This is a genomic window from Mesorhizobium sp. WSM4840, assembly GCF_055811755.1.
The window spans coordinates 1-109,506 of the sequence record NZ_JBVVQD010000013.1; the positions used below are offsets into that span (position 1 = coordinate 1).

Sequence of the window (109,506 nt, forward strand, 5' to 3'; positions counted from 1 at the left end):
AAAGCCGAGGCTTTCGCTCTACGATGCACCCCCACCCCTAACCCCTCCCCACGAGGGGGAGGGAGACTTCCGTTGGCGCCGACCTCGGCAGATTGCCTGCCCTTCAGCGCCAAATGGGAAATTAAAGGCGCGCGGCAGCGTTCCCTCCCCCTTGTGGGGAGGGTTAGGGTGGGGGTCCACCTTCGCAAGAATCCATATGCGATCGCCCTGCCTCAAGGCGGGAGATGTCCGGCAGGACAGAGGGCGGGAACGCTACGTTTGGTGTTTGAGGGTCTACGCCTCACTGTCGAACACCGGCGTGAACGCCCGAATCGTGCATGGCGTCGGGTTGGTGTGCCTTATCCGCACTCTGCCCTGCCCTTCCCAGCTGTCGTCGATCGGCACCTCGACATTGCCAGTGAACAGATTGGCCATGCCGTCGGGCGAGACGATCGAGGGGATACGAACCGGCTCCCACCGACCGCGCATCAACGACGTGATTTCCAGCCCGGTCGTGTCTGTTTCCAGCACGGAGAGGATGACCTTGGCGACCTTCTTTCGACGCCCGACGATCGATCCGTCCTTGCCGCCGACATCGAGCTCCAGCGTGTCGGCGCCGGCCTCATAGGGTAGCCCGACCTGCCATTTGGCCGCCGTTGCCCCGCCGGGCAAGGAAACCGCTCCGGCAGCCACGACAAGGCCCTTGTAGACCTTGCCATCCGCCAGGGCGTCGACGGTTTCGCCTTCGAGGTGACCCAGGCCTGTGACCATCCCCACGGCCGCGCCGCTGTAGGACAGGCCGCAATCGACTTCGAACGCGTCGGCGACCTCGCCATATTCGAATGGCACGGTCTTGATTTCGATAGTGCGCTTCGTCGCGCCACCGATGGTGCGCTTGACGATCAGCCACAGATCATCATTGCCGTCCTGCCCCGGCGTGACCACGGCGCTTTCAATCATGCCCCATGCCGAACCGGAGAACGAGCCGGCGATGCGATGCCGGTGCATGCCGCGGACTTCCTGGGAAGGCTGGTGCGTGTAGCCGCCAAGTTCCCCGTTATCGAGCGGGAACCACAGCAGCGGATCGGGATCGGTCTGGAACGCCAGTTCGACGACGCCCTTTTTCGGAATGTGCTCGGAAATCTGTCCGACATCATCTGACGTGAAGCGGCCGGTGGCGTTCTGGGTCAGTTCGGCGATCGATTTGCGGGAGCGCGTCACATAAAGGAACGACTGCCCGGCATCCACCGGACGGACCTTGGCGCAGCCGAATGTGCGGGACCGACGGTTTTTGAAGGACGACGGCGTCAACGCCTCGTCGATGCCCGAACCCGACAGCGCGCGGACCCCGCCAAGCGTTCCGATCAGCAAAGCCCCATCGGATTCCGCAATCCATGTGATATCGTTGGCCTGGCCGCCGCCGGCCTGGACGAATTCCAGCGCGTCGTCATCTTCCTCGCCGAGCGCGAAATTGTCGAAATCGCCGGTTGCGGATGCGTAGACGGAGAATTTTCGGCTGAAGGCCAGCCGCTCCTCGTACAGCGAACCGCTTTCGACGTACTTTCCGGGAACGAAAGTGCCGAGACGCCAGCGCGCGATCGGGCTGAGATTGGGAAGCGCATGCCCATACAGCCTGACTTTGACCACAGTCGTGCTGGTGCGGCTGGTGATACGCGCCCAGCGCCAGATGGCATCCGAGCCGAGCAGCCGAATGGCGCGGCCGACATCTGATGCCTGGAAACCGGTGCCGTCATTGATGCCGACGATCGAGGACGCGGTGAGATCGAATGGCGTCTGTGTATCGCCATCCTCATGCCATCCCATTTCCGCGATCGTAACATTGCTGTCGTCCTCCGAGCCGGTGATGTTCAGCCGATAGGACTGGTAGGCCGTTTCATTCTGGAATTCATAAAACCGCACCTCGCCGCGCGACCAACCGGTTTCCGCTGTCCGGCTGTCGAGCGAGATCCAGTTGGTGCCGTCAAAACCCTGGAAATCCCAGGCGACCGGTGCCCTTGTGCCGCCGATGGATTGCGCGCGAAGCCAGTAGCCGTCACAAACCTTGGTCCCGGCGAAGCCATAGGACACGAAGCCGGTGGTCGTGCCGAGCGAAAGGTTTGACCCATTGTTCCGGTCGAACACCTTGTAGGCGTCGGCGGCGCCGCTGCTGTCCGCAGCAGTGCCGCCTGGAGTGGTATTGCTGGTCATAAGAGGATGGACGGCGCCGGTCTCGGCGGGGGCCATCGTGGTCGCGGTTGTGTTGATGTTGTCATAGGGGCCGTCGAGAAAGACGAACTCGGCCAGCGTCCATGTGATGTGCGCCGTGCGGGTGAGAACCTGCGGCGGGTAGTCCGCGTGGCTGATCCACATCTGGTCGGCGGATTGGACGAATTGCAGGTCGAACAGATCGGCTTCGAGATAGGGTGTCGCCACTTCCACCGTGCCGACGCGGGCGCCATAGGCATAGACGCGGATGTAGAGGTCGCCGAACTCAAGCATATAGGCCTGGTCTGCCGAGAAGATGAACGGTATGCCGCGCGTCTTCTTCGACGAATCCCTGGCCTCGCCGACGAAATACGACCCGCCGCGCTTGCGGATGCCGCCATGCGGCAAGGTGACGAAGTTCTCGCATTTGGAAAGCGCTGCCCGATAGAGATCGAGCGACGCGCGGGCGTGTAGCCGCGGCGAGATCTCGCCACGAACGAATGTGTCCTGGACCGGATAGAGCGTCGTCATCAGCGCACAAACCCGCCGCGCTGGATCGCCCACGACGTCGTTGAAAACCTGCCGCCACGCTGGATGGCGTTGGACAGGAACGCCGCGTCGAGCGCCCGGTCATAGGCACCGCGGGCAATATCGATCATCCCGGCCTTGTGGGTCAGCGGATGCGCGATCTTGATGGCAAGGGCCGCGACCAGCACTTCCGTGAACAATGCGTCCCAGTCGTTCGGATCGGTCAGGTTGGCGATGTAGCGGATGAGGCGCGGGCTGGACTGGTCGGAATAGATCAATCCGGCTTCCTGGCGCCACGCGATCGGCACCCCATCCGGCTCGCCATTGTGGGTCAGCGGCAAAGGCCGCAGGCAGTCCACGGGCAATTCATAGGCAAAGTTCAGCGTGCCCGTGCCGCTGCCGGTATCGGACCCGGCGACGGCGGCCGCCAGGATTGCGAACACCCAGGCGTGTTTCGTCAGCTCCGCCTCGCGGGTCAGGTCGAAATGCAGATTGAGCAGGCGGGCCGGTTTGACGTCCTGGTCGAGGCTGTCGATCGGCGCCTCGTCGAGGACGCCAAGCGCCATGTTGGCGATGTCGAGCGGGGTGATGGCCATGGTTTTAGGCCTCCATCTGTGTGGATCGGGAAAAGAGGGCCTGGGCCCACAGCAAAAAGCCGCTTCGTAGCGGCTGGGATTTTTGGGGGATGATTGATGATGGGGTCGCGTTCCTTCGCGCCCCCTCTGTCCTGCCCTCTTTGCCAGCACTGGCATCTCCCCCACTTGGGGCAGGGCAATCGCATTTGGATTCTTGCGAAGGTGGACCCCCACCCTAACCCTCCCCACAAGGGGGAGGGAACGCTGCCGCGCGCCTTTACTTCCCCTTTGGCGCCGAAAGGCAGGCAATTTGCCGAGGTCAGCGCCACCGGAAGTCTCCCTCCCCCCTGTGGGGAGGGGTTAGGGGTGGGGGTACATCGTAGAGCGAAAAGCTTCGGCTTTCCACCTGCGGTAGCTCTGCACTTGGGGGAGATCGGCGGTTTTAGCGCTCCGCCAGTCCTGCAATGTTGAAGGTTGGCGAAAGCGGCGGTGACAGCCAATCTCCCCACTCGTGGGGGAGATGTCCGGCAGGACAGAGGGGGGCGCGAAGGAACACGACCGCAGGAAACTAGTGGCGTGCGCCCACGTCATAATCGCCGCGCAACGCGGCGATGAGTTGCGGCCTGAATTCCTGCGGCTTCAGCCGAGGCGTGCGCTTGTCGAGCCCCGCCGCCGCCCTGTTTCGGCCGGCTTGGCAGAGGCGCTTGCTTGCAACGTTCCGGCACCTCTCGTCATCGCCAAGCCCCTATCCCGGGCTTCCTGAAGACTTGTCGTGTAGTATGCGGTGTTTTCCGGACCGCTGAAGAAGTTTATGCGGTGAAGTTCGCCCTTTTTGCTTATGACAACGCCCGCTTTTCGAAGCACGTCCTGAACTGCCTTGTATGTCATTTTCATGGTTACCCCCTTGCCAAGACAAGGCAGCATCGTCCTTGTTTGTAACGGTTTGGTGACGGCGATTCATTAACGTGCAACAACAACAATGTAGCCAGATCCAAATCTCATATCAGTTTAATGCAGCACAGCGCATGAATTTGGGATTCGCCACATTGGCCGACCGAGCGTCCAAAAAGGGCGGGAGTTCTTTACCCGCCCCTTCCGTCCTCTCAGGCTTCGGTCGTCTTCAGCGCGATGAACGTCATGTTCTTGACGCTCGACGCCGTGCGGTCCCAGTTCGCCGCCAGCGCCAGTTCGGCATCGGTGGCGAATTCGCCGGCCGAGGAGGCGTCGAGGAAGCGTGTGCCGGGCACATGCGGGACAAAATGCCGGCGGCCGACCATTTCGGTGACGCCGCCGCCATGGCCCTGGCGCGGCTTGCGGTCGAACTCCAGCGGCCCGCCTTCGGTATTGACCGGCAGCTCGTTCCACAGGATCGCCTTGTCCTTGAACATGAACGCCGTGTAGACGCCAGTTGCGACCGGGATGTCGTCGTCGACGACGGCACGCAGCCCCATGTAATAGGGGATCAGCGGCCCGCCCTGCTCGGACGGCGGCACATAGTCGATGAGGTCGGCGAGCTTCAACGCCTTCATCTGCTTGGAGTGCATCCAGATCGTCTTGAACTTGTCGGCGCGGTCGCCCATCAGATAGGCAGCCTCGATGATGTCGGTGTCGACGATGGAGGCGCCGGTGATGCGGACGAGGTCGCCGGCATCATTGGCGACGTTGTCGGCCACCACGCCCTTCAGGATGCCGAGCAGCGTCAGCTTGTTGGCGCGCTGCCAGTAGTCGGTCTGGCGACGGACAATGATTTTCTGCGGGTCGTCGCCGGCCAGGATCGAGGTCAGGTCCGGAATACCCCACGCCTGGGCGCGGACATTGCGGGCGGCGACCTCGCGGCGCGCGCCGATCTTCTTCAATTCGATCGAGTCGGCCGGATCGTCATTGACCGGCTCGGACGGGTCGTTGCCGAGATCCTTCCAGCCGGGCATGTCGACCGAACGCCCGCCCATGGAGAGCTTCGAGGCGATGGCCGGGTCGGAAAACAGGATCCCGGCCTGGTAGATCTCGAGCGACTGGACGTGCTCCTCGAACGAGTATTGTGCATAGACGGACGGAACGATCGCGTCCGCGATACGGGTGTAGGCGTCTGCCATTTTTGTCTTCCTTCAGGTTTGCGGCCGGATGAGGGGCATTCGGATGTAGCTGCCCTGCCTCACAAGGGGTTGTTCGGTATCCAGAGATCGGGGTTTTCGCCGGCCTCGCGTGCCAGCCGCCGGGCGCGGGCGGGATCGCTTCTGACGAGGGCTGAGATATCGGTCAGGTTGCGTTCGCCGGCGGCGTTGCGCTTGAACGGATTGCCTCCGCTCAAAACCGCACCACCGTCGATCGTGTCTTCCCTGAACATCGCCTCGCCGACGGCGTGAAACGCCTTGGCGATCTGCGGATCGGTCAAGGCCCCGTCAGGCAGGAGGATGCCCTTTGCCTTGTAGGCATCGATCAGGCCGAGCTTTTTCATCGCCCGGTTGGCGACCTCCAATCTCCTACGAAAGCCGTCGCTGTCGGTCGGTCCCCAATCCCTGACCAGGTCGTCGTGAGTGGCCTCGACCGAACGGGCAAGGGCGATCTGCTGCACCTTGGCCTGCTCGGCCATGTAGCCGACGAAGCGGTCGTGATAGGCCTGCGCCACCTTCGGCGTGGCGCCGGCCTCGACCGCCCAGGCCTTGGACGCATTGGCGAGCTCGTCCGAATAGGCGAAGTCTTCGGGAAGCCCGTCGGGGCGCCTGTACTCGACCTTGTCGGGCGATGTCAGCGGACGCATCGCCTCAGGCAACCGGGCATGGAACCTGTCCCAGTCTTCCTCAGGCGCGTCCGCCGCGGGAATGCGCAGGCTTTCGCCCTGCTGCCGTTCCAGCTCCGCATAGGATGTGAAAACCCGATCGAGGCTTTCAGGCTTGGTCCAGCCCTTGGTTTCAGCGAGCTTGCGGTTGCCTTCGGAAAGACCGTCAAACCAACTTTCTGCAGCCGGCGGGACGGACCCATTGTCCCCGGCGGCCGGTGGCCGTGCAAGGTTGCCCGCCGGTGGCGAAGCCACCACGGACCCGGCGTCTGCCAGATCTGTCATGAGAAATATTCCTTTTGTTGTTTGGAAATGGAAAGACACCGGTTCAGCCCGGCTTTTTTGCTTTTGGATCTGAGGGATCGGCTGGGCGGGTCGAATCGTTGCGGCCGCAGCCTGATTCATTTCGACAGAGCCTGACTCCATCGACTTGTTTGACTATGATCTTTCCGAGTCGGAAGCACTCGCCGTCAAGACGAAAGAAACCATGTCGCATTTCGTGACAAGTGGTTGCCGCTGTTCCGCCGCAATGCGACCGCACTTGGCAAACACTTGGCAAAACCAGCCAGTGTATTAGTTCATAGGCTTCAACGGAGTATCAGACGATGACCATGTACAAAGCCATTGCCGCCCTGCTTGTGACTGCCGCGCTGGCAGGATGTGCCCAGACCGAAGGCCAGCAAAGAGCCACCACGGGGGCCCTGGTCGGCGGCGCTGGCGGCGCTCTCGTCGGTCAGGCCCTGGGCCGCGACACCAAGAGCACGGTTATCGGTGCAGCCAGCGGCGCCCTGCTGGGGGCGGTCGTCGGCAGCGCAACCACGCCGCAGCGGCGCGGCGAACAGCTTTGCCGCTATCAGGATCGCTACGGCCGCATCTACACCGCACCTTGCGACGACCGCTACTACCGCGGCAATTATTGAGAGATAGCGGACTGCAAACTACGGCAAGGCCGGCAGGACAGAGGGGGGCGCCGTAGAGCGCCAACCTCAATAAGTGACCGAGCATTGACAATGCCTCACACGCCACTGCCTCCGCGAAATCGCGCAAATGCCAAATCGATGCGGAAGGCGATGACCGGTGCTGAGCTGAAGCTCTGGAACGAGCTTCGCGCGCATCGGCTGATGGGGCTTGGCTTCCGCCGACAATTTCCGATTGCCGGTTACATTGTCGACTTCGCTTGCCCGGACAAGAAGCTCGTCATCGAAGTCGATGGTTCACAGCATGCCGACGCCAATGCAGGCGATGAGGCAAGAACAAAGCGTCTTGAACAAGACGGCTGGACCATCCTGCGCTTCTGGAACGACGACGTCATTCGCGACATCGACAATGTCTGCCAGCACATTGTGATCGAGGCAGGGCTCGCAGGTGCGATTTGATACGCCGGCGGGACAGCGCCCCCCTCTGTCCTGCCGGACATCTACCCCACAAGGGGGGAGATTGGCGGCTTCACCGACACCGCACTCCTTCTTAACCCCTACCTCCCCTCCAATCTTGCCGCCTGCTCCAGCGCCGCCAGCCGCTCAGCGTCCAGCGTCAGGAACCCCATGATGTGCTGCACCACTTCGGCGCGCGCATTGCTCAGTGCGCTGTGCAGTTCGAAGCCGTTCGGCGTCTTCGTCTTGGCCAGCCACTCGCCATAGGACGGGCGGCGGTAATAGCCGGTCGCCGCCGTCAGGTCGGCCAGCACCATCTCGCCGTCCTGGCCTGAAAACACCCTGAGATAGGCCTTGGTCAGCGCGTCCTGCGCCTTGGCCGGGCCGCCGGCCTGGCTCGAATGGGCGAAACGTTTGCCGCTCATGCGCCGCCGCTCTCGCCGCCCTGCGGCATCAGCCCGCTGAGACTGTCGACCAGGCCGCTGTCACGCGCCTGCACGGCGGCGGGCACGGCATCCCTGGCCACCTTGCCGGCGGCGGCGATCGCCGCCATGCCGGCCTGCGCGGCTTGAGCCTTGGCTCGGGCATCGCGGATATCAGCCACCTCGTCCTGGCGGCGAAAGATGCGCTGCGGGCTACGGCCGGCGCTCTGCACGATCTTGAGCGCCTCGTCGCCGTCGATATTGTCCATCACGCCGGGATCGAACTGCGCCATCTGCATGGCCGTGGTGACGACCTGGATGGTGTCGCGCGCCTCGGCCGAGCGGCGCAGCACGTCGAGCGGCCCGGTGAAGGTCGGCCGCACCGCCTTGCCGGCAAGGCTCGCCGGCGGCAGGAACCGGCTGTCTTCCTCATATAATCCTTTGTCCTCGAGGATACCGAGCTCGCGGTCGAGATTCGCGGCAAAGCCGGCCTGGATGATCGAGCCGGAGGGCCCGAGCAGCGCGCCCTTCTCCTCCTGCCGGATCAGCGCTTCCGTGGCCGTCATTTGCGGGTTCTGCACCAGCGTCTGGAACAGGTTTACGAACATCATGTCGCGGATCTCCTCGGCCCGGCTTTCCGCGTAGTCGAATGCATAGGTCGGGTTCTGGCCCACAGCGATCGGCGCAATCAGCGGCCGGCCATTGTCGTCGATCAGGCCCGGATAGTTCTCGCCGGGATTGAGCACCGGCACATAGTCGAGCCGTGCCTTCGACGCGGTCGCCGGATCGGTGATCTGCTGCAGCGCCCTGAGGCCCGAGCGGCGCACGGCGTTTTCCTCGCGCACGGTGGTCAGCGCCTCGATGGTCGGCGAGATGCCATAGGGGTCGCCCTCATAGCGGCGCCAGTTGAAGCACGACACCGGGAAGGAGCGGAAACCGCTCTCCCTGACGATGACCTCCTCGTCCTCGATGACGTGATAGGAAGCGAAGGCCGTGTCGAGATACTGATAGGATCCGCCCAACCGGTACATCTTGCGCTCGTCGCGCGGCTGGATGCACTGGATCAGCGAAATTTTGGTCTCGCATTTGGCCGGGTCGTCGACCAGCATCTTGATCCGCGCCGGCAGTTTCTCATAGCCGAGCAGCTGCGCGGCCTGGCGCGCCGTGCGCTCGTAGCGGCGGTGGAAAATGTCGACCTGACCCCAGCGGTTGCGGCAGAGATAGCCCTCGACCACCGGGATCGAGGCATAGCGGATCAGCGCGCCGCCAAAGCCCTCCTCGGCGTAGAGATAGGCCGGGCCGTAGCGCACGACATTGCGCAGGCAGGCCTGCGTCGCCGGCACGAAATTCGAATTGGCGGAATAGCGCAGCGCAAACAGGAAATCGCGAAGCGCCTCCGCCCACTCCTTCTCCTCGTCGGTCTCCTCGTCATTCATGGCCGCGGTCGACAGCCCGTGCCATTTTTCCGACTGCGGGATGATCAGGCTTTCCAGCCCGGCGGCCAGCCGGTTGGCGGCCGAGTTGATGGTGTTGGCGTAGACGCGGGCGCCGCGCCGCGCCTGCCGCTCGGCCTGCGTCGCCGCGCCGGATTGCCGGCGCCCGCTCCAGACGTCGGGCGCGTCGGGGTCGCAGAATTCCGACACCGCCTCCCAGACAGCCTCATACTGGCTGCGCTCTGTCTCGAGTTCCGCCTGTCGCGACAGGATATCGTGGGCGCGGGAATCGCTCGTCATGGCATTCTTTCTTCGGTGGTATCAGCCTGTTCGAAGCCCAGATATTGCCAAGGCCACGTCGAATTTTGTTCGCTTTTGCCATGTTCAACGGGGCGCGGCGGGGATTTAAGGAGATCGATTTGACAATGACGGAAAGCCTACCCGGCGCCCTGAAGAGGCGAAGCAAGCAGGTTGCAAAGCGGCTGCTCGGCTACGACTCTCGCAACTGGCTGCGCATCAGGCAGATCGAGGCGTTCACCGCGTTTCTTGAGGCGGACAGCCGCAAATCATCAGACGTGATCGAGATCTCGCCCGGCTGGAACCGCCATTGGAAGACGATGTGTTCCAACTATACCTCGGTCGATTTCCCCGACTTTGACATCTGCAAGGACCGCACCGACCGGCAATTTTCCGTCGTCATTGCCGACCAGGTGCTGGAACATGTGCAGCAGCCGCTCGCCGCGGCACAGAATATCTACGCCATGACCCGGCCAGGCGGCTGGGCGATGGTGGCGACGCCGTTCCTGTTCAGGGTGCATGCCAGGCCGCACGATTACAACCGCTGGACCGCCGCCGGCCTGAAGCAGGTGCTGGTCGAAGGCGGCTTCCCCCAAGCGGAAATCCAGGTGTTCAGCTGGGGCAACAAGGCCTGCGCAAAAGCCCATATCGGCGGCCCAGTGCGCGCCTACGGCCTATGGCGCGACCTCAGCAACGACGAGGAATACCCGCTGATGGTGTGGGCGTTCGCACGCAAGCCGGAGCGTAATCTCCCCCCTTGAGGGGGAGATGTCGCCAAAGGCGACAGAGGGGGTCGGCGCGACCGGACGCGGCCTCCTGCGGCAGATCAAAGTTGGCGCTTTACGCGAGACGACCCCCTCTGGCCTGCCGGCCATCTCCCCCTCAAGGGGGGAGATTACGCACCCACATCATACCCCCAGCAGCACGCGGCGGTGGCCGGTGAGTTCGCTCGGCGACAGGTCGGTCTTGACTGTGCTCAGCGTTCCCTGGCGCTGCTCGAGTTCAGCCCTGAGTGCGGCTTCGCGCGCCTGCACGTCCTTGTCGGCAATGGTCGGTGTCGGTGGCAGCGGCTTCAGCGCCGGCGGCTTTTGAAAAAGGCACATGGTTCCAGCTTTCTCTTGTCCAGTCGTAGAGCAAAAAATCTTCGCCGTTGCGGCCGTAACCCGGCAGGCGGCAGCGTTGCGTGGCGCCAAGCCGGGCGAGCCAGCGCAACGCCAATTCATTGGCAGCGAGCGCCCGCGCCTCGACCCGCCAGGCCCGGCGCGCGGCCACCTCCGGACCGAGCACGGCGTGAAAGAACTCGGTAATACCAGGCACGCAGCGCCTCATGCGGCGCGTGCCCCAGCTCCAGGCAATCCACAACCCGCCGCGCTGCTCGGCGGCGCCGAAGCCGGCCTCCGGATTGCCGTCGAGCTCGGCGACATAGGCAAACCCCTGCAGCGCCGTCAGCGCCAGCAGCGCCGGCGACCAGTCGTCGAACTGGCAGTCGATCTCGGCCCGGTCCTCGGGGCGAAGGTTGGCGGCGATGTAGCTGAGGTCGCGCAGGGTTGCGGGGATGATACGGACGGTCATGAGGCGATCATGGTATGTGGTTGCCTTCGAGTCACCGAAACGCCCCCAGCGGATCACTCTGCCCCGCCTTCCGCCTCGCCGTCTTGAACTCCGCCGGGTCGACCACGGCTTCCCTTAGCATCATCACGCCGTAGCGGGTCGCGGCCATCAGATCGTCGCGCAGTTTTACCACCTGGCCGTCCTTGCGGTGATAGAGCCGGAACTCCTCGAACCAGGGCAAAAGTGTCGAAAACACCTTGAAGCGGCCGCTCTGCATGCGGTCGAGCATCTCCATCAGCCCGGCCTCGACCGACACCGAACCGTCGGCGAACTGCGCATGGCTGGTCAGCATGTTGAGCCCATGCGCCGCGTATTGCCGGGCAAGTGCCACGCCCGCGCCTTCCAGCGTCTCGCGGCGGCCGTCGCGCGGCCATGCCCAGGGCAACCATTCGCCCCACGGTTTTAAGGTCAGCGCCTGCATGGCCGGCGTCTGCTGCGACGCGCGGCAGGCTTTGGCGACGTAGACGACATCGGTCTCGGTATCCCAGGCGAGCTCGACCGCTGCAGACGGATGGTCCCAGCCGAAATCCAGCGCGCCGAGCCGCGGCCAGTAGCGCGGCATCCGGAACGGCTCGCACGCGATCAACTCCTCCGCCACCGGGAAGATGCGGCCGGAGCCGAGCACCGGAATGCCCTTGGCCCGCGCCTCGCGCTCATGCTCCGGATAAGCGGCGATGATCGCGGCGCGCTGCTCAGGCGAATAGTGCCCGGCATCGTCGATGGTCATGAAGGTGACGTGTCGAGACATATTAGAGTTCCGTAATTAACTTGCCGCGGCGAGCGACTGCCATTGATAATACTGTCCATCAGTGCAAAGCTGCTGGCAACTTGGGGGAAATACATGATTCGTATAGTAATCGTCGTGGCCATTGCAGCCAGTGCGTCAGCATGCCAGTCGAACGTGCCTTATGACACGAGCAAGCAGACCTGCAGGATGTACATGCTCAGGGGATTCAAACACGAAGTTTGTACCCCGGACACACCAAATAAAGTATGCAATGTCTGGTACAATCAGATTACAGGTGATGAAAGGATATGGTGTCAACCGCTTACCCGGAAAGCAACCGATCCTAATGCCCGCGCCAGACAGCTTGCGGGCAGCAAATACCCTTGATTCGACTTCATCCGCTGGCTTTTGCCTTCCTATCCACCTCCCCCGCCGACAGGAACAACAACACCACCTCCGACATGCCGAGCAGCGGCGTGAAGGTGACGATGGTGATGCCGCCGGTCGCATTGGTGCGGGTCAGGCCTTCGGAATAGATGTCGAGCGGCGGTTCCTCGTCGAACCAGACGCCGTGCAGGGTTTCGCCCTGCCATTTTTCGCGGCCCTTCTCAAAACTCTTGAACGACAGTACCGATTCATCGGCCTGGACATCGCCGCCGCCGCCATGGCGCACCACGACGCTGTCCAGCCCATGCGGCGCGCCGCGCCCCATGATGGTGCTGAGAATGGCGTCGGCCGGGATCATGCCGGTGCCCCACGCCGCCGGCTGCTGCGGTGGGCCGATCAGGACGCGCTGCGGGTTGTCGCGCGTGCCCTCGGCGGTGACGCCGGCCGCCCATAGCCGCACCGCCGTGTCGAAAACCTTGCCTTGCCACCACTCAGGATAGCGGCCGGTGAGGTGCATTGCCCATTCCGCACCGCCGGCCCTTGTCTTGCCGAGCTGATTGCCGGCCATGAACAGCCGCTCGCGGTTGGCAGCACCGGCCGCATGGAACTCCGCCTGCCTGAGGTAGGGCCGATAGGCGGCAAGCTGGTTAGTGCGCCGCCTCCGGTCCAATTCCCTGAGCAGGTTCAGATACTCGGTCTTCGCCGCGGCCTGGCTTTTCGAGGCCGAGCTTTGCGAGGCTCGGCTTTTCGAGGTCAGGCTTTTGGAGGAATGGCCGGAGGACGGCTTCGAGGCCGCGGATGCGCTGCCTGATTTCGTCATCGCTCAATACATCCAGACTGTTGATGTTGACGTGCAAATCCTTGGGCAGCACCGACAGCACGATCTTCAGATACTGGTCGGGCTTTTCGGTACGGACCTCGGCGATGACGCCGGCTCCATGCGCCCGGAAATCGGCGCGGATGGCTTCCAAAAAACCATCGGCCAGCGTTTTCTTCGCCCGCCTCGGCCGGCCGGACGGCCGTTCCGTCACATCAGGCGGTTCGTCGCTGAAAGAATCCTCGGCCATGCCCTACCCCATCATCCCGCCGCCGGCTTCGCTATTTTCTTGGCCGGGCGCTTGGGTTTCCTTCGCGCCCGCTTGCCGGGCTTTGCACGCGTTGGCTTCCGCGGCCGGTTTGCCGCATCGCCCTTTGCCGCAGCCGCGCTGCCGGACTTGCCGGCGCCTGACGCGGCTTTGAGCGCCGCCCTGGCGATGCTCACCGCACCGGCGCTGACGCCCCCTTGCGGAAACCCAAAGCCGCCGGCCACGTCGACGTCCCGAACCATGCCGATCCGCACACCGGCGGCGACCGGCTCGACCCGGCCGTGGCGCGCATCGGGCGCGCCTTCGAATTCGCCAATGGCACTGACGACCTCGCGGCCGTCATCGTCGGTGATGATGGTGGCGTAACGCTTGGACATGGGGGTCTCTGGTGGTGGTGTGCGATGCGGGAGGATACTTTGACGAAAGTCAGTGCGTGAAACCGATGACCACACGCGTCGCGTTCCTTCGCGCCCCCCTCTGGCCTGCCGGCCATCTCCCCCACTTGGGGGGAGATTGGCAGCTTCACTCGCCGCGTTCTTCCTGCAAAGGCAGGCGATTGGCGAAACGATGCAACAGCCAATCTCCCCCCTTGTGGGGAGATGTCCGGCAGGCCAGAGGGGGGCGCTGTCCCGCCGACATTTGATATCGGCAACACAGGCACAAACGTTCGAGAAGGCTAAAAACAAAAAACCCGCCTCGGCGGGCGGGTCGTTGGCGCAAATCAGCACCATGACTATATTCCTAGCATAGCTGCCGTCACAAAGCAAGCGAAATCTCGCGAGCCGGCCTAAAATTCGGCCGCGCGCCGCGATATGGTGCAGCTGTCCGGATCGGAACCGGCGCTCGCGCGTTTGCAATTTTGCCAATGGGAGCAAAGCCATGAATGTCGCCAATCTGCAACTCGAAGGCCTGCTGATGGCCGTCGCATCGATCAACCAGGTGCTTGTCCGCAAGGGCGTGCTGACGGTCGAAGAGATAGACATCGCCTTGCGCAAGGCTGAAGCCAGCGAGACCAGCGAGGAGCGGTCCGAAGGCATGTCGGCGTCGAGCCGCGATGCCGTCAACTTTCCGATCCGGCTGCTGGAACTGGCCAATCAGTGTCAGCCGGAGGCGGACATGCCGTCGTTCTCGAAACTGGCGCGCATGGTCGGCCAGATGAAGGAACCCTACAACGACCAGATGTGACGATGCGATCGCCTCCCGTATCGGAACGCCGCTTGCCAGCCGAGGCGCCATCAGCTGCCCGATACAGGCTTCAAGGTCAGCACGCGGCCCGGCCCATGGACGGCGGCAAACAGCAGCCCGGCCAGGAACGTAAAATGATCGACGAAGAAGCCGAACTCGGCCTGGTTGCCGGCCCAGTGCGACGGGCCGTGGAAGGCAAAACCGAGGAAGATGACGTAAACGGCGGCTACGAGCGCGGCCGGTGTGAAAAAAGCGCCGGTCAGGAAGCACAGCACCAGCACCACTTCGAGCAGGGCCGCGCACCAGGCCAGAAACAACGGGAACGGAAATCCGGCGGCGGCGATGTAGCCCGCGGTGGCGCCCATGTCGATGAACTTGAAGGTCACCGCCATCAGGAAGACGGCCGCGAAGATCAGGCGGGCGATGAGTATGGCAGCGATCTGCCACGGCGATTGAACAGGTGATTGAGCGGTCTCCAACGACATGATGTCCTCCGGGGTTGCAACGGGTTTCGCCCCAAGGACGATACACCAGGCGCAAACCCGACATCAGGATTCAAATAGCTTTGACTCAAAGGGCGCAAGCTTCCAGGACTGGAGTCCTCGAGGTTCGCGCGGCGCCTCCCCTTCTCCCCTTGTGCCCCTTGTGGGAGAAGGGATCGCGGCGTCTATGCCTTACCCTACCTTCGCCTCCGGGTGGCTGATCGGATCCCGTACCGTCCCATACTGGCTGCCCCAGCGGTCGGTCATGTCGCAGCGTATGTCCCACAGCTCAGGAAAGAAGCGATGAAGGGCGCCGGCCTGCAGCAGTTCGACCGGCCGGCCCTTCAGCGATTTCGAGCCGAGCCCGATCGAACGGTGGATGAGGTAGAGATGATTGGCGCGGAATTTCTGGAACAGCTCGTCGAATTCGATCAGCGCCTCGGCGATGACATAGCTGTCGCCGTGATCGTACCTGATATCGTAGACATCCTCGACCGAGAGCCCGCGACCATCGAGATAGGACGCCTGGAAGGCGCGCCACAGGTCCGGCGGCATCCGCAGCAAGAGCTTGAAACCCGGCGATTCCTGGCCGCTGCCATTGCCGAGCTGCAGCCGAATCTCCTGGTATTCCTTGGGCGACATGGTTTCGAGCAGGTCGAGCTGCGCCGTCATCATGCGCATCAGCCGATGCACGCGCCCCATCAGCGTGACGATGCGATGGGTGTTCTGCTGCTCGAGGAAGTCGACGACATCGACCAGCGTGTAGGTGATGAGCTTCATCCACAGCTCTTCGACCTGGTGCACGATCTGGAACTGCAGCTCGTCGGCATTCACCATCTCGGCCAGCGGCTTCTGGCAGGCGAGAAGCTTGTCGCATCGGAGGTAGACGCCGTAGTCGCGCATCTCGGGTGTTTCGATGCGGGCGTAATAATCCGGCTTGTGCATGGCAGCTGCTCCTTTGCCCTGCCCGTCGGCTCAAGGCATCTGTTCGGTCCGAACCCGAAGGATAAGCGCTTTTGGCTTGAACATTGTTCCCTTCTGTTATTCAAATGGCAGGAAATGAAGGACGAAAATCCTTTCATGACGCGATTTTGGAGAACGTTTGATGCTGGATGCCCTTGATCGAAAGATCGTCGCGGCGCTGGAACGCGACGCGCGTATCTCCTTCACGGTGCTCGCCGACGAGGTCGGCTTAAGCAAGACGCCGTGCTGGAAGCGGGTCAAGGCCATGGAGGACGCCGGCATCATCCGTGGCTACTCGACCCGGATCGACCCGGCAAAACTCGGCTTCGGCATCGAAGCCTTCATCCAGGTGTCGATCGATTTCGAACTTTCCGAAGCCTTCGAGGCCGCAGTCCAGGCACATCCGCTGATCCGGCGCTGCCACGCCACGACAGGCGAGGCCGACTATCTCCTGCAGATCGTGACGATCGACATGATGGCGCTGGACAGGATGCTGCGCGTCGAGCTCAGCCGCCTGCCCGGCGTGCGCCGCACGATCACCTCGATGGCCATGCGCGAGATCAAGGGCGACATTTCTTTCGCCAATGCCGTTGGGCATACGCAAAAGCGATAGCGGGCCGACAGCGGAGGCCGCCTGCCTAACGAAATCCGTCCAGCGCTCTTTTTTCAGAGCTCGGTCAGATGGCAGCGCTTCGATCAGGGCCTCGTCATCAGCTCGCGCCCCAGCCGTTTCGGTGGCTCGGCCCGCAATACCACATTTGTCGTCACCGCGCCGTATCGGCCGATTGTGTCGACGATGCTTTCAAGGTCGGGCGGCGACGGGACGACGACCTTCAGGAGAAAGCAATCCTCGCCGGTCACCCGCAGCACTTCGATCACCTCAGGCAATTGCGCGAATTTCTTCAGGCAGGCCTGGATGTGCTCATGCGTGGTGCGCAGGCGGATGACGGCCATGGTGCCGAGCCCGAGCGCCGCCGGATCGATCACCGCTTTGTAGCCGGCGACGATGCCGCGCTCCTCCAGCCGCTTGACCCGCTCCGAGGTGGCAGGCTGGGACAGACCGACGCGCCGGCCGAGCTCCGAAATGCCGATCCGGCCGTCCTCCTGCAGGGCTTCGATGATCGCCACATCGGTGGGATCAAGTTTTGGACGATAAATGCCGTTCTGCATAAAAACCTTCAATCCATCGGAATTCGCCGCTCTTTTCCGATGATCTCTCATTCCACTGGCCAAGGAAAGACCTAGAATCCGGGCGAGTATTCCAGGAGAAACAAGGATTCCCATGACTGATTTCATCATCGTGCCGGGCATTGGCGGATCGGGCGAGGCCCATTGGCAGACCCGCTGGCAGCGGGTGAACCCGACCATGCGGCGGTTCGCACCGGTGAGCTGGGACCTGCCGGATTTCGACGACTGGGTCGCTGCCTTGGAAACTGCGGTGTCCGAGGCCAAAGCGCCGCCCGTACTCGTCGCTCATAGCCTCGGCTGTCTGCTGGTCGCGCACTGGCAGCGCATTTCGGGCCGCGACGTCAGCGGTGCATTCCTGGTCGCGGTTCCTGATCCGGCGGCGTCAGCCTTTCCCTCTGTCGCGCACCGCTTCGCCGGCACCCCGCAACAGCGGCTTCGTTTTCGCTCGCTGGTCGTTGCCAGCACCAACGATCCCTATGGCTCGCTGGACTCTGTCACGGCCAAAGCCGGCCAATGGGGCAGCGAACTGCATGTCGCCGGACCGCTCGGCCACATCAATGGCGACAGCGGCCTCGGCGAATGGACAACAGGAATGGAACTGCTGGGGGCCTTCGTGGAACAGACGGAACGAGACGGCCAAAGCCTGCTTCGCCAAGGTGAGCGATCCAGCGGACGCTCGCTTCCTAAGACCGCAGCCGGCCTAGGCGCGCAAGGTCCGGGCTAGCAGACGGTAGACGATGATTTGCGCAAGCCGGCGAAGCTGAAGCGCTCTGTCCGCTGAGTGCGGCGAGGCGCCTCGCTCTCTGCTGTAGGGCGTCAGCTTTCCACTTCGGGCAGTTCTCGTAGTCATGGTCGCGCCCGCCGCAATAAGCGCAGCATTTTGCAGGGATATCGGGGCGAAACATCGTCATGCACTGAAATGCACGTGGCGCCGGTCTGGTTGCGTGGAACCGTTACTTTTCGCTTACATTAGGGATTTGGGCGCTAAGTCAGAGGCTTTAAGGCGTGTAGCCCAGCGCGGCCAGGGCCGACAGCCCTGCAACCAGGCCAATTGCAATAACAATGCCGAAATGCCGTTCCAGGAATTTGCGCCCCTGCCAGTCGTATCGCATATCTGAAACTCCGCCGCGTAATCTGGGGCAGCGTGTTCAGGCGTCAAGGCCGGGTCCTTGACAGGCGGTAGTCAGGCAGCTGCCATTGTTCATATCGTGGTTCATTTCGGAACGTGGAACGACACCTCATGGCCGAGCACTCTTCATCGGTGGGAGAAAACCAGCCCGCTGCGGCATCTGACCCCCGCCTGGCCTTTGTTTATGCCGAGGCGGTGCGAGGTCTTCTGCATCAGCAGAACGTGGTGGAGAGCCTCAATACGCGAGCGGGCAATCTGATCTTTGCAACCGCGTTCGTAAGTTCTCTCCTCGGCGGCAGAGCCCTCCTGGATGGGCTGGGGCTGTGGGACTGGCTGGCGCTGGCGCTGCTTTTCCTGATCGGGCTGCTGGTCGTGATCATGTTGTGGCCCTACTACGCCTATACGTTCCGCTTCGATCCAGAGCAACTGCTCCAGGACTTTGTCGATAAAAACCCTTCCGGAACCATGGATGTGATGCACCGCGCGCTTGCGCTCCGCATCAAAACCGACATGGCCAGCAACTGGCGGATCATTCAGCGCCTGCGCATGTCGCTACAGCTTGCCCTGTTTCTATTGTTGCTGGAACTTCTGGCGTGGCTGTTGGCGATAACACGAGTCTAGGTCGTGAACCCATAATCAGGAAGTACCGAGGCTTGTGTTCAGCGGTTGCTTCGCCCCCTGCGGAACAGAAGCGCTGCCCAGGCTATAAAGGCCCGGCTACCGCCATCGCCGACGCTAGGTATGCGTGAACGAAATACGTATCGCCCAGCTCGCGTCGTATTGCTGGCCCGACAAAGGGGTCGTGCAGTTCATCGATTTGCCCCCAAGCGCACAACAAAGATACAGGCAGAAGAAGAAGCGCGAACGAAGGCCGCTTCGTCGCCAATATGAAACCAACAGCGGTGATAACTGCCGGAACTAACCATAGCTGAACGGTTGTGGGTTCCTTGTCGGCCACCTCCGCCAAGGCTGGTGATGAAAAGGATATAGAAACGCCGATGAGTAGGAGCCGATTTCTCAATGAGGATGGTGGAGCGATTTCGGCCATGCCACATTTACCGCCAGCACCGCGATGTTCGCAAGTGGGTTACCGATTGGCCGCTTCCATATCGCGCCGGGTTATGAGTCTACGATTTGAAGTAGCCACCTCACGGCCATCGATACAAAAACTCAGACCGTCTTTGTTCCACACGATTACCACTTGTTAGTAACGCCTAATACGACTACGACTAATGCGCAGATGCGGGGGCATACGAAATTCACCATGATCGACCTGCCACCGGGCTTCGAGCCCGCTGACTACGCTCGCCTCCCCATGGACCAGCAGGACCCCAGGATCGACGACAAGTGGGGTCCAGCTGGCTGCCTCGACCTCGGTGGCGGCCAGTACTACTTCTTTGCGTGGGCGTCGACATGAAGACGCTAGTCGTCGCGGCCATTCTCCTCGTCTGCATCCTCGTGCTGGATGACATGCGAGGATCGCGGACCAAGTGCTACACCCAGGGGAACCTCCGGATCGGAGGCGTCGTCCAGCCCTGGGTATGCGTCGGGCCGGATGGAGTGGCGTATGGGCCATGAATAGAGGGAGACAGACATGACCAAGGTCGTGCTCAAGCGCCTTCCGCGACAAGGCACTGACAGTGTGCTTACGTCGCAACGATTGGCCCGATAGAGCCCTACGCTCAGGGGCTATTAAGCCAGCAGGGTGAAGACTGCTTCGAGACAAGACACGCGAAAATCCCTCGCGCTAAAGCTGAGCTTCGATAGCCGACTTGTCTATAACAGACCATACTTGTACAATCTTTTTGTCCCGAAATTCATAGATGACGTTCTCGGCAAAGGAAACTCTCCTCCCTCTCACAGGGAGGCCGAGGAATGTTCCTTTCGGGGTACAATCGAAGTCAAGCCGGCTCGCTATATAAGGCGGATCGGAAATCAACATTCGGACGTTGAAATAAAGGTCCGGGATTTCAGCAAAGTCTGTCTCCAGCATTTCGCGATAACCTGACAAGCCGAGCCGCCGGCCGTTGTGGATCACCTCATTATCGACGAACTGTCCCAGCTTCTCCCAGTCCTGCTTGTTCAGGCAGGCAATGTAGTCTCGATAGACGCCGGAGAGGTCGGTTTTAATCATCGCGACTGACCCTATCTTCTAACGGGTCCTGCTGCAAAGGCGGTATTCTCGCGCTCACGCAGATGACGGCATGAAGCGGCTTCATGCGCAGATGAGAAAGTGTTAGACAGCGTCCACTTCCTCTATTCCCGCTTCGTCTAATGGTAGGACAGCGCCCTTTGAAGGCGTGAATCGTGGTTCGAGCCCATGAGCGGGAACCAGCAAAATCAAGCACTTAGCTGATTTTAACCTGGATACATCGAATATCGGACGAATAAACCCCCGCGTACGGCAGCGTACAACGAAAGAGCCCGCCACCGTGAGGCAGCGGGCTTTCCGATCAAACTTCGCGGAATAATGATGGACCTGAGACGTTGTCGATAGAGAACACCCTACCAAAGGAGGTTATCGATATGCGCCTTTTCATCCTTTTTTCGGTATTACTTTTGACTGCCTGCATGACAGCACCACGCGGCGAGGCTCCACCCGTACCGCCAACCGCGTCTACATCGAGCGGGAGCAGTAGTGGCAGTAGTGGCAGTACCGGCGGTACTGGCGGTGGCGGCTACTAAAGACGCGATCGACACTCAGTTTTGGAAATCGCAGAGAACGTTAATCGCGCCGAACTGACCGCCCCAGCAAAAAAGCCCGCCACCAACGGAGGTAGCGGGCCAATTATCGTTTCGGCTACGGAACGATAATTGGTTTGCTTTCTCACGCATCGCCCGGAAAATGTAGGAACGGAACTCTGCCCCCAACTCGGGCGAGAGGCGCAATGAACGCCCGCCGTTTGCGTCTTCGGTCTTGAACACCAGGATCATATCACCATTCGCCGGATCGAACGTCGGGATGAGTAGTTCCAGCCGCTCGGCGGTCTCCATGTAGTGCGCGATATTGTCTTTCATGACGCTTCGCCCTTCACGTCCGCAAGGCGCCTGATATCAGCGGCGATCGACGAGAAGGCCTCGGGATGCACGGCAGGTGCGGCGTCGATCGGCGCGGCCGAGGCTTTGCGCACGGCAGCAGACGGAGCGGCCAGAGCAAGGCCTGCCCCTGTCAGGTTAAGCAGGCGGCGGCGGTTGACATCGGGGCATACCTTCGGCGGCTGCCCGAACAAGGGTGTTCGGCATCGGATCTTCTCCAATTCGGTTGTGTGTAAGGCTCTAGCGCTTCCGCAAGAACGGGAATTCTGATATCAGAGTTTTATGCCAAAGCAAGAAACCGTGGTATCAAAGAAACGGCGCGGCCCGGCCCCAACTGGAAAGGGTGTGCCGATCATGGTCCGCCTTCAACCGGACATGCTGGCGGGCGTCGATCAATTTGTTGCCGAGCATGATGTTTCGCGACCTGAAGCCGTCCGATTGATCATCCGTGACTGGTTGATCAGACACCAGGTACTGAAAGCCGAGTGAAACCCTGGGCGACTTTCCGCGCAGCGCTCGAATCTGCCGGCGTCGAGTTCATCCCTGAGAACGGCGGCGGCGCTGGAGTGAGGCTCAAGGGCGGCGGCATAGACAGCGGAGGCTAACGGCGGCAAGCCCTTGCGGAAGCGACCCTTTTAGCGTTCAGTTGCGTGCGGGGGAAGAAGCATGCATAAACGATATCTTTTAGTGGCACTGGCTATTGCTGGATGTCAGTCCACACCGGCTTATGTAGTCTTCAAGCCTGGTGTTGATCTCAACTCAACCCAGACCGCGACCGATCAATGCAAAATCAACTCGTTCAGAGAGATCCCGCAGTCGCTGGCGACCGACATTAACCCCGGCTACAACAATCCCGGCACGATCCAATGCAACACATATGGCACTATGACGACCTGCAACCGGGTCGGAGCCATAAACATCCCCGCTTCAAGCACGACCTATGACGTGAATGCCGAACTGCGAGACCGCTACATTGTTCGCTGCCTGGAGGGCCAAGGATTTGGCGTCAAGCTTGCGAGGGCCTGCAGCACCAAATCCGAGGTAACGAAAGCTCTTGCGGATCGGGCGTCAGGTCAGTTCCCAACGTGCGCTGTTAGATAGGACTGCGCTCGTACTCAGTGAAAGACAGCCGAGGGGAGAAAACCGATGCCCGCTACGAAAGACCAGTGGAAGGCTTTCCGAGAAGAACTTAGCCAGCAGCTTAAAGATGAGCGCCGGTTCATCGCCAATGCCGAAGCAGGGAAAACCGGCATTTGGACCGTTCAGCCGGGCAAGGGAAAAGTCGACACCACGGCCGCTCATGTGGAGATATCGAGGCGGGCAGTCCTGGCCCTCGAGGGCGTGATTGCCAAGATCGATCAGGACCATCTGGCAGAATAACCATGACCTTCTGGATTAACCTGATCGGACTTTGCTCGACCGGCCTCGCTGCAGACTTTTGGCTGGTTGCGGCATCGATCCGTCCCCGACAATATCGACACGTTCATCGTAGAATTGCAGCGATCTGGACGGTGGAACGCCGCAGGCGGAATATCGGCCTGTGTGGGGCTTCGCTTGTCAGGCGATACGCGCCTGGTGCGATGACTTGATCTAGCAAGAAACGGGCGGGGCAGATTTCATGACACCAGAAAACTTCGCCGGCTGGCTGCTTCAGGGCGCCTTGCTTCTTTGTGTAATCGGCGGGTTTGCAGTGGTAATAATGGCCATCCGCACGGGTTGGGTTCTCCGGGCGATTGCTTGGGCCATGGTAGGTCTTGTGCTCATCGGCGCCACTATGATCCTAGCGCCGAAATGGACCGAGGTGGTGTTCGAATGGGGAGAGTTCAAAGCGAGAATAGCCGAGTTGGAAGAGGCAAATGCAACGCTCGTGGCTGACGTTTCTGGCTACCGGCAACAAATTGCAGACCTCAAGGACGGCAGCAACGAAAAGCAAATCGACTTCGTTGCACTGACCGGAAACATCCAAGAAGCGTTAGAGGCACAGGGGGTCTTTGTGGATCAGAAGAAGTTCGCCACGGCTGTCGAAAACGCCATTACATCTACGGGAGATTTCCGGCTCGACTATAGGAAAACTCCTGGCGTTGACGGGCGCCAAGAGCCGCGGCCCGACAGCCCTGGCGGATTCCAGCAGCTTGGCCCGAGTGGTCCCAAAGGGGAGAGCGGGAATCGCCTGACGCCCCTGCCCGCCGATTAAAGCCTCACTATATGCGGCCCTCTGAATGACACGTCGATCCATCGCCGAGGAGCTTGAAAGCGCCGCCGACCGCATCGCCGATATGTCGCGCGCGGAGCTCCGGGTCATCCTGCGTCGCGCTGCATTGATGCTTCGAAACGTCTCAGGCGTGCCGCTGGAGCCCTCAACGGAGGACGCTGTAAACTCCATCGCGGCTGAAATGAAAATTGGCCGGGCGGAACTCATCGAGATCGTGCTGCGCGATTGGCTGGAGACGAACGCTTATTTGCCAGTTCGAACGATTGACGAGGAAAGCGAAATAGACGGCAGCGCTTAGGACTTCCCTGAAATGAGCTATGCTGGCGGGTATGCCCAGTTGCCAGAACGCCGGAGTTTAGAATGCCAGTGTTTACCAAAGCAGCCGTTCGAGCGTGGCCGTCGGAGATCAAACTCACGGTTGGCATCTGGCTTGTGTGCTTGATCTACTCTCTCGGGCTGGGTCTCTGGTTGGCCATCATGGGAACTGGAGGATTATCCGAGATTGTGCTTGTCCCATTTGGAATCTGGTGGGTCTTCAACTTCTTTGTCTACTTGCAATTCTGGTGCTACCGAGCCTTGGGTATCGGCTTTTGGGCGATGTGGGCGCGGATGGTTGTCGAACCTGAATTCCGATACGCTGCTAAACGGCGGCTAGAAGAAGCCAGGCACGGCCGGCGCCCACGATCTTAACAACAACATGACGCAAAAGGAAAACGCCAATGTCGAGGCGCAGCTCGCAATTGCACGCGCCATGATGCGCGCCGGCCGGCATAATTAGGATCAAAACCCAATCGCTCTGAACGACCGAGCTCGACCCGAGCCCGGGTCGCATATATTGAGGTTAGGAATGCGAAACGCGACGTCTCGAACACCCGCCGCCGAGGAGCCTCGATGCGATTCCGCCTGACCTACGAAGGGGAGCTGAAGGCCGGCCAAAAAGACCCAGATGACAATCAGTGGGATCGCATGGCCGAGCATAAGCAGGCCATCCGCAAAGTCTTCCATCGTCAACTAAAACACCTCTGGGAACGAACAGGTTTCTTAGGGAGCATGAGGTTTTCCCGACCGACTACCACACCGGTCGCTCTGCGCCGAATGATGCGGAGCGACGATTGGGGTCAGACATCGAGCGCCTTTCGCTCTTGGAGGCTGTTGCAGGTCAATACCGTGAGAATGGATATCGCTTCGTACCGTTGGTCCGCGAGACCATGAGCCTTCTTTGTTCGCTCGACATTTTGTTTTTGCGCCGAGACATTCCGGGAAGCATCCTGACTGCCGGGGATTTAGACAACCGCATTAAGACTTTGATTGACGCGCTTAGAAAGCCGAAAGGTGCCAATGAATTGAGGGGCAATGAAATCCCTGCTGCAGGGGAAGACCCTTTCTTTTGCCTCTTGGAGGATGATAAGTCGGTATCGCAGTTCGCGGTCGAGTCTGATGCGCTTCTAGACCCACCGACCGGGGACAAGGAAGCAGATCGTCGTCAGGTCCGCATAGTCATCACTGTTGAGATTCGACCCTACCACGTGACGATGTTCAATCTGAGTTTTGCCTGATGGGCGGCGCCGCCTCTCTACTCTTCCCAGAAATCCTGCAGCGAGGCATGCCGTAAGTCATCCTCGCCGCGTAGGTGCTTGACGCGGGCCTTGATCCCCGGCTTAACCCATTGCGTTGCGGGCCGCTTTGGCATGTCGTTGGGCGGTGGCCCGGCGTGTTCCTGCACACGTTTCCAAAGCCGCTCCCGCATCTCTCGATTGACGCTCACGAACGCACTGCCGACATACTTCCGGGTCCCAGGCTCGGCCATCAGAGCGAAGGCCGGCTTACCCCGCTCGCGCTCGACACCAAGAAGCTCGAATTCGCTTTCGGTGAAGGATTTGGTCTTTAGCCAATTGGTAGTCGGGCCGCTGCGATATTTGCTGTCCCGACGCTTCGATACCATCCCTTCCAGGCCGGCCGCGTCAATTAGATGATAGATCGCGTTGGCTTCGCCTGGCATGGTCTCACTGAACTGGATGCGGCTATCAGACCCTATAAGGCCGGCCAGGATTTCCCGCCGATCGTCAAGTACCATGTCGCGCAAGTCGTGGCCATTGAGATGCAGCAGATCGAACGCGACGAAATAGAGGTCGTGCTGGCGCCCGGTGATTGCCTTGCGCAGCGCGGCAAAATCCGAAAGGCCAGCCTCATTCAAGACGACGACTTCGCCGTCGATGATGGCGTTCTGTACGTTGAGACCTTTGGCTGCCTCGACCAGATCGCGGTACTTCGATGTCCAGTCGAGTCCGCGGCGGGTGAAGATCCGCACACTGCCGGCGTCGATGATGATTTGGGAGCGGTAGCCGTCGAATTTTGCTTCATGCATCCAGTCATCGCCTTGGGGCGGCTTGGCGACCAAGGTAGGCATCATTGGCGGGAGAAACTTCAAATGCATGCATTGACTCGCAAAACCGCGATTTCAATTAGCATGCGCTTAATTAGTTCCAATTTTAACGAATCGTTGACCGCGCTGTCCCAGAATAGGACAGCGCGGTCAAACCCCAACCCGGGATTGCGCAGGCGGCTCCGGCAATCCAGCTCCCCCGCCTCACTGTCGGAGCCGCTTCCACACTCCTCTAGAATTACTAGCAACGGTTGAATCAACTGTTACCGCACTTGCTTTCCAGTGCGCTTTCCCTGTCGTTAAACTTTGATGGAACGGGGCTCTCGCCTTCACGGTTTGACGCTGAGACAGTCCATCTCAGCAGGAAGCATGGAAGCCCAAGAGAACATCCGCAACGCTGGGCCGCCCTCAAGCTGGTTCGCATGGCTATTGAACAGACCTGCCCCGCCGGTGTGCTGCCGAGCGAAGAAGCTGTCTTGCTGCTCTATGGTCCTGAGCCGATCCATGAGGGCGAAGCGCTTGCGAAGGCCATTATTGAGACGGTCAACCGGCTAACCCGATGAACGCCAACGGCACGCCTAGAGCCGAAGCCACCGATTTTAAGTTTTTGGAGCGCCGCATCGCCCTTTGAGAATTGCGATCTCGGTTTCGTGGTCGCCACCCGACATCGAGGAAACCGGCACGCCTATGAGAAAAACGCCCAATGCGTCCCCACTCACAGCCTTGTTTTGCTGATTTGATACGATAGCCAAACGCTCTCTGTCAGCCTTTGTGCAGGGGCCGGCATTCGGAACTCCTGCAATCTTATCAGGGGGCGTCGCGCACGCCACCAATCCAGTTAGCATTGAAATCGTCAAAGCGAATCGCTTCACAGTCCCCACCCCTTTTTGTAGCCCGGCGGCAACATCGCGTAGTGGAAGACCGCACGCAAGCTCGTTCGTCGACAGATTCGACAACAAGGTGCGAAAGGCGCATGATCCCAGCTGGTGTCGGGGGATACCTTCATGCATTGGCGTTTGCATTTCGCCGCCCTATCAGCGGTTCTTGTTTCGGTGACGCTGCGTTCGGCCGAAAGCCGCTCAGGCGACGCGATGTGATGATGGGCTTGGACAGGTCTCGTTACGATAATCGGTCCGACCAGTGGCGGAAGCGCAGCGGGCCAAAGCGGCATCGTCGGCGCTGGTTGTCGGGCGTGCCTATGCGGCTGGTTTTCGTGACCGTGGCCGCGGCTTCGGCTTTGGCAACGCAATTCGTCATGCAACACACAGGCTCGCTGTCTGAGATCAATCTACAGAATTTGACCAAGCCGGCTCCGGCCCCGATCTCTGGGGTGGCTTCGGTCATCGATGGCGACACAATTGAAATCCATGGGCAGCGCATCCGCTTCAATGGTATCGACGCGCCCGAGAGCCACCAATACTGCAACGACGCCAAGGGTTTCGAATATCCGTGCGGGCGCCGCTCTGCCGAAGCACTGGATGGCTTCCTGTCGGCGTCAAAGCCGGTCCAATGCACTTTCGTCACGTGGGATCGGTATGACCGCTATGTCGGCGACTGCGGACGCGCGGACGGCTCCCGTGTCGCCGCCTGGATGGTCGAGCATGGCCAAGCGCTCGATTGGCCGACATACAGCAATGGTGCGTATGCAGGGCAGCAAGCTAAGGCGAAGGCGTCGAAGGCCGGTCTTTGGGTAGGGACGTTTCAATTTCCGTGGGACTGGCGAGCACAGCATAGCGACGACCCGCTAGCGGCGCCGGTACCGCTTTTTGCGATCGGCAACGGCAACTCAGGCTGCAACATCAAAGGCAACATTTCAGCGGACGGCGAACACATCTATCACTTGCCTGGCCAGAAATTCTACGACGTCACGCGAATTTCTGAATCGAAAGGTGAGAGGTGGTTTTGCTCGGAAGCAGATGCTCGGTCTGCTGGTTGGAGACGATCGAAGCGATAATGAGATTTGAGGGTTGGGGCTGCGGTCAATGCGGCAGTCCGCGAAGGGGGAAATATGAAGCAAACAGCAATTGGGTTTATCGCGGCTCTATCCTTTTTGTCCGGCAGCAGCCCATCCCTGGTTTGGGAGAGCGTTCATTTGCTGGGAGCGACTTCAAGCAAAGGAAGTTCGTTCTCACGAATTGCGCAAAGCTGGTCCTGCCAACCGCGGCGGACCTGCCCTCAGATCAGCTCATGCGATGAAGCAAATTGGTATTTGAACAGCTGCTCCTGGGGCGGGAAGCTGGATCGGGACAGCGATGGCATTCCGTGTGAAAGCCTATGCTGAGCATCTTGTCGCGCCGGGTTGGCCTTGCCTAACGCTCTCCATTACTTCCCGCCCATGCGCTCGCTGGCCGAGCCTATGATCTCGTATCGCAGCTATCGGAGGCGGATCGGCTTACCGCAGTTCAATCAATTATCGTGAACGCCGATCCCTGCACGGGCGCCAGCAAGATGATCTACATGGGGGATTCTGTCGATTATGATGCTGGCATCTGGACGGTCCGCTGCAACGAGGGAGACTACCTGTTGGAGATCAAAAACTCTGGGGACCTCGAGACGAAGGTGCTCAAATGCTCGCTCGCTCAAGCGCTGGGCGTCCGTTGCTGGCAACCCTTCTAGCTCGGTGACTGCTATGCCGCAGAAATGGATAGTGCTACTTCTATACAGCGGGAGTTGCGCCGTGGCTCCCGCCAGTATGGCCAGCGAACCCACCGCGATTTCATGCAAATTTGAGCATTTGCCGCCGATGCTAATGATAATCCGCGGCGGCATGGGTGCGAAAGACAACTCCTTGCAAGTCGGCCAGACGTCCCCGGTTCCACTGAGTGTCGGTTCGAGCTTGATGCTCGCCGAAGTCGGGATTCAGGAGTTCACATTTTCGCTACGATTGCCCGCTTCGGTGTCAATATCAGCGCCCGGGAACGACACACTAACGTACTACGGCGAGTGCATTAGTTCGCTTCAGCCTTGACTTCGCCTGGCATCGCGCATGGGTCAAAAAGTTCGCGTCCCCGATAGTCCACCTTGCGCCAGAGTCTGTACACCGGAATGACTGGATTGGGGCCGGAAGCGACCTGACCGCTCTGAAGTCGACGGAGCGGGAAACCCGCCGTTCGTTCCGCTTCAACCGTTCGGCCGGATTCGACCCAAGTACTTGGTGCCAGCTGTAGGTCGGGCTAGCAGGCAATCTAGGAAACGAACATTCAGCCCGACGCCGCGCTCGGTAGCGGACTGACAGCCTGATGAAATTGTATCGATCACGTGCGTCGGGTCAAATGGCAGCCCGCGATATCGAACGGTCCTTCAACAGCCAGACACGCGGAGAGTGCATCAAATCATCCGTTTCCTCCCAAGCGGTCACTTAGCTTCTGGGCTGTTGTGTCGCTGACCCGAGCAACTCGTTCTCGGCGAAGTGATAGGATCGAGGATGGCAAAAAGCCCTTCGGATAGAGCTCAATGCGCGAGGGGCGTCGCCGGCGGTGCCTGCTCGCTGCAAAGGCATCCATATCGTGTTCTCGCGACAGCAAGAATTTTAGAAAGCTTAGGTCTCTCACACGGCAGGTTTGATAAATGCTCAGCAATACCAACTGCTCTGTAAGCCCTGCTTCTTTGACGCTTCGTCCGACATCCTCCCGATAATCGCTGATGCGTTTGATTGCGTTCTCGGCCAGATTGTTGTTCCACGACACACCGTCATGTTGCAGGAACGTGAACAGGCGGTCGCGATTATGGAGCAGACGTTCCTGCAGAGTTTTTGAGATATCGGATTCGTAGGTGTGCTCCGCAAGCGCATCGAAGAACGCCGCCACAGCCCTCCCGTGACGTCTTAGGTACGTGCGCTTGAGGCCATGCTCATCGACTGTGACGACGATTGATCGCAACAAGGCACCAAACGGCACCGTAATCGACTGAAGCTCCTGATCGAACGGATTGTCGAGGATTGCGCGATTCATGTCGCGCATCAAGTGGATAAGACAGCGCTGGTGCAGACAAGGGAGCCCGTCGTAGGCTGCATAAAAATCGGTAACTATCACGCCCTTGAAGTCTTTGAGCATCTTCCGCAGGAAATTTCCCTCGCGCGAGCGTCGGAAAATGTAGATGGTAGCGGATTCACTTGCGAACACCCAGACGTAACCACTACCGTCCTTTAATTTCACCTCGGTCTCGTCAATATGTAACACAGGCCCTGTGATCAATTGCGTGAGAAGCATATTGAAGGTCTTGCGATAACGACGGACGAGCAAATGCCGGAAGGTTAGGAACTCCCACCAATTCACCCGGATGCCGAAGATCTCATAGAATAGCGCACCGAGAGACTTGACCCCGAGTCGATGCGTGATGTGCTGATAAGCGAACCAGCTCATGAAGTTGTGAAAGTGTCGCGCAAGACGCTCGTAGCGCTCGGGGGTAAAGCATCGTTCACAATTTGTGCAATGATAAGCGACCGCTCTGAACTCAATCACCTTCCGGCGGATCGCTCCCGGTGTGATGACGAGATCGAAGGCGCGCTTGCGCCTCGTCTGCAATCCCTTCGGCCGTTGCTTCGGGTCAATGGATGTAATGTGCTTGCTTTTGCAGAAGGGACAGCGTGTTGCCGTGATTTCCATTCGGTGTGTCGCCCGCAAGTCGCGGTTTTGCCACTTTCGGCGCTGTGTCTTGCCGCCTCGTGTTCTCCGCACTGGTTTCGTTCGAATGAATACGTGGCGTTTCTGGTAGTCGAAATAGGCCCGCTTGTTGATGAACGCGAAATCGGCATGCGTAAACTGTGACCAAGTCACGGTACGCGCCAGATTATCGAGTTGCGCCACGGTCGCCACGCGCGGCAATATACCAGATTTACTCTCAGTGCCGCCGGTCAGCGGCTCACTCAGAAAAGCACTGACTTTGCGTAGCGCTTCGCAATCATCGAGATTGTACTCGATCAACTTGGTTTTCCACCACGCGTCGCCGGTCTTCTCCCATTTCTTGCGCCAGACGACGCTCTCAATGCCGGATGCGTCCGGCTCGGTCCAGCGACAGCCCAAGCAGCCCGCAACCTCCTTGAGACCGTTCGAATAAGTGGGAAAATAGAAATGCGGATAGATGACCGTGAGCACGTTCGTTAGTATAGCTAAAACAGCGTCAATGCTCCTTTTGCGTCGGGCTTGGCGCCGCATGCGCGCGATAAAGCTACTTTCGTAGTTGCCGTAACAGTAGATGCGCGGAGCGTCATAACGCCCAACGATAGTGAGAAACCGGGCGAATATTTCGGCTTCGCCTTTCCGGTCATCGGACCATAACGAGTGGCGTTCAACGCGTTCGCCATCGCAAATAACGAGCCCAATCAGATAAGTGAAGCCCTCTTCGGGAACACCCTCGATATCCAGGTAGATCCGCACGGACGCGGCCGGAAGTTTCGGTGCACCGAGCACATAGATCGTTTGGTCGCGAATGGCCAGTGCATGCAACGCGTGGTCGCGCAATCTGAGCGGGGCATCGGCCCGCTTGCCTCGGCGACGGGGCCGAAAGGTATGTGCTAGCTGGGTGAGCGTGAGTACGCCCTTACGAGCGTATCGCTTGATTGTCTTTTCGCCGACACCACGCAGGAGGCTCAGATTGTCTTCCCTGATGGCCTGATCACGGCAGCGGTCCCGGAACTCACAGATGTGGCAATGGTCATTCAACAGCAGCTTCGGCGGGCCTTCCGCCCGTTGCAAGCGTTCGGCGTCTCGGAGGAGGTTTTCTGCAGTCGTCAGCGTCGATCCGAAACGAATGCCCGTCTTCTTGCCGTCGCGCCCAATATAGACAGCCCCGCCACTAGGAAACGCCCCCTGAACCCGCGCCAGAAGAACGGCGCGCGCGGCAAGCTGTTGGCGATCGGAAGCGCGAACCCGTCCCGCCGCGCAAAACATCACCGGTTGATATTGGAAGTCTCCGAGCGTTGAGTGCCCATTGGTCTTGCGAAGTCCATCGAAGACGACTTCATGGCGATCATCGTCCAAACGAGCGCAAAGAATAAACGCAGCTCCTTTTCGAAGATTGGTGAAGCACAAATTGAGTTCAGTCGCGACCTCGGTTTCTTTATATTCGCGCCGGATCTTTTCAATTGCATTGCGCTGTGCGTCGGCGCGTTGCTCAATCAGCAACTTCTCATAGCCGCATTTGACGCCTTCCTCACCGCGCAATCGAAAATATGCCTTCAACCTGCAGTGCTGCAGCGCATTAATAACATCGTCGGTGATCTTGCAGGCCATCGCGTGACTCCTTGACCAGAGGTGCGTTAAGCGCGGACGTCATGCTGATCACATCATGAACAACCGACGACCTGTCGGTGCAGCGCCGACAAAGACTTGCTAGACCATCAACCGCGACGACATGGATGTGGTTGCGTCTTTCCGCAAGCACCTGATGGAAACTGCGAAGCTATGGCGCGGGTTACCTCAGGGGCATCGGCAGTGGGGCGGGACGCGTCGGCGCCACGATCGTTCTGACCGCCCTGTGGCCAGCTCACGGCGCCAAAATCCGGCCTGAGAATGCTCGTGGTTCTTGCACCGCCTGCAGCAATCGCCGCCAGAGCAACGTCGCCGGCGCCTATGTCCGCTTTTGAGAAAAGAATTGTTCGTCTGAGTGACAAAATTGCGGCGCATTGCCGACCGGCAGCCCTTAGGGCCTTTTGCGGACCGGCAGCTTCCGGCGGCCAATTTGTAAGAGCCGTGCCGGACGGTGTCGTTATCGACCTCACCGATGAGGGCCCTTAACCCTCCCCTTCCTGCGAGCCTGCCGCGTGTTCAACCACCCTCTTCCTGACCCTGATTTCAATGCGCCTGCGGGCGGCGTCGTCCCCGACATGCGTTCCGTCGGTGAGCGCGTCACCCAGAAGTATCAGTTGGCCGCCTGACATCGGCAGGACGTCGAGGCCCTCGAGTTCCGGGGACCCTAAAAGGACATCGGCGACCGACAGCGCACGGGCGAGGCCCAGCCCTGCATTGTCCGAAGGCTGCAGCTCGCTGATAGGTGCCCGTCGGTCGAGCACGGATTTCATGTCACGGTCCATGTTGGAGTAGTTCCGTGGCATGTTTTGCTCGTCGGTGTGGCCGATCACCTCGATGATGTCGACACCGTATTCCTCGGCGATGCGCCTGATGTTCGGTATCTCGTTCAGGAGCCTTTCCCTGAACTCGGAAGTGAGTTCCGCGCTTCCTATGGCGAACGAGTAACCGTCGACATCGCTCAAGGAGATGATCGGCGGCCATTCGTGCGGCTGCGAATTCCCTTCCTGGGCGAGGTGGGCATGCAGTGCTGACAATTCCCTGTCGAGAAGGGCGGCTTTCTCTTCGGCTGCTGCCGTCCGGGCGGCGGCCTCGATCAGCTTGTGCAATTCTTCCGCCTTGGTGATCGAATTCTCTTGTGCGGCGGCAGTCACCTCGGCCAGCTCGGCCGCCTTCTCGACAGGGATGTGTTCCTCGATCTTTGAGGCCGCCGTCTGCGCCGCGACAAGCTTCTTCCATTCCTCGTCGACAACCTGCCTGTCGGACGAGGTTATCTGCATAAGGATCGCGTTCTGGGCAACCAGATCGGTGTTGGCTTCCGCTAGTCTGGAAAACTCTTCCTTATGTGAGGCGATCTCCCTTTTCGCGATTTCAATCTTCGCCTGCTTGTCGGCGATGATCGATCCGGCGACGAGAAGCAGGCAGAAGACAAGCAGCAGCATCGTCTCCGCCATGGTCAGGCCGAGGATAAGTCCCCGCCCGTACCCCGTTTTCTCGTAATTGACGGCGGTGTCGCGGGTGTCGATCAAGACCGCCACCCCTTGAGCCTGTCGAGGATGCCTACAGGCCTTTCACCCGTCCCGGCCGGTCCAGGTGCGGCTTCGACCATGAGTTCGGGGGTTGTCGTTCCGGCCCCGCTCGCCGCCGTGTTTCCAACTTCGACGGACACATCGGATACGGTAAGTTCGAAGCCGTTCAGTCTGCCGACAGACATCGCGTGATCCGCGGTGCCATCTCTTTGGACTGCCGGAAGGCTTTCGAACCGGCTCTCTAGCTTCCGTTCAAGCCTACCCGCCAGGCTGGTGATCGCTTTTTCCCGCTCTTCAGTCTTGTCAAGAATCTTCACCATGGTCGCGCGTTGGGAATCCGACGCTTCGATAAACTTCCCGACCGCTTCCGCAAGTTCGCTGATCTTCGTTTCCTGCACCTTTACCAGGGCTTCTGTCTTCTCGGCATGCTTGCCGACGGAGGCAGCGAGCAGGTTCACGACGGGGACGATCTCTTCCCTCAGCACCGTGTCCGGGATGACGAGTTTCTCCAGTTTCCCGGCAACGCTGTCCGCCTGCGTCCCGAAGCGCACGACCGCGTCGCCAAACGAGGTGTTCGCCTTGTCGAGGAGCGTGGCAACAGATGACACCTTGTCGAGCACGCCCGTGAACCGATCCTCAATGTGGCCAAAGGAAATGTCGAGCGCGTCAGCAAGCCGCTCCGAAGTTTCCTTAACGGGCTTGATGGCCTCGGAAGACATCTTCTCGAACGACTGCCTCACCTGTTCGCCGTTCAGCTGGGCCTGCTTGACGATCTCGCCGTAACCCTCCGTCAGCATCTGATTGCAGATGCGGCGGAATTCGGAGAACTCGAGGGTGACGTTTTCCATTTCCGCCCTGACGCGCCTCGACATGCCCGCCAACTCGTGTCTGGCGGCACGCTCGACATCGGCGGGATCACGCCGCGCCTGGTTGTAGCAGATGCGCAGGGTAATGCCTGTGATCGTGGATGTGATTGCGACGCCGAAGTTCCGCACGACCTCGTTCATCTCGCCGTCGGCTGAGAACAAGTAGAGCGATACGCCGAGGCTCGTCAGCGTGAACAGGAAGCCCATGTAGTAGAGATTGTCGCCGACCTGTTCGTCATGGATCCTGAGGCGGCCGACGATGATCGACAGCCCGAGATATGCGAACATGACCATGATCGGCACGGTAATCGCCAGCCATATGCCCACGCCGGACATCTTGGTGAGCCAGATGTAAAGGCATCCCGCGAACGTCATCCCTGCGAATATGGCGACAGGCAGATAAGGAGAGTCGATAATCCTCTTTGCAATTGCGTATGTTGCCATCAAAGCCCCTCCAGCCTTTCCATTCCACCGAACCTGCCGTTGTTCGACTGGACCCATTCCGCCCAAAAGTTCCCGTGGTTCGGCCCGTCAAAAGACTTGTCCGGCCTGTTGACGTAAAGGATCGACATCTCAATGCCCTCAAGGTTCGTCCAATATTTCTCGTTTGCATCGCTTTCCCTGTAGGTCTCGTAAGAAACGCCCGAGGAATACTGGGAGTAGTCCTTCGTGTTCTCGATCATGTCGGAGGCGATGAAGAGGTGCTTGGGCGCGTCCGTTTCGGGATCCGTCGGCACCGTGTCGAACACAGCCAGCTTCACCTTCTGGATTCCAGCCATGATAGGCGACATCTCAGCCCCGGTGCCGTTCTCGATCTTGCCAAAAACCTTGTCCAGGGGCTCGCGGTAAGTCTCCTCCCAGAGCTTCTGGCGTTTCTTCGGGTTTTCGGTTTTCCAGTCGACGCTGCTGGCGTCACCCGGGTTGCATCCTGCATAAAGCTGCTCGACGTCCGAGGGAGTACCCGAAATGGTCCCGATCCATAGGTAGCCGCTCGGCTGGATCCCCTGGACGAGCTTCGTGAGTCGGCAAGCGTCACAGGTGGAAGCGGATCCGTCGTGTCGAACAGGACGGCGGTCATGCTTTTTGCTCCGGTCACGGGGCAGTGCGTTTTCTCATCGAGTGCGACGGCTGTGGCCGACTTGAAATAGAGCCAACCGAACGCCGCCAGCAATGCTGCGGTAGCTGCGCCCACCAATGTGATAGCAGCTATGCGTCCTGCGCCAATGCCGTTGCGCCTTCTCCTCGAACTACGCCGCCTGTTCATTGGCACCACTCTCCGGGAACAGGTTGTCGAGCTTCCTGAACTTGTTGATGTGTTCGTCGCACTCCTTGCCGATCTGCCGGATGTGGCCGTTCAGCTTCTCCCTCGCCTCCTCGAGCAGCTTGTCGAGGGATTCGGAACTGCGCTCGCCGTCTCGCTCGATGACGGGCTTTATCTTTTCCAGTTTGTAGGCCGTCTGGAAATGGCGCGGCGGTTTCGTGGTCCGGGCCCTGGTGTTCGCGTCATGGTACTTGGCCAGAAGCAGGTTGCAGGCGCGGTCGAGATGGTCCTGCTGGGTTCTGAACAGTTCGAGCAGGGAAGTGCGATGGGCGAGGATCGCTCCATATTCCCTCTTGCGTATTCCGAGCCCGTCGAGGATGCCCTTCACAGCGTCATTGAATCCGTCGCGGATCTTGATGAGTTCCCCGATGAGTTCGTCCTTGGTATCGATGTAGTCGTTACGGCGTTCGTCCGCCTCCCGTGCGGCCCTTCCGTATCCCGGATAAACGTCGTCCATAGTCAGCGCATCGCCGAACGCGATGACCGAGAAAAGGAAACCGAGGCAAAACAGGAGCCAGGATTTGATGTCTCCGAGAGCCAGCGGAGCCTCCGATAGCCGCTGCATCACGATCTGGCTGCCGCCTTCGAACAGCCCCTCGCTGATTTCCCGATAGTGGGCAAGTGCGAGGTTCACCACGACGGCGACTGCAAGATAGGCAATGAGCGAGAGAAGCCCCATCAATTTCCCGAAAAGGTTCCGGTGAACGATCCACTGCACCCCTTTCCGCGCCGCTAGGACGGCAAAGCCGATATTGACGGCCGAGAAGGCGACCGCCTCGGCAATGCCGCCGACAAATCCCGCGTCGCTGCCGCCCATGAGGAACATACCGTTCGCTATCGCCTCGATCGCAAACAAGAATGCAATCAGCATCCATTTGAAGAAATTGACACCAGGTCCCGGCAGCCAGGCGGGCCTCTTCAGGCGGTGTTTTGCTCTGAAGTCGATCAGGTAGTCTTCCGCCTCCTTGAGATAGCGCCTTTTCGCATGGAGTTCGTTGGCGGCCGTAACGGCTCGGCTGGTGAAGTTCGTGAGCCCTGTCGTGGCAGCTATATCGATTTCCTGGATGTACTCGTCGAAGTTCAGGCCGGCGATCCTGCTCTTGTACAGGCTCAACTGGTCGATAAGGATCTGGTGCGCGGCCTTGGCCTGGCTTTCGACCTTCTCGATGATCTCGAGCTCCACCTCATCCCTGCCCTTAGCTGCCGTCATGGGCTGGTTGTTGCCGCCGCGCTCCGCGCCCCTCTCGGCGAGATCCAGATCCCCCGCGACGCTGTCGACGTCTATGCTGGGAAAGATGTCGGCCGAGAGCTTGAGCCCGCTGCCGTCCGACATGATGCGGTTGCGTAGCTTATAGAGTTGGTCAAACTTTCTGATCGCTGCCATTTCGCCTGTTGCTCGTCTTGCCTTATCGATTCATGTCAGCCCTTTGTCAGGAGGCTCCTTACCTGCGCGCGGGCCGCCATCCCGCCGCCTTTGCTTCCTCGGGCGAGCAGAACCAGCGTTCCCCCTTCGATGCCGAAATCTTCGTCCGCCCGTAGTGCTCCTGCCCGGGCACGTGATAGATGCGCTCGCCCCTGGAACTGATGTTCCCCTCGATCGCGCAGCGGGACCCTTCGCCTCTTTCGGCAGCCGAAGCAATTCCTTGGGAGGCTGTGGCCGTGCTCTGACGCTGCCCGGCTCTCCAGTCCCACGGGAAGTCGAAACGTCCCTGCCAGATGCCGCGGCCCTCCTTGCGGGCGACATCCTGAAGGCTGGCGTAAACGCCTCCGCTGTAGCGTGGCCAGTCAAGTGCCCAGCCGCTTGCCACCATCCATTCCTGGACGGAAGCACCGTCGGCGCGGAAACAATTGCCGACGAAGCGTCCGTAACGGTCGCGTTCGACAAACTGGCAGGCCGTCGGTCGCGACGCAGAAAGGAAATCTGCGAGTGCTTTCGCGGAAATAGCGCCGCATCTGTAAGCACTGCCGTTCCTGTCTTCACATACCTGAGCGGATTCAGGAGCGTCGATACCGTTGAAGCGGATCCGCTCGTCGCGGATTTCTATGGTATCGCCATCAATTGCGGTCGCTCGGCCGACAATTTCATTGCTCCCTGCAGCGTCGCTCATCAAAGCTGCGAGCAAAGTAAATCCGATTGTACTAGCGACTAACCCGACCGCGAAACGCGCAATACGGAATTTAGAATATCCGTTTTCCATTTGCCCCCAAACCCCGCTAGTCTCTTTAGACCCGTCAAGAAAGGCATGCAAGAAAGTTGTCGCGGAAGTACTGAAGATCACAACACCTGATGAAACTCGCGAGCGAGGCCGGTAAGCATGAGGCGGTTCTGAGTTTTCTGCCAAGCCTAGCCGGCCGCATCTTAATGTCGGCTTCGCGTTCGCAACCGATCCCTCTCTAGGGCGTGCGAAGTCGGAAATAGGCGCAACCACGGCCAGCCTGATCGCCGGCAAGGTCTGCTTTTCAGGAAGCTGCGAAGCCGATCTCTGCGGCCGCTATAAGGCGCATTGCGAACTCCAGAGTGGTCGCCGGCATCTGCCCCGACGGCAAAGATGAAGCGCACGTCGTCGTCACCTTGGGACGGCAAACGCTGGCAGACCTAGCGACGATGGAGGGGCCAACCTCGGGGCATCACTGGCGTGTAGACCACCTCATCCGGGGTCATGCCCTTCTTCAAGCGAGCGTAGAACAATGCCTCGCTAATGCCTCTGGATTCAGCGACCGGCCACGCAAGCTGGCCATCCGCGAGGAAGGTCGACAGCTTGAGGGAAGGCCGCTGAGGGGGAGATTTTCGGGTCCGAGGCGGGGCTGGATGGGTCGCGGCCTTTTGGCCAGACCACCCCAGCTTGAGCCGGTGGCAGAACACGCCGAGGCTCACCCCGTTCGCCTCGGCCACCGCCCATGCCAGTTCACCATTGTCCATCCTCGCCGAAAAATGGGGAAAGGCAAAGGCAAAGGCATCGTCGTCGTTGTTCATGGTCCCACCCATTGCTAAGCCCGGCCCATCGAAGTCGATCCCGGTTCTTTGCCTCATATCATAATGCCGCCTGATGTAGGATCACCCAGCGATGCTCGATCTCTTGCCCATGACCTCTTCCGCGCACAGCCGATGATACGAGTGCCGTCGATGCGACCACAACACTGTTATGTAGTCGGCCGCAACGAGTCGCCAGGGTCCGAGCGGAGCAGCAGTTTATCCGCGTGCCGTATCGCACCGGTGATCGACTCGGCGGTGCGGATGTACGGGTCGAATTTGCGCTTATCCTGCCAGACGTGATGTTCCGTAGCTGATTGGGCCAACACTGGACTGCAAATGAGGAACACCGCGATCGCAAGGGCTACCGGATATCTGCGTTGCAAGGTCACCATTTCAAATCCGTCTCTATTCCCATTGCGCCGTGAAAAGATTGCAGTTGTCACACCCGCGAGAAGATATGTGAGTTTCATGATGCATCCGGTTCCGAGTCTGCCCCAATCGGAAAGAGGCTTATCATGCCCATGATGCGGGCGTTGTGCGCCGCAATCCGCGCTCCAGTCATAGCCGGATGCACATCACCCTCGAAACGAACACACCGCATACAGAGATGTGCCTCGGCCGCGCTCGGCACCGTGGTCACCCAGCCGCAATAGCGGCATGTATAAGGCTCGATTGGCATCCCCGGGCCATGCCTTGCCGTCTCGGGCTCAGCGCGCCGGCGGTCGGCCTCGTACCATTGTCTATCATGTCGGCCTCTCAAACCCCTTCTGCAATTTGGACAGGAAGCTTCAGATCGATCAGCCGAGCCTGCAGGAGCGAGAGCGTGAGTTGGTCTCTTGCATCGACCCATCGGCTATCGTCGTTGGCGACGTCACCCTCGCAGAATACCAGATGGGGCTCATCGCTCCCGCGCCCGAGCTTTGGGCCAAGGTCCAGCCTCTTCAGCAAGCGGTAGGCCCTGGCGCACGGGCCGGCCTCTCGATCGAAGCGGGTTTCCCAGAACCACCCTCCAACCGGATCGTCGTAGTCCTCCGGGCCGATCCCATGCTCCTCCCAGATGGCGTAGATTTCGGTCTCGGTCCGGTGCCCAAGGCCCTCGCTGGTGAAGAACTCGCGCCAGGTCGGCGGCGGCGGGCAGAAGGCCCAAGGGCCGATTGTGAGAAGGTAGCCCTGCTCCCCACCGTCATACCAGTACATGGTCTCGGCCACTTCCGCAGGTGGTGCGAGCAGAGGCAGCCCAGTCCTGCGAATGAAGGATTGCGCATCCTTTTCGAATGCAGCCGTGAGCAGGCCACCCGCCCCGATCAGAAAACCTCGCCTCGTCAGCATGAAAACACCCTCCATCGTTTCGCACGCATTCTGGAGGGACTGGCGACCTACTGTTGCCCGTTCAGGGCCACATCGTCGTGCCACCGTTGCCGGTCAAGGCTGGTTGGCGGGGCCGAAGCCCTCTCTGGATGCAGGGATCGGTGTAACAAAACGATTGCACTTCGGCAAGCTTTCTCCTCATGGTGGTATCTCTGGTGTTGAAAGTGAGCAGATCGCTGGGCCCCCACAATCGACCCCTCCACCCGGCCTTCGGCCTCGACCGGGCGGGACGGCCCTAGTGGAGGGACTTTTTCTGCATCATCACATTTCCGATTGCCGATGCGCCCTACGGCCATGCGCCGTCTGACTCCCGGCGGGTACCGCGATCCATCAACTCCCCATCATCGAGTGCAGGATGGCCTGCATGTGCTCTTCCAGGTCGAGTTCGCCCCGTGCCTCAACAGTCAACAAGTACTCGGCCTTGGCTCGGCGGTCGCCTCGGCCGGTCGCAGGATTGGAGCAGCTGGCCAGCAATGTTTCCTCTTCAATCCGGTCTGCCATCTCGCGATCGTGCCAGCTGCTGCCCGCTCGATGAACAACCCTATGAAGCGCCGCATAGGCGGTCTCATGGGTTGCGATCAGCGCCTGCAATTCGCGTGAGGTACCCTCACCTTCAGCAAGCGTCGGTTCAAGCACGGACGCAACGGCGGCGAACGCAAGAAGTGTACGGCGGGTGACTCCGGGCAATGCCTCATATCCTTGCCGATTGATGAGCGCAGGCACACCATAGCACCGGCGCAGCGGTTCGCAGAGATGCACTACAACGCGTCACATGTCTGCTGACAAAAACGGATCCGCTCTGCAGCTGCTCCTCGCGCCTGTGGCTGGCCGGTTGAGCCTCGTGAAAGCAATCGCCGGCTATTACAAGCTTATGCGTGTTTGACTGCGTAATATGGGATAGTCAAACTCTGGATAAGTGGAGTGTGGAGAGACATGAACGAGAGCGGCTTTCGAGAATGGCTTAGAACGAATTACAAGCCGAGCACGGTCAGTACGAAGCTATCCGAATGCCGGAATCTCGCGGCTGCCTACGGCGATTTGGATGAACACTACGATGCCGATCGACTGGACGGCGTCATGCGAGCTCTTGCTTACACTGCTCAGGATCGAGCAGCGGACCGGCCCAACCCCTCCAAATTGAGCATATCTTCGGATCTCTATCGCGACCTCAGCAACTATCGCACCGCCATCAACTACTACCGAAACTTTCGGGAGGGTGCCTCGCGACGGAGTGGCAGTCGACGTCTTGACATCGATGCCGTCAACAAAGCGATGGATGAATACGATGCGCTGGGTTTCGACGCGTTCATGGAGGCCTACAATTTTGGTTCGGCTATCAGCTACTGGGTTTTGCGAGACGGTAAGCGCTACCCATCAAAGGCCATTTTCGGTGTCGCCCATCAATTCATGCCCAATGGCGCGCCCCTTGACAACGAAGGGTGTAGTGGGACCGACGCACGTAAACATCTCGAGAGATTGGGATTCGAGATCCAAACTGACGACGGTCAGAGTACGTCGCCCGATCGCTCTCGCCGCTATTGGATCGAAAAGACCCTGGTCACTGGCCGGTTAGATCGTGAGCAGGGTGAGCACAGCCTCGGACGCGCCTTGTGGTCGCCCCAGCGCTCGAAGAGCGGCGGTGACATATATTCCAACATGCGTGCCGTGCAGCCCGGAGACGTCGTATTCCACCTTACCGACAATGAAGCCATAACTGGGGTCTCGATCGCATTGGACGCTGTCGACGACAGTTTTCAAGGTCTGGCTGGCACGGATTGGGAAGGTGCTGCGTACAGGGTTGCTTTGCGTGACTATGAGGCGCTTGTTCCCACGCTCGAGCGGTCAGCATTTCTTGCAACCGAACCTTTTGCGACCGAACTGTCGGAGCTCGCAAAAAGCGGAGCCAAGGGGCTCTTTTATAATGCGCACCGCGGGCTCAATCAGGGCGCTTACCTAACCGAAGCTACCCCAACACTTCTTTCGATCCTTAACCGTGCGTATCAGGCCTTCGCAGGGCAGTCTCTTCCTCATGTCGACGAGGACGTAGTCGTATCTTCGGCACCCGCTGCCACGGGGAATTCCTACACACTCGACGATGCGCTTGAAGAGCTCTTCTTAGATCGCGCCGAAGCCGAACAGATTATGCTGCTCTGGCAGGCGAAGCGGAACATTATCCTGCAAGGCCCGCCAGGCGTAGGTAAGTCCTTCGCGGCACAGCGTCTAGCCTTTGCTCTCATGGGCGCCACGGATCGCGATCGACTGGGGTTTGTTCAGTTCCATCAGTCATATTCGTACGAAGATTTTGTAGAGGGCTATCGCCCCACCGCAGACGGCTTTGAGCTTCGACCGGGTAAGTTTGTCGAGTTTTGTCGCCGAGCCGAAGCCGATCCCCAAAACAGTTATGTCTTCGTGATCGATGAGATCAACCGAGGTAACCTGAGCAAGATACTAGGCGAGCTTATGCTTCTCATCGAAGCTGATAAGCGGTCGCCTGATTGGGCAATGGCACTGGCTTCGGGCAAGGTGCCGTTTCACGTTCCAGGTAATGTTTATCTTCTCGGTTTGATGAACACTGCCGATCGATCTCTTGCGGTTGTAGACTACGCCCTGCGCCGTCGCTTCGCGTTTGTGGACCTTGTGCCGAAGTTAAGCTCGCCGAAGTTTCATTCGCAGCTGGATCAAGCTGGCGTGTCGCATGACGTCATCAACGCGCTGATCATGCGCGTTGGGGCACTCAACGACGAAATCGCATCAGACACCGCCAACCTCGGACGCGGATTTGAGATCGGGCACAGTTTCTTCTGCTCCAATCCCTGGAAGCTCGAAGATGGCTGGATTTGGTATGAGCGCGTTATCCGAACTGAGATCCTACACCTTCTGCGGGAATATTGGTTTGACGCCCCGGGCAAGGTTGCACATTGGGAAAGCGAGCTGCTTGCGCCGCTATGACATTGCCTGCTCCATCAATCCCAATCGAGAACATCTACTATCTGTTCTGCTACGCCTGGGATCGATTCGAAGAGGCGAAAGCAATCTCGGTTGAAGGCATCTCCAGTCCCGATTTGCCGAACTTGCTAGCAAAGGTTTTGTTGGTAGGCACTCGCAATCTTCTGAGGCGCGGCCTCGATCGCGGTTACGAGCCGCATGAGGAAGACATTGCTACCCTACGTGGTCAGATAGATCTTGGCGGAACGGTGCGGCTGTGGTCGCGTCGGGCGCGACGGCTCCATTGTCTATTTGATGAGCTCAGCCACGACGTTCTACACAACCAGATTCTTAAGGCTTCCCTTCGCCGGCTTGCCAAAGCACCGACTTTAGATCGCAATCTGGCGCGCGACTTACAGCAGGTTTCTCGTCACTTTGTAGATGTGACCGACATAAGGCTCGATCGCGGAGTTTTCTCGCGTGTGCAGCTCCATCGCAACATTTCGGGTTACGGCCTCATTTTGCGTGTAGCCGAGCTCGCTTTCGACTCGTTGCTGCCCGCTCCAGGTCGCTCAGGATACCAATTCCACGACGTCCTGCGCGATGAGCGAAAAATGGCCGCGGTGTTCGAAGCCTTCGTCCGCAACTTCTACCGCAACGAGCAGCGGAAGTATTCCGTTGAGCCTCTGCATATAAGATGGGATGCGGAGCTGATATCCGACGACGGCGCCGGCCAGCTCCCAAACATGCGTGTAGACGTGTTTCTTCGCTCGCCTCAGAGGCAATTGATCATCGATACCAAGTACTATTCCGACGCTCTTCAGACTTACCGAGGAGCTTCGACCTTCCACTCAAGCCACCTCTACCAACTATTCGCGTATCTTCGTAATGCGCAAGCTGCTGGCGAACATACTAGGTGTGATGGACTGCTGCTCTACCCCGAGGCTAGGAGCCGGCCTGACGCGGTATACCGGGTACATGGCCACGTTGTAAAAATCGCGACCGTGAACCTGGCCCAACCGTGGCAATTCATCGCCCGCCAGCTGCACGCACTTGTCCGGGAACCATCAATCGGCGGCTATGAGGGCGCGGAACCTGAACGAGGGGCCGGGCGCGCCTGATAGGGGCCTCACAAGCCACCCCCACCCCCGCCATCGACGAACCCCGGCGGGGCGGGTGCCGGCGACCGGCCGTCCCGGCGGCGATCTCGCACGCCGGCGTTCTAGGGTCAAACTCTACCAGCTGGTCGCCGCCAACGGCCGAAATGGATGGGAAGTTGCCATTCGGCTCAACAGCCAGAACGAGCACGTTGCGCCATCTGCGGACCTTCAGGGGCGCTCCATCAAAGTGACGCTTTCAGACGTGAAGCGGTCGTTGACTTGGCGGCTGGCGCTGCCTCGCAAATCCTTTGTGAATGACGACGAACGCCAAGGCCACCCACAGTCCGCTGGGATTCTGGTTTGAACAGCCCATTGCCTTTGTGGTTTGAGTCGCCCATCGAGCGCCAGCGGGTCCGAGACAAATGGGAGCCGTGCGCTATGCCTCATCTCTGCAGTGTTGATTTTTCATCGTTGACTTATCGTTGCACAACTCTGGGTCACTTTTACAGACTGAGCAGTCAACCACTACGTTACCAACGTGAGATCGCATTCGCCAGCTTTGAAAGAAAATTGAGCAAGGCTCTACGAACGGAAAGTCGCTAGACCTGACCTGATTTCCGGTTCAGCGTCCACGCAAGTAGTCGAGAGCTTGGTTCGCACCGGGAAGCGGCAGTCTAGATATTCACCGAGGGACAACGGAAGACTAATACCAATTAACATCAAGCAAATTCGTTTGAACATGAAGCTTAGGTTCTTTGCTTAAGCAACTCAGCTCTGACCGGATGTTAGGATAGCACGATGGACGCACTTTTTACATCGAAGCCCCTGTTGGAAATCATTCTCGGAACCTTGGGCATGATACTAGTAATCTTCGTGCACGGGATTGGAATCAGAATCATCAACCAGCGCTTCATCGGATCGTGGATACGAATAAGTGAGATCACGCCGCGGTGGAGAATCAACATAGTGCTAGCCTTCACAATAGGTTCTCTCGGCGCTCTCCACTTCTTGGAAACACTTTTCTGGGCAGTCCCTGTGTCTGCATCTGGGTTGATTCCGTCAATGCGTGACAGCTACTTTTTCGTGCTGGAAAGCTACACGACCCTGGGCGAAGGCAATGTCAGTCTGCCCGATCAATGGCGTCTGATCGGACCCATAATAGCCATGTCGGGGCTCTTTACGTTCGGTTGGACGGGCAGCGTCTTGGTCAACATAATGACGGAATTTGGCAAGGCCGACAGGAAGCGCGCTGAAGCGCGAAGCAACCGCCGATCCGGTGAATGACGACCTGCGTGACAGTCTCCAAGGTTCTCGCGCCCGGACCCCGTAGCCCGGACCCCGCAGAGTGTGGGGTCTCCAAGCGTAGAACGGCTAGTCCCAGCATCGCGCTGATGTACCCGCCCATCAGACACCCGTATCGGCCTTCACCCGGCCCGAGGCGACGGCGGCCTGGAGCGCCGCGAAGTCCAGCTCGTTCTGGTCGGCGTACGTCTCGGCGAACGAGGCCATCGCCCGGTCGAAGGCATCCGACTTGCCGAGGTACGCGCTGATCGCGATCCGGTCGCCCGAGCGTGCGTGGGCACGCGCGAGCGCCCAGCCACAGGCCTTCCCGTACGCGGCCAGGGCGGGCGGGCTCATCGCCTCGATCACCAGTGACATCTTCCAGTCCTTCAATTGGCGCACGTAGAAGTCTCGTTCCTGCCCGTCGAGCGGGGACTTGATGTGCTGCCAGCCGAGGAAGATATCGGTGGCGGCTTGCATCAGCTGCTGCCCTGCGACGACCCGCTCGCCGTGGGTTGCGTATTCGCTTTTGCCCACGAACCGCTCGAGTACCGACGGTTGCGCCTCCTTAACCTGTAGGAAGAGCGGATCTCGGTCGTCGGCGCCCAGGAAGAGGGCGATACGGTCGCGGGTGCCGACGCTCCCGACCCCGACCACCTTGCGAGCTTGGTCTACGTAGCGAAACTGCTCGAGCAGGACGCGCCGGTCGCTGGCCAGCGAGCGCCGGTAGGCACCGAACAGGTCTCGGATCTCATTCTCTATCTGGTCGCGGCTCTCGCCCGGGGGTATCAGCTCGACGGTCGGCACGATGAGCGGCGGGTCATTGATGATGCGGGGTTCGCCATCGACGAGGTGGGTCAGCTTCTCGTAGGAGTGCATGCTGTCGCGCGTGCGTGCCTTGGCGACGTCGGCCTCTGCCCGCTTAAGCTGTTTCACGTCGACCCCGGCCGAAAATTCGCGCAGCACCTGCTCCATCGGGAGGCTCGCGTACCAGACCTGAAGGTTGCGCATCGCGGCAAAGCCGTGCATCGCCTCCCGGTACGAGCGGATCGTGGCCAAGACGGCATGTGCTCGTTCCTTGTGCGAGAAGCTGTTGTCGCGGCCCGCGATCGCGAAGCTCGCCGCCAGGCGCTTCACGTCCCACTCCCACGGCCCCGGCGTTGTCTCGTCGAAGTCATTGACGTCAAAGACGAGGGTCCGCTCCGGCGAGCCGAACGCGCCGAAGTTCGAGAGGTGCGCATCGCCGCACAGCTGGGTGCGGATGCCTGAGTTGGGCGTCCGCGATAGATCCGTCGCCATGATCAGCGCGCCGCCACGATAGAAGGCGAACGCTGACGCGAGCATCCGACCGTACCGGGTTGGCACCAACTCGGGCAAGCGCGTGACAGCCTGCTCCTCGAGCAAGGCAACCGGATCCCGATCCTTTGAGATCTCGATCTCTGCATGGAGCGCCCGCGGTACCTCGACCCGCGCTGCCTTGCCGCGCGCCGCACGCTCGGCCGCGGTGAGGTGCGGGACGACCTTGGGCCGGCCTGCCTCGGCTCTGCTCATCGGCCCCCCTTTCTTTGTGGCGATGCCGTGCTCGAACTATCGCCCTTTGCCGTGCCGCCGTCAAAGGCTCCATCCGATCGCGCGCGCCCGCACGCCCAGCCGCCGGACGGGTGGCGTGCGTTGACGGAGCGTGAGGTGGCGAAGCGTCGGTCAGTCACCTTGCGACACGTGGAGGGCGAAGATCCATGGTGACAAGCCTCCCGCTCTCCGTTTCACGGTTGACCGCGTGCGGCTCCTTGCGTAGCGTTGTGCTATGCATACCTTAGGCCCGATCGTTCATCGAATTGCTGACGCTCACGTCCCCGACTGACGAGTAGAAGTCACTGTGATGAGTGCTCCTGACCAACATCTTATCCAAAGGTACGAGCAGTCGTTGGTCGACACGTTCGCGAACTTCGCCGATCCGAAGCAGGAGTGGCGCAGGCTATTCTCCGAGGTGCTGGGGACGTTTTTCCTCGTCCTCGTCGCCGCTGGCGGCGGGATGATGGGGCAGGCGTTTCCCAACACCATCGACCGTAGCTCGGCAGTGGTCGCGCCCGGGCTGATGGTGATGGCGATCATCCTGTTTATGGGCAAAGTCTCCGGCGCTCACTTGAATCCCGCCGTCAGCGTTGCCTTCTCGCTCCGCGGCGACTTCCCGTGGCGCCGTGTGCCCGGGTACATCATCGCGCAGCTGATCGGCGCCACCCTCGCGGCGCTGTTCCTGCACGCTGTGATCAACGTCTCGGCGACCTACGGGTCGAACCATCCGGCGGCAGGCTACTCGGCGGGCAGCGCGTTCCTGATGGAGGCGGTGCTGACGTTCGGGCTCGTCAGCGTCATTCTCGGCACGGCATCCGGAGCGCAGAACATCGGCGTTTTCGGGGCGATCGGGGTCGGGGCCTACATCGCGCTCGCGGGCCTCTGGGGAAGTCCGATCTCCGGTGCGTCGATGAACCCCGCGCGCACGTTCGGGCCGAATCTTGTCGGCATCGATTTCACGAGCTACTGGGTCTACGTGGCGGGTCCACTGGCCGGCGCGATGCTCGCGGTGGGAGCGGCATGGGTGCTGCGAGGGCCGGGTGGGGGCCGCGCAGGGTCAGGCGCCGCCCAGGGCAACCTCTACACCGAGATCGAGCACCCCGACAAGGCCTGAAGCGGTATCGGGTCCGTCACTATTTTCCGCAATTGTGGGGGCTTTCCGGTACTTTGGAAGCTCACTTTTGCCTTTCGCGAATGCGAAGGTTCGACCCTCTCCTGACCTTCCCATCTACCCAAGGGAATGTCAGGGTTGGGTCAGATCGCGTCATGCAACGCTCGCAACTGAATGACCGCAAAAGGGTCGAACTCGGTCGTTCAGAGTGATTTGGGGATGAGAGCGGCCGGCCATGAGAAGTTCCCGAAATGTGAACGAGGGTGTCGGTAGCGCGCGCCTGATAGGGGCCCCACAAGCCACCCCCCACCCCCGCCACCGACAAACCCGGCGGGGCGGGGCCCGGGGCGCCTACGATGGCAGATTGCCTGTGCGTTCTCATCGGCGCAGGTCGATAATTTTGAAATCCGCTTCCAAGCCGTCTCCTTCCGCCGAGATAGCGAATGGGCTCACCATTATCTTGGATCGATCATATAGGTCGACAAACAGCCGCTTTGCTGCCTCGAGGTCGGGAGCGGAAAGCTCCTCGTCGTTAACCTCAACCGCCCAGTCGCCATAGGGCGTGCACCAAGTTTGGCCAACCTGGATGCCGCCAAGCGTGGTGTCGACGAAATAGTGGCCGCAATCGTTTGTCCAAAGCTGCAGAGCCATTTCCGCCCCCAAAAATCAAGAAATTGTCGCATGGCTACCAGCGCGAACCAAGCGGTGTCCGAGAGCCGGGCTCAGCAACTTCGGCAGCCTCATCTTGTGGTGCCGTCCCGACTGGCTGGCTCGCAGTGGATTTCAAGTCGCGATTGATAATGTCCGTCACCTGAACCGCAGTCCACGTCCCTCCGCGCGCCGAAGCGATGCCGCGCGCATTGAGCGCCACCGCGATCTGCCTCAGGGATTTGACCCCGCTCGCTTGGATGTCGCGGATGATCGGAAGGATGTTGGCTGCGAAGGCGTCGGCCTGTGCCATCCGAACCTCCACCGATTTTTGCTGCGCTTCGGCAAGCCTCGGGCCGCCGAGTTGGACACCACGCTCTTTGGCAGCGGCAAGTGCGGCACGGGTGCGTTCGGAGATCATAGCTCTTTCACGCTCGGCGACAGCCGCGAAAAGATGCAGCACGAAGGGATCGACGTTGGGACCAAGCTCGGCGACGATGAACGGCACGCGTCTTGCCATCAAGCCAGCGATGAAGGCGACATCACGGGAAAGTCGGTCAAGCTTGGCGACGACAATTGAACAACATGCCTTTTTCGCCGCAGCAAGGGCCTTGGCAAGCTGCGGACGACGCGACAGGGCGTCGGCACCCTTACCGGTTTCAACTTCGAGGAACTCGGCCGTGATGTTGAACCCCTCGGCTTCGGCAAAACGGGCGATGGCCTGACGCTGCGCCTCAAGGCCTAGGCCGCTTCTGCTCTGGCCGTTGGTCGACACGCGAAGATAGGAAATGACGGGTTTCATGAGCGATCCTGAATTGTGTAAGGATTATATACGCTCGTTTATAATATTTACAACGTTATTGCCTACGGTTGACGGCAGGTAAGATCGAGGCCTCCGGCTCTCAGGCCGTGGAATGTTAATCCGAGGAGACCGCTGGCGGCGGAAATCGTGCCTCGCACCTGATTGCATTTGACGATCCGTGTATTCTCGGATGACAAAGAGCGAAAGCCAGAAGTTGGGGAAGCGGTGTTCAAAAAGATAATTGCAGCAATATTGCTCACATTGGCTTTTCTCGGTTACGCCTATTCGCTGGATATCCCTGCGAACGCGCACCTAGACTATACTGGGCGGTCGTGGGAGTGCGACAGAGGGTTCCGCCAGAGCGGCAACGGCTGCGTTCTCGTGACCATTCCTGCCAATGCCGCTCTTGACTACACCGGCCATTCTTGGACCTGCAATCGCGGCTACCACAGCAGGGACGATCCTGCGCAGCCGTTCAGGTCCCAGCCAATGCATCCATTGACTACACCGGCCATTCTTGGTCCTGCAATCGCGGCTATCAGCAGCAGGGACAGTCCTGCGGGGCCATAAGGCTGCCTCAAAATGCGGAACTTGATTACACCGGGCACTCTTGGAAATGCACGCGAAGTTTCCGCAGCAATGGCAGCGGATGCGAGCCATTCTCGATCCCTGAGAATGCGCAACTCGATTACACCGGCAATAACTTCTCGTGCGTCCAGAATTTCAAGCGTGTCGGCGAAAAGTGTGTGACCATGACACGGGCAGAAATTCAGTACCAGAACTACCTAATTATGCTCGCGGCACAGTGCGGTGGCAGCAAATCTGTGGACGTCGAGGGGACATGCGGCAGCGACAGCGTCAACGGTGAAATCGACGTTTGTCAGGGGTCGAAAGAGGCGTCCGGGGAGTTGGAGTTCGACAATGGCCTGACCACTCAATTCGAGGGCACATGGACGTCGGCCGACGAATTCGAGGGAACTGATGCCTTCGGGAATAGCTGCGACCTTGAGGTCGATTGAGTAACAGGACGGGGCTAAACGTCGAGACCTATACGAGGCCTTGGGGCCGGGCACGTCGACGGGCACCTTGGCGGGCCCGCTAGTTGACGCGCTTCGGCGCGAACCTTTTGACCCAGTCGTCCATAGATATCGACTTGTCAGAAGTCGTTGTCCGAGACGGCTTTCTGAGGGTGCCCTCAATCTCACTGCGGTCAACGATCAAGCCCAAAAGTTTCGCCTTGCCCATGATCGCGCTCACGCCAGCCGACGGCTGGCCCAGCTTCGTGGCCAACTGCAACATGTCGTCGAGTTCGAGGACGAGGCTATCGACCGTAACCTCCGAGCGCTTTGCAGCCTTGGCTTGCAACTCGGCCACGCGGGCTACCACCTGAACTTTCCTGATCAGGCGTGCCGCTGCAACTTCAGCCGCATTGCCGCGCGCTGTATAGCCAGCCTCGACATACGCGCGAGACTGGGCGAGGCCCTCGGCGAGGCCGAGGCAAAACCGCTCCTGCCGTATGTTCAATTTGGAGTTTGGCATGGCGGCGTCAAGATACTGCAGTCACCGGGCTAACGCCACCGGGATCGGGGTCTGTCGTGATATTGGCTGCATCGATTGACCCGCGCCACCCACATTGGCCTCATTCGTAACGCCGTGTGTCGCTGCGCTCGTCAGTTCATGACGCATATGACCAGAAATCTGGTTAGCCCCCTACGCGCGCGCGTGGGTCGATAATACGCAGATACATCATAAGCGTCATGTTTTGACCGTAGCGTACGACATGGATGCTTGTGCCTCGTTGGAACGATCTATTCTAAGTCCTTGAAAACCACGGCCATAAGTCTTTCGGAACCGTTCAAAGCCGCGCGCTTCGAGATTCTGTGCAAACTGCCGAGCCGACCCGGAAAATTCGCCAGATCGGTCGGCCCATGCTTTCCATGAGGTGAACAAGTCGGTCGAATTGGTCCATGCGTTGGGGTCTCGAATGCAGCATTCGTCGATCCAAGCGCTGATCGCATCCTCGGCGTCCAGATAGGCAGCGGTCGCGTCGGTCACCGCCTTGGGCGGTTGCAGGCCGATGCGTTGCCATTCGAGGCATCCGTCGATCAACCATTGCAGGATGCCCGGCCATTCGGCCTTGAGTTTGTCCCGGAGGTTGGGGTCGCGTTCCTTTGCCGGGATCGTCACCGTAAACGGGATCAAGTGGAACCGCCGACGAATCGCTTCGTCGACGGATCGCAATCCTGGCTTGTGGTTGCCAGCGATCACGAGCTTGAACTGAGGCAAAAACTCGAAGAAGTCCTGCCTCATGAAGCGCGCGGCGATTTTGTCGCCGCCGGTCAGAGCTTTGATCCTGCTTTCGGCCCAGCGCCTTCCTTCCTCGGTCTCTACGGCAGTCACGAGGCGGGCGCCACGGAGGCCAGCGAGTTCCGTCGGATGCCGTTCAGTATTTGACGCGGTGAACGTCTCGATGGGCGCGGCGCGGTGATACTCGGCGAGGATGCCGGACATTGTATCGATCGTCACGCTCTTGCCGTTGGCTCCCGTTCCGAACAGGAAGAACAGCGCATGGGCGGACGTATCGCCCGTCAAGGAATAGCCGAACATGCGCTGCATGAAGGCCACCAACTCGGGGGCGCCTGCCGTCACGCGATCGAGGAAGGCGAACCAGGCCGGGCAGTCGCCCGAAGGCGCTACGGCGGTTACCCTAGTCTGATAATCGGCCGGATCGTGCGGACGTATGCGCCCGGTCCTGAGGTTGATTACGCCGCCTGGCGTGTTGAGCAACCAAGGGTCGGCGTCCCACTGGTGGACGGTCGCGGCAAGCCTGCGATCGGCGCGGGCAAGCCGTTCGACGGCCGCTTCGGTCTGAGCGCTTGCAATGCGGTTCGCTTGCTTTTTTCCGTTGCATTCGGCGGCCGCGTCCCGACAAATCGTGCGGGCTAAGTGAAAAGCAAATAGGGTGTCATCCGACTGCCAGTGCATACCAGTCCAGCGCATCCACCTGCCCCACGCAGCGACGTAGCGCAGATCGCCGGCGTGGCGCTCGGCAAAGCGCAGGGCGAGATCTTCATCTGAAAAGACGGGCGCGCGAGCATCAGTTCCTACCTCATGTGACTTCGCCGATCCCGGCTGCTGCGGTTCCCAGATTTCCACGTGTTCTTCACGTTCAATCGGCATAATCGCAGCCTTGCTCAGCAAGCATGCGGATACAGACGCGCTTGCCTGACCTTGCCCAGTGTTCGGCGCAACGGCGCGCGGCCTTGATGCCTGTTCCGCTTGAGTCGTTATCGGCGAAGATCCGCAGATTTCGAACACGCGCGATGACGGGAAATGCAGCGATCGCACCGGCGCTACCCAACGCCCAGATCGGCCGATAACAGTCGTCGGGGTTGTTCGCGCCCTCGTTCCACAGCGCCAGCGCAGTTTCCACACCTTCGCAAATATTGAGCGTTTCGTGGACCTGCCACCATGGCGAAAGCATCACCGCTTTGTCGGCAGTCGGGCCAAGCATGAACTTGTTTCCCTTCCCGCGGCCCTTGATGCGGTGCATGGCGTCGGGCGGGGAGTCGCGGAAGGGATCGCCGGCAACGTCTGCCAGAATCGGCGTGAAGGCGCAGATCAGCGCTGGACCAAACACCGGCTTGCCTTCTGTTCGCGGATCAGGATGAAACCGCAGCGTGCGCAGCAAAATTTCGGGATCGGCGGGCAAGCGCAGCCCGCGTCCGGCAAGATATGCTTCCGCCCAGGTTCCGCGCGGATTTAGGCTCTCGCGAAAGATACGGCGGGCCTCGGCTTCGCGATCGGGCTTAGCTGAGAAATTGGATGCAAGAGTCCGGTTTGCCTGCATTTGCAGTTCCCAGTCGGGGAGCCCGAGCAACCGACGGACATGACCCCGGCAGGCCTCCCAAGCGTCGCCGGCGAAGCTGTGAACCACGAAGCTGTCGCCATCGAAGACGACGGAAAGGCTTCTGTCATTCGCGGAATGGCCAGGGCCAGGCGCAAGAATCTTGTTCGGGCCTGTGACGCTACCGCCGAGGGCTTTTGCCGCGAAATGGATGTTCATCAGCACGCCCCTTCAAAACGGAATTTCCGGGTCGAGATCGCGAACGATGGTGCTGCAAGTTTCGGGTTTGGGCGGCTCAGGCAGGTTAGCCGGATGCTTGCGCAGCCATGTGCGCAAAGCGGCCGTGACTGCCTTGTCAGCATGCGCGTTGCAGGGACCGCGAACCTGTCCGAGTTTTGCGCGGTCGCCGTCGCGTACCAGTTCAGCCGTGGCTACCCGCTTGCCGTCTTTTTGAACCGAGTAGATGAACGCCTTGCCGGACATCACGGCACCGGTGTATGTGCCAGCGCAGTGGTGCATTGCTGCGCCCTCGCGGTAGAGATCGGCACTGTTCGTGATTGGCACGATCTCAAAGCCGGCCACAGAGGTGGCAGGACACCAAGGCGCAGGGAATTCACATGCGTGGCCGTCAAATTTGGCGGTAGCGACGGCTTCGTGCCATCCTTCCGACAATGCAATGATGGTTTGCAGCGACTGCGCGGGGTCGAAGCGGCGTATCACGAATTTGCAATGCTGAGGCTTGTGGGAAGACGGCAAATGCAACGCTGCGCGCACATGATCCGGCAACGTCAGCGCTTCACTTTGATAGCTGGACTGCACGAAGTCTCCGAGATCGGAAACCAGCGATTGTACTTCGATCATACGCCCCCCCATCCGCACGGCGTTGCGGGCCGTCCACTCGACAAATGGCCCGCCAATACGACAAGCGATCTGGAGCGCTAGAAGCCATCGCCGCGCAGCCGCCGTCGTGGGAGGCATGTGCTGGAGAAGATCGGGCCGATCAGCGAAGAGCGAAGCCAGATTCAGAGCGTCGACAGCTGCGCCCGGTGCGATGTGTCGCATCTGAATCGGCAAATTGCAGAGTGCCGCGATGTCGCGCAGACGCCGGCCTTCGACGATCATGTTTACGATCTCGCGATAGAGGTCCCCCGGCATTCCGCTCGCCAAACGCACCGCCAAAACTGGGAACGTCTCGGCCAATTGTGCAAAACGGGGCTCCTGGGACGCGGCACAATAGATCGGCCAGCGAACCGAAAACGGAAAACGACGGGCCAATTTCAGCGCGCCCTTGTCGGCTGCTTCTTCGACCACCCGGCCGATATGCCAGTTCGCCAGACGCTGAGCGCCGCGAACTAGGCCCCAATAGTGCGCTTGGCTACCCTCTTTGAGGCGACCATCAATATGCAGGTCGGCCCGGGCGATCATTAGTTTGCAAAGATCGCGCGCTATGTCGTGTTCGGAACAGCGCCGCCAAACACCACTATTGCAGGGCAGCGTGTGCAGCGCCCGCGACCGGCCGTAGGTCTGATCTTCGCTGATCCTGTCGGGCCGCAGGACATACTGAAATGCCGGGTGCTGCACGCCAAAATAGTCGTCGGATTGCCAGCGGGGGTTTGGCCATTTAAGGCCATAGACGCCCTTGGCATCGACGAGGAGTTCGATCTGGCCCTGGGATGCGATCGTACTCATGCCGCCGCCCTCCCAATTTCCGCGAAGAGGCGAACGGGACGAGGGGCGACGCTGGTCGACGATATGCAGCGTTCGGCCACGATAGCGACGGCCGTAGCTATATCTTGAATTGTGAAGGGGCTCGGTGTTTCTCCCGGATTGATAAACGCGCCGACGTGATCAACTATCCGAGCCCCTCCGATCTCGTACCGGCGCGTTTTCTTGCTTGAGGTCATGGCGGATCACGCGACCTCTTTGACAGGCAAACTGTCGAGGAAGGCCTGAAGGTCAGCGGCCAAGATCACCGTGCGGCGGCCGGCCTTGCGCGCCTTGAGTCGCTTCCGCCTGATGTACTCATAGAGCTTGGTGCGCCCGATGCCGGACACGGCCACCGCCGTGTCTATGGTATAGGCATGACCTTGAAGCTGCGTGTTCACTCTTTCGCTCCGTGAATGCGTTGACGTTCACGGGAGGAAGGTCTCAGAAGCGGGGGGAAGTTGAAAAAATGGGGCAAACTGAAAATTTCGTTCAGTTTTGCCCCATTATCCGGCGCGACCGCTGCCGGCGTGCGTTTTTGAGCGCGCTCGCGATCGATGCTGCGGTGTAGTTTTTGACGCCGAGTTCGGTCAGCGCCTGCGTTGCGAAGCGGATATACGGACCGTAAGGCTCGCCACCTCCCGGAGGTACGGAATGGAGGGGGCGGCGCTGGAAGTGCCGCTCATATATCTCCGCAAGCGCAACCCCCGCGAGCCATTCCAACGCGCTACGCTCGTTGAGGTGAAGTTCCCTTACCCATTGTGCCGCCGCGCCTCGCGCCCATTTTGGCTCTGGCACGGACCTTAGGGCGGCCTCAGCCTGCCCAATGAAACCTTCAAGCCTTTTAGTCAGCGACGGTCCTTCCAACAGGGCTTCGATCACCGGCGACAAATCCCCGCATTCGAGCTTGGCAAGCGCCTGCTGGAACCGTTTCGCTGCGTTCAGGGCCGTCTTAACCCGGCGATCACGTTTTGCCTTTGCGCGCAAACCTTTGCTTGTCCGATACCATGTCCCTGCCCAAACGAGATCCCTGCGCAATTTCTCACGGTCCAGGTTGTCTGGCGTGTGCCTGGAACCAACAGCAGCCAGAATACGGGCGACAGCGTCATCATCCATTAGGCCGGCCTGCGCAGGCGCGTAATCCTCCCGCCGTCCTCCTGCGGCACTAGCGGCACCACTGCTGCCGCCGCGAGATCCTCGAGGCCGTCGACAATCCATCGGCCATAGTGCCTTTCGATCATCTGGACGGACGTGTCGTGCAGCGCCGCGACAAGCCTGATTGGAAGGTTCGCCCGGATACCGCGCACGATCGAACTATGCCGCAGGCTGTACATGATCACGCCCGGCATTCCGGTCTTCTCCCTGATAGCTTTCCATGCCTGGGCCGCATCTGACGAGGTCTGCCACGGCCCACGCCCGGCCCGCTCCCATTTGATGCCGCCAGCAGGCTGGCGATATTGCCAGCGCTCCAGAAGCGGCGCATCGGCTGCCCTGCCCGTCACGATCGGGCGCAGGGCGTCAATGACTGCCTGCTCGACGGGCACAGCGATGTTTCCGCTCTTGCGCTTGCCCTTGCGGCTGGACGGTACCATCAGCCGCGATTCCTTCATCTGGCAGTCTCTCACGCGCATGCGGGCAATCTGACTGAACCGGGCACCGGTGGCGTTCAGCACGAGTACCAGCCGGTAGAGATCGCCATCCCAGTCGAGATCGCCGTCGACCTGCCGAGCTGCAACCAGCAACCGTACCACCTGCCCATCGCTCAGGATCTGGTTCTCGCGGGCCACATCGGCGCCGTCGTCAACATCAACATCACTCTTGAGCCCGGCGTTGACGACCAGCGCCGGCGGCAGGTGCCTTCGCTGTTTGTGCAGGGCGGCCTTCAAATCGTTGACGAGGCGTTGCTTGGTCGTCTCGGCGAGGGACACCGGCAGCCCAGCCCGCCACGCGGACAGGTGTTTGTCGGTCAGGGCCGCCATCGCTACCCCCGCTAGCGGTGAGGCGGGAACCGCTTCCTGCTTGCCACGCTTGCCCTGCCCAAGGACGTATCGCGACAGGCGCCGGCTGGCGTCAGAGCGCACCGCACGGCCCTTTCTGCGGCTATCCCGAGCATCGCGCTCGGCAACGTAGCTTTCGACGGCGCCCCGAACGGTTAGAACCGGCCCGGCGGCGGCTGCCTTTGCCTCCTGACGGGCCTGTGCGACGATCTGGCGGGCAAGGGTCTCTGCCTGGGGAAAGGTCAGCAGGCCATCTGTCGGCTTGTCGTTGACGTCGTTCGCGGGGCCTACAGACGATTGCAGGTAATTTGCGCCTTCGCCCCAATTGCGCCAGCGGGCAAACCAGACACCGCCGCGCTTGCCCTTCCGGTACCAAACAGCCGCATCTGCATCGAGGCGCCGTGGATATTCACCAGCCGCCATTTTCGAGCGCGCGCTCGCCGTCGTGATCGGGGCTTCCTTGAGGGTCTTGGCCATCGTGTTTCCGCCGTGTTGTTTTGATAACACGTCGAATATACGTCGAATATACGTCCGTGTACAGTGGTGAACGCTAAGGGACTAAAGCCTTGCAAACTAAGGACTTTGGCGCATCTGCCTGAACGGTTGGGCCCTACAAAGCCAGCCCTTTGAAGGCGTGAATCGTGGTTCGAGTCCATGAGCGGGAACCAGCATCGCCGGCGCCGGGCAACCGATCGGACCGGGCGTGCCGTCCTTTTCCGAACTGGCAAGGTGGTCGGGCCGACCGAGGAGCCCTATAACCACCTGACGTGACGGAGGACGACATGGCCGACGACAAATCCAAGAGCAAGCAGGACCGCAAACCGGCCTCGGGCGAGGAGCCTTACGACGTTGCGGCTTTTGCGAAAAAATACGGCATACCGCCAAGCGAGGCCGCGACCATCATCAAGCGGTACGGGCCTTCGAGAAGGAAGCTCGATGCGCATATGGCGAGCCGCAACGCCTGATCCGCATCCAGCGGCGTCGACCCGGATCATCACCGCGGCCGGATCATAACTGCGGCCGGTGCTTGACCATGCCCTCGGTTCCCGTTCTGGGAACTCGCCCCTTGTTCCCGTTTTGGGAACTTGCTATATCAAGACGTGCAGATCGTCAGCAAAAAGACCCTTGTCGCCTTCTGGACCAGACACCCCCAGGCGAAGGGGCCGCTAACGGCCTGGTATCTGGCGGTCGACAAGGTCGAATGGAAGACCTCCGCTGACATCAAGAAACAGTTTGGGGCGAACGTGGACTTCGTCAGTGATATCAGTGCGATTTTCGACATCGCCGGCAACAAATACCGGGTCATCGTTCGTGTCAGCTACACGTACAAGCGGGTGCTGATCAAATTCGTCGGCACTCATGCCGAATACGATAAGATAGATGCGGAAACCGTGTAATGAAAAACATTCGCCCCCTCAAAACCGAAGCTGACTATGACTGGGCCATCGCTGAGATCACCCGATATTTCGACAACGAGCCCGAGATCGGTTCCCCCGACGGCGACCGTTTCGATGTGCTCGCCGATCTCATCGAAGCCTATGAGACCAGGCATTATCCGATCGAGGCGCCGGACCCTGTCACGGCCATTCGCGCTCATATGGAAATGGCCGGCCTGAAGCAAGTGGCCCTTGCCGAAGTCATCGGCTCGGCTTCACGAGCCTCGGAAATCTTGAACAGAAAGCGCTTGCTGACGATGGAAATGGTGCACCAGATCCACAAGAATTGGCACATTCCGGCGGAAGTGCTTATCCAGCCTTACCACCTTTCAGGTGATCAGAAGACCGAACGGCGCCGGCCGGTGCGCAGCATTTGAAGCGATGGCAAGACATTTCGTCCATTGCCAATTGGCGAAGACCTGCTTGCAATGCCTAAAGTCCTGACAGCTTGGAAAAACCCTGCCCTCAAGATCGGCCTGATCGACCTCGGAGCGCGGATTCATAGGTGTTGCGCTTAAATTAGCTTGAGCGCATATTTTGTCAGCCGGTGAACTACCCAACCGGTCAGGCTCGGCGCCAGTCCCCCCTCGATCCCTCGACGCCGAGCCGCTGGGGTCGGCCTGGAGGCGAACCATGCCCATGTATCTCTCACGATTCAGCTATACGCCCGAGACCTGGGCGCGCCTGATCGAAAACCCCGAGGATAGACGCGAGGCAGCCCGCACCTACATCGAGTCGGTCGGCGGAAAGCTGCACGGGTTCTGGTACGCCTTCGGAGAGCACGACGGTTGGAATCTGTGGGAGGCGCCAGACAACGTTTCGATGGCATCTGTCGCGCTTGCCATTGGTGCGGGAGGCGCGCTCAGCTCGTACGAGACCACCGTTCTCCTAAGCGTCGAAGAAACGATGCAAGCCCTCGGCAAGGCGAAGTCGGTCCGGTATCGCCCGCCGGGAAAGCCCTGACCAACTCGCGCGGTGTGAGCGCCGGAACTGTTTCCAGACTTTCTCGCGGCCGTTAATCATGTCGCCCAAAAGCATGCCCTCAGGCTTGATCCGAGGGTCCTGCAGCCTCGCATCCGGCCAGCGAATGCTACGCTCGCCGTCCAGCTGGCAAAGCCGCTCGCGCGCTCGCCCGCGTAACGATCGCTTGCAGCGGCTCCGGCTGGTGCAGCAGAAATCCCTGGCCGAAGGCAACGCCCATATCCCTGAGGATGTCGAGCGCATCCTGCTCTTCGATCTTCTCCGCCACCACGGAGCAGTCGAGGCTTCTGGCTATGCCCGATATGGCTGAGACGATCTCGCGGTCGAAACGGCTCTCCGCAATATGCTCGATGAAGGAACCGTCGATCTTGATCGTGTCGACGGGAAAGCGGCGGAGATATTCGAACGAGCTCATGCCCGCCCCGAAATCATCGAGGCTGACGCGGCAGCGCCGCTCGCGCGCCTTGCGGACGAACTCTTCGGCAGCAGTGAAATTGGTGACCGCGGCGGTTTCCGTGATCTCGAAGCCGATGCCGGAATGCGGCACCCCGGTCTCATCGATGACGGCGTCGACGAAATCCCAAAGCTGCGGATCGCTCAGCGTCTGTGCCGACAGGTTGAAGCCGAGCGTGAGCGCCCCTGACTTCAGCGCCGGACCATGCAGCGAGAGCGCCGTCCTGATGATCCAGCGATCGAGCCGCGAGGCAATGCCGAACCGCTCCGCCGCCGGGATGAACTCGCCCGGCGGGATCAGCCGCCCGTTGCGCCCGGCGAGCCGCGCCAGGACCTCGACATGGCGGTTCTCTTGCCAGGGTTGTCCGAGGCGATGGATTTCCTGGCCGAACAGTTTCAGCCTTCCGTCTTCCATGGCATCGACGGTGTCGGCCGCCAGCCGCGCCGCATTGAGGCCCCCGGATGTTGTCTCAGGGGAGAACACCGCGAAGCGATTGCGCCCGGCGGCCTTGGCCGCATAGCAGGCGTCGTCGGCGCAGGCGAGCGCGTCGGCCACTGCGGTATTCTCATCGGCGACAAAGGCGATGCCGATGCTGGCCGCGAGCTTGCGCGACGCCGCCGTCGAGCCGAGGTCGGCATCGCGAACCGCCGCGAGAACGGCGCCGGCGAGACGCTCGGCTTGCGCTGCGCCGCAGTCAGGCACCAGCAGCGCGAACTCGTCGCCGCCGAGGCGCGCGGCATGCACCGACGGCGGCAGACAGCCCAGAATGCGCTCGGCGACGCGCTTAAGTGCAAGGTCGCCGGCGGCGTGACCGGCGAAGTCGTTCAAGGCCTTGAAGTAGTCGAGGTCGACGTAGAACACCGCGAGCGGGCGCGCTGTTGCGATATGCTGGGCCAGCAGCCGGTCGAATGCGGCGCGGTTCAAAAGGCCGGTCAGGGCGTCATGGCGGGCCGCATGGGCAAGTTCCTGGTCGCGTTGCTTGGCCTCGGTGATGTCGCGCACCGTGCCCAGGATCTGGCCCGACGACTGGGCGTCGGCGATGAAGCGTATCAGCGATTCGACATGTCTGATGTCGCCGTCCCGCTTGATGATGCGGTATTGCACGGCGACGACCTTTTGGGTTTGCAGCGGCGCCAGGTGGGCCTGCTCGGCGTCGGCCCTGTCGTCCGGATGCAGATAGCTGTGCCAGAGGTCTTGCGACACCTCGTCGGTTTCGGCGACAAGCCCGAAGATTTCCCGCGTGCGCTCGTCCCAGTAGCTTTTGCGTGCGGCAAGATCGTGATGCCAGATGCCGGTGCCGCTGGCGGCCAATGCCAGGCGAAACCGGACATTGACCTGTTCGAGCTCTGCTTCCGCTTGCTTCTGCTTGCTGATGTCGGTCTGGACGCCCATCAGCCGGACCGGCCGGCCTTCGACATCGCGTTCGACCACCCCGCCGCGATCGAGAACCCATACCCAGTGACCGGATTTGTGTTTCAGCCTGAGCTCGGTCTCGATCGAATCGGTCAGGCCGGTAATGTGGCGTTCGCCGCTGGCCACCGCCCGCTCGCGATCGTCGGGATGCGTCAGCTGCAGCCAGAGATCGCTCGCCTCGACGAGCTCACCCTCACCATAGCCGAGCATTTGCGACCACATCGCCGAGTAAAAACAGTCGCCGCTCCTGAGATCCCAATCCCAGACGCCAAGATGCGCGCGTTCGAGCGCCAGCTCCCAAAACTCTCCGTTGCGATTCTTCTTGTCAGCCATGCCCTGGACTTCGCCTGCCCCGTCGCGGCCATTGTGCGGCAAAAGCAAAGAAGAAACCGTTACTGCGTAGCGGCTGGGGTGGACGGCCAATCTCCCCACTTGGCAGGGCAATCGCATATGGCTTCTTGCGAAGAGGACCCCACCCTAACCCCTCCCCACAAGGGGGAGGAGACTTCCGTTGGCGCTGACCTCGGCAAATTGCCTGCCTTCCGGCGCGCCAAAAGGAAAGTAAAGGCGCGCGGCAGCGTTCCCTCCCCCTTGTGGGGAGGGTTAGGGTGGGGGGTACGCGCCGGGCAAATGCCTCAAACTTCTGTCGGATCACGCCTTGGCCTTGAAGCGCGCCGCCTCTTCCGAACCGCTTGTGGCGTCGCCCGCACTATAGGAATGCGCGCCGGCACCGGCCAGCTTGCCGCCGTCGACGATCAGGTAGTCCTCGCGGATCGGCCGGCCTTCGAACCAGCACTCCAGGATTTCGCGCGTGCCGGCGGCATAGCGTGCCTGGGCCGAGAGCGACGATCCCGAGATATGCGGTGTCATGCCGTGATGTGGCATCGATCGCCACGGATGGTCCTTGGGAGCCGGCTGCGGGAACCAGACATCGCCGGCATAGCCTGCGAGCTGGCCGCTCTCCAGCGCCCGGGCGACGGCGTCGCGATTGCAGATCTTGCCGCGCGCCGTGTTCACCAGATAGGCGCCGCGTTTCATCCTGGCGATCATCGCCTCGTCGAACAGGTTTTCCGTCTCCGGATGCAGCGGGGCATTGATTGTCACCACGTCGCAGATGCCGACCATGGACGCGGCGTCTGGGTGGAAGGTGACGCCGAGGTCCTTCTCGACTGCCTCGGGCAGGCGGTGGCGGTCGGTGTAGTGCAGTGTGACGTCGAACGGCCGCAGCCGGCGCAGCACCGCGCTGCCGATACGGCCGGCGCCGACGGTTCCGATCTGCATGCCTTCGACATCATAGGAGCGCGCGACACAGTCGGCGATATTCCAGCCGCCCTTGATGACCCACTGGTAGGAGGGGATGTAGTTTCGCACCAGCGCCAGGATCATCATCACCACATGCTCGGACACGCTGATCGAGTTGCAGTAGGTCACCTCGGCGACGGTGATGCCGCGGTCCATCGCGGCCTGCAGATCGACATGATCGGACCCGATGCCGGCGGTGATCGCAAGCTTCAGTTGGTTTGCCTTGGCGATCCGTTCCTTGGTCAGATAGGCCGGCCAGAACGGCTGCGAGATGACGATTTCGGCGTCACCGAGCTCGCGTTCGAAAACGCTGTCGGGACCGTCCTTGTCCGAGGTCACGACCAGGCTGTGCCCGGCGCTTTCCAGATATGGCCGCAGGCCGAGTTCGCCCGACACGCTGCCGAGCAGAACGCCCGGTTCGAAGTCGATGGCCTTCGGCGTGGGAAGCGTCTGGCCGCCGGGATAGCGGTCGAGCTTTGGCAGCCCATCCCGTGCGTAATTTGACGGGTAACCGTCAACCGGATCGTCATAGAGGACGCAAACGACCTTTGCCATTTTTGGTTCTCCCTTCGTCTGACAACGAGGAAGACGCTCGATTGTTAAGGCTGCCCGCCAAAACCGAACGGGCGGCCACTCTGGTTTGTCGGAGGCCAGCAACTCCTGGCGCTTCCTCGGAAAGTTGCGCTATTGCGAACTAAATGGAGGAGCCGGACGTGGCTTCAAGGCCAGCGGGAGGAGACCGAACGGCCAGGCGGCAGTAGCGCCGCCCGGCCTGACCGCCTACTGGCTTGGGGCGACCGTCGGGTCGCACGACACGTTCGGGTTCATGTCGGCGAAAGTGCCGGTCGGGTTGCCCTTCCAGGCCCAGACATGCAGTTCGTAGAAAGCACCCAGGCCGTAGCGATTGGGCGCGCCGTTGAAGTTGAACAGATGCCCGTCCAGCGAGGCCGGGCCTTTCGAGGTGATATACTCGACCGCCACCAGCTTCAGCGTTCCATCGGCCATCGGTTCGTACATGACGGCTTCAGGGCGGGCGAGATCGATCTTGTCGTTCTTCAAGTATTCGGCGTTGACATAGTGGATGCCCATGGCGCCGCCGGTGATGCCGCTGGCGCAGGGAATGGGCGAATAGCCCTCGGCGACGGCGACCGAAACATCGAGAAAACGGCTGTCGGCGGCACGCACCTTGTCGGCCAGCGGATTGGCGCCAGGCAACGTACCGGCCTCCTGATGAGCCTGCGCGAATGCGGTGCAGACCGACAGGACGGCGCCGGCCATGAGAAGCTTATTGCAAAGATAGTTTGTCATATTCATTCCGTTCTTGTGATCAAAGCACAGAGCCTGGCCTGAATTTGGCCGGAAAAACCTGCGACTTCTTCTTGCTGGTTGGTTCGGAATTCGACGCATCGAATGCCGGCAAAGCTCGTCGTCCCGCAAAGCTCGTCATCCCTTCGGCAGATAGGAAATCGTGCCAGCCAGATCGGTGTCGTCGATCAACTGGAAACGGCTGTCACTGCCGCGCTGACGGGCCGACACGAAGGACGCGTAGGCAGGATCGTTGGTGAAGGCGCGAGCCGCCGCCTCGGATGGAAACGCCATTAAGGCAATCAGGGTCGTGTCGAGCGGCTTGCCTTCGAGCGTCTTCACATTGCCGCTGCGCGACAGGTATCTGCCGCCATGATTGTGAACGAGGTCGTGGACTGAAGCGGCGTAGGCCGGCATCCACTGCGGGTCCTTCACCTTGATGTCTGCAATGATGTAAGCGGTCATGGGTCATGTCTCCTGGTTAGGCGCACAGGGCTATCCCGTGCACCGGCCAAAGGGCTCGCATGACAAGGCCCGCGCCAGCCAGTCCGCGAACTGAACTGGGCTGATACAGTTTCTGTACTCGCCGCGCTGTCAGGGAAGGCCTATGGTCCGGGCCTAGTTGGAGGGAGAGACCGCAATCATGGCCCAGTCCGGATACAAACAGTTCTGCCCGCTGTCGATGGCCGCCGAGGTGCTGTGCACCCGCTGGACCATGGTGCTGCTTCGCGAACTGGTGGCGGGATCGACCCGCTTCAACGACTTGCGCCGCGGCGTCCCCAAAATGTCGCCGACCCTTCTGTCGCAACGGCTCAAGGAACTCGAGCTGGCGGGGATCGTCGAGCGCAAGGAGGTGCGCAGCGAGAAGGGCATCTTCGAATACCAGATGACGGAGGCGGGCAGAGATTTGCGTTCCGTCGTCGATGCGATGGGTTTCTGGGGGCAGAAATGGGTCGAGTCCCGGCTATCCCTGAAAAACCTCGATCCTTCGCTGCTGATGTGGGATATGCGGCGCAATCTGAACCCCTCCCCGCTGCCAGACGGGCGAACAGTGATACAATTTCTGTATCAGGAGCTACCGGCGTCCAAGCGCTCGTGGTGGCTGATCATCGAAAAGCACGGCGAGGTCGATCTGTGCTGGTACGATCCGGGGTTCGATGTCGACCTGTACGTCTCGACCGACCTGCACACGATGACCGAAATCTGGATGGGGCTGATCACGGTCGAGCGGGCCGGAGCGAAGCTCGCCTTGACAGGCAACCAGGACATCGCAAGGAAGATGCAGGCCTGGCTGGGGCTCAGCCCGTTTGCGATCGAACCGAAGCGAGCGGCCTGACGGCGGCGATTGCTCCCCGGTGACCGTGCGCTATCAGGCGGTCCATCGGGCAGGCGGCGCCTAATCGCCAATAAGCTAGTTCTTCCCTTGCGGGTAGATCGTCTCGCCGCGCTTCAGCATCTCGACGAACGCTGCGATCTTCTTCTTGCGGCCGGCTTCGGTCTTCATGTTATGGATGCGGAAGGCGAGCGCGAAACGGTTTTGCGCGCTGAGCGTTGCCAGCATCGCCTTGGCCTTGGGCTCGCCGTCTATTGCCGCCTGGAGATCGTCGGGGATTTTCATGTCCTTGCCGCTTCCATAGGCGCGCGCCCAGCGGCCGTCGGCCTTCGCCGCCTCGACTTGTTTGAGCCCATGCTCGGTCATCCGGCCCTCCTCGATCAGCCGGGCGACGTTGTCGACGTTGATCTGGCTCCATGTGCTCTTCCTGCCGCGCGGCGTGTAGCGCTGCAAATAGCTCTTGTCGTCGAGCCCCTTGCGCACGGCATCGATCCAGCCCCAGCACAGCACGACGTCGATAGCCTCCTTGGGCGTGATCGAAGGCAGCCCCGAACCGACCTTGTGGATCTTGATCCAGACTTCTGTCTCGGTGTCGTGGTGCTGGCCGAGCCAGGTGTAGAAGCTTTCGGCATCCCCGAATTCGCGCACCTTGGCAGGATCGACCTTAACCGGCGCCATCAGCGGGCCTGCCTTTTTGCGGTCGTCATCGGTTTCCTCCTTGTCGCGCTCAGCTCCGATCGAATGGAGCAACAGTGGCCTTGTTGCAAGGCTGGCGGGACAGCGAAGCTGCCAATCTCCCCCTTGTGGGGGAGATGTCCGGCAGGACAGAGGGGGGCGCGAAGGATCGCCATCGTCTCGTTACCTCATGACCAACCGAGAATTGACATGAGGTGCAGTTGCAAAGGGTTGAAGGCCGGCGGGACAGCGCCCCCCTCTGCCCTGCCGGGCATCTCCCCCACGAGGGGGGAGATTGGCAGCGTCGCTGTCCCGCGGCGCCCATGGCGGACCTTCGCATCGTGATGTAATAACCCGGCGACGGTCCCGCTCTAGACACGGCGGGCGTCAACTGGGGGATATTGCCATGCGAGCAATGATGTTCGGCCTGATGCTGCTGGCGCCAACCATGGCCCTGGCGGAACCGATCGAAACCCAGAAGGTCATCACCGCGCTGACCGGCGACTGGAATGGCGACGGCGCCGTCGATCTGGTGATGATCGTCGAGACCAAGCCCAGCGACCCGATGGACATGTACTTCTTCCTCAGGGACCGCGAGGCCAATTTTCTCAAACCTGCCGGCATCGTGCGTGAGCAGATCTACGGGGAGTGGAACGGTTACGACAGGCCGGGCTACGAGGCTTCCGACACCGAGCCGGAGCTGACCGCACTGCCCAACGGCTCGATCAAACTGTATCTGCCGGCAATGCCGGTCGGCAGCAAGCGGACCAACCAGACGCTGACGCTCACTTACCGCGACGGCGCCTTCATCGTCGCCGGCTTTGCCTATGACTATCACGACTACCTTGAGGACAATGTCGCAAGTGACTGCGACTACAATGTTTTGACCGGCAAGGGCAAAAGCAGCAAGATGCGGCCGGACGGCACCACCGAGCACGCGACGGTGTCTGTCGAAGGGAAAATCATCCCCTTCGCGGAGTGGAACCCCGGAACCGGCTTCAGCGCCTGCGGCGAGTGAGGCAGCGTCCCGTCGTGCATCGGATTTTCCGATGGCACTATCGATTTCTTCCGTTTCCACTTCGAGCCCAGGCCTGCGACTTACCCGCCGAAGTGGTCGTCTGTGGAAACGAAGGATGGCGGATATGACAAACAGCAAAGTTCTGGTCGTCGGCGGCAGCTCGGGAATGGGTCTGGCGCTGGCAAGGCGGTGTCTCGCGGCTGGCGCCAAGGTCGTCATCGCCGGGCGCAATGAGGACCGGCTGAAGTGCGCCCGCGAGGAGTTGGGCAACCCTGCCGCGCTGAACACCGTCGCGGTCGATATCGCCAGGGAGGACCAGGTCGCCGCTTTGTTCAGACGGATCGGCCGGCTCGACCATATCGTCAGCACCGCAGCCGATATCGAAGGCGCCTATGAGCTGTTGCCCGCGCTCGAGCTGAAGGCGGCCCAGAGGGTCGTTGAAAGCAAGTTCTACGGGCCGTTGCTCTTGGCCAAACATGGCGCGCCGATGCTCTCAGCCACGGGCTCCCTCACCTTCACGTCCGGCATTGCGGCCTACCGGCCGGCGGCGCGAGGCTCGGTCGTCGCCGCCGTCAACGCGGCGCTGGAGGGGCTCGTGCGGGCGCTCGCCATCGAACTGGCGCCCATCCGGGTCAACGCGGTGTCGCCTGGCTGGGTCGACACGCCGATCTGGAATTTCGTTGCCGGCGACAAGAAGGATGACACGCTGAGTGCGATGGCAGACCGGCTGCCGGTTGGGCGGGTCGGACAACCGGACGATATCGCCGACGCTATCTGCTTTTTGATAGGCAACGCTTTCACGACAGGGACGACACTGCATGTCGAGGGTGGGCACCGGCTGGTCTGATCGGCGCGAATTTGTCGCCCGCGGCCGCCAGCAGCAGTTTCAACGCTGGTGGCTGGACCCGCCTGCGGCGCCAGATCATGACGAGGCATGCCGTCCGGACCGCACCCGGCCAGGGCATTTCGATGATCTCGCCACGATCGAGCGCGTCGACCACCGCCAGACGAGGAACCAGACCAAGGCCAGCACCAGCCGACACCAGGCGCGCGATCGTGTCGATGCTGCCGACTTCGGCGGCAAGCTTTGGCGATGCAAGGCCTGCCTCGGCAAAAGCCTTGTCGAACAGGTGGCGATAGACGCATCCAGCTTCGGTGACCACGAAGCGCATGCTGCCGAGTGCCGCAAGGTCGCCTCTCATCGCTGCCTCCCCCGGTGGGACGACAAGGATCAATGGTTCCACCGAAATAGTCCGCCTGGCGAGGCGTTCGTCGAGGGCGCCCTTCTCGAAACCATCCCTGTCGAAGCAGAAGGCGACATCGATCTCGTCGTCTTCCAGCTTCCGCAGCAGATCGCCGCTGCCCGCGACCTTCAGCCGAAGATTGATGTCGGGATGTGAGGCCTGGAAATCCGGAAGCCATTGCGCAAGCTTCGCCGAGGCGATCGTCTCCAGCGCGCCGATCGTCATTGATCCGGCAGCGTGTCCGGCACTGGCGTCCACGGCAGCCCGTGCCTCTTCGGCCAGCATCAGAATCTCTTCGGCGTAGGGCTTCAGCGTGTCGCCTGCCAGCGTCAGTTGCAGGCCTTGCCTCGACCGCGTGAACAGGGCCGTGGCAAGCTCGGTTTCAAGCGTCTGGATCTGATCGCTCACGCTCGATTGCGCGAGGTGGATCTCCTCGGCCGCACGGGTGATGTTTCGACACCGCGCAACCGCGAGGAATGTCTTGAGCAGTCTTGGATGCATCAGGTGACCCGAATCGACTGCTTCACTGCAGCTGCGGCTTCTTGAGAAAGCTGTTGCGATCGGCCGACTTGACGCGCAGCCAGGTTTCGCGGCCGTCGCGCACAACCCGCAACGGGATCTCGGCGCCCGCCGGGTTCTGCCACAACTTGCGGTAGAAATCGGCGAGCCCGTCGACTTCGCCGTCGCGGACATCCGAGATGATGTCGCCCTGGCGCAGGCCGGCTTCGGCGGCCGGGCTGCCTTCGGCGACGCTCATCACCACAACCTCGCCATTGCTTTCGGCGGAGAAGGCTCCGAGCCATGGGCGCGGTGGCTTGGCAACCTGGCCGCGTGTCAGGAGATCGTCGAGAATGGGCGGCAGAAGGTCGATCGGCACCACCATGTTGATATCGGCGATCTCGCCGGCGCGGCTCATCTGCAGGCGCAGCGAACCGATGCCGAGCAGCCTGCCATCCTGCCCGATAAGTGCCGCACCTCCCCATGACGGATGGGCGGGCGCGGTGAAGATCGCTTCGTCCAGGAGATACTCCCAATAGCCGGCGAATTCCTGCTTGGTGACGATATGCGCGCTGACCGCCTGGCCGATGCCGTCGGCGAGCACCACCGGGTCGCCGGCCATCGCCCTGGCCGCGTCGCCAAAGGCCACCGCAGGCAGGCCGAGCGGCGCCAGCGCCTGCACCAGGCCGAAGCCCGATTCCTGGTCGTAGGCGAGCGCGTGCGCGGGAACCACGCGCCCGTTGTGGTCGGTCAGCCAGACTTCTTCCGCCTCGGTGATGAGATAGCCGATGGTGAGCACCAGCCCGTTATCGCGAATGACCACGCCGCTGCCTTCCCGGCTCGTGCCCAGCGCATTGGCGGTGAAGGCATCGTCCGGGATCGAGGCGCGCACCGCCACGATGGACCGCAAAATCGTATCGATGGTCATGCTCTCAATCCCGGTAAGCGATGCGTGGGCCGGCAAAGGCCCGATATGCCTATAGGTATGGCGCACGTGACGAGGCGCAAGGGCATCGGTGAGCCCTTCTCCCCTGGGAGAATCGGCATGCGGCCTCGACAATAGTTCAATATAAGTTGAACTTCCTGCTGCCCGAACTACCTATATCTATGTGTAGATGAACCTGCCCGACGAATCTCCCGCTTCCATGCGCAAGCTGACCCTCCCCGCTCACATCACAAGGCCTCCCGAGATGAACCAATACACACCGCCGAAAGTATGGACCTGGAACAAGGAAAATGGCGGCGCCTTCGCCCGCATCAACCGGCCGATCGCGGGCCCGACGCATGACAGGGAGTTGCCGGTCGGCAAGCATCCGCTGCAGCTTTACTCGCAGGCGACACCGAACGGCGTCAAGGTGACGATCATGCTGGAGGAGCTCTTGGCGCTCGGCCACAAAGGCGCCGAATATGACGCCTGGCTGATCAGGATCAACGACGGCGACCAGTTCGGCAGCGGCTTCGTCGAGGTCAACCCCAACTCCAAGATCCCGGCGCTGATGGACCGCAGCGGGCCAAAGCCGATCCGCGTCTTCGAATCCGGCTCGATCCTGGTGCATCTGGCCGAAAAATTCGGCGAATTCCTGCCGGCCGAGCAGCCGGCGCGCGCAGAAACCCTGTCGTGGCTGTTCTGGCAGATGGGCTCGGCGCCCTATCTCGGCGGCGGCTTCGGCCATTTCTATACCTATGCGCCGGAAAAGATCGAATATGCCATCGACCGCTTCGCCATGGAGACCAAGCGCCAGATGGACGTGCTCGACCGGCGCCTCGCTGAAAGCGAATATCTCGGCGGCGACGCCTACACGATTGCCGATATCGCCGTGTGGCCCTGGTATGGCGGGCTGGCCAAGGGCCGCATGTATAACGATGCCGGCGAGTTCCTGTCGGTCACGGAGTACAGACACGTGCAGCGCTGGGCCGACGCGATCGACGCGCGGCCGGCGGTGCAGCGCGGGCGCATGGTCAACCGCACCTTCGGCGAGCCCGCGATGCAACTGCACGAGCGCCACGACGCCAGCGACTTCGACACCAAGACGCAGGACAAGCTGGCGGCGGAGTGAGCTGAGCAGATGACGCGTGGCGCCGGAGGGTTCCGGCGTCCGGAGGGACGGTCACTTGCTGCGCTGCTGTTCAACTCGACCACTGTAACGGCATGGATCCTAGGGTCTCCGCCACGTCGCTTCGCTCCTGCTCCGCCCTAGGATGACGAAGGCATGGTGGCTTGAGGCCAATCGCTGATGGTGAAAATTGGCAATTGCGTCGCCGCGTAGCGGTGGCGGTTGATGCCAAGCGCAAACCTCTAGGATTGGCTGAAACGACACTCCCCGTTCGTCATCCTGGGGCGAAGCGAACGCGAAGCGGAGCGCAGACCTAGGATCCATGCCGTTACGGTGACCGAGAAGTGCAGCGATCCAGTGCTGGCCCCTACGGTCAGCCTGAATCTCAACAAACCTTAGCCTCAACCGAGCAGCATCGATAGAGGCAGGAAGCACTTGGGAGTTCAGGATTGCACAAGCCGCAGGCAGGCTTCCGCGCTGCCCAATCCAGGCATATGTATCCGCAAATATATACTGGTTGGCTAAAGTAACGGAACGTCCAATGCACATTCCCAGAACCGAACAAGTCCGCTTTCAAACGGCTTAGACCATGCTGTCTATCTTATAAACATTATGGTCTAGGCATGTTGATATTGGTGCTGGCCTGACCTGGATCTCGAAACCGCAGACCGTCTCAATGGTCCAGCACTCGCGGGTCGCGGATTACCTGTGTGTCTTTCGCCCGGTTCCATAGATCAGCCGGATGACCAACACAAAATATCCAACCTGCGAAACGATCAAGGTAAGAACCGTCCAGCCCAGCGCCTTCCAGATCGAACCCGTTGCCAAAAAAGTCGAGAGCGCCACGACGAGTGACGCGGTGGCCATCCCCACCAGGAACTGTGGAAAATTCATCGTTTTTCACGGCCGTCCCGGAGCTTCTAACAGCCGCGACGACCACCCTTGCCCATTTACCCCACACCAACGTTTTCACCCTTTCAATGGTTGCGCAAGTGGCAAATGGATCAGAAGTGTGTGCATGATTAATGCATCCTATGGTTGAGACGCTTCGTGGCTGATGCTGTCCATTCAAAAGAGCTGATCTGGTGAGGGAAGGCACGACGGAAATTTGTTGCGTGCCGGGCGCTCGGGGCGCAACGTAGGCGCTGCGGACTGCGATAAAACAAGAAGATCAGTCCAGGGAGAATGCATGGCGCTCAAGGTAATCGGCGCGGGGTTCGGACGCACGGGCACATGGTCGACCTTTGCCGCGCTGAACAGGCTCGGCCTTCCCTGCTATCACATGCAGGAAGTGATCCTCAACAAGGCCAACAAGGGCCACCTCGACTTCTGGCGCAAGGTAGCGAACAGCAAGCCCGGCACGCCGCTCGACTGGGACCGGGTGTTTGCCAACTACACGGCGACGGTCGACAATCCCGGCTGCTGCGTGTGGCGGGAGCTGCTGGCCGAATACCCTGACGCCAAGGTGCTGCTGACGCTTCACCCGAGCGCGGCGCCGAAGGCTGGTACGACAGCACGATCGACACGATCTACTTCACCGAGAATCTCTGGCAGTTCAAGATTTTGGAGTGGCTGACGCCGTTCGGCCGAAAATTCGGCGACATGTCGCGCAAGCTGATCTGGGGCCGCCTGCTGGCCGGCGTGATGGACGACCGCGAGCGGGCGATCGCACGCTACAACGCCTACACCGAGGAGGTGAAGGCAGCCGTGCCGCCGGAAAAGCTGCTGGTGTTCACGGTGACCGAAGGCTGGGGGCCGCTGTGCCGCTTTCTCGGCGTGGCGGAACCGCAGGAGCCGTTCCCGAACCTCAATGACCGCTCAAGCGTCAAGAAGGTGATCCGCGACGTCATCAAGGGATCCTACATCATTCTCGGGCTGTCGATCGCCGGAGTGGTGGCGGTGCTGGGCGGGGTTTTGTGGTGGCTGGGGTAGTGGCCAGGAGATCACGCCAGGCAATCGCTTCAGACAAACCGGGTGTTGGGATGACCACTGTCGATGTCGGCGCCGCCCCTCATTGCCCTGCCGGGCATTTCTCCCCGTATAGTGACGGGGAGAAGATGCCGGCAGGCAGATGAGGGGCAGCGCAAAGCGGAAGGGATTGCCCTGGGTAAAACCCACCAGCGCTGGCCAGCCGCGCTCAACTCATGGAGCCAGTTTCCGGCGCTTCTCTGGCCGCAACACTGCCGCTCAGGCCGACATGGCCAGCGGCCTTGCGCTCTTGTTGGGGATCTGGATGTCGATTTCCAGCGTCGACATCGTCTCGCCGCGATCCATCGAGACCTGGAGAAAATCCTGGTCGATTTGCACATGCTTGGCGATGACGGCCATGATCTCCTCGCGCAGCACCGAGACGAGATCGGGCTGGCTGCGGTTGCGGCGCTCATAGGCGAGCAGCACCTGCAGCCGCTCGCGCGCCACCGGCGCGCTGCCGCGCCGCTTGAAGAGGTCTAACAGGCTCATGCTGCCCTCCTTCCAAAAAGCCGGTCGAGAAAGCCCTTGCGCTCGAACGGCACGACGACCGGCAGGTCCTCGCCCTCGAGCCGTTTGGCCGCCTCGATATAGGCGCGGGCGGCGGAATTGGTGGGATCGCTGAGCGTCACCGGCGAACCGAGGTTGGAGGCCTTGAGCACGTCCTGGCTCTCGGGAATGATCCCCAGGAGCGGCGTCGACAGGATCTCCAGAACGTCGTCGATCGAGAGCATTTCGCCGCGTGCCGCGCGCGCCGCATCATAGCGCGTCACCAGCACGTGCTTGGCGATCTGCTCGCCCCGCTCGGCCTTGACGGTCCTGGCATCGAGCAGGCCGATGATGCGATCGGAATCGCGCACCGAGCTGACTTCCGGGTTGGTGACGATGACCGCCTCGTCGGCAAAGCGCATGGCGAGCTGCGCGCCGCGCTCGATGCCGGCCGGGCTGTCGCAGAAGACGTAGTCGAACACCGAGCGCAGCTTGTCGATCACCTCGCCGACGCCCTCCTCGGTCAGCGCATCCTTGTCGCGCGTCTGCGAGGCCGGCAGCAGGAACAGCGTCTCGACCCGCTTGTCGCGGATCAGCGCCTGCGAGAGCTTGGCCGTTCCCTGGATGACGTTGACCAGATCGAACACCACCCGCCGCTCGGCGCCCATGATCAGATCGAGATTCCTTAAGCCGACGTCGAAGTCGACCAGAGCCACCTTCTTGCCGGTTCTCGCGACCGCAGCGCCAAGGGCGGCCGTCGAGGTCGTCTTGCCGACGCCCCCCTTGCCGGAGGTGACCACCACTACCTTGCCCATCTATGCCTCCATTATTGTTGGTATTGTTAAGCGTCTGAATTATGCGATGCGCTTAAGTCTTTGTTTTTATTCAAAAACCGCTGCGTACTTTCGGGCGACTGCATTAGCTGAACGGCGCGATGCGCAGCGTGTCTTTTTCGAGAAATGCCTGGACGGCTTTTCCACGCAAGGACGGCTCCATCTCCTCGGCGGTGCAATACCAGCCGTCGACCGACAGCAGCTCGGCCTCGTTTTTGCGGCAGAAGATGCGCGCCGCCGAATGGCCGAGCACGCCGGCCGACGCCCGCCCGCGCAGCGTGCCGTAGACATGGATGGAGCCGGCGGCGACGATCTCGGAACCGGAGGCGACGGAGCCGAGCACGATGACGTCGCCATGCGCATGAAAGACCGACTGGCCCGAGCGGATCGGCGTCTTGACCATCAGTGTGGCCGGCGCGTCCGGCTGCCTGTCTTCTGGCTGCTTGCCCTGTTCCGCCTTGCCTTCTTCTGCCTTGCCCGCATCTTCTGGCCTGACCTTGGCGTCGGCCTGCATCAGCAGCCCGGCAGTGGCCTCCTTCGCGCCGATCAGCACCGGCGGCAGATTGGCCTCAAGCGCCGTGCTGCCGTCGAGCTCGATGGCATAAATGCGGATGCCTCGCAGGCCAAGCTCGGCGACCAGCGCTTCGATCTGACGGACCTCAGGCTTCAGCGTGTTGAGGTTAAGCACTACCGGCCGGCCGGCGAAATAGCCGGGAGAATTGCCGATCCAGCGATCGAGGCTCTCCAGCCACTCCGAAAGCGGCGCCTCCGGGGTGAGCGTGAAGGCGACAAAGGAGCGGGCGCGAAAACGAATGGATTTGGTCTCGACGGGGGCGGCGAAGGTCACGGACAGCGATTCCTTACTGATAGGTAAACGCTAGCCAGCCATGGTTAACGAAAGGTTAACGGAGGGGGTGTTCGCGACATTAGGAAGCCATTTACTGACAGGCTCGACGGTGTCAGCAGCCGAGCGGACAGCGCTGGAATTCCTGCCCTTCCTCGACACCTTGCTGGCTAAGTGCCCTTCGCTGCGTCCTCGATCAGTTCTGCAAGCAAGGCAGAGAACCGCTCGTCAGTCCTATCCCCTATGTTTCCCACGTCTCTCGCCACCATCCCGGGCGAAGAGACTGACACTTGCCCACTCAGCTGAACGTTGACCGTGAACGTTCTTCCGACTGGCTCCTTCTCCATTCCTCGCTTCCCATAGACTTTGAACCGAATGGATGGTGTTGACGCTTTGGCTTGGCGGCGTGGCGCGGTGTCCATGTCGACAGTCACCTCGCCCGCCACCTCAGCCTTGGCCGCTTCCAACGAGGCAACAACGACGTCGTTTAGCCAGGCCCTGGCTTGCGCGCCGAAGTCCACCACACCTCCCTCGGCCTTCTCATTGCGGACCTTCCCCTCTTGCTCACGGGCTTCCTTCCCGCGCTCAAGGGCTTCTTTGAATTTAGACATCATGATTTGCCTCCGATTATAAGCGCATGAGACCAGCCGTCACATCGCTATGCTCCTCCTAATGGGTAGAACGCGCACAGTCGGCGTCCGTTGCGTAAGCGGAGCCCGCGGGTTCGCCGCTGCGCACGGTAGGTGTCCTTCCGCCGGGGTGGCGGCGGTGATCGCGCGCTGTGGTGGTGGCGGGGTAGCGTGTCAGCAGCCAGCCGGACAGCGCTGGAAATTACCTGCCCTTTCCCACAAGATGCCTGAACATCCCCCGGGGCTCGATATGTGCAACCTCTACAACATCACCACCAGCCAGGAGGCGATCCGCCAGTGGACCCGCGCCTTGCGCGATAGTCTCGGCAATCTCGAGCCCTCCATCGACATCTACCCCAACCAGCCCGGCCCGGTGGTGCGCAATGCGCCGGACGGTGAGCGGGAACTGGCCAACCTGCTGTGGGGCATGCCGACGCCGATTGAGCGGGTGAAGGGCAAGGCCGACTATGGCACCACCAACATCCGTAACCCGCAATACGGCCACTGGCAGCAATATCTCGGCGTCGAGAACCGCTGCGTGGTGCCGCTCACCAGTTTTGCCGAGCCGAGTCCGACGCCCGGCGACAAGGATCCGGATACCGGTATCCAGAAAAACTACTGGTTCGCGCTGAACGAGGAGCGGCCGCTGTTCTTCTTCGCCGGCCTGTGGACGCGCTGGCAAGGCGTGCGCAAGGTCAAGGACGGCCCCGGCGAGTTCGAGCTCTACGGTTTTCTGACCACCAGGCCAAACGCGCTGATCGCGCCGATCCATGAGAAGGCCATGCCCGTCATCCTGACAACCCAGGAGGAAACCGAGACCTGGCTGACCGCGCCGTGGTCGGAGGCCAGGCACCTGCAGCGCACGGCACCCGACGACGCGCTGGTGATCGTCGACAAGCCGGCGACGCAGATAAAGTTTCCGCCGCAGGCGCCACAGGCGCCGGTACAGGGTTCGCTGTTCTAAAGCTTGAACTTCTGCAGCACCCAGATGTAGCCCTTCGGCGGATGGTCCTGGTCGATGAACTGGGTCTTCACCGTCGTGTTCGTCCGGCTGCACCGCTTGCACTTGAACCGGATGGTCTCCAGCGGCTTGTTCCAGCCCACCAACTTGGCCACGTCGTTCGCCCTGAAACGTCCGACATGGTAGCAGTGGCCGCACTCCACGATCAGCAGCATGTTGGCCTTCGCGGCACGTCCAACGCTGTCCATCGGCCCGGCCATGGCTCATTTCCGAGTCAAATAGTCCTCGGGAAGCGGAAGCAGGCCAAGATCCGGCACCCGGAAATCGAGCTCCTTCTCCGCTACGCTGCCCAACACCTCATGCAATTTGTCGACAAGCCCGCACAGCTGCCAAAACAGCTCGCCATGCGCTTTCAGATGCAGTTGCGACGAAAGCACCGTCCTGCGCAGGCTGAGAGCATCCCTGATGATCGCCTCCGCATGCCTCGCTGACAGCCTGTCAAACCGGCTTTTTCGTCTGCCCATCGCGGCTCTCCCCAGTTTGTGAGCAACCGGCCCCACCTACTGAAAATAGGAAGGCATTCCTCGCGGAGTCAATTCACCCTTGACATTTTTGTTCCCGTTTTGTTCAATTTGAACAGGAACTGTCGGAGGCATCGCCATGCACCACATCGTGACGCTGGACAGCCGCCAGGAGGCCGCCCTTCAGGCAGTCACCGACAATTTCATCGCCCAGCACAAGGGCGATGCGGTGAAGGCGCTCAAGAAAATGATCGTGCTGAATGGGCATCTGCAGGAGCGGCTTGATGCCCTGTCGTCACCACGCCGAGCGACGCGCTAAGCGCCCAGAGATGAGGGCAGCAGGACGCGTGTTCAATCGTGCCGTTCGAAGGTCGGCTTAGCGCCACTTCCGGTCGTTCATGACGAATCTCCGAACCGGACGTTCGCGCTAGGCCCGGAATCGACCCCATAGCTGCCGTTCCCGCGATACAAAGAGCTGTTGCAAGCTGGCATCAGCTGGAGCCGACGCTGAGCCGAGCCGTTGCGGAACTCGTCGCGGAACCATAATCTTGGGCACTGATGTGAGCCCGTGATACTGCGCGAGGTCCCGCAATGGCTTACGAGGCCGCCAAAAGACCGTTGTTCCGAAAACTCGACAACTATCTACTGCATGTGAGCGATCTTGACGAAGCCATATCCTTTTATCGGGATCGGCTCGGCCATGCCCTCATCTGGCGGGACGCGGAAGCTGCCGGCTTCGCGTTGCCTGAAGCAGATGCAGAACTAGTAGTTCATCTTCGTATTGGTCCAGAGACTGATATTCTGGTTGATGATGTGGACGCGGCATTTCGAGAATTTTTGGCAGCGGGCGGAACGACAGTGGAACCGCCGTTCGACATCGCGATCGGACGATGCGCCCGTGTATGTGACCCTTTCGGCAACGTGCTTGTAATATTGGATCAATCGAAGGGAACGTTCACGACGGACGCGGAGCAGAATGTTATCGGCGTAGAGCCCGCGGGTAATCCAACCTGAACGTCGACATTCCACCCGATCGCGACGTAGAACGCTCCGTTGCGGTACAATCCGAGCCGATGCGCCGGCCGGCTCGGTCGCGCCACGAGCGGACGCTTGGCGCGTATTACCCGAGCGTCTCGATTGGGGCCGACAGTGGAATGGCCGCTTCCTAGATGGTAGCGCTGAAAGCCGACCCTTTGTATTCAGCGTAGTGGGCCGACTGCAGGGACGACGAACGGAGCGACGGCCCCTACTTCACCGTGATGGCAATACCGCTGAGATCGGCGTTGACTTGCAGGCCTACCTGCTTGCCTGAGAGTTCGAGTTGGGCGCCCTTGTCATTGGTCATGACGATCACCTGGGCCCCTTTGCCGAACGCGCCGCCACCGCCCGCCGCACCGTAGACCCCCGTCACATCTTGGACGCGGCGAATGTGGCGCACGGTACCATGGAAATAGGTCTTAGAAGCCCCGAAGGCGAGGCCGCCCGAGATGCCGCCGACAGAGATGGGATAGCGGCGACCATGGAAGGTCAGCGTGCCCTCGCCTCCAGAGCCACCCACAAAGAAGGCAGCCTTGTAGACTGAGAAGCGGATCGTACCGCTGTCGGCATGCGCGGAGCCGGCAAAGCTGATTCCTGCTGCAGCGACAACCGCAGCCGCGACTGAACGAAATCTGAACGAAATCTTCATGATGCGAGTCTCCTCAAGATCGAGGCTTACCCAGCCAGGAGGGCACGTCAGCGTCATGCCAAAGTCACAGCTGAACAGTCTCGCCCGTCATTAGTTCCAAGCACGCGGCCTGAATCCGGCTGCGAGAAGGCGGCCACGAAACGAGGCGGATGGCAACATAGTCTCGGTGGCAGGGCCGGTGGCAGCCAACGCTCGGCTGACTCAGGATTGCCTGCACGAGATCTAGAGCCACGAAAGCGAGGTGATGCGCAAAGCTGTAAACATTTAACAACCCACAACCTTTGACCGCGTTGCTGAGATGTGCTCGGAGGCTCGTCGCGACGCCAAGTACAGCGCGGTCAAAGGAGATGTCTGCTTCCGAAAATGGTCCCGAAAGGTCCGATCAGGGTCAAAACAGGCCGTTCACGGATATCCGATTTCTCTGCATGCCGTGGCTTGAATAAAGACAGTCCTTAACCGAGGCATTTCTTCTCGATCTCGCGAATCCGCCACGCCTCACCGTCCCGCGCCTCGACATAGCACGGCCCGAGCGGCGCCTTCCCTCCGCCTTCCGGCAAGTCCAGCACGTAGTTTGCCTATGCCCGACAGGCGCGCGAGGCGCCTGCCTACTCGCACTGCCTGCGCGGGCCGCCGGAATAGGGTTGGTAGCTGTTGTCTTCCGGCCGATACGAGCGGTAGCGGCTGAAGCAATATTGCACGTGGTCGGGCGAAAGCTGGGCGGCGCCGGTTTCACCCGGCGGAACGTCGCCATCCATTGGCAACGTGTCGCTCGCCTCGACATAGCTGGCGCCATCGTAGGGAGCGGCGCGGTGATGCATTTAGAAAGTACAATAGTCCGCTTGGCCACGTCGCAAGCGAACGCTTCGTCACTGAAAGTTTGATGTCGCTTGCGCGAGGTGCATCAGGTACGGTTCTGAACAATTTGCGTACCGTGCTAAAATCCGCGGGCGACCGCCATGGGCGTCGCTACCTGCTTCCGGACTAAGGCTTGGTGGACGCACCATGTTCTCGAACACTGTCCGGAGCAGAGATGCGTGGCCGCCGACTTCGCAGGCTCAGGTTCCGGCAGGCATCCGGCGCCGCTGCCTGGCAAGCGACGGCACGCCCCCCTCAATGCCTCTTGAAATACTGCACCTCGCGTTCGTGCTTCTCGGCAGCCTCGCGGGTGTCAAACGTCCCGAGATTGCGGCGCTTGCCGGTCTTTTCGTCCTTCTTGCGCGAATAGAGGCGGTATTTTCCGTCTTTGAGTTTTCTGATCATCTGTCACTCCCCGAGCCGCTGCTTCCCCTTGAGATTGCGCGCGGCTTGTTCGATCGCCGCCCGGTCGTTGCCCAGCCTGTCGATCAGCTCCTGCGCCTGTTCGCCCGATATGCCGGTGCGCGCCGCCAGGGCCTCCACCGTCAAGATGTCGGAGCTCGCGACCTCGCGGGTTTCCGGCAGGGCATCGCCTGCCGTCAGCGGCAGGGCTGCCTCCCTGTCGATCTCGGCCTCGGCCCGGTGCCAGTGCCGCTCGGGATCGCCATGGATCCCACCTTCGCGTTCCCAGATCTGGTATGCGCGCTCACGAATCTTGTCTTCCTGGTCGTCGTTCATGTTGATTCCTCCTTTGGGTATCGGATGAACGCAACGCCAACCCGAACGATCCAAGAAATCTGCGTGATCGGGGTCGCACAAGGCGCCATGCACTGCGGCCGCCAGCCCGCCACCCGCCCCCGCCTACTCGCACTGCCTGCGCGGGCCGCCGGAGTAGGGCTGGTAGCTGTTGTCTTCCGGTCGATAGGAGCGGTAGCGGCTGAAGCAATAGTCCACGTGGTCGGGCGGAAGCTGGGCGGCGTCCCAATACGATGCGCCCTCATCCGACGGGACGTCGCCATCCATTGGCCAAGTGTCGGTCGCCTCGACATAGCCGGCGCCATCGTCGGGAGGCTGTGCGGCGTGGTCGGCCGCGCCGGCGTCGAGATAGGGCGAGATGCAGGGACGCTGCTCTCCGCTGTAGGATGTGTAGTGGTCGTCGCTTGGCCTGTAGGAGCGGTAGCGGCTTGCGCACCATTCCACATGGGCGGCGGGCACCGCCTGCTGCTCGTCCGTTGCCGGCTTGATGGCGCCGGTAACGGCGCCCGCCGAAGCTGCGGCATCGGCAGGTTTCGAGGTGCGGTCAACCGGGACCTTCGGGACCTCGCGGGCGGGAAGGCGCTCAAGACGCTGCGAAGCAGGGTCCACCTTCCGCGGCTCCCTGGGCCACAGTTCGGCAACGCTGGAGGTCGGGGCGGCCTGCCGCACCGGCTCGGCGGAAAGAATCCATACGGCGAACGCCAACCCGCTGGCGAAAACCGCCAGCGTCAGCACGAAGCCGCCAAGTACCGCCGATAAAGCTTTCACGCCGCGCTCCTTTGCCCCGTCATCTCTAAAATGCGAGGCATTGGATCCGGTTCCAACCCGGCGCGGCAGTTGGAGCTTCGCGCTCGAGGAAGGCCCCTCTCCGGCCGCTTCGCCGAGCCACCTGTCCGCCGCTTCACGGCAGGGCTATCGCAAATGGCCCCCTCACCCGGATTGCCAACCGAATTGCGAAGGGCAATTCGGGACAATCCGACCTCTCCCCAAGGGGAGAGGAGCGAGTGCTGACGCTTCTCTCTTCTCCCCGCCGGGGAGAAGGTGGCCGCCCACGGGTCTTGCCTGCGGCAAGCCCGAGGACAGGCTCCGCGGCCGGATGAGGGGACAGTTCTGATATGCGATGCCCTGCCCGCTTCGCGGGGCGAGGAACCAAGCTTTTAAACGTCGCCGACAAGCTCCGTATAGGTCCTCAGCTCGCCATCCTGCCCGCGAATCCGCCACGTCTCGCCGTCCTGCGCCTCGATATAGCACGGGCCGAGCGGCACTTTGCCGCCGCCGTCCGGCAGGTCCAGCACATAGACGGGATTGCAGATTCCCGACAGGCGCGCGCGCAAGGCGCTGACCAGCGCCTGTCCCTGGTGAATAGTGGTGCGCCGATGCGCCATGCCGCGTGCGAGGTCGCCGTGGTGCAGGTAATAGGGTTTGACGCCGAGACGGTACATCAGCTCCCGGCACAGCTCCTCCAGCACCTCGACCGTGTCGTTGACGCCTTTCAGCAGAACGCTCTGATTCAGCAGCACGAAGCCGCCTTGTCTTAAAGTCCGGCAGGCCGCTTCGGTGGCCGGCGTGATCTCCCGCGCGTGGTTGAAATGGGTGACGACCGTGACCATCAGACGGCCCTGCAGGGAGCGAACCAGCCCCGATGTGACGCGCGAGGGCAGCGCGACGGGCACACGCGTGTGGATGCGTAAGAGCCGCACATGCGCAACCGCCTCGATGCGGGCGCGGATTTCCGCCAGCGCCCTGTCCGGCAGCGACAGCGGGTCGCCGCCGGTCAGGATCACCTCGCGGATTTCGGGGTGTTCCTCGATATAGGCAAAGGCCGGCTCCAGCGCCTCGCGTGAAAAACCCCGGCCGATCGAGGTGAGGGATTCCTTGCGAAAGCAGAACCGGCAATAGACCGCGCATTGATAGGTCGGGAACAGCAGAACCCGGTCGGCGTGGCGATGCGTCAATCGCGGCACCGGGCTGAAGGCGTGGTCGGCGATCGGATCGTCGAGCTCGCCTTCCTGCTCAGCCAGTTCTTCGGGCGAAGGGATGACCTGAAGCCGGATCGGGTCGGTGGAGTCGCTCCAGTCGATCAGGTCGAGATAGGCTTTTGGGATGCGAACCTTGTGGCGCGTGGCCGCGGCTTGAGCCGCGGCGCGCTCGGCTGGCGACAGCGGCAGGGAATCCAGGTCGCGCACCTGCCGCACGCCCGCGCGAACATCGCCCTGCCACGTGGTGTCGTCGTCGCCGGCGCGCTCGTCATCGGCCGCCATGCCGGGGATGTCGAGGTGTGAGGTCATCGAAGGCTCCTTGAGTTCGGAGCTGGATACAGCATTGAAGCCGAGGTGCGAACCCTTGCCGGATGGCACGGGGGGGAGGGAGACTTCCGCTGGCGCTGACCCCGGCAAATTGCCTGTCTTTCGGCGCCAAAGGGAAAGTACAGGCGCGCGGCAGCGTTCCCTCCCCCTTGTGGGGAGGGTTAGGGTGGGGGTCCATCTTCGCAAGAATCCAAATGCGATTGCCCAGCCTACAAGGGGGGAGATTGGCAGCTTCGGCGCCGCGACCCTGCTGCACCCTACCCCATCAGCGCCCGCGTAATTTCCCGGCGCCGCCATCCGGCTTCATGATGATCTCGCGATGCGGATAGGGGATGTCTATGCCGTTTTCCCTAAAAGTGTCCCACAGCGCCAGCAGTACCCTGCCGCGCACGTTGGTCAGACCTTGCTGAGGGTCGTGGATCCAGAAGCGCAGGACGAAATTGAGCGAGGACTCGCCGAAGTCGGTGAGCCAGCAGACCGGCCGCCGGTCCGCTTCGACCCGGCCGACGCTCATGGCGGCCGCTATCGCCAGTTCGCTGACCTTATGTGGGTCGGCGTCGTAGGAGACCCCGAAATTGACGTCGAGCCGCACAAGGTTATCGCTGAACGACCAGTTGATGACCCTTTGGGTGATGAAGTCTTCGTTCGGGATCAGGAATTCGCGGCCGTCGCGCGTCACCACCGAGACGAACCGCGCCCGCAATTCGCGAACCCAGCCGAAAGTACCTTCGAGCGAAATGGTGTCGCCCGGCTTGATCGACTTGTCGAGCAGGATGATCATGCCGGAGACGAAATTTGAAACGACCTTTTGCAGTCCGAAAGCCAGGCCGACGCCGACGGCGCCGGAGAATATCGTCAGAGCCGTCAGGTCGAGACCGACGGAAGACAGGGCGATGGCACCCGCCACCAGCACAAGGCCGATCTTTGCGACCTTGCCGACGAGGACGCGGATCGAGGGTGTCAGCTCTTCGGAGATCCGGACGCGCTCATCGATATACTTGCCGACGACCACCGCAAGCCAAACCGTGGCGATCAGCAGCAGCGCCGCTTTCAGCACGATGAGCGCCGAAAGGCGAACCGCGCCCAACGGTATTGCCAGGCTGTCCAGGAAAGCCGCAGCGTCGTCATCGATGCCCAGGATGACAAGGGCAGCATAGATCCAGGTCAGCCAGGCGAGAGCCCGCGCAACGAGGCGGTTGCGGATGATGCGCGACAGCACCGACGCGAACAGCCACGCGAGGGATAACGAGAGCGCGATATAGATGAAATGGCTCCGGCTTGGCCAGGTGATGGCGCGCATGAGAATGAGCGCGGCAAGCAGGAAGACCGTGAACAGGATCCAGTCGGTGCGTCGCAACAGGGCAACCACGACCCTCAACAGTCCGGGATGCCCCTTGATCTGGCGTGCCTGATCCTCCACGAGCGGTTCGATGCGCTGCGCCGCGAGCTTCGCGACCAGGAAGAGCACGACGATGATGGCAGCCTGATAGAAAAACCACGGCGTCACGGCGTAGTCGAACCATCGGCTGGCCCAGGCCAGCGATTCATCGAGGGCGTTGCGAAAATCCATTCCCACACGACCGTTATGGACTGGCGAACAGCCATCCACAATGTCGCCGGCCTCGTGAAGGGTCAAGCCGGCGATCGAGACGCCTTCAGCGCCCCCGCTCTGCGCCTCAGCCCCGCAGTCCCGGCGCCTCTGGCCGGTGCGCTGGACATGTCAGCCGCCGCCACGGATGCCTTCTGGCGCCAGTTCCATCACCCGGTTTAAGCGCGCGGCCGGGAAGCGGCGGCCGGAAACATCCACCGATTGGAAACAGCCGCTGGAAACCGCTAACGCATAACATTAGCTTGCTCTTATATTAGGTTGGGCGTATGTATCTAAATGGCCGGTGATCTACCCCCCAACCGGTTAGGCTCGGCGCCAGTCCCGCCCCCCTCAGGCCAACGACGCCGAGCCGCTCGGCCCCTGTTGCTCTCGCGGCAGCTTAGCTCCGTAACCCAGGCGCCTCCTGCCCCGTCCTCTCGACATATTCCGTATAGCCGCCGCCATAGGTGTGGATGCCCTCTGGCGTGAGTTCCAGCACCCGGTTCGACAGCGCGGCGAGAAAGTGGCGGTCGTGCGAGGGCATGTTATTTAGGTTTCTCCGCACGGACAAAGGCCAGCAGAGGCGCGATGTCATGGTTGTCGGCTGCCTTGAGGGCTGCGATATAGGCCGCGCGACGCTCATTCATTTTTTGAAGATCCGAGCCGGCAGTCCAGTCAATAGGGCCGGTCCTGAAGATCTTGTCGAGCACGACATCCGCCATGATGCGCGCGTGACGCCCATTGCCATTCGGGAAAGGATGGACCCACACAAGGCGGTGATGCAGCCGCACCGCCGCCTCTAAGGGCTGATGGATTCCATGCTCCGCCCAGTAGCGCGCATCGTCTATCGCACCGCGCAGCTGTATTGCGATCTGGGCTGGATCGACGCCGATGTTCTTGCCTGTCTTCCTGAAGCTGCCGGCCCAACTCCAGACGTCGCCGAAGAGGCGGCGGTGAAGCTCGATCGCAAAGTCGTCGGTGAGAATGTCCCTGCGCCGCATCCGAGCCAGCCAGCGCAGCCCGGATGCGATATTTGCCTGCTCGAGTTCGTCCAACTCGCCTTGATTGGTGACGTGCCTGTGCTTCAACCCGCCAAGCTCGTTCGGATCGAGAGGAGTCGCGCCTTCGGGATAATCGAGCTTGACCGCCATGCCTGATATCATTTGTCCTGCCAGAAATCAGGCGGCATTTCGTAGATCAGCTCGCGCGTCAGGCGCGACACTTCCTGCTCGGTCCGGCTGTCGGATACGGCCTGGTCCTCAAGCGCCATGTGCCTGCTTGCCGCGCCGACGATCGCCCTCGCCTTTTTTCGGGCCTGTGCGATGATGACATTCTCGATGTCGTCGGGTGGCTCGAAAGCATAGACGAAGCGGCAGCCCATGGCTTCGGCGGTGGTCTGCATGGATTTCAGCGTGACGCCGCCGTCGAGCTCGGCTCGTTCCGCCTGCGCGATGCGCGCGCGCGAAACCCCCATCCGCCGCGCAAGCTCCGCGCCGGACATGCCGAGCGCCTTGCGCACCGTGCGCATCCAGCCCTCCGGAGGAACCTGGATAGCGCCGACCGGAATACGGTTCACCGTCGCCCGATATTGTTCGCGGACCGCTTGCTTGACACCCATTGTAAACTCATATGTTGACGAGAATGGTCAGTTAGTCAATATTTACGTATACAAATCCAAATAGAATGTCAATATTTACATTGACATGAACACTGGGGCGATATGTGCGCGCCCCTACCCCCGATATGTGCGCGCCCCTACCCCCGCAGCCCAGGCGCCTCCTGCCCCGTCCTCTCGACATACTCCGTATAGCCGCCGCCATAGGTGTGGATGCCCTCTGGCGTCAGTTCCAGCACCCGGTTCGACAGCGCGGCGAGAAAGTGGCGGTCGTGCGAGACGAACAGCATGGTGCCTTCATACTGCGAAAGCGCCGTGATCAGCATCTCCTTGGTGGCGATGTCGAGGTGGTTGGTCGGTTCGTCCAGCACCAGCAGATTGGGCGGGTCGAACAGCATCAGCGCCATCACCAGCCGCGCCTTCTCGCCGCCCGACAGCACCCGGCATTTCTTCTCGATCTCGTCGCCGGAAAAGCCGAAGCAGCCGGCCAGCGCCCTGAGCGGCGCCTGGCCTGCCTGCGGAAAGGCATCCTCCAGCGTCTGAAACACGGTGCGCTCGCCCTCCAGCACTCCCATGGCGTGTTGGGCGAAATAGCCCATCCTGACGCTCGGCCCGCGCGCCACCGTGCCATTGTCCGGCTCGGAAGCGCCGGCCACCAGCTTCAGCAGCGTCGACTTGCCGGCGCCGTTGATGCCCATCACGCACCAGCGCTCGCGGCGGCGCACCTGGAAATCCAGCCCCTCGTAGATCGAGCGGCTGCCATAGCCCTTGTGGACCTTCTTCAGCGTCACCACGTCCTCGCCGCAGCGCGGCGCCGGCTGGAAGTCGAACGACACTTTCTGGCGGCGCTTGGGCGGCTCGACGCGGTCGATCTTCTCCAGCTTCTTCACCCGGCTCTGCACCTGGGCTGCATGCGAAGCGCGCGCCTTGAAGCGCTCGATGAAAGCGATCTCCTTGGCCAGCATCGCCTGCTGGCGCTCGAACTGTGCCTGCTGCTGCCGGTCGGCGATCGCGCGCTGCTGCTGGTAGAATTCATAGTTGCCGGAGTAAGCGGTCAGCGAGCCGCCATCGATCTCGACCACCTTGTTGACGATGCGGTTCATGAACTCGCGGTCGTGCGAGGTCATCAGCAGCGCGCCGTCATAGTTCTTCAGGAACTGCTCCAGCCAGATCAGGCTTTCCAGGTCGAGATGGTTGCTCGGCTCGTCGAGCAGCATGGCGTCGGGCCGCATCAGCAGGATCCTGGCCAGCGCCACCCGCATCTTCCAGCCGCCGGAAAGTTTTCCGACGTCGCCGTCCATCATCTCCTGGCTGAAGCCGAGGCCGTCCAGCACCTCGCGGGCGCGGCCATCAAGCGCATAGCCGTCGAGCTCCTCGAACCGCGCCTGCAGGTCGCCGTAGCGGGCGATGATCGCCTCCATCTCATCGCCGCGATCAGGATCGCCCATGGCGGCTTCGAGTTCGCCCATCTCGGCCGCCACTTCGCTCACCGGCCCGGCGCCGTCCATCACTTCGGCAACCGCGCTGCGGCCCGCCATGTCGCCGACATCCTGGCTGAAATAGCCGATGGTGACGCCGCGATCGACCGAGACCTGGCCCTCGTCGGGCTGCTCCTCGTCGTTGATCATGCGAAACAGCGTCGTCCTGCCGGCGCCGTTAGGGCCGACCAGCCCGACCTTCTCGCCCTTCTGCAAGGAGGCGGAGGCCTCGATGAAGACGATCTGCCGGCCGTTCTGCTTGCTGATGCTTTCCAGTCGAATCATGCTTTTCACACGTGCCCAAGGGATTTTCCCCGCGCCAATACGCGATAGGCCGCGCCTGCGGAAGCCCGCAAAGCATGAGGTTGCGTGCCAAATTGTCCGAACCGGGCTGATATATATATTGTGTTTGGCTAATCCAGCGGAATGTCCACGCACATTCCGGAACCATCCGGTCTCGAACCGACAATTCTTCGGTTCGGGTCATGCGCTAGAGCCAGAACCAGCTCCATGGCCGAGCCACTCTCGGAGGGGTCATCTTCTGCGGCTTCCGCTCCGGGCCTATTGGCCGCCCAGAGGAGGTAGACAAAGTACCCAACCTGCAAAACGATCAAGGCAATGACCGTTCCGCCGGTCGCCTTCCAGATTGAACCCGTTGCCCAATAAGTCGAGATCGCCACGATGAACGACATGGTGAGCATGCCCACCAGGAACCGCAGAACATTCATGAACTTTCAAAGCCGTCCGGGAACTTGCAACAGCCGAGACGCCTTCCCCCAAAACACTCGTTACCCAATACCCGGAACCAGGATCCCATTATTTTAGGTGCGGCGCAAGTACCATGTCGAGCAGCGGCTGCCATGGTGCAACTTATGGTTTCCCTGGCTCCGTTCCGGAAGGTCCGCTGGACGCTCAGATTCGAGGTTCGAACTGAATAGCGGAACCTCGGATAGTGCCAGCAGTTTAGAAAGATGACCTCAAACACCGAAAGGAGGATGAGATGAAGACGCTTACCGCTATTTTGCTCGCCACCTCTATGATCGGCCTGAGCGCCGGCACGGCAAGCGCCACCTGCCATGAGACGACCGCATCGATTGAAGCTCAATCAGGCGTCGCAAAAGACGCAACGCGTGCGCCGCTCGAAACCGATGCGAATGCCGGCAACAGGGTAGAGGGCGGCCCGGCCAACAAGACCGGCAACACCATGCCGCTTGCCAACCAGGAAGCCGGTGGCGATAAAAACCTTGCCACCTCGCAGCAGGATGTCGAGGCGCAGCAGGAGGGTGAAAAGACAGCGGCGGCCAAGGCCGACCCCTGCAAGCCGGATTGACGCGGATTGAGGGACTGGCCGCAGACATGCCGCAGCACAAGGCGAAGCGCGGTGGTCATCCAATTCCACCTGTCACCACGTAGGCACCGGCGGCGCGTCCGTCTTCAAGACGCACGACAGCAGTGACGATCGAGCCGTACGCGCCGCGCCAGACACTGTGGATTCTCTCGTGCTCTTTGGCCGGTACCACTGCACGCCCGGTGAAGCGCGCGCTGGTCCGCCGCATGCGAATGGGCTCGCCGTTGACATGGACTTTCACGCTGGTCTCGATTCCCGTTCCGGCCACATCTAGCGTGACTGTTATCTCGTCTTGATCACCCGCACGGCGCGTCTCGGCGGCAAGGGTGAGCGGCGGCGCCTCGCCGGGCCGGCGGGCGGAAGGCCGGGCAAAAAAAACATCATCGGGAAGTTCCGGCGTGCGCGGCGGCCGGCTGCGGCGCTGGCCAAAGCGCTCGAAGTCGCCGGCCAGCCGAAGCAGCTTCGTATCTTCATAGGCCTTGCCGGCGAAGCTGAGGCCGACGGGCATGCCGATATCGGCCATCGTGCCCATCGGCACGGTGACGGTGGGAATACCGAGATGGCGCCAAACCAGATTGCCGTTGGCGACCCAGGTGCCGTTGCGCCAGGCCAGCGCTGCGGAGGCCTCGTTGACGTCCGCATCGGCCGGACCGACATCGGCGACGGCCGGGAACACCACCGCGTCGAGCCCTTGCGTGTCGAGCCAATCCTCGAAGTCGATGCGCCGCGTCGCCTCCAGGCCTTTCAGGCCGGCCTCCAACTCGGGAATGGCCAGGAAAGGCGTGACGCCGCGCTTGGCCCACTCGACATATTCCGCCACATCGAAGCTGTCCTTGTAGCGGTCCGGCAGCGTGCCCCGCGGCTGCGGAAAGATTTTTGCGCCGTCGACCGAGGACAGATCGGGGATCAGGGGATCGGCATTGCCGCGCAGAAAGTCGTCCCAGGCGAAGATGCACAGGTCCCATATCTCGCGCTCGGCGAATTCTTCCGGCACCAGCCGGCGATCGACCATGTTTTTTGTGCCCGGCCGGTCGCGCTCGTAATTGGAGACGACAGGGAAATCGACCTCGACCACATCAGCGCCGAGCCGCCGCAGATCCGCTGCCGCCTGCTCCCACAGCTCCAGCACCGAGGCACGGGTCTGGATCGGAACGTCAGCCTCCATATCGCGGCCGATATACATGCGGGGCACGCCGAGCCGCATGCCTTGCAGCGCCCCCTCCAGCTCGAGCCCGGTGTAGCGCGGCGGCCGCACGGCCGAGCTTTTTGGCAGCGCCACCCAGGGCTGCGCGCGCCAGAAATCGCCTCTTGTGTCGGGGTCGTCGGCGACAATCACGTCGAGCAGTTCGAGCATGTCGGCCACGCTGCGCGTATGCGGCACCACCACATCCATCGTCGGCACCAGCGGCCAGTTGCCGCGCACCGAAATAACGCCGCGCGACGGCGTGTAGGCGACCAGCGCATTGTTCGACGCCGGCGCCCGGCCGGACGACCATGTCTCCTCGCCGAGCCCGAAGGCGGCGAAACTGGCGGCGGTCGCGGTCCCGGAACCATTCGATGACCCCGACGCGAAGGCGGCGGTCAGGTATTCGGCATTGTAGGGGCTTTCCGCCCTTCCGTAGACGCCGCGCTGCATGCCGCCATTGGCCATCGGCGGCATGTTGGTCAGCCCGATCAGCACCGCGCCGCCGGCCCGCAGCCGCCCGATGGTGAAGGCGTCCTCGATGGCGACGAGATGCTCGAAGGCGGGCGAGCCGGCGGCGACCGTCAAGCCTGCTACCTTGTAGCTGTCCTTGGCGGTGTAGGGGATGCCGTCCAGCGGCCCGAGCGTCGCACCACTCCGGCGGCGCCGGTCGGACGCGGCGGCCTCCTCGAACATTTTCGGATTGAGCACGGGAACGGCGTTGAGAGCGATGCCATGCCGGTCGTAGTAGGCGATCCGCCGCAGGCAGGCGCCGACCAGCTCGACGCTGGTGACCGTGCCAGCCTCCAGCGCCCGCCGCAACTGTTCGATCGACGCCTCGACGATGTGGAGATTGGTCGTCATGTTCGGTCCCAACGCTTGGTCGAAGCGGTATTGGCCTCGAAAGCCGATGCCGTAAAGGGGTTTTGCGTAGGCGGCCGCGACAGCCGATCTCCCCCCTTGTGCCCCTTGTGGGGGAGATGTCCGGCAGGACAGAGGGGGGCGCTGTCCCGCCGACCTGTCAACCATTCGTAGCTACGCCCGCAGACTGGTTCCTGGTTAAGAACGAGTTAGAGCAAAGGCTGGCGATCCTTCGCGCCCCCCTCTGCCCTGCCGGGCATCTCCCCCACGAGGGGGGAGATTGGCAGCGTCGGCGGCGGCGCCAACTTTCAACGCTGGAGATTGGCGAAAGCCGAAGTGACAGCCGATCTCCCCCCTTGTGGGGGAGATGTCCGGCAGGACAGAGGGGGGCGCTGTCCCGCCGGCCTGTCAACCATTCGTAGCAACGCCCGCAGACTGGTTCCTGGTTGAGAATGAGTTAGAGCAAAGGCTGGCGATCCTTCGCGCCCCCCTCTGCCCTGCCGGGCATCTCCCCACGAGGGGGGAGATTGGCAGCGTCGGCGGCGGCGCTCCTTTCTGTAACGTCGAGCGTCGCGCGCCACCTTCGCACATCACTCCGGCGCGCCCGGGAACAGCGCCACCGCATCACCGCCAGCCGCCGGCCAGTCTCGGATGGTGCGGTCGTAGCCGCCGGTCAGCACTGTGCCGTCGGCGGCGAACGCCACGGCGTAGACCGGTCCGGACCGGCTGTCGAACAGCGCGGTCTCGCTGCCGGTTTCCATGTCCCACAGCCGTGCCGTGCCGTCGAGCGAGCCGGACAGCAGCCGCTTGTTGTCGGTCGACAGCGCCAGCGCATAGACCGTGCCCGAATGGCCCTCGAGGCGGCGGACTTCGCGGCCGGTGTCGAGATCCCAGAGCTTGATCGTATAGTCGCCGCTGCCGGTGATCAGATGATGCCCGTCGGCCATGAACACGATCCCATAGGGGCCGCGCTCATGCCCGTGCCAGCTGCGCAGCTGCTTGCCGGTGCCGATGTCCCATAGTTTTAGCGTGCCCTCGATACTGCCGCTGATCGCGCGTGTGCCGTCGGGCGAGACGGCGACCCCGCTGATCGACCAGTCGTGCCCCGGCATCACATGCAGCACCGAGCCTTTCTCGATATCCCAGACGATGACCCTGCCGGTGTCGTGCCCGCTGACGGCACGTTTACCGTCCGGGCTGATCGCCAGCTTGTTGACGCCGCCGTTCTGGCCTGACGAGAAGACGTGCAGCACCGCGCTATCGGCGAGCTGGCGCAGCACGATCTCGCCATCGTCGCCCGCCGTCAGCGCCCGCGCCCCATCGGGCAGGAAAAGCGCGGTACGCGCCATGTCCTTGTGGACGCCAAGGGTGCGGATCAGGCGCTTGCCGTCGATATCCCAGAGCTTGATCGTGCGGTCGGTGCTGGCGCTCATGATCGAGTGACCGTCGGGCGCCACCGCCAGCCAGACGACGGGCTCGCGGTGGCCATCGGGCTGCGTCGGCTGCGGCGGCGGAGCCTGCGGCAGCGGCGCGACGGTCTGCGGTGGCGCGGCCGGGGCAGGCTCCGGCGGTGAGACAGGCGGGGCCAGCGCGACCTCGGATGGCGAGGCAGGCACTGGCGGCTGTATCGCTTCCGGTTCCGGGGCCGGTGCGCTGGTGACGTCTTGGCCTTCCGGCGCGCTTGGCACAGTTTGCTCGGCGATCAGGCTTCTGCCGGCGTCCTGTGGCTGCCGCGACCAGGGGCCGAGCTGGTCGGCCACCAGAGCGAGCACGGCGAGGAACGGAACGACGGCAAAGAGCCGCCGCAGGCGTGGTCGTCCGCCGGGTTGCGTTTCGGCGCCCCTGCCGAACAGAGGCGTCTTCGGATCGTGCGTCGATCGGCCCGGCAACAGGCCGGCCCAGAACAACAGGGCTGCAAGAGCTGAGACAACACCCGCCGCGCCGAAAAAAGCCAGGCGCACCGACGCGAAGCCTTCGCCGGCGCCCTCGCCGCCCAGCGCAAAATACACGCGTGTGAAGCAGAGCATGCCGATCGCCAGCAGCAGCACCGCGAGCAGCCTGTCGGCAATCCTGTTCATCGGCCCCCCCTCGCGCCGCTGTTCGCTTCGCCCGCAATGATGCAGGTCGGCGCCGGGCTTGTCGATGCCCGGTTCAATTCCGAAGATTACCAGCGAAACAGCGAGCGCAAAACGCTCGCCTGCGCCAAAGCGCTCGATATGGCCTGGCGACACTCTCGGTCGCCGCAATGTTGCCCGGTCGCGCGCTAGAATCGCTCGGCAGGGCTCAAGACCGATCGAGGCCAAATGATGGATGAGTGGAAATTACCTTGGGACGGCGGCTGCCTGTGCGGCGGGATACGCTTTCGGATAAGTGCGCCGCCCTTGCTTACAATGGCCTGTCATTGCACCGGTTGTCAGAAGCTGAGCGCGAGCGCTTATTCCCTGACCATGGCCGTGCCAAGCAACGGCTTCACCGTTACGCAAGGCGAGCCGGTGGTCGGCGGCATGCATGGGCCGCACCGGCAACTCTATTGCCCGCATTGCAAGAACTGGATGTTCACGCAGCCGCACGGCCTGGACTTCTTCGTCAATGTCCGCGCAACCATGCTCGACGATCACCATTGGTACGTGACCTTCGTCGAGGTCTTCACTTCGGAAAGGCTGCCCTGGGCTACGACCGCCGCCAGCCACAGCTTCGCCACCCAACCCGACCTTGAGGGATACGCACCTTTGATTGAGGCCTTTGCGCGCGAAGGGGCGCGACCGGTGTGAGGAGTTGCTTGAAGGGATGAGATTGGCGAAAACGCCGGTCACGGCCAATCTCCCCCCTCGTGGGGGAGATGTCCGGCAGGACAGAGGGGGGCGCTGTCCCGCCGACTTTGCAAGCAACCGCAATTGTGCGCTCGTGTTAATTCCGCTGGTCACAGTATGAATTATGGTTGCGATCCTTCGCGCCCCCCTCTGCCCTGCCGGGCATCTCCCCCACAAGGGGGGAGATTGGCTCTCCGCCCTCACCGCAATTCCACCAACACCGGCGCATGGTCGCTGGCGCCGGTTTCGCCGCGGACGTCGCGGTCGATGCCTGCCTCGGCCAGCCGGCGCGCCAGTTTCTTCGAGAGCAATATATGGTCGAGCCGCAGGCCGGCGTCGCGCTGCCAGCGGTTGCGGCGATAATCCCAGAATGTGTAGAGCGTCTCCTTCGGGTGCTTCTTGCGCAGCGCATCGGTCCAGCCCTGGTCGAGCAGTGCTGCGAAGGCGGCGCGGCTTTCCGGCTGCACCAGCGCATTGTCGTCATAGGAGCGGGTCGGGTAGATGTCGCGCGGCTCGGGCACGATGTTGTAGTCGCCGGCCAGCACCACCGGCAGGCCGGTGTCGAACAGCTCCGCCGCATGCGCGTTCAGGCGCTCGTGCCACGCCAGCTTGTACTGGAATTTCGGACCGGGCTGCGGGTTGCCGTTCGGCGCATAGAGGCAGGCGACGACGATGCCGTTGACCGCCGCCTCGATGTAGCGGGCCTGGTTGTCGCTCTCGTCGCCGGGCAGCGCCTCGCGGGTCAGAACGGGTTCTGAACCCCGCGCGAGTATGGCGACGCCGTTCCAGGTCGGCTGCCCCACCCACACCGCGCCATAGCCCGCCGCGGCGAGTGCTGTGCGCGGAAACTGCGTCTGCCTTGCTTTCAGTTCCTGCAGGCAGACGATGTCGGGCTTGGCGACAGTCAGCCAGGCCAGCAGGTTTTGCAGCCGGCCGTTGATGTTGTTGATGTTGAAGGTGGCGATCTTCATCGGGCAGAAATCAGAGCCGGCCCGCCCACGCCTTCACCGCATCAGTCATCGTCTTCAGATGATCGGCAGTGGAGAAGCCGGAAATGCTCTTGCGCGGCTTCAAATCATGGTCGCCATCCTCCAGCCACCGCATTTCGATGGCGTCGGAAAGATCGTAGGTCGCGACCTCGTCCCTGGTCCCGAACTCGTCGCGTGTGCCCTGGAAGATCAATGTCGGCGTCCTGAGATCGGCGAGATGTTTTGTCCGAAGCTGCGTCGGTTTCCCCGGCGGATGGAAGGGATAGCCGAGGCAAAGCAGCCCTGAAATCTCACCCTTCGAAAACATCTCGTCGGCGATCATCGAGGCGACGCGGCCGCCCATCGACTTGCCGCCGATGATGAGCGGCCCCTTCACGCCCTTCGCCCTGAGGTCGGCGATCGCCTTGATGTATTCGGGATTCACCGTCTCGGCGCGCGGCGGCGGCTTGCGATGACCGTAGCGGCGGGCCGCCATGTAGTGGAATTCAAAGCGCGCAACGCGGAACCCGGCCTCGGCCAGCGCCTTTGCCGTGGCGGTCATCGAGGCCGAGTCCATCGGCGCACCGGCGCCGTGGGCTAGAAGGATGGTGGTGGGGGCGGTTTCGGGGCCGTCGAGGAGGAAGGTGGTCATCACAGGGTGCCTCGCAGATGAAGGCCGCGTTCCGTCCCACCCCCCTCTGGCCTGCCGGCCATCTCCCCCTCAAGGGGGGAGATTAGCAGCTTCGTCTCCCCGCCCACTTGCCAACGGTGGTGGTTGGCGAAACCGTGAGTGACAGCCCATCTCCCCCCTTGAGGGGGAGATGGCCGGCAGGCCAGAGGGGGGTGTTCAAGCGCGCCCATTGCGATCCTCTCTTCCGGCAGCAACTATCGCTGTCTAGCCACACCGCAAACCTGCGACTGCAGATATTCGACCTGAGCGGCCAGCAATCCGGGCCAGCCAGTCGCATCAATGTCACCTACCCATTTGCAAGCAACCTCACGCCCATGAACTTGTTCCAGCAAACAGAAATATGCTGTATCACGCCATGCGCCGCACAATTGTTCATTGCCGTCCATCACATCCAGTGCCGACGCCCAGGTGAACCATTTCCTGATCCATGCGCCGACCTTGCCGTCGATGTCGGTAACGCACTGGGCTACAAACGCATCGAGATCCACTTCATTCGCCACCCAGAACGTGCCGCGATGGTTGACGAAATCCCCGTCAATGGCATCGAATCCTACCCTGAGAAATGATCTGCTCGATTTGCGGGAACTTTGCGTCTTGAACTGAGCTGAACTCGGATCCTTGATCTCATACCAAGCATCAAAATCCTTCCACAGCCGGGAAAACTTCTTCCATTTGAAAACGGCTGCGATCGAACAGTCGTATTCGCCATATCGGCGGTCCGTATAGCAATCCAACTCGATGCCAAAATCGGTCAGGTTATCGATTGTCGAGACGACGAGCTTGGTGCTGTCTGGTTTGAACCAACCCTCGCCAAGGCGCGTATGTAGCTCGTCAGCAACCCGTACTCGAATGGTCTTTGCGTCGAGCATCTCAGGAAGCCGACATCCGCGCCAGTTGCAAATCGACGAACTGAATACCCTTGGCCGCCATGCGCGCCCATTCGGAGCTGGCGTCGAGCTCGAGATAGCGCGACCAGTTCCGCCGCGCCTCGGCGAGGTTGCCGGCGTCGAACTCCAGCCGGGCCAGGTTGAACACCGCGTCGGCATATTTGGCATCGAGCGCGATCGCCTTCTGCAGGTGCCGCCGTGCCGAGGCGTCGCGGCCCTCATCGCTCATCAGCCCGGCCAGATTGAACCACGCCTCGACAAAGCCGGGGTCACATTTGATGGCGCGGGCATAGTCGTGCGCCGCCTCGGCCGCGCGTCCAGCGCCGCGCAGGCAGTTGGCGCGGTTGAAGGCGGCGATGGCGTCGGTCGGGTCGATGGAAAGGCAGCGCTGGTAGAGTGCGGCCGCCTGCTCGTGGTGTTCAGCCTCTTCCGCCGCTTCGGCGTCGGCGAACAGTTCTTCCAGCGTGTCGTCATCCGGCGTTCCCAGATCGAACAGCAGCTGGCCGTCGAGTTCGCTCTGGCCGCCCTCGAGATAGATCGCATCGGCGCGCCCATGCTGCGAGCCGACATTGAGCGACTTGGCGGTCAGCGAGGCGACCGGGCCGGAGCGGTGCACCGAGCGCGCGATCGCCCCCCACGAGGCCCCGCCGGCAACCAGCCCGGCATATTTGCGGGCCAGGATCAGGTCGCGAAACGAATAGGGCTCGCAATCATGCTCGAAGGCATCGAAAAGCGACAACAGGTCGAGATCGGCGGCGGCAAGCCGCGACTGATCGAGAAGCGACTGCCGCGATAGGGCCGAGGCCTCTGGCGCCTTCATCAGCCCGAGCAGGCGCAAAAAACTGTTTTCGCTGATCAGCTTGCGGCCGGCCGCGCGCTCGGCCGCGACGCGGCGCTCGATCTCGGCCTCCCCCGCCTTGGTGAGATACAAGCGGCCGAACACGACATGGCTGGTGCGCCTGTTAACGCCGCGCCGCAACTGGCCCTGCCGGCGCTCGACTTCACGCGCGGCCAGCCTCAGCGGGAACGCCGCCAGCGCACCGATGGTGCCGAAGACGCTGCCGGCGAGAGCCGTCACGCCTTGCTCTTGCCGACGGCCTTGAGCAGGTTGGCCTTAAGCGGATTTTCCTTGGCCGCGCCGGCGCCGGCCTTGGCGGATTTCGCTGCAGGCTTGGCTGCCTCATCGGCCTTGCTCTTGCTCTTGGCCGGCGGCTTGGCCGACTGCGACAGGCTGGCCTTCAGCGCATCCATCAGATTGATCACATTGCCGCGCTCGGGGGCGGCGGCGATGATCGGCTTGTGACCCTTGAGCTTCTCGCGGATCATCGCCATCAGCGCGATCTCGTAGCGGTCCTCGTAGTTCTTCGGATCGAAGGTGGTTTCCTTCTGCTTGATCAGCGCTTCGGCGAGCTGCAGCATTTCGGGGTCGGGCTTGCCGGCCGGGATGTTGCCGAAATATTCAGCCGTGCCGCGCACTTCGTTCGGGTTCCTCAAGGTGCAGACGAACATGCCGCTCTCGCGCGCGCCGATCGTCACCACCCGTTCACGGCTGGACAGCACCAGCCGGGCGATCGCCAGCTTGCCGGACTTGCGCATGGCCTCGCGCAGCACCGCGAAAGTCTCTTCCGCCATCGCGCCATCGGGCGCCATATAATAGGGCGCGTCCTGATATATGACGTCTACCTCGCCCTCGTCGACAAAGGCCTCGATGTTCATCGTATGGTTGGATTCTATGCGCACCGCCTCGAGGTCGGCATCATCGATGATGATGTACTGCTTGTCCTCGTATTCGTAACCCTTGACCAGATCCGAGCGCTCGACCAACCCGAGTTCGGGATCGACCGGCTTCATGTTGATGCGGTTGTGGGTGTCCTTGTGCAGCTGGTTGAAGCTGATGCGCTCGCTGGCACTCGTCGCCGGATACAGCCGGACCGGGCAGCTGACGAGACTGAGCTTGAGGTAACCTTTCCAACTTGCCCTGGGCGCCATGAAACTCTCCTACGCGGCCGTGCACTGTCGAACTGTTCGCAGCGCTTCGTCCAAAGGACGAACGACGCTGCGCAAAACCTACATCGCCCTCACAATACCGGCAAATCCCTAGCGAAATCTTCCATGTCGGCCCAGGGATCGCCGGAGGTGGCCAGAAGGCCCGGCAGCGAAGAATAATTCAAATCTTCCGGAGCGTCGATGGATTCCAGATCGGACCAGCTCACCGGCGTCGAGGCCGGCAGGTTGGTGCGGGCGCGCAGCGAATAAGGTGCCGCCGAGGTGTGGCCGCGCGCATTGCGGTGATAATCGATGAAGATGCGCCGCTTGCGGTTGTCCTTGCCCATGGTGGTGGTGAAAATGTCGGGCGCCGTGGCGGCCAATGCCGAGGAAATGGCGCTGGTCGCCTGGTGCAGTTTCTTCCAGTTCTGTTTTTGCGTCACCGGCACTGATATGTGGATGCCCTTGCCGCCCGAGGTTTTCGCGAACGGCACCAGCCCCAAAGCCTCCAGCCCGGCGCGGATATGCACCGCCGCCTCGACAACCTCACGCCAGCTAATCCCCTCGCCCGGGTCGAGGTCGAAGACGATCAGGTCCGGTCTGTCGAGCCGCGTGCGATGGGTGCCCCAGGTGTGGAACTCGACGACGCCGAACTGCGCCAGCGCCAGATAGCCCTTGGCGTCCTCGACCGACAGATAGGATTTGGTCTCGCCCTCGGAATTGGTCGCCTCGAAGGTCGCAACCGATGACGGCATGCCGGTAAAAGCATGGCGCTGGAAGAAACAGTCCTGCGGCTTGCCGGTCGGGCAGCGCACCAGCGACACCGGGCGGCCGAGGATGTGCGGCAGCATGAAATCGCCGACCAGCGCGTAGTAGACGGCGATGTCGAGCTTGGTCGGTCCGGTCTTGCCGAACAGCCGCCGCGTCGGGTTGGTCACCCAGATCGTTGCGAGGTCGGCTTCGGCGATCAGCCGCTTGCGCTTGGCCGACACCGGCGTCGACAGGCCGACGTCGCGCAGTCCGCGGAACACCGCATGGCGCAGCGCATTATCGGCAGTCCGGTTGGCATAGTGGATATGGGCCGAAAGCAGCGGCCGCACCCAGTTCATCTCGCGCAAGATCTCGCGCGGAACCCCTTCGGGTGCAGACGCGCCGGCGCGCAAGGGCTCCAGCCGGGCCAGCAAGTCGGTGGCGGTAGCGGCATCGAAGCCGGTGCCGACCTTGCCGCGATAGTGCAGTTCGCCATCCTCGAATTCGCCGAGCCCGAGTGCGGCCAGTCCCTCGGCTGCATCGGAGGTGGTGTAGCCGGCGATGACGAAGTCGCCGGTCTTCAGCGCCTTGATCTTGGTCCAGGTCTTGGTGCGGCCGCTCTGGTAGATTGCCGTGGCGCGCTTGGAGACGACGCCTTCCAGCCCCATCTCGGAAGCCTGGTCGTAGAGCGCCTGGCCATCGCCTTGGACGTGGTCTGAGAACTGGATGGCGGAGTTGGCGCCCAGCCCGGACAGCAATTGCGACAGCAGCGCCTTGCGCCGGCCGAGCGGCGCTTTTCTCAGGTCCCAGCCGTCGAGATGCAACAGATCGAAGGCGTAGAAGTGGAGCTTGTTGCCGGCGCCTTGCGCCAGCGCATCCTGCAAAAGAGCGAAGCGGCTGATGCCCTTGGCGTCGAGCACGACGATCTCGCCGTCGATGACAGCCTCACGGCATGGCAGCCTGGCGAAGGCATGCGGCAGGTCGCCATAGCGCCTGGTCCAGTCGAGGCCGGCGCGTGTGATCAGCCGCACCTCGCCCTCAGCCAGATGCGCCATGGTGCGATAGCCGTCGAACTTGATTTCGTGCAGCCAGACTTCGCCCGTGCGGCTCGCGGGGGCATCGCCGCCCGGCGGCTTCGCCACGGTCGTCGCCAGTTGCGGCTCGATGCGGGTGGGCGGCGGCACCTTGATCGCACCCGGCAGCGCACCGGGTTTCAGCACCACCGGCTTGGCAGGTTTGGGGGCTGGCTTCGGGGTTGCCACCAGTTCCTCGATGCGGCGGCCGGATTTGACGCTTTCCGGCCGGGCTTCCAGTATGTCGAGCCTGGCGTCGGCGGCGAGGTCGCGCTCCTTGAACAGCAGCCAGTTCTTTTTGCCCTCATCCTCGCCGGGCTTCGGTTTCAGCCTGGTCAGCATCCAGCCGCCATTCAGCTTCTCGCCGGCGAGACGGAACTTGAAGGAACCGGTGCGCAGGCTCTTTTCGACATCGTCCATCGGTGCCCAGACGCCGGTGTCCCAGACGATCATCGGCCCGCCGCCATATTCGCCCTCGGGAATGACGCCTTCGAAGTCGATATATTCGAGCGGGTGGTCCTCGGTCTCGACCGCCAGCCGCTTGTCGGCGGGATTGAGCGACGGGCCGCGAGGCACCGCCCAGCTCTTCAGCACGTCGCCGACCTGCAGGCGAAGGTCGTAGTGGTCGGCAGTGGCATGGTGTTTGTGCACGACGAAGCGATTGCCTTTTCCGGCAACCAGATCGCCGACGGGTTCCGGCGTCTTGCTGAATTCGCGCTTGGCGCGATAGGCCTTGAGTTTCGGCGTCATGTCCGCATGCCAGGCGGGATGCGGCGGCTGCGCAAAAACAAGGACTTGACCCGCATCGCTTGAATCACTTTGTCAGCATGCGGCAGGCCGATGTCGTGCCTCACACAGCTCAATCGTCGGTGGCCGGCGTCAATTCGAGCTCGGCCGGCGACAGACCCTGCTGGAGCTGGCTCAGCCGGAATTCGTCGACCCAGTAGGCCTCGCCGTCGACGAGGACACGGGCTTTGTAGGCGCCGGCGGAAAAGCTCTGTGCGGTGATATAGACCTTGTGGCGGTCGAGCGCCTTGCGCACCGCGGCACGCTTGGAATTCTGGCTGGTGACGGAACTGGCCATGGACTCGCTCATACACACGCCGCCGCAGGAAAAGGCGGCTGGCATAAGGATGGCCGAGACCGGGTGTTCTGTCAATTTCCGGGCACTGGGCAACACCGGAAGGCGCTTAGCGGAAAAGCTCACATGATCGTGCGATCAGCCTCGACCGAGCGACTGTGGAAACCGAGCGAGCGCTCTATATGGTCCTGACGCAATAGTCCTGACGCTCACGAACCCTGACATTGTCCGGAGATCTCATCCATGACCTTGAGCACACGCAAGCTGGGCAGCCAAGGGCTGCAGGTATCGGTGATCGGCCTCGGCTGCATGGGCATGAGCCAGTCCTACGGCCCGGCCGACGAGGCGGAATCGATCGCCACCCTGCACCGCGCCATCGAGCTCGGCTGCACCTTCTTCGATACGGCGGAAGTCTATGGCCCGCACACCAATGAGGCACTGCTCGGCCGCGCCCTGAAGGGCCGGCGTGACGAGGTGACGATCGCCACCAAATTCGGCTTCCGTATCGAAAACGGCAAGCAGATCGGCACTGACCGCAACAGCCGGCCCGAGCATATCCGGGAGGCGGTGGACGGCTCGCTCGGCCGGCTCGCCACCGACCATATCGACCTGCTCTACCAGCACCGCGTCGACCCGGCGGTACCGATCGAGGATGTGGCGGGTGCTGTCAGCAAACTAATCACTGAAGGCAAGGTGCGCTTCTTCGGCCTGTCGGAGGCGGGTGCGGCCAACATCCGCCGGGCGCATGCCGTGCAACCGGTGTCGGCGGTGCAGAGCGAATATTCGTTGTGGGAACGCAATCTGGAGCCGGAGATCATCCCGCTGCTCAGCGAACTCGGCATCGGCCTGGTGCCGTTCGCGCCGCTTGGCCGCGGCTTTCTCACCGGCGACGTCAAGCGCGCCGAAGACTATCCGGAAGGCGACTTCCGGCGCGGCGACCCGCGCTACCAGGGCGCAAACTACGACGCCAATGTGCAGGCCGCCGGGATTGTTCGCGACATCGCGGCGGCCAAGGGCGTCAAGCCCGGCCAGATCGCGCTGGCCTGGCTGCTGCACAAGGGCAGCGATTTCGGGCTCGACATCGTGCCGATCCCCGGCACCAAGCGCAGAAAATACCTCGAGGAGAATGTCGCTGCCGCGGCGATCGAGCTCGACGCCGCCGCAATGCAGGCGCTCGACGACGCGCTGGCGCCGGGCAAGGTCGCGGGTGAGCGCTACAACGAACGCGTCATGGTGACGATCGACCGGTAGGTGGCATCTACGGCAGCTTCGCCAGTTCGGCAGCGTGGCGGATGGCAAGCAACGCGTCCCGGTTGGTCACCGGATAGCCTGCGATGAAGCGTTCGACCGAAAAGCCTGGAAATTCGGCTCTCAAGCGGGCCGCGGCGCGCGCCGCCTCGCCGGCATCGCCCATGGCCGCATGCGAAAGCGCCAGGAACATCAGCACGTCCGGCGATTCCGGCGAACTCCTGCGGAGCGCCGCGACAGCTTCCCGATGCCTGCCGGCGACGAACAGGATGCGGCCTTGCATGCCGAAATACCAGGGCGGGGCCAATGGATTGAGGCGCATGGCACGCTCGATGAGCGGGATCGCCTCGGCCGGATCGCCGGCGACAAGCGCTTTGCTGCCGGCCAGCAGCGGCAGTATGCCGGCGTGGTTGGAGCCGTATTCGAGAGCCCGCCGGTGCGCGCGCTCCGCTCCTTCGAGATCGCCAAGGCATGCCCTGACATTGCCAAGGCATGCGTGAGCGCAGCTGTCCGTCGGGTCGAGGCGCAAGGCGTTTTCGGCCGTGATCCGCCAGTTCTCGATCGACGTCAGCACGTCGTCGCCAAAGCCGTTGCAGGCCTCGATCGAATAGGCGTAAGCGAGTTCGGCCCAGCAGTTGGCGAAGGTAGGATCAAGCTCCAGCGCGCGTGAAAACAAGCGGATCGCCTCGACATTCCCGGCGCGGCTGAACGTAGTGTGCTGTTCGAGGGCAAGCAGATAAAAATCATAGGCCCGCAAGCTGGCCGGCGGCTTGCGGCGAACCGCATTGCGGCCGACCGTGGCCAGCGTTCCGTAACTGCCGGCGAACACATTGATGATGCTTTCGGTCAGGCTGTCCTGCAGCGCGAAAATGTCCTCGACCGGGCGGTCGTAGCGCTCGCTCCACAGGCTGACGCCGCTACGGGCATCGGCAAGCTCTATCGTCAAGCGAATCCTCTGGTCGTCCGCGCGCAACTGGCCCGACACAATATAGGTAGCGCCAAGCGCCTTGCCGTCCGCCTCGAAGTCGGCCCGCTTGCTGCCCAGCGATTTCATCGTGTGGAAGGCGATGACAGGCAAGCCCGCGTATCGTGCCAGGTCGATGGTGATGTCCGACGACAGACCGTCGGCAAAGCGGCGCCAACGCTCTTCCGAATTCAGGCATTCGATCGGAAATATGGCGAGCACCGGCGGAGCGTCCGACGGGGGTGACAGCCCGTCCGGCCGAGCGCCGGAAGCGCCGGCAAAATACGCCGCGAGCCCGATCTTGGTGCGCACGCCAAGTTTTTCGTAGATGGCCGCAAGGTGGGTGCGAACAGTGGTCGGGGCAATGAAAAGTGCATTGCCGATTTCGCGATAGGTCATGCCGGTTGCGAATTTTTCAGCGACCGCGCGCTCGCGACCCGACAAGGCATCGAGCGCCTGCGCTTTCGAAGCGTCGTTGAACGTCATGGTGGGACCCGTCCCCAGCGGAAGAATACCACAAATGCAGGAGGCCGAATACTGCATCTGCCCGATCCCGCCGCAGGCGCACAAATTGCAAGCTCGCTTGCGGCAACAAGCTGCTATCAGGGGAGGTTTCCATGCGTCCTGTTTCGATAATGCTGGCATGCACGATCTTGAGTCTTTCCGCCGTCCACTCGCCGTTGTTCGCAAGAGGATGCAGGCAGGTGCTGGAATCGGATGTGAAAATCACGAGCATGCGCGTCTATGCCGACGTTCTGGCCAACGCCGCCCGCAACGGCTGGGACTACACGCCTGAATCGATCGTCAGCGGCTCAAAGCGGCATTTCGAGGAGATGAAGCTCCAGTTGAACGACGCCGGCTATGAGATCGTGCCCGTCGGCGTCCGCCCTTATTGCAAACGGTGGGACAAGCTCGCCGCCCGCTAGCAACCAGCGATCCGCCCTTTGCGGCGCAAGCTTTGTCGAGACATCGATATGTCGAAGGTGCAGGCCAACTGTCTGCTTCTGCTTGCTGCTGCCTTTTGGGGCTTCGGTAATGTTGCGCAGAAGACTGTGCTGGATCATCTCGATCCGCTCAGCGCCGTGGGCATGCGCTGCCTGATCGCGGGGCTCATGGTCGCGCCGCTGACGATGCTCGAATGGGGAAGGAAATCCGGGCCCGGCTACTGGATGAGCCTCGCCAAAGTCAGCGTTCTGTTTTCAATTTCGATCATCATCCAGCAGGTCTCCTATCTCGACACCTCGGTTACCAATGCGAGCTTCCTGGTGAGCACCGCAACGGTGATGACACCGCTCGCCGCCTGGTTGCTGATTGGCGAGCGCCCGACTGCTGTTGGCGGGCTTGCGGCTGCCATGACAGTGGTCGGTGTCCTGCTGCTGTCCGGAGGCTTGACCACCAGCTTCAGCCAGGGCGATCTCGCTGCGATACTTTCGGCCGCGTGCTACGCGCTTTGGATGGTGGAGCTTGGTCGCCACATGCAGACCCACGGCGCGCCGGTCGCGGCGGCTGCCGCGCAATTTCTCGGCGCCGCCGTGCTCACCCTGCCGCTCGGCGCCCTCCAGGGTAATCTGTCGCTGGCCGCCATCAGCGATGCAGGCCCGGAACTCGCCGTGCTCGGCATCTTCTCGACCGGGGCCGCCTTCGGCATCCAGACGGTCGCTCAACGCTTCACATCCGCCAGCCATGCCGCGGTGATCGTCAGCGCGGAGAGCGTGTTCGGAGCGATTGGCGCTGCCATATTTTTGGGCGAGCGGCTGTCGCCGACCGCAGCAGTCGGTGCTGCGGTCGTATTTGGATCAATCACCTTGCTGTCGCTGACAACCGACAAATCCGAAATCAGCAAGCCGGCGGTGGTGGACTGAGAGATTATCCTCAAGACGGTCCGGCGAACCTCCTGCGAAGCGCCGAAGGATAAGCCAGGGACCCGACCGGACCGAATCCTGCCGTTCTTGCGCAAACCTCCGGCCTTGGCTAGCATCCGCGCGCCGGCGCCGAGCGGAGGAGAACGTCGCGGTGGACCGGCTGGAGCGCCGTTGCGTCCCCTTGGGCGCTCAAAGGACACTCCATTTCTAGATCGACGCATCAACCTGCCGGAGACACATTCCGGTTTTCGGGGTCGTGCGCTCATGTGGAGGAGACTAAATTGATCAACAGACGTGAATTCCTGCTGTCGTCCGTGGCGATCGGCACAATGGCTCTGGCCGCTCCGCAACCGGCTTTTGCCCAGGACAAGCTGACCATCCTGGGTTCGGTGCCGAGCCTCGGCTTTCCGTTCTTCGTTCACATGCTGAACCAGATCAAGGCGGAGGCGCAGGCGCAAGGCGTCAACCTGACCGAGAGCGACGGCCAGAATTCGGCGCCAAAGCAGACCGCCGATATCGAGGCGGCGCTTGTGCAGAAGGTCGACGCCATCGTCATCTCGCCGCTCGACGTCAACGCGCTGGCGCCGGCCATCGAGCAGGCGGTCCAGGCCGGCATCCCCGTCGTCACCATCGACCGCCGCGTCGACGGCGTCGAAGGCATTCTCGCCCATGTCGGCGCCGACAATGTCAAAGGCGGCGAGGCCGAGGCGCAGGCCATGGTGGCGGCGTTCCCGAACGGCGCCAAGATCTTCCATCTGCAGGGCCAGCCCGGCGCCGGCCCGGCGATCGATCGCAACAAGGGCGTGCACAACGTGCTCGATCCGCTGAAGGACAAGTACCAGATCGTCTTCGAGCAGACCGCCAATTTCGCCCGCGCCGAGGCGCTGTCCGTCACCGAGGCCGGCCTTGCCGCCAATGGCAAGCCCGACGCGATCATCTGCGCCAATGACGACATGGCGCTTGGCGCGGTAGAAGCCTGCGCGGCGCGCAACTTCACCGACGTCAAGATCTACGGCTTCGATGCGCTTCCCGAAGCGCTGGTCGCCGTGCGCGACGGCAAGCTGGCCGGCACCGTCGAACAGTTCCCCGGCGAGCAGTCGCGCACCGCGGTGCAGATCGCCGTCGCCTATGCCAAGGACAAGACCGAGCCGAAGGAAAAGCTCGTGCTGCTGACGCCGATCGTCATCGGCAAGGACAATCTCGACAAGGCGGAAAGGCTGAGCGAGACGAAGTAAGCGACGCCGAGGGCGCATAGCGGCAAAAGTAGCGTTCTGCCGCGCCCCCCCCTGTCCTGCCGGACATCTCCCCCTCAAGGGGGGAGATTGGCAGCTTCGACGCAGGCTCTCCTCTGCAACGTTGGTGATTGGCGAAACCAGTGATGAAGGCGCAATCTCCCCCCTTGTGGGGGAGATGTCCGGCAGGACAGAGGGGGGCGCTGTCCCGCCAACCTTGTGTAACAATCGGAACGATCGATCTCATCTTTCAGGAGGATTTTTTGTCTCCAGCAGAAGCGGCAACGACGTCGCCATCGCCCGCCCTCCTCGTCGTAGAAGGCGTGACCAAGCGCTTTGCCGGCGTGACCGCGCTCAGCGATGTCTCGCTCGAGGTTCGGCCCGGCGAAATCCTCGGCCTGCTCGGCGAGAACGGCGCCGGCAAGTCGACTCTGCTCAAGATCCTTTCCGGCGTGATGCCGCCCTCCAGCGGCCGCATCGTCTTCGACGGCGTCGAATTCAATCCCCACAACCCGCAGGACGCCAAGCGCCTCGGCATCGTCACCATCTACCAGGAACTGAGCCTGATCCCGACGCTCACCGTGGCGGAGAATATTTTTATCGGCCGCGCGCCGCTCGGGCCGCTCGGCCTGGTCAGCTGGCGGAAGATGGAGGAAGACTCGCGCGCGATCATCGCCCGCGTTGGTCTGGACCTCGACCCGACTACGCCGGTGTCGGCACTGTCTGTCGCCGAACAGCAGCTGGTCGAGATCGCCCGCGCGCTGTCGCTGAAGAGCCGCCTCATCATCATGGACGAGCCGACCTCGGCGCTGACCGAAACCGAAGTGCAGAAGCTGATGTCGATTATGGGCCGGCTGCGCAAGGATGGCGTCGCCATCATGTTCGTCACCCACAGGCTGGAAGAGGCCTCTGCCATCTGTGACCGCATGACGGTGCTGCGCGACGGCAGGCTGGCCGGCCATCTCGACCGCGACGGCGGGCCGATCAAGCTGCCGAAAATCATCGAGAAGATGGTCGGCCGCGCCGCGTCCGAGCTTTATGCCAGGCCGACGCTGCGCGACGTCGCCGGCGACGTCAGGCTCTCCGTGCGCGGCCTGCGCACGGTGCGCGATCCGCAAGCGCCGCACGCCATCGTGCTCGAAGGCGTCGATCTCGACCTCAAGGCGGGCGAGATCCTCGGCGTCGCCGGCCTCGTCGGCTCCGGCCGCACCGAGTTGGCCCGCGCCATCTTCGGAGCCGACCGCATTGCCGCCGGCACCATCGCGCTCGACGGCAAGCCGATCGCGCCTGAAACACCCGCCGACGCCATCGCGCTCGGCATCGGCCTGGTGCCGGAAGACCGCAAGCACCAGGCGATCTTCGCCGCGCTCGGCATCCTCACCAATTTTTCCATCGCCGCCCTCGGCCGCTACTCCAACGCCGCCGGCTTCATGGCCGAGCGCCGCGAGCGCGAAGCGCTGGCAAGCTACAGGAAGACGCTGTCTATCCGCATGGCCTCGCCCGAGCAGCCCATAGAGGGGCTGTCCGGCGGCAACCAGCAGAAGGTCATCCTTGCCCGCTGGCTGGCGCGCGACCCCAAGGTGCTGATTGTCGATGAACCGACACGCGGCGTCGATGTCGGCGCCAAGGCCGAGGTGCACCAGATCCTGGTGCAGCTCGCAGCGCGCGGCATCGCCATCATGATGATCTCGTCCGAACTGCCGGAGGTGCTTGCGGTGTCGGACAGGATCGTCACCATGCGGCGCGGACGCATCACCGGCGAGATGCCCGGCATCGAGGCGACCGAGGAAAAACTGATGGAACTGATGGCGCTCGATCAAACGCAGGAAGCGACGCAATGACCAGCACGACCGAACAGACCCAGCGCGGCGGCATCAATGTCGCGCGCCTGCTGATGAGCTTCGGCCCGCTGATGTTCCTGGCGCTGCTGATCGTTGTTTTCACCGTCCTGAAGCCGAGCTTCATCGACCCCATCAACATCTTCAACATCATGCGGCAGATCTCGATCACCGGGCTGATCGCGCTCGGCATGACCTTCGTCATCCTCACTGCCGGCATCGACCTGTCGGTCGGTTCGCTGCTGGCTTTCTGCGGCATGGTCGCGGCGGTGGTGGCCAAGGGCGGCACCGCCAACACGCTGTCGCTGTCGACGTCCGGCACGCAAGGCTTTGGCTGGTTCGCAGCCCTATTGGCTGCCGTCGTCATCGGCGCCCTGGCCGGCGGCGTCCAGGGCTTTGCCATCACCAGGCTGAAGGTGCCGCCCTTCGTCGTCACGCTTGGCGGCCTCACCGTCTTTCGCGGCCTGACGCTGACGATCTCCAACGGCGGCCCGATCTCCGGCTTCGACGCCTCGATGCGCTGGTTCGGCACCGGGCTGATCGGCCCGGTCCCGGTGCCGGCGATCATTTTCGCGGCGGCGGCAATCCTCTGCCACATCGTGCTGCGCTACACGCGCTACGGCCGCGCCGTCTACGCCGTCGGCGGCAATGCCGAGGCGGCGCGGCTGTCGGGCCTGCGCGTCGACCGTATCCTGATCTCGGTCTATGTCATCGTCGGCTTCTTCGCCGGCCTCGCCGCCTTCGTATTGTCGGCCAGGCTCAATTCCTCGGAAGCCGTCGCCGGCATCGGCTACGAACTGACGGTGATCTCGGCGGTCGTCATCGGTGGCACCTCGCTGTTCGGCGGCATTGGCTCGGTCGGCGGCACGGTGGTGGGTGCGGCACTGATCGGCGTGCTGCAGAATGGGCTGCAGTTCAACAACGTCTCGTCCTACACCCAGAGCATCGTCATCGGCCTGATCCTCATCCTCGCCGTGGCCTTCGACCGCTGGCTGAAATCGCGGGTGAGACGATGATCCGAGGCGCGAAGGATGCGATGCAATAAACTGCCGGGGAGGTAGTAGCGATGACTCAAATCAGGGCCATGACCGAACGGGACGTGCCGTCGGTGTCGCGGCTCCTTGGAGAGTCCTGGCGCCGGACCTACTCGCCAATCATCGGTGCCGAGACCACGGCACGCATCTCGGACGACTACCACGCGCCGCAGAAGATCGC

General features: G+C 61.7%; 116 protein-coding genes, 1 tRNA gene, 1 pseudogene and 1 riboswitch (1 of these 119 only partly in view). Of the genes and pseudogenes, 45 read left to right on the forward strand and 73 right to left on the reverse strand.

Features of this window, described 5'->3' with window-relative positions; translation table 11 throughout:
• Positions 1-273 precede the first annotated feature (273 nt).
• From AC0L3I_RS18090 to AC0L3I_RS18105, 4 genes are all read right to left on the reverse strand, one after another.
• A complete protein-coding gene (locus tag AC0L3I_RS18090) occupies positions 274-2,715 on the reverse strand; it encodes a phage tail protein (protein ID WP_473527769.1) in 2,442 nt (813 codons plus the stop codon).
• Complete coding sequence (locus tag AC0L3I_RS18095) at positions 2,715-3,308, reverse strand: phage connector family protein (protein WP_473527770.1); 594 nt, start codon at positions 3,306-3,308, stop codon at positions 2,715-2,717. Before AC0L3I_RS18095 ends, AC0L3I_RS18090 begins: the two co-directional genes overlap by 1 nt.
• Before the next feature lie 1,082 nt (positions 3,309-4,390).
• Positions 4,391-5,380: a Coat protein gene (locus AC0L3I_RS18100; protein ID WP_473527771.1), complete on the reverse strand. Its 990-nt coding sequence runs from the start codon at positions 5,378-5,380 to the stop codon at positions 4,391-4,393.
• A 59-nt stretch (positions 5,381-5,439) separates the two neighbouring features.
• Entirely contained in the window at positions 5,440-6,348 is a 909-nt protein-coding gene (locus AC0L3I_RS18105; protein ID WP_473527772.1) for a hypothetical protein, read from the reverse strand.
• A 320-nt stretch (positions 6,349-6,668) separates the two neighbouring features.
• Between AC0L3I_RS18105 and AC0L3I_RS18110 the strand changes: the two genes are divergently transcribed.
• Both AC0L3I_RS18110 and AC0L3I_RS18115 read left to right on the forward strand, forming a co-directional pair.
• A complete protein-coding gene (locus AC0L3I_RS18110) occupies positions 6,669-6,983 on the forward strand; it encodes a YMGG-like glycine zipper-containing protein (protein ID WP_077382798.1) in 315 nt (104 codons plus the stop codon).
• 90 nt (positions 6,984-7,073) lie between these two features.
• Positions 7,074-7,439: an endonuclease domain-containing protein gene (locus AC0L3I_RS18115; protein ID WP_473488230.1), complete on the forward strand. Its 366-nt coding sequence runs from the start codon at positions 7,074-7,076 to the stop codon at positions 7,437-7,439.
• A gap of 98 nt (positions 7,440-7,537) precedes the next feature.
• On the opposite strand, the gene AC0L3I_RS18120 is transcribed toward AC0L3I_RS18115, so the two are convergent.
• Together AC0L3I_RS18120 and AC0L3I_RS18125 are read right to left on the reverse strand one after the other, a co-directional pair.
• Positions 7,538-7,861, reverse strand: coding sequence for a Bbp19 family protein (locus AC0L3I_RS18120; RefSeq protein WP_473488187.1), 324 nt, complete (start codon positions 7,859-7,861; stop codon positions 7,538-7,540).
• Positions 7,858-9,591: a portal protein gene (locus tag AC0L3I_RS18125; RefSeq protein ID WP_473488188.1), complete on the reverse strand. Its 1,734-nt coding sequence runs from the start codon at positions 9,589-9,591 to the stop codon at positions 7,858-7,860. The genes AC0L3I_RS18120 and AC0L3I_RS18125 overlap by 4 nt, the downstream gene beginning before the upstream one ends.
• A gap of 125 nt (positions 9,592-9,716) precedes the next feature.
• Here AC0L3I_RS18125 and AC0L3I_RS18130 point away from each other — a divergent pair, with 125 nt between their 5' ends.
• Positions 9,717-10,349, forward strand: coding sequence for a methyltransferase domain-containing protein (locus AC0L3I_RS18130; protein ID WP_473527773.1), 633 nt, complete (start codon positions 9,717-9,719; stop codon positions 10,347-10,349).
• Positions 10,350-10,590: 241 nt separating this feature from the next.
• On the opposite strand, the gene AC0L3I_RS18135 is transcribed toward AC0L3I_RS18130, so the two are convergent.
• From AC0L3I_RS18135 to AC0L3I_RS18155, 5 genes are all read right to left on the reverse strand, one after another.
• Positions 10,591-11,160, reverse strand: a complete 570-nt coding sequence (locus AC0L3I_RS18135) for a hypothetical protein (RefSeq protein ID WP_473527774.1) — start codon at positions 11,158-11,160, stop codon at positions 10,591-10,593.
• 31 nt (positions 11,161-11,191) lie between these two features.
• Positions 11,192-11,947 (reverse strand): phage terminase large subunit family protein, encoded by a 756-nt coding sequence (locus AC0L3I_RS18140; protein ID WP_473527775.1) that lies wholly within the window; start codon positions 11,945-11,947, stop codon positions 11,192-11,194.
• A 373-nt stretch (positions 11,948-12,320) separates the two neighbouring features.
• Positions 12,321-12,983: a terminase large subunit domain-containing protein gene (locus AC0L3I_RS18145; protein ID WP_473527776.1), complete on the reverse strand. Its 663-nt coding sequence runs from the start codon at positions 12,981-12,983 to the stop codon at positions 12,321-12,323.
• On the reverse strand, positions 12,961-13,380 hold the full coding sequence (locus AC0L3I_RS18150; RefSeq protein WP_473527777.1) for a hypothetical protein: 420 nt from the start codon (positions 13,378-13,380) through the stop codon (positions 12,961-12,963). The genes AC0L3I_RS18145 and AC0L3I_RS18150 overlap by 23 nt, the downstream gene beginning before the upstream one ends.
• Positions 13,381-13,391: 11 nt before the next feature.
• Entirely contained in the window at positions 13,392-13,775 is a 384-nt protein-coding gene (locus tag AC0L3I_RS18155) for a hypothetical protein (RefSeq protein WP_473527778.1), read from the reverse strand.
• A 502-nt stretch (positions 13,776-14,277) separates the two neighbouring features.
• On the opposite strand from AC0L3I_RS18155, the gene AC0L3I_RS18160 reads away from it, so the two are divergent.
• Positions 14,278-14,583 carry a hypothetical protein gene (locus AC0L3I_RS18160; protein ID WP_023803842.1) on the forward strand — a complete coding sequence of 102 codons (306 nt, stop codon included), beginning with the start codon at positions 14,278-14,280 and terminating at the stop codon, positions 14,581-14,583.
• A gap of 50 nt (positions 14,584-14,633) precedes the next feature.
• Here AC0L3I_RS18160 and AC0L3I_RS18165 read toward each other — a convergent pair whose 3' ends face one another.
• Both AC0L3I_RS18165 and AC0L3I_RS18170 read right to left on the reverse strand, forming a co-directional pair.
• Positions 14,634-15,068: a DoxX family protein gene (locus AC0L3I_RS18165; RefSeq protein ID WP_473527779.1), complete on the reverse strand. Its 435-nt coding sequence runs from the start codon at positions 15,066-15,068 to the stop codon at positions 14,634-14,636.
• Between the two features lie 189 nt (positions 15,069-15,257).
• Positions 15,258-16,010, reverse strand: a complete 753-nt coding sequence (locus AC0L3I_RS18170; protein WP_473527780.1) for a tryptophan 2,3-dioxygenase family protein — start codon at positions 16,008-16,010, stop codon at positions 15,258-15,260.
• Between the two features lie 160 nt (positions 16,011-16,170).
• Between AC0L3I_RS18170 and AC0L3I_RS18175 the strand changes: the two genes are divergently transcribed.
• Positions 16,171-16,641 carry an Lrp/AsnC family transcriptional regulator gene (locus tag AC0L3I_RS18175; RefSeq protein WP_473527781.1) on the forward strand — a complete coding sequence of 157 codons (471 nt, stop codon included), beginning with the start codon at positions 16,171-16,173 and terminating at the stop codon, positions 16,639-16,641.
• An 83-nt stretch (positions 16,642-16,724) separates the two neighbouring features.
• Here the strand turns inward: AC0L3I_RS18175 and AC0L3I_RS18180 are convergent, their stop codons facing one another.
• Positions 16,725-17,198: an Lrp/AsnC family transcriptional regulator gene (locus AC0L3I_RS18180; RefSeq protein ID WP_473527782.1), complete on the reverse strand. Its 474-nt coding sequence runs from the start codon at positions 17,196-17,198 to the stop codon at positions 16,725-16,727.
• 112 nt (positions 17,199-17,310) lie between these two features.
• Between AC0L3I_RS18180 and AC0L3I_RS18185 the strand changes: the two genes are divergently transcribed.
• The 3 genes from AC0L3I_RS18185 to AC0L3I_RS18195 all read left to right on the forward strand — a co-directional run bounded on the left by AC0L3I_RS18185 (position 17,311) and on the right by AC0L3I_RS18195 (position 19,762).
• Positions 17,311-17,940, forward strand: coding sequence for an RBBP9/YdeN family alpha/beta hydrolase (locus AC0L3I_RS18185; protein ID WP_473527783.1), 630 nt, complete (start codon positions 17,311-17,313; stop codon positions 17,938-17,940).
• Positions 17,941-18,456: 516 nt separating this feature from the next.
• Positions 18,457-18,966 carry a hypothetical protein gene (locus AC0L3I_RS18190; protein WP_095490691.1) on the forward strand — a complete coding sequence of 170 codons (510 nt, stop codon included), beginning with the start codon at positions 18,457-18,459 and terminating at the stop codon, positions 18,964-18,966.
• A gap of 643 nt (positions 18,967-19,609) precedes the next feature.
• Positions 19,610-19,762 (forward strand): hypothetical protein, encoded by a 153-nt coding sequence (locus AC0L3I_RS18195; RefSeq protein WP_473527784.1) that lies wholly within the window; start codon positions 19,610-19,612, stop codon positions 19,760-19,762.
• 330 nt (positions 19,763-20,092) lie between these two features.
• Here AC0L3I_RS18195 and AC0L3I_RS18200 read toward each other — a convergent pair whose 3' ends face one another.
• Positions 20,093-20,479 (reverse strand): ester cyclase, encoded by a 387-nt coding sequence (locus tag AC0L3I_RS18200; RefSeq protein ID WP_473527785.1) that lies wholly within the window; start codon positions 20,477-20,479, stop codon positions 20,093-20,095.
• 126 nt (positions 20,480-20,605) lie between these two features.
• On the opposite strand from AC0L3I_RS18200, the gene AC0L3I_RS18205 reads away from it, so the two are divergent.
• A tRNA-Gln gene (locus AC0L3I_RS18205) sits at positions 20,606-20,679 on the forward strand.
• 366 nt (positions 20,680-21,045) lie between these two features.
• Here the strand turns inward: AC0L3I_RS18205 and AC0L3I_RS18210 are convergent.
• Complete coding sequence (locus tag AC0L3I_RS18210) at positions 21,046-21,363, reverse strand: hypothetical protein (protein ID WP_473527786.1); 318 nt, start codon at positions 21,361-21,363, stop codon at positions 21,046-21,048.
• A 300-nt stretch (positions 21,364-21,663) separates the two neighbouring features.
• Between AC0L3I_RS18210 and AC0L3I_RS18215 the strand changes: the two genes are divergently transcribed.
• The 6 genes from AC0L3I_RS18215 (at position 21,664) to AC0L3I_RS18240 (ending at position 25,149) form a co-directional block, all read left to right on the forward strand.
• On the forward strand, positions 21,664-21,870 hold the full coding sequence (locus AC0L3I_RS18215) for a ribbon-helix-helix domain-containing protein (RefSeq protein ID WP_095495279.1): 207 nt from the start codon (positions 21,664-21,666) through the stop codon (positions 21,868-21,870).
• A 177-nt stretch (positions 21,871-22,047) separates the two neighbouring features.
• Complete coding sequence (locus tag AC0L3I_RS18220; RefSeq protein ID WP_473527787.1) at positions 22,048-22,482, forward strand: hypothetical protein; 435 nt, start codon at positions 22,048-22,050, stop codon at positions 22,480-22,482.
• Between the two features lie 45 nt (positions 22,483-22,527).
• Entirely contained in the window at positions 22,528-22,761 is a 234-nt protein-coding gene (locus AC0L3I_RS18225; protein WP_473527788.1) for a hypothetical protein, read from the forward strand.
• A gap of 238 nt (positions 22,762-22,999) precedes the next feature.
• A complete protein-coding gene (locus tag AC0L3I_RS18230; protein WP_473527789.1) occupies positions 23,000-23,575 on the forward strand; it encodes a hypothetical protein in 576 nt (191 codons plus the stop codon).
• Between the two features lie 25 nt (positions 23,576-23,600).
• On the forward strand, positions 23,601-23,891 hold the full coding sequence (locus AC0L3I_RS18235) for a hypothetical protein (protein ID WP_473527790.1): 291 nt from the start codon (positions 23,601-23,603) through the stop codon (positions 23,889-23,891).
• Positions 23,892-24,705: 814 nt separating this feature from the next.
• Positions 24,706-25,149 (forward strand): hypothetical protein, encoded by a 444-nt coding sequence (locus AC0L3I_RS18240; RefSeq protein WP_473527791.1) that lies wholly within the window; start codon positions 24,706-24,708, stop codon positions 25,147-25,149.
• Positions 25,150-25,166: 17 nt separating this feature from the next.
• Here the strand turns inward: AC0L3I_RS18240 and AC0L3I_RS18245 are convergent, their stop codons facing one another.
• Positions 25,167-26,027 (reverse strand): ATP-dependent DNA ligase, encoded by an 861-nt coding sequence (locus tag AC0L3I_RS18245; RefSeq protein ID WP_473527792.1) that lies wholly within the window; start codon positions 26,025-26,027, stop codon positions 25,167-25,169.
• A gap of 371 nt (positions 26,028-26,398) precedes the next feature.
• Here AC0L3I_RS18245 and AC0L3I_RS18250 point away from each other — a divergent pair, with 371 nt between their 5' ends.
• The 3 genes from AC0L3I_RS18250 to AC0L3I_RS18260 all read left to right on the forward strand — a co-directional run bounded on the left by AC0L3I_RS18250 (position 26,399) and on the right by AC0L3I_RS18260 (position 28,257).
• Positions 26,399-26,539 (forward strand): hypothetical protein, encoded by a 141-nt coding sequence (locus AC0L3I_RS18250; RefSeq protein WP_473527793.1) that lies wholly within the window; start codon positions 26,399-26,401, stop codon positions 26,537-26,539.
• Between the two features lie 635 nt (positions 26,540-27,174).
• Positions 27,175-27,930: a thermonuclease family protein gene (locus AC0L3I_RS18255; RefSeq protein WP_473527794.1), complete on the forward strand. Its 756-nt coding sequence runs from the start codon at positions 27,175-27,177 to the stop codon at positions 27,928-27,930.
• Between the two features lie 54 nt (positions 27,931-27,984).
• Positions 27,985-28,257, forward strand: a complete 273-nt coding sequence (locus AC0L3I_RS18260; RefSeq protein WP_473527795.1) for an excalibur calcium-binding domain-containing protein — start codon at positions 27,985-27,987, stop codon at positions 28,255-28,257.
• Positions 28,258-29,308: 1,051 nt separating this feature from the next.
• On the opposite strand, the gene AC0L3I_RS18265 is transcribed toward AC0L3I_RS18260, so the two are convergent.
• The 10 genes from AC0L3I_RS18265 to AC0L3I_RS18310 form a co-directional block, all read right to left on the reverse strand.
• Entirely contained in the window at positions 29,309-32,206 is a 2,898-nt protein-coding gene (locus tag AC0L3I_RS18265) for a TM0106 family RecB-like putative nuclease (protein WP_473527796.1), read from the reverse strand.
• A 500-nt stretch (positions 32,207-32,706) separates the two neighbouring features.
• Positions 32,707-33,750, reverse strand: coding sequence for an OmpA family protein (locus tag AC0L3I_RS18270; protein ID WP_473527797.1), 1,044 nt, complete (start codon positions 33,748-33,750; stop codon positions 32,707-32,709).
• A complete protein-coding gene (locus tag AC0L3I_RS18275; RefSeq protein ID WP_473527798.1) occupies positions 33,747-35,060 on the reverse strand; it encodes a hypothetical protein in 1,314 nt (437 codons plus the stop codon). Before AC0L3I_RS18275 ends, AC0L3I_RS18270 begins: the two co-directional genes overlap by 4 nt.
• The gene (locus tag AC0L3I_RS18280; protein WP_473527799.1) at positions 35,060-35,395 is read right to left on the reverse strand and encodes a hypothetical protein; all 336 of its coding nucleotides are present in this window, start codon (positions 35,393-35,395) and stop codon (positions 35,060-35,062) included. Before AC0L3I_RS18280 ends, AC0L3I_RS18275 begins: the two co-directional genes overlap by 1 nt.
• A 468-nt stretch (positions 35,396-35,863) precedes the next feature.
• A complete protein-coding gene (locus tag AC0L3I_RS18285) occupies positions 35,864-37,321 on the reverse strand; it encodes a hypothetical protein (protein WP_473527800.1) in 1,458 nt (485 codons plus the stop codon).
• A gap of 58 nt (positions 37,322-37,379) precedes the next feature.
• Positions 37,380-38,135, reverse strand: a complete 756-nt coding sequence (locus AC0L3I_RS18290) for a thermonuclease family protein (protein ID WP_473527801.1) — start codon at positions 38,133-38,135, stop codon at positions 37,380-37,382.
• Positions 38,136-38,533: 398 nt separating this feature from the next.
• A complete protein-coding gene (locus AC0L3I_RS18295) occupies positions 38,534-38,911 on the reverse strand; it encodes a hypothetical protein (protein WP_473527802.1) in 378 nt (125 codons plus the stop codon).
• A gap of 167 nt (positions 38,912-39,078) precedes the next feature.
• Positions 39,079-39,381 carry a hypothetical protein gene (locus AC0L3I_RS18300; protein WP_473527803.1) on the reverse strand — a complete coding sequence of 101 codons (303 nt, stop codon included), beginning with the start codon at positions 39,379-39,381 and terminating at the stop codon, positions 39,079-39,081.
• A 286-nt stretch (positions 39,382-39,667) separates the two neighbouring features.
• On the reverse strand, positions 39,668-40,240 hold the full coding sequence (locus tag AC0L3I_RS18305) for a hypothetical protein (RefSeq protein ID WP_473527804.1): 573 nt from the start codon (positions 40,238-40,240) through the stop codon (positions 39,668-39,670).
• Between the two features lie 39 nt (positions 40,241-40,279).
• Positions 40,280-40,377, reverse strand: a riboswitch (SAM-I-IV-variant riboswitch).
• Positions 40,378-40,609: 232 nt separating this feature from the next.
• Positions 40,610-40,966, reverse strand: a complete 357-nt coding sequence (locus AC0L3I_RS18310; RefSeq protein WP_473527805.1) for a hypothetical protein — start codon at positions 40,964-40,966, stop codon at positions 40,610-40,612.
• A gap of 246 nt (positions 40,967-41,212) precedes the next feature.
• Here AC0L3I_RS18310 and AC0L3I_RS18315 point away from each other — a divergent pair, with 246 nt between their 5' ends.
• From AC0L3I_RS18315 to AC0L3I_RS18325, 3 genes are all read left to right on the forward strand, one after another.
• Complete coding sequence (locus AC0L3I_RS18315) at positions 41,213-43,228, forward strand: AAA family ATPase (RefSeq protein WP_473527806.1); 2,016 nt, start codon at positions 41,213-41,215, stop codon at positions 43,226-43,228.
• Positions 43,225-44,325, forward strand: coding sequence for a 5-methylcytosine restriction system specificity protein McrC (locus AC0L3I_RS18320; protein WP_473527807.1), 1,101 nt, complete (start codon positions 43,225-43,227; stop codon positions 44,323-44,325). The genes AC0L3I_RS18315 and AC0L3I_RS18320 overlap by 4 nt, the downstream gene beginning before the upstream one ends.
• A 777-nt stretch (positions 44,326-45,102) precedes the next feature.
• Positions 45,103-45,588, forward strand: coding sequence for an ion channel (locus tag AC0L3I_RS18325; protein ID WP_473527808.1), 486 nt, complete (start codon positions 45,103-45,105; stop codon positions 45,586-45,588).
• A gap of 120 nt (positions 45,589-45,708) precedes the next feature.
• Here AC0L3I_RS18325 and AC0L3I_RS18330 read toward each other — a convergent pair whose 3' ends face one another.
• Positions 45,709-47,136 (reverse strand): DUF2252 domain-containing protein, encoded by a 1,428-nt coding sequence (locus AC0L3I_RS18330; RefSeq protein WP_473527809.1) that lies wholly within the window; start codon positions 47,134-47,136, stop codon positions 45,709-45,711.
• 373 nt (positions 47,137-47,509) lie between these two features.
• Between AC0L3I_RS18330 and AC0L3I_RS18335 the strand changes: the two genes are divergently transcribed.
• Positions 47,510-48,271 carry an MIP/aquaporin family protein gene (locus AC0L3I_RS18335; protein ID WP_473527810.1) on the forward strand — a complete coding sequence of 254 codons (762 nt, stop codon included), beginning with the start codon at positions 47,510-47,512 and terminating at the stop codon, positions 48,269-48,271.
• Between the two features lie 375 nt (positions 48,272-48,646).
• On the opposite strand, the gene AC0L3I_RS18340 is transcribed toward AC0L3I_RS18335, so the two are convergent.
• Both AC0L3I_RS18340 and AC0L3I_RS18345 read right to left on the reverse strand, forming a co-directional pair.
• Positions 48,647-48,919, reverse strand: coding sequence for a hypothetical protein (locus AC0L3I_RS18340; protein WP_473527811.1), 273 nt, complete (start codon positions 48,917-48,919; stop codon positions 48,647-48,649).
• 34 nt (positions 48,920-48,953) lie between these two features.
• Positions 48,954-49,718 carry a recombinase family protein gene (locus AC0L3I_RS18345; protein WP_473527812.1) on the reverse strand — a complete coding sequence of 255 codons (765 nt, stop codon included), beginning with the start codon at positions 49,716-49,718 and terminating at the stop codon, positions 48,954-48,956.
• A 425-nt stretch (positions 49,719-50,143) separates the two neighbouring features.
• On the opposite strand from AC0L3I_RS18345, the gene AC0L3I_RS18350 reads away from it, so the two are divergent.
• On the forward strand, positions 50,144-50,737 hold the full coding sequence (locus AC0L3I_RS18350) for a hypothetical protein (protein WP_473527813.1): 594 nt from the start codon (positions 50,144-50,146) through the stop codon (positions 50,735-50,737).
• A 79-nt stretch (positions 50,738-50,816) separates the two neighbouring features.
• Here the strand turns inward: AC0L3I_RS18350 and AC0L3I_RS18355 are convergent, their stop codons facing one another.
• From AC0L3I_RS18355 to AC0L3I_RS18385, 7 genes are all read right to left on the reverse strand, one after another.
• On the reverse strand, positions 50,817-51,257 hold the full coding sequence (locus tag AC0L3I_RS18355; RefSeq protein WP_473527814.1) for a terminase small subunit: 441 nt from the start codon (positions 51,255-51,257) through the stop codon (positions 50,817-50,819).
• Between the two features lie 216 nt (positions 51,258-51,473).
• On the reverse strand, positions 51,474-52,898 hold the full coding sequence (locus tag AC0L3I_RS18360; RefSeq protein ID WP_473527815.1) for a phage/plasmid primase, P4 family: 1,425 nt from the start codon (positions 52,896-52,898) through the stop codon (positions 51,474-51,476).
• Positions 52,888-53,784, reverse strand: coding sequence for a DUF7146 domain-containing protein (locus tag AC0L3I_RS18365; RefSeq protein ID WP_473527816.1), 897 nt, complete (start codon positions 53,782-53,784; stop codon positions 52,888-52,890). Before AC0L3I_RS18365 ends, AC0L3I_RS18360 begins: the two co-directional genes overlap by 11 nt.
• A gap of 12 nt (positions 53,785-53,796) precedes the next feature.
• Entirely contained in the window at positions 53,797-55,254 is a 1,458-nt protein-coding gene (locus AC0L3I_RS18370) for a PcfJ domain-containing protein (protein WP_473527817.1), read from the reverse strand.
• A gap of 221 nt (positions 55,255-55,475) precedes the next feature.
• The gene (locus AC0L3I_RS18375; protein ID WP_473527818.1) at positions 55,476-55,670 is read right to left on the reverse strand and encodes a helix-turn-helix domain-containing protein; all 195 of its coding nucleotides are present in this window, start codon (positions 55,668-55,670) and stop codon (positions 55,476-55,478) included.
• 91 nt (positions 55,671-55,761) lie between these two features.
• Positions 55,762-56,385, reverse strand: coding sequence for a hypothetical protein (locus tag AC0L3I_RS18380; protein WP_473527819.1), 624 nt, complete (start codon positions 56,383-56,385; stop codon positions 55,762-55,764).
• Entirely contained in the window at positions 56,385-57,743 is a 1,359-nt protein-coding gene (locus tag AC0L3I_RS18385) for a tyrosine-type recombinase/integrase (RefSeq protein ID WP_473527820.1), read from the reverse strand. The genes AC0L3I_RS18380 and AC0L3I_RS18385 overlap by 1 nt, the downstream gene beginning before the upstream one ends.
• A gap of 305 nt (positions 57,744-58,048) precedes the next feature.
• On the opposite strand from AC0L3I_RS18385, the gene AC0L3I_RS18390 reads away from it, so the two are divergent.
• From AC0L3I_RS18390 to AC0L3I_RS18405, 4 genes are all read left to right on the forward strand, one after another.
• Complete coding sequence (locus AC0L3I_RS18390; protein ID WP_473527821.1) at positions 58,049-58,231, forward strand: DUF3606 domain-containing protein; 183 nt, start codon at positions 58,049-58,051, stop codon at positions 58,229-58,231.
• A 135-nt stretch (positions 58,232-58,366) separates the two neighbouring features.
• Positions 58,367-58,663 carry a type II toxin-antitoxin system HigB family toxin gene (locus tag AC0L3I_RS18395; RefSeq protein ID WP_473527822.1) on the forward strand — a complete coding sequence of 99 codons (297 nt, stop codon included), beginning with the start codon at positions 58,367-58,369 and terminating at the stop codon, positions 58,661-58,663.
• Positions 58,663-59,079, forward strand: a complete 417-nt coding sequence (locus AC0L3I_RS18400; RefSeq protein WP_473527823.1) for a helix-turn-helix domain-containing protein — start codon at positions 58,663-58,665, stop codon at positions 59,077-59,079. The genes AC0L3I_RS18395 and AC0L3I_RS18400 overlap by 1 nt, the downstream gene beginning before the upstream one ends.
• 256 nt (positions 59,080-59,335) lie before the next feature.
• Positions 59,336-59,665, forward strand: a complete 330-nt coding sequence (locus AC0L3I_RS18405; RefSeq protein ID WP_165848547.1) for a GYD domain-containing protein — start codon at positions 59,336-59,338, stop codon at positions 59,663-59,665.
• Positions 59,666-59,792: 127 nt separating this feature from the next.
• Here AC0L3I_RS18405 and AC0L3I_RS18410 read toward each other — a convergent pair whose 3' ends face one another.
• From AC0L3I_RS18410 to AC0L3I_RS18425, 4 genes are all read right to left on the reverse strand, one after another.
• The gene (locus tag AC0L3I_RS18410; protein ID WP_473488206.1) at positions 59,793-61,883 is read right to left on the reverse strand and encodes an EAL domain-containing protein; all 2,091 of its coding nucleotides are present in this window, start codon (positions 61,881-61,883) and stop codon (positions 59,793-59,795) included.
• Between the two features lie 318 nt (positions 61,884-62,201).
• Positions 62,202-63,407 carry an NAD-dependent formate dehydrogenase gene (locus AC0L3I_RS18415; RefSeq protein ID WP_473488207.1) on the reverse strand — a complete coding sequence of 402 codons (1,206 nt, stop codon included), beginning with the start codon at positions 63,405-63,407 and terminating at the stop codon, positions 62,202-62,204.
• Between the two features lie 225 nt (positions 63,408-63,632).
• The gene (locus tag AC0L3I_RS18420) at positions 63,633-64,160 is read right to left on the reverse strand and encodes a hypothetical protein (protein ID WP_473527824.1); all 528 of its coding nucleotides are present in this window, start codon (positions 64,158-64,160) and stop codon (positions 63,633-63,635) included.
• 135 nt (positions 64,161-64,295) lie between these two features.
• Positions 64,296-64,622 (reverse strand): DUF1330 domain-containing protein, encoded by a 327-nt coding sequence (locus AC0L3I_RS18425; protein ID WP_473488209.1) that lies wholly within the window; start codon positions 64,620-64,622, stop codon positions 64,296-64,298.
• A gap of 178 nt (positions 64,623-64,800) precedes the next feature.
• Between AC0L3I_RS18425 and AC0L3I_RS18430 the strand changes: the two genes are divergently transcribed.
• Entirely contained in the window at positions 64,801-65,493 is a 693-nt protein-coding gene (locus AC0L3I_RS18430; RefSeq protein WP_473527825.1) for a winged helix-turn-helix transcriptional regulator, read from the forward strand.
• Positions 65,494-65,568: 75 nt separating this feature from the next.
• Here AC0L3I_RS18430 and AC0L3I_RS18435 read toward each other — a convergent pair whose 3' ends face one another.
• On the reverse strand, positions 65,569-66,168 hold the full coding sequence (locus AC0L3I_RS18435) for a YdeI/OmpD-associated family protein (RefSeq protein ID WP_473488231.1): 600 nt from the start codon (positions 66,166-66,168) through the stop codon (positions 65,569-65,571).
• 403 nt (positions 66,169-66,571) lie between these two features.
• Between AC0L3I_RS18435 and AC0L3I_RS18440 the strand changes: the two genes are divergently transcribed.
• Both AC0L3I_RS18440 and AC0L3I_RS18445 read left to right on the forward strand, forming a co-directional pair.
• Positions 66,572-67,183 carry a hypothetical protein gene (locus tag AC0L3I_RS18440; RefSeq protein WP_473488211.1) on the forward strand — a complete coding sequence of 204 codons (612 nt, stop codon included), beginning with the start codon at positions 66,572-66,574 and terminating at the stop codon, positions 67,181-67,183.
• Positions 67,184-67,298: 115 nt separating this feature from the next.
• Positions 67,299-68,030, forward strand: coding sequence for an SDR family oxidoreductase (locus tag AC0L3I_RS18445; protein ID WP_473488212.1), 732 nt, complete (start codon positions 67,299-67,301; stop codon positions 68,028-68,030).
• On the opposite strand, the gene AC0L3I_RS18450 is transcribed toward AC0L3I_RS18445, so the two are convergent.
• Together AC0L3I_RS18450 and AC0L3I_RS18455 are read right to left on the reverse strand one after the other, a co-directional pair.
• Positions 67,981-68,928, reverse strand: a complete 948-nt coding sequence (locus AC0L3I_RS18450) for a LysR family transcriptional regulator (protein ID WP_473527826.1) — start codon at positions 68,926-68,928, stop codon at positions 67,981-67,983. The genes AC0L3I_RS18445 and AC0L3I_RS18450 overlap by 50 nt on opposite strands.
• Before the next feature lie 22 nt (positions 68,929-68,950).
• Positions 68,951-69,853 (reverse strand): S1C family serine protease, encoded by a 903-nt coding sequence (locus AC0L3I_RS18455; protein WP_095492299.1) that lies wholly within the window; start codon positions 69,851-69,853, stop codon positions 68,951-68,953.
• A gap of 262 nt (positions 69,854-70,115) precedes the next feature.
• Here AC0L3I_RS18455 and yghU point away from each other — a divergent pair, with 262 nt between their 5' ends.
• Positions 70,116-70,982: a glutathione-dependent disulfide-bond oxidoreductase gene (yghU, locus tag AC0L3I_RS18460; protein WP_473488214.1), complete on the forward strand. Its 867-nt coding sequence runs from the start codon at positions 70,116-70,118 to the stop codon at positions 70,980-70,982.
• Positions 70,983-71,681: 699 nt separating this feature from the next.
• Here yghU and AC0L3I_RS18465 read toward each other — a convergent pair.
• Positions 71,682-71,873, reverse strand: coding sequence for a hypothetical protein (locus tag AC0L3I_RS18465; protein ID WP_473527827.1), 192 nt, complete (start codon positions 71,871-71,873; stop codon positions 71,682-71,684).
• A gap of 295 nt (positions 71,874-72,168) precedes the next feature.
• Here AC0L3I_RS18465 and AC0L3I_RS18470 point away from each other — a divergent pair, with 295 nt between their 5' ends.
• Together AC0L3I_RS18470 and AC0L3I_RS18475 are read left to right on the forward strand one after the other, a co-directional pair.
• A complete protein-coding gene (locus AC0L3I_RS18470; RefSeq protein WP_473527828.1) occupies positions 72,169-72,555 on the forward strand; it encodes a sulfotransferase family protein in 387 nt (128 codons plus the stop codon).
• A complete protein-coding gene (locus AC0L3I_RS18475; RefSeq protein ID WP_473527898.1) occupies positions 72,507-72,911 on the forward strand; it encodes a sulfotransferase in 405 nt (134 codons plus the stop codon). The genes AC0L3I_RS18470 and AC0L3I_RS18475 overlap by 49 nt, the downstream gene beginning before the upstream one ends.
• 255 nt (positions 72,912-73,166) lie before the next feature.
• On the opposite strand, the gene minE is transcribed toward AC0L3I_RS18475, so the two are convergent.
• The 4 genes from minE to AC0L3I_RS18495 form a co-directional block, all read right to left on the reverse strand.
• Entirely contained in the window at positions 73,167-73,439 is a 273-nt protein-coding gene (gene minE, locus AC0L3I_RS18480) for a cell division topological specificity factor MinE (RefSeq protein ID WP_473527829.1), read from the reverse strand.
• Positions 73,436-74,251 (reverse strand): septum site-determining protein MinD, encoded by an 816-nt coding sequence (minD, locus tag AC0L3I_RS18485; RefSeq protein ID WP_095492283.1) that lies wholly within the window; start codon positions 74,249-74,251, stop codon positions 73,436-73,438. The genes minE and minD overlap by 4 nt, the downstream gene beginning before the upstream one ends.
• A 103-nt stretch (positions 74,252-74,354) precedes the next feature.
• Positions 74,355-75,116 carry a septum site-determining protein MinC gene (minC, locus tag AC0L3I_RS18490; RefSeq protein ID WP_473527830.1) on the reverse strand — a complete coding sequence of 254 codons (762 nt, stop codon included), beginning with the start codon at positions 75,114-75,116 and terminating at the stop codon, positions 74,355-74,357.
• Between the two features lie 167 nt (positions 75,117-75,283).
• Positions 75,284-75,727, reverse strand: a complete 444-nt coding sequence (locus AC0L3I_RS18495) for a hypothetical protein (RefSeq protein WP_473527831.1) — start codon at positions 75,725-75,727, stop codon at positions 75,284-75,286.
• Positions 75,728-75,992: 265 nt separating this feature from the next.
• Between AC0L3I_RS18495 and AC0L3I_RS18500 the strand changes: the two genes are divergently transcribed.
• On the forward strand, positions 75,993-76,706 hold the full coding sequence (locus AC0L3I_RS18500) for an SOS response-associated peptidase (protein WP_473527832.1): 714 nt from the start codon (positions 75,993-75,995) through the stop codon (positions 76,704-76,706).
• Here AC0L3I_RS18500 and AC0L3I_RS18505 read toward each other — a convergent pair.
• Together AC0L3I_RS18505 and AC0L3I_RS18510 are read right to left on the reverse strand one after the other, a co-directional pair.
• Positions 76,703-76,963 (reverse strand): hypothetical protein, encoded by a 261-nt coding sequence (locus AC0L3I_RS18505; protein ID WP_473527833.1) that lies wholly within the window; start codon positions 76,961-76,963, stop codon positions 76,703-76,705. The two genes, AC0L3I_RS18500 and AC0L3I_RS18505, sit on opposite strands and share 4 nt — an antisense overlap.
• Positions 76,964-76,966: 3 nt before the next feature.
• A complete protein-coding gene (locus tag AC0L3I_RS18510; protein WP_473527834.1) occupies positions 76,967-77,227 on the reverse strand; it encodes a hypothetical protein in 261 nt (86 codons plus the stop codon).
• Between the two features lie 136 nt (positions 77,228-77,363).
• On the opposite strand from AC0L3I_RS18510, the gene AC0L3I_RS18515 reads away from it, so the two are divergent.
• Both AC0L3I_RS18515 and AC0L3I_RS18520 read left to right on the forward strand, forming a co-directional pair.
• Entirely contained in the window at positions 77,364-77,543 is a 180-nt protein-coding gene (locus tag AC0L3I_RS18515; RefSeq protein WP_473527835.1) for a hypothetical protein, read from the forward strand.
• Between the two features lie 272 nt (positions 77,544-77,815).
• Positions 77,816-78,238: a VOC family protein gene (locus tag AC0L3I_RS18520; RefSeq protein ID WP_473527836.1), complete on the forward strand. Its 423-nt coding sequence runs from the start codon at positions 77,816-77,818 to the stop codon at positions 78,236-78,238.
• 232 nt (positions 78,239-78,470) lie between these two features.
• Here the strand turns inward: AC0L3I_RS18520 and AC0L3I_RS18525 are convergent, their stop codons facing one another.
• The 12 genes and pseudogenes from AC0L3I_RS18525 to AC0L3I_RS18580 form a co-directional block, all read right to left on the reverse strand.
• Positions 78,471-78,911, reverse strand: a complete 441-nt coding sequence (locus AC0L3I_RS18525; RefSeq protein ID WP_473527837.1) for a hypothetical protein — start codon at positions 78,909-78,911, stop codon at positions 78,471-78,473.
• A 605-nt stretch (positions 78,912-79,516) separates the two neighbouring features.
• Positions 79,517-79,618 (reverse strand): annotated as a pseudogene (locus tag AC0L3I_RS18530) (BA14K family protein); the annotation flags it as partial.
• A 403-nt stretch (positions 79,619-80,021) separates the two neighbouring features.
• On the reverse strand, positions 80,022-80,171 hold the full coding sequence (locus AC0L3I_RS18535) for a hypothetical protein (protein WP_023677295.1): 150 nt from the start codon (positions 80,169-80,171) through the stop codon (positions 80,022-80,024).
• Positions 80,172-80,174: 3 nt separating this feature from the next.
• Positions 80,175-80,504: a DUF2934 domain-containing protein gene (locus AC0L3I_RS18540; protein ID WP_473527838.1), complete on the reverse strand. Its 330-nt coding sequence runs from the start codon at positions 80,502-80,504 to the stop codon at positions 80,175-80,177.
• A 123-nt stretch (positions 80,505-80,627) separates the two neighbouring features.
• The gene (locus tag AC0L3I_RS18545) at positions 80,628-81,290 is read right to left on the reverse strand and encodes a BA14K family protein (RefSeq protein WP_473527839.1); all 663 of its coding nucleotides are present in this window, start codon (positions 81,288-81,290) and stop codon (positions 80,628-80,630) included.
• Positions 81,291-81,679: 389 nt separating this feature from the next.
• On the reverse strand, positions 81,680-82,810 hold the full coding sequence (locus AC0L3I_RS18550; RefSeq protein WP_473527840.1) for a KamA family radical SAM protein: 1,131 nt from the start codon (positions 82,808-82,810) through the stop codon (positions 81,680-81,682).
• Positions 82,811-83,093: 283 nt separating this feature from the next.
• Positions 83,094-84,398, reverse strand: a complete 1,305-nt coding sequence (locus tag AC0L3I_RS18555) for a mechanosensitive ion channel family protein (protein WP_473527841.1) — start codon at positions 84,396-84,398, stop codon at positions 83,094-83,096.
• A 418-nt stretch (positions 84,399-84,816) separates the two neighbouring features.
• On the reverse strand, positions 84,817-84,960 hold the full coding sequence (locus AC0L3I_RS18560) for a hypothetical protein (RefSeq protein ID WP_473527901.1): 144 nt from the start codon (positions 84,958-84,960) through the stop codon (positions 84,817-84,819).
• A 1-nt stretch (position 84,961) separates the two neighbouring features.
• A complete protein-coding gene (locus tag AC0L3I_RS18565; protein ID WP_473527842.1) occupies positions 84,962-85,567 on the reverse strand; it encodes a mobile mystery protein B in 606 nt (201 codons plus the stop codon).
• A gap of 8 nt (positions 85,568-85,575) precedes the next feature.
• Positions 85,576-86,034 (reverse strand): mobile mystery protein A, encoded by a 459-nt coding sequence (locus AC0L3I_RS18570; protein WP_473527843.1) that lies wholly within the window; start codon positions 86,032-86,034, stop codon positions 85,576-85,578.
• Between the two features lie 137 nt (positions 86,035-86,171).
• Positions 86,172-87,794 (reverse strand): ABC-F family ATP-binding cassette domain-containing protein, encoded by a 1,623-nt coding sequence (locus AC0L3I_RS18575; protein WP_473527844.1) that lies wholly within the window; start codon positions 87,792-87,794, stop codon positions 86,172-86,174.
• Between the two features lie 128 nt (positions 87,795-87,922).
• Complete coding sequence (locus AC0L3I_RS18580; RefSeq protein ID WP_473527845.1) at positions 87,923-88,237, reverse strand: exopolysaccharide production repressor protein; 315 nt, start codon at positions 88,235-88,237, stop codon at positions 87,923-87,925.
• A gap of 272 nt (positions 88,238-88,509) precedes the next feature.
• Here AC0L3I_RS18580 and AC0L3I_RS18585 point away from each other — a divergent pair, with 272 nt between their 5' ends.
• On the forward strand, positions 88,510-88,839 hold the full coding sequence (locus tag AC0L3I_RS18585; protein WP_123147867.1) for a hypothetical protein: 330 nt from the start codon (positions 88,510-88,512) through the stop codon (positions 88,837-88,839).
• A 55-nt stretch (positions 88,840-88,894) separates the two neighbouring features.
• Here AC0L3I_RS18585 and AC0L3I_RS18590 read toward each other — a convergent pair whose 3' ends face one another.
• Together AC0L3I_RS18590 and AC0L3I_RS18595 are read right to left on the reverse strand one after the other, a co-directional pair.
• Positions 88,895-90,904, reverse strand: a complete 2,010-nt coding sequence (locus AC0L3I_RS18590; protein WP_473527846.1) for an amidase — start codon at positions 90,902-90,904, stop codon at positions 88,895-88,897.
• A 587-nt stretch (positions 90,905-91,491) separates the two neighbouring features.
• A complete protein-coding gene (locus AC0L3I_RS18595) occupies positions 91,492-93,132 on the reverse strand; it encodes a WD40 repeat domain-containing protein (protein ID WP_473527847.1) in 1,641 nt (546 codons plus the stop codon).
• A gap of 75 nt (positions 93,133-93,207) precedes the next feature.
• On the opposite strand from AC0L3I_RS18595, the gene AC0L3I_RS18600 reads away from it, so the two are divergent.
• Positions 93,208-93,672, forward strand: a complete 465-nt coding sequence (locus AC0L3I_RS18600) for a GFA family protein (protein WP_473527848.1) — start codon at positions 93,208-93,210, stop codon at positions 93,670-93,672.
• Positions 93,673-93,911: 239 nt separating this feature from the next.
• Here AC0L3I_RS18600 and AC0L3I_RS18605 read toward each other — a convergent pair whose 3' ends face one another.
• The 7 genes from AC0L3I_RS18605 to AC0L3I_RS18635 all read right to left on the reverse strand — a co-directional run bounded on the left by AC0L3I_RS18605 (position 93,912) and on the right by AC0L3I_RS18635 (position 101,150).
• On the reverse strand, positions 93,912-94,682 hold the full coding sequence (locus AC0L3I_RS18605) for an exodeoxyribonuclease III (protein ID WP_473527849.1): 771 nt from the start codon (positions 94,680-94,682) through the stop codon (positions 93,912-93,914).
• A gap of 10 nt (positions 94,683-94,692) precedes the next feature.
• The gene (locus tag AC0L3I_RS18610; RefSeq protein WP_123147863.1) at positions 94,693-95,331 is read right to left on the reverse strand and encodes an alpha/beta hydrolase family protein; all 639 of its coding nucleotides are present in this window, start codon (positions 95,329-95,331) and stop codon (positions 94,693-94,695) included.
• A 233-nt stretch (positions 95,332-95,564) separates the two neighbouring features.
• On the reverse strand, positions 95,565-96,239 hold the full coding sequence (locus AC0L3I_RS18615) for a hypothetical protein (protein WP_473527850.1): 675 nt from the start codon (positions 96,237-96,239) through the stop codon (positions 95,565-95,567).
• Position 96,240: 1 nt separating this feature from the next.
• Complete coding sequence (locus AC0L3I_RS18620) at positions 96,241-97,335, reverse strand: tetratricopeptide repeat protein (RefSeq protein ID WP_473527851.1); 1,095 nt, start codon at positions 97,333-97,335, stop codon at positions 96,241-96,243.
• On the reverse strand, positions 97,332-98,246 hold the full coding sequence (ku, locus tag AC0L3I_RS18625; protein WP_473527852.1) for a non-homologous end joining protein Ku: 915 nt from the start codon (positions 98,244-98,246) through the stop codon (positions 97,332-97,334). Before ku ends, AC0L3I_RS18620 begins: the two co-directional genes overlap by 4 nt.
• An 89-nt stretch (positions 98,247-98,335) precedes the next feature.
• Positions 98,336-100,816, reverse strand: a complete 2,481-nt coding sequence (gene ligD / locus AC0L3I_RS18630; RefSeq protein ID WP_473527853.1) for a DNA ligase D — start codon at positions 100,814-100,816, stop codon at positions 98,336-98,338.
• 109 nt (positions 100,817-100,925) lie between these two features.
• On the reverse strand, positions 100,926-101,150 hold the full coding sequence (locus AC0L3I_RS18635; RefSeq protein ID WP_029351283.1) for a hypothetical protein: 225 nt from the start codon (positions 101,148-101,150) through the stop codon (positions 100,926-100,928).
• Positions 101,151-101,390: 240 nt separating this feature from the next.
• On the opposite strand from AC0L3I_RS18635, the gene AC0L3I_RS18640 reads away from it, so the two are divergent.
• Positions 101,391-102,398, forward strand: coding sequence for an aldo/keto reductase (locus AC0L3I_RS18640; protein ID WP_473527854.1), 1,008 nt, complete (start codon positions 101,391-101,393; stop codon positions 102,396-102,398).
• Positions 102,399-102,405: 7 nt separating this feature from the next.
• Here AC0L3I_RS18640 and AC0L3I_RS18645 read toward each other — a convergent pair whose 3' ends face one another.
• On the reverse strand, positions 102,406-103,845 hold the full coding sequence (locus AC0L3I_RS18645; protein ID WP_473527855.1) for a LuxR C-terminal-related transcriptional regulator: 1,440 nt from the start codon (positions 103,843-103,845) through the stop codon (positions 102,406-102,408).
• A gap of 233 nt (positions 103,846-104,078) precedes the next feature.
• On the opposite strand from AC0L3I_RS18645, the gene AC0L3I_RS18650 reads away from it, so the two are divergent.
• The 6 genes from AC0L3I_RS18650 to AC0L3I_RS18675 form a co-directional block, all read left to right on the forward strand.
• Positions 104,079-104,285, forward strand: coding sequence for a hypothetical protein (locus AC0L3I_RS18650; RefSeq protein WP_473488916.1), 207 nt, complete (start codon positions 104,079-104,081; stop codon positions 104,283-104,285).
• Between the two features lie 48 nt (positions 104,286-104,333).
• Entirely contained in the window at positions 104,334-105,221 is an 888-nt protein-coding gene (locus AC0L3I_RS18655) for a DMT family transporter (RefSeq protein WP_473488917.1), read from the forward strand.
• Positions 105,222-105,505: 284 nt separating this feature from the next.
• On the forward strand, positions 105,506-106,456 hold the full coding sequence (locus AC0L3I_RS18660) for a substrate-binding domain-containing protein (RefSeq protein ID WP_473488963.1): 951 nt from the start codon (positions 105,506-105,508) through the stop codon (positions 106,454-106,456).
• Positions 106,457-106,716: 260 nt separating this feature from the next.
• Positions 106,717-108,294, forward strand: a complete 1,578-nt coding sequence (locus tag AC0L3I_RS18665; protein WP_473527856.1) for a sugar ABC transporter ATP-binding protein — start codon at positions 106,717-106,719, stop codon at positions 108,292-108,294.
• On the forward strand, positions 108,291-109,307 hold the full coding sequence (locus AC0L3I_RS18670) for an ABC transporter permease (protein ID WP_473488919.1): 1,017 nt from the start codon (positions 108,291-108,293) through the stop codon (positions 109,305-109,307). Before AC0L3I_RS18665 ends, AC0L3I_RS18670 begins: the two co-directional genes overlap by 4 nt.
• A gap of 50 nt (positions 109,308-109,357) precedes the next feature.
• Positions 109,358-109,506, forward strand: partial view of a GNAT family N-acetyltransferase gene (locus AC0L3I_RS18675; RefSeq protein ID WP_473527857.1) — the start only. Its footprint extends 349 nt past the window's final position; only the first 149 of its 498 coding nucleotides appear in the window; it begins with the start codon at positions 109,358-109,360; its stop codon lies beyond the right edge, outside the window.

Excerpts from the sequence above, each read along its gene's own strand:
- AC0L3I_RS18090 (WP_473527769.1), bottom strand. The coding sequence starts at position 2,715 with ATGACGACGCTCTATCCGGTCCAGGACACATTCGTTCGTGGCGAGATC.
- AC0L3I_RS18095 (WP_473527770.1), bottom strand. The coding sequence starts at position 3,308 with ATGGCCATCACCCCGCTCGACATCGCCAACATGGCGCTTGGCGTCCTC.
- AC0L3I_RS18100 (WP_473527771.1), bottom strand. The coding sequence starts at position 5,380 with ATGGCAGACGCCTACACCCGTATCGCGGACGCGATCGTTCCGTCCGTC.
- AC0L3I_RS18105 (WP_473527772.1), bottom strand. The coding sequence starts at position 6,348 with ATGACAGATCTGGCAGACGCCGGGTCCGTGGTGGCTTCGCCACCGGCG.
- AC0L3I_RS18110 (WP_077382798.1), top strand. The coding sequence starts at position 6,669 with ATGACCATGTACAAAGCCATTGCCGCCCTGCTTGTGACTGCCGCGCTG.
- AC0L3I_RS18115 (WP_473488230.1), top strand. The coding sequence starts at position 7,074 with ATGCCTCACACGCCACTGCCTCCGCGAAATCGCGCAAATGCCAAATCG.
- AC0L3I_RS18120 (WP_473488187.1), bottom strand. The coding sequence starts at position 7,861 with ATGAGCGGCAAACGTTTCGCCCATTCGAGCCAGGCCGGCGGCCCGGCC.
- AC0L3I_RS18125 (WP_473488188.1), bottom strand. The coding sequence starts at position 9,591 with ATGACGAGCGATTCCCGCGCCCACGATATCCTGTCGCGACAGGCGGAA.
- AC0L3I_RS18130 (WP_473527773.1), top strand. The coding sequence starts at position 9,717 with ATGACGGAAAGCCTACCCGGCGCCCTGAAGAGGCGAAGCAAGCAGGTT.
- AC0L3I_RS18135 (WP_473527774.1), bottom strand. The coding sequence starts at position 11,160 with ATGACCGTCCGTATCATCCCCGCAACCCTGCGCGACCTCAGCTACATC.
- AC0L3I_RS18140 (WP_473527775.1), bottom strand. The coding sequence starts at position 11,947 with ATGTCTCGACACGTCACCTTCATGACCATCGACGATGCCGGGCACTAT.
- AC0L3I_RS18150 (WP_473527777.1), bottom strand. The coding sequence starts at position 13,380 with ATGGCCGAGGATTCTTTCAGCGACGAACCGCCTGATGTGACGGAACGG.
- AC0L3I_RS18155 (WP_473527778.1), bottom strand. The coding sequence starts at position 13,775 with ATGTCCAAGCGTTACGCCACCATCATCACCGACGATGACGGCCGCGAG.
- AC0L3I_RS18160 (WP_023803842.1), top strand. The coding sequence starts at position 14,278 with ATGAATGTCGCCAATCTGCAACTCGAAGGCCTGCTGATGGCCGTCGCA.
- AC0L3I_RS18165 (WP_473527779.1), bottom strand. The coding sequence starts at position 15,068 with ATGTCGTTGGAGACCGCTCAATCACCTGTTCAATCGCCGTGGCAGATC.
- AC0L3I_RS18170 (WP_473527780.1), bottom strand. The coding sequence starts at position 16,010 with ATGCACAAGCCGGATTATTACGCCCGCATCGAAACACCCGAGATGCGC.
- AC0L3I_RS18175 (WP_473527781.1), top strand. The coding sequence starts at position 16,171 with ATGCTGGATGCCCTTGATCGAAAGATCGTCGCGGCGCTGGAACGCGAC.
- AC0L3I_RS18180 (WP_473527782.1), bottom strand. The coding sequence starts at position 17,198 with ATGCAGAACGGCATTTATCGTCCAAAACTTGATCCCACCGATGTGGCG.
- AC0L3I_RS18185 (WP_473527783.1), top strand. The coding sequence starts at position 17,311 with ATGACTGATTTCATCATCGTGCCGGGCATTGGCGGATCGGGCGAGGCC.
- AC0L3I_RS18190 (WP_095490691.1), top strand. The coding sequence starts at position 18,457 with ATGGCCGAGCACTCTTCATCGGTGGGAGAAAACCAGCCCGCTGCGGCA.
- AC0L3I_RS18195 (WP_473527784.1), top strand. The coding sequence starts at position 19,610 with ATGATCGACCTGCCACCGGGCTTCGAGCCCGCTGACTACGCTCGCCTC.
- AC0L3I_RS18200 (WP_473527785.1), bottom strand. The coding sequence starts at position 20,479 with ATGATTAAAACCGACCTCTCCGGCGTCTATCGAGACTACATTGCCTGC.
- AC0L3I_RS18210 (WP_473527786.1), bottom strand. The coding sequence starts at position 21,363 with ATGAAAGACAATATCGCGCACTACATGGAGACCGCCGAGCGGCTGGAA.
- AC0L3I_RS18215 (WP_095495279.1), top strand. The coding sequence starts at position 21,664 with ATGCCAAAGCAAGAAACCGTGGTATCAAAGAAACGGCGCGGCCCGGCC.
- AC0L3I_RS18220 (WP_473527787.1), top strand. The coding sequence starts at position 22,048 with ATGCATAAACGATATCTTTTAGTGGCACTGGCTATTGCTGGATGTCAG.
- AC0L3I_RS18225 (WP_473527788.1), top strand. The coding sequence starts at position 22,528 with ATGCCCGCTACGAAAGACCAGTGGAAGGCTTTCCGAGAAGAACTTAGC.
- AC0L3I_RS18230 (WP_473527789.1), top strand. The coding sequence starts at position 23,000 with ATGACACCAGAAAACTTCGCCGGCTGGCTGCTTCAGGGCGCCTTGCTT.
- AC0L3I_RS18235 (WP_473527790.1), top strand. The coding sequence starts at position 23,601 with ATGACACGTCGATCCATCGCCGAGGAGCTTGAAAGCGCCGCCGACCGC.
- AC0L3I_RS18245 (WP_473527792.1), bottom strand. The coding sequence starts at position 26,027 with ATGCATTTGAAGTTTCTCCCGCCAATGATGCCTACCTTGGTCGCCAAG.
- AC0L3I_RS18250 (WP_473527793.1), top strand. The coding sequence starts at position 26,399 with ATGGCTATTGAACAGACCTGCCCCGCCGGTGTGCTGCCGAGCGAAGAA.
- AC0L3I_RS18255 (WP_473527794.1), top strand. The coding sequence starts at position 27,175 with ATGCGGCTGGTTTTCGTGACCGTGGCCGCGGCTTCGGCTTTGGCAACG.
- AC0L3I_RS18260 (WP_473527795.1), top strand. The coding sequence starts at position 27,985 with ATGAAGCAAACAGCAATTGGGTTTATCGCGGCTCTATCCTTTTTGTCC.
- AC0L3I_RS18265 (WP_473527796.1), bottom strand. The coding sequence starts at position 32,206 with ATGGCCTGCAAGATCACCGACGATGTTATTAATGCGCTGCAGCACTGC.
- AC0L3I_RS18275 (WP_473527798.1), bottom strand. The coding sequence starts at position 35,060 with ATGGCAACATACGCAATTGCAAAGAGGATTATCGACTCTCCTTATCTG.
- AC0L3I_RS18280 (WP_473527799.1), bottom strand. The coding sequence starts at position 35,395 with ATGGCTGGAATCCAGAAGGTGAAGCTGGCTGTGTTCGACACGGTGCCG.
- AC0L3I_RS18285 (WP_473527800.1), bottom strand. The coding sequence starts at position 37,321 with ATGGCAGCGATCAGAAAGTTTGACCAACTCTATAAGCTACGCAACCGC.
- AC0L3I_RS18290 (WP_473527801.1), bottom strand. The coding sequence starts at position 38,135 with ATGGAAAACGGATATTCTAAATTCCGTATTGCGCGTTTCGCGGTCGGG.
- AC0L3I_RS18295 (WP_473527802.1), bottom strand. The coding sequence starts at position 38,911 with ATGAACAACGACGACGATGCCTTTGCCTTTGCCTTTCCCCATTTTTCG.
- AC0L3I_RS18300 (WP_473527803.1), bottom strand. The coding sequence starts at position 39,381 with ATGAAACTCACATATCTTCTCGCGGGTGTGACAACTGCAATCTTTTCA.
- AC0L3I_RS18305 (WP_473527804.1), bottom strand. The coding sequence starts at position 40,240 with ATGCTGACGAGGCGAGGTTTTCTGATCGGGGCGGGTGGCCTGCTCACG.
- AC0L3I_RS18315 (WP_473527806.1), top strand. The coding sequence starts at position 41,213 with ATGAACGAGAGCGGCTTTCGAGAATGGCTTAGAACGAATTACAAGCCG.
- AC0L3I_RS18320 (WP_473527807.1), top strand. The coding sequence starts at position 43,225 with ATGACATTGCCTGCTCCATCAATCCCAATCGAGAACATCTACTATCTG.
- AC0L3I_RS18325 (WP_473527808.1), top strand. The coding sequence starts at position 45,103 with ATGGACGCACTTTTTACATCGAAGCCCCTGTTGGAAATCATTCTCGGA.
- AC0L3I_RS18330 (WP_473527809.1), bottom strand. The coding sequence starts at position 47,136 with ATGAGCAGAGCCGAGGCAGGCCGGCCCAAGGTCGTCCCGCACCTCACC.
- AC0L3I_RS18340 (WP_473527811.1), bottom strand. The coding sequence starts at position 48,919 with ATGGCTCTGCAGCTTTGGACAAACGATTGCGGCCACTATTTCGTCGAC.
- AC0L3I_RS18345 (WP_473527812.1), bottom strand. The coding sequence starts at position 49,718 with ATGAAACCCGTCATTTCCTATCTTCGCGTGTCGACCAACGGCCAGAGC.
- AC0L3I_RS18355 (WP_473527814.1), bottom strand. The coding sequence starts at position 51,257 with ATGCCAAACTCCAAATTGAACATACGGCAGGAGCGGTTTTGCCTCGGC.
- AC0L3I_RS18360 (WP_473527815.1), bottom strand. The coding sequence starts at position 52,898 with ATGCCGATTGAACGTGAAGAACACGTGGAAATCTGGGAACCGCAGCAG.
- AC0L3I_RS18365 (WP_473527816.1), bottom strand. The coding sequence starts at position 53,784 with ATGAACATCCATTTCGCGGCAAAAGCCCTCGGCGGTAGCGTCACAGGC.
- AC0L3I_RS18370 (WP_473527817.1), bottom strand. The coding sequence starts at position 55,254 with ATGAGTACGATCGCATCCCAGGGCCAGATCGAACTCCTCGTCGATGCC.
- AC0L3I_RS18380 (WP_473527819.1), bottom strand. The coding sequence starts at position 56,385 with ATGGATGATGACGCTGTCGCCCGTATTCTGGCTGCTGTTGGTTCCAGG.
- AC0L3I_RS18385 (WP_473527820.1), bottom strand. The coding sequence starts at position 57,743 with ATGGCCAAGACCCTCAAGGAAGCCCCGATCACGACGGCGAGCGCGCGC.
- AC0L3I_RS18390 (WP_473527821.1), top strand. The coding sequence starts at position 58,049 with ATGGCCGACGACAAATCCAAGAGCAAGCAGGACCGCAAACCGGCCTCG.
- AC0L3I_RS18400 (WP_473527823.1), top strand. The coding sequence starts at position 58,663 with ATGAAAAACATTCGCCCCCTCAAAACCGAAGCTGACTATGACTGGGCC.
- AC0L3I_RS18405 (WP_165848547.1), top strand. The coding sequence starts at position 59,336 with ATGCCCATGTATCTCTCACGATTCAGCTATACGCCCGAGACCTGGGCG.
- AC0L3I_RS18410 (WP_473488206.1), bottom strand. The coding sequence starts at position 61,883 with ATGGCTGACAAGAAGAATCGCAACGGAGAGTTTTGGGAGCTGGCGCTC.
- AC0L3I_RS18415 (WP_473488207.1), bottom strand. The coding sequence starts at position 63,407 with ATGGCAAAGGTCGTTTGCGTCCTCTATGACGATCCGGTTGACGGTTAC.
- AC0L3I_RS18420 (WP_473527824.1), bottom strand. The coding sequence starts at position 64,160 with ATGACAAACTATCTTTGCAATAAGCTTCTCATGGCCGGCGCCGTCCTG.
- AC0L3I_RS18425 (WP_473488209.1), bottom strand. The coding sequence starts at position 64,622 with ATGACCGCTTACATCATTGCAGACATCAAGGTGAAGGACCCGCAGTGG.
- AC0L3I_RS18430 (WP_473527825.1), top strand. The coding sequence starts at position 64,801 with ATGGCCCAGTCCGGATACAAACAGTTCTGCCCGCTGTCGATGGCCGCC.
- AC0L3I_RS18435 (WP_473488231.1), bottom strand. The coding sequence starts at position 66,168 with ATGGCGCCGGTTAAGGTCGATCCTGCCAAGGTGCGCGAATTCGGGGAT.
- AC0L3I_RS18440 (WP_473488211.1), top strand. The coding sequence starts at position 66,572 with ATGCGAGCAATGATGTTCGGCCTGATGCTGCTGGCGCCAACCATGGCC.
- AC0L3I_RS18445 (WP_473488212.1), top strand. The coding sequence starts at position 67,299 with ATGGCGGATATGACAAACAGCAAAGTTCTGGTCGTCGGCGGCAGCTCG.
- AC0L3I_RS18450 (WP_473527826.1), bottom strand. The coding sequence starts at position 68,928 with ATGCATCCAAGACTGCTCAAGACATTCCTCGCGGTTGCGCGGTGTCGA.
- AC0L3I_RS18455 (WP_095492299.1), bottom strand. The coding sequence starts at position 69,853 with ATGACCATCGATACGATTTTGCGGTCCATCGTGGCGGTGCGCGCCTCG.
- yghU (WP_473488214.1), top strand. The coding sequence starts at position 70,116 with ATGAACCAATACACACCGCCGAAAGTATGGACCTGGAACAAGGAAAAT.
- AC0L3I_RS18465 (WP_473527827.1), bottom strand. The coding sequence starts at position 71,873 with ATGAATTTTCCACAGTTCCTGGTGGGGATGGCCACCGCGTCACTCGTC.
- AC0L3I_RS18470 (WP_473527828.1), top strand. The coding sequence starts at position 72,169 with ATGGCGCTCAAGGTAATCGGCGCGGGGTTCGGACGCACGGGCACATGG.
- minE (WP_473527829.1), bottom strand. The coding sequence starts at position 73,439 with ATGAGCCTGTTAGACCTCTTCAAGCGGCGCGGCAGCGCGCCGGTGGCG.
- minD (WP_095492283.1), bottom strand. The coding sequence starts at position 74,251 with ATGGGCAAGGTAGTGGTGGTCACCTCCGGCAAGGGGGGCGTCGGCAAG.
- AC0L3I_RS18495 (WP_473527831.1), bottom strand. The coding sequence starts at position 75,727 with ATGATGTCTAAATTCAAAGAAGCCCTTGAGCGCGGGAAGGAAGCCCGT.
- AC0L3I_RS18500 (WP_473527832.1), top strand. The coding sequence starts at position 75,993 with ATGTGCAACCTCTACAACATCACCACCAGCCAGGAGGCGATCCGCCAG.
- AC0L3I_RS18505 (WP_473527833.1), bottom strand. The coding sequence starts at position 76,963 with ATGGCCGGGCCGATGGACAGCGTTGGACGTGCCGCGAAGGCCAACATG.
- AC0L3I_RS18510 (WP_473527834.1), bottom strand. The coding sequence starts at position 77,227 with ATGGGCAGACGAAAAAGCCGGTTTGACAGGCTGTCAGCGAGGCATGCG.
- AC0L3I_RS18515 (WP_473527835.1), top strand. The coding sequence starts at position 77,364 with ATGCACCACATCGTGACGCTGGACAGCCGCCAGGAGGCCGCCCTTCAG.
- AC0L3I_RS18520 (WP_473527836.1), top strand. The coding sequence starts at position 77,816 with ATGGCTTACGAGGCCGCCAAAAGACCGTTGTTCCGAAAACTCGACAAC.
- AC0L3I_RS18525 (WP_473527837.1), bottom strand. The coding sequence starts at position 78,911 with ATGAAGATTTCGTTCAGATTTCGTTCAGTCGCGGCTGCGGTTGTCGCT.
- AC0L3I_RS18535 (WP_023677295.1), bottom strand. The coding sequence starts at position 80,171 with ATGATCAGAAAACTCAAAGACGGAAAATACCGCCTCTATTCGCGCAAG.
- AC0L3I_RS18540 (WP_473527838.1), bottom strand. The coding sequence starts at position 80,504 with ATGAACGACGACCAGGAAGACAAGATTCGTGAGCGCGCATACCAGATC.
- AC0L3I_RS18550 (WP_473527840.1), bottom strand. The coding sequence starts at position 82,810 with ATGACCTCACACCTCGACATCCCCGGCATGGCGGCCGATGACGAGCGC.
- AC0L3I_RS18555 (WP_473527841.1), bottom strand. The coding sequence starts at position 84,398 with ATGGATTTTCGCAACGCCCTCGATGAATCGCTGGCCTGGGCCAGCCGA.
- AC0L3I_RS18560 (WP_473527901.1), bottom strand. The coding sequence starts at position 84,960 with ATGCCCTCGCACGACCGCCACTTTCTCGCCGCGCTGTCGAACCGGGTG.
- AC0L3I_RS18565 (WP_473527842.1), bottom strand. The coding sequence starts at position 85,567 with ATGGCGGTCAAGCTCGATTATCCCGAAGGCGCGACTCCTCTCGATCCG.
- AC0L3I_RS18570 (WP_473527843.1), bottom strand. The coding sequence starts at position 86,034 with ATGGGTGTCAAGCAAGCGGTCCGCGAACAATATCGGGCGACGGTGAAC.
- AC0L3I_RS18575 (WP_473527844.1), bottom strand. The coding sequence starts at position 87,794 with ATGATTCGACTGGAAAGCATCAGCAAGCAGAACGGCCGGCAGATCGTC.
- AC0L3I_RS18580 (WP_473527845.1), bottom strand. The coding sequence starts at position 88,237 with ATGAATGTTCTGCGGTTCCTGGTGGGCATGCTCACCATGTCGTTCATC.
- AC0L3I_RS18585 (WP_123147867.1), top strand. The coding sequence starts at position 88,510 with ATGAAGACGCTTACCGCTATTTTGCTCGCCACCTCTATGATCGGCCTG.
- AC0L3I_RS18590 (WP_473527846.1), bottom strand. The coding sequence starts at position 90,904 with ATGACGACCAATCTCCACATCGTCGAGGCGTCGATCGAACAGTTGCGG.
- AC0L3I_RS18600 (WP_473527848.1), top strand. The coding sequence starts at position 93,208 with ATGGATGAGTGGAAATTACCTTGGGACGGCGGCTGCCTGTGCGGCGGG.
- AC0L3I_RS18605 (WP_473527849.1), bottom strand. The coding sequence starts at position 94,682 with ATGAAGATCGCCACCTTCAACATCAACAACATCAACGGCCGGCTGCAA.
- AC0L3I_RS18610 (WP_123147863.1), bottom strand. The coding sequence starts at position 95,331 with ATGACCACCTTCCTCCTCGACGGCCCCGAAACCGCCCCCACCACCATC.
- AC0L3I_RS18615 (WP_473527850.1), bottom strand. The coding sequence starts at position 96,239 with ATGCTCGACGCAAAGACCATTCGAGTACGGGTTGCTGACGAGCTACAT.
- ku (WP_473527852.1), bottom strand. The coding sequence starts at position 98,246 with ATGGCGCCCAGGGCAAGTTGGAAAGGTTACCTCAAGCTCAGTCTCGTC.
- ligD (WP_473527853.1), bottom strand. The coding sequence starts at position 100,816 with ATGACGCCGAAACTCAAGGCCTATCGCGCCAAGCGCGAATTCAGCAAG.
- AC0L3I_RS18635 (WP_029351283.1), bottom strand. The coding sequence starts at position 101,150 with ATGGCCAGTTCCGTCACCAGCCAGAATTCCAAGCGTGCCGCGGTGCGC.
- AC0L3I_RS18640 (WP_473527854.1), top strand. The coding sequence starts at position 101,391 with ATGACCTTGAGCACACGCAAGCTGGGCAGCCAAGGGCTGCAGGTATCG.
- AC0L3I_RS18645 (WP_473527855.1), bottom strand. The coding sequence starts at position 103,845 with ATGACGTTCAACGACGCTTCGAAAGCGCAGGCGCTCGATGCCTTGTCG.
- AC0L3I_RS18655 (WP_473488917.1), top strand. The coding sequence starts at position 104,334 with ATGTCGAAGGTGCAGGCCAACTGTCTGCTTCTGCTTGCTGCTGCCTTT.
- AC0L3I_RS18670 (WP_473488919.1), top strand. The coding sequence starts at position 108,291 with ATGACCAGCACGACCGAACAGACCCAGCGCGGCGGCATCAATGTCGCG.